This window comes from Rhizobium leguminosarum bv. viciae (genome assembly GCF_012276115.1).
Taxonomy (GTDB): domain Bacteria; phylum Pseudomonadota; class Alphaproteobacteria; order Rhizobiales; family Rhizobiaceae; genus Rhizobium; species Rhizobium leguminosarum_T.
In genome coordinates, this window is sequence record NZ_WIEU01000013.1 from 56,263 (window position 1) to 169,900 (window position 113,638).

Annotated in this window: 109 protein-coding genes, 2 pseudogenes and 1 riboswitch (2 of these 112 running past the window's edge); of the genes and pseudogenes, 70 read left to right on the forward strand and 41 right to left on the reverse strand. The window is 61.4% G+C overall.

What is annotated here, in order from left to right; genetic code table 11:
* On the reverse strand, positions 1-1,533 hold the 5' portion of the coding sequence (locus tag GFM02_RS21810) for an EAL domain-containing protein (RefSeq protein ID WP_168322763.1). Its footprint begins 861 nt before the window's first position; only the first 1,533 of its 2,394 coding nucleotides appear in the window; its start codon is at positions 1,531-1,533; its stop codon lies off the left edge, out of view.
* A 105-nt stretch (positions 1,534-1,638) separates the two neighbouring features.
* Between GFM02_RS21810 and GFM02_RS21815 the strand changes: the two genes are divergently transcribed.
* Positions 1,639-2,442: a transporter substrate-binding domain-containing protein gene (locus GFM02_RS21815; protein WP_168322764.1), complete on the forward strand. Its 804-nt coding sequence runs from the start codon at positions 1,639-1,641 to the stop codon at positions 2,440-2,442.
* Positions 2,443-2,516: 74 nt separating this feature from the next.
* Here the strand turns inward: GFM02_RS21815 and fdhA are convergent, their stop codons facing one another.
* Together fdhA and GFM02_RS21825 are read right to left on the reverse strand one after the other, a co-directional pair.
* Positions 2,517-3,707, reverse strand: a complete 1,191-nt coding sequence (gene fdhA, locus GFM02_RS21820; RefSeq protein ID WP_020047878.1) for a formaldehyde dehydrogenase, glutathione-independent — start codon at positions 3,705-3,707, stop codon at positions 2,517-2,519.
* Between the two features lie 221 nt (positions 3,708-3,928).
* Positions 3,929-4,131: riboswitch (cobalamin riboswitch) on the reverse strand.
* 160 nt (positions 4,132-4,291) lie between these two features.
* Positions 4,292-5,197, reverse strand: coding sequence for an EamA family transporter (locus tag GFM02_RS21825; protein ID WP_168322765.1), 906 nt, complete (start codon positions 5,195-5,197; stop codon positions 4,292-4,294).
* Positions 5,198-5,309: 112 nt separating this feature from the next.
* Here GFM02_RS21825 and GFM02_RS21830 point away from each other — a divergent pair, with 112 nt between their 5' ends.
* Positions 5,310-6,185: a LysR substrate-binding domain-containing protein gene (locus GFM02_RS21830; protein ID WP_026264719.1), complete on the forward strand. Its 876-nt coding sequence runs from the start codon at positions 5,310-5,312 to the stop codon at positions 6,183-6,185.
* On the opposite strand, the gene GFM02_RS21835 is transcribed toward GFM02_RS21830, so the two are convergent.
* Positions 6,160-7,218, reverse strand: coding sequence for a GlxA family transcriptional regulator (locus tag GFM02_RS21835; protein WP_168322853.1), 1,059 nt, complete (start codon positions 7,216-7,218; stop codon positions 6,160-6,162). The two genes, GFM02_RS21830 and GFM02_RS21835, sit on opposite strands and share 26 nt — an antisense overlap.
* 40 nt (positions 7,219-7,258) lie before the next feature.
* Here GFM02_RS21835 and GFM02_RS21840 point away from each other — a divergent pair, with 40 nt between their 5' ends.
* From GFM02_RS21840 to GFM02_RS21885, 10 genes are all read left to right on the forward strand, one after another.
* Positions 7,259-8,161: a 3-keto-5-aminohexanoate cleavage protein gene (locus GFM02_RS21840; protein ID WP_168322766.1), complete on the forward strand. Its 903-nt coding sequence runs from the start codon at positions 7,259-7,261 to the stop codon at positions 8,159-8,161.
* Positions 8,162-8,168: 7 nt separating this feature from the next.
* On the forward strand, positions 8,169-9,656 hold the full coding sequence (locus GFM02_RS21845; protein WP_168322767.1) for a carnitine 3-dehydrogenase: 1,488 nt from the start codon (positions 8,169-8,171) through the stop codon (positions 9,654-9,656).
* A gap of 10 nt (positions 9,657-9,666) precedes the next feature.
* A complete protein-coding gene (locus GFM02_RS21850) occupies positions 9,667-10,827 on the forward strand; it encodes an acyl-CoA dehydrogenase family protein (RefSeq protein ID WP_168322768.1) in 1,161 nt (386 codons plus the stop codon).
* Between the two features lie 4 nt (positions 10,828-10,831).
* Positions 10,832-12,886, forward strand: a complete 2,055-nt coding sequence (locus GFM02_RS21855; RefSeq protein ID WP_168322769.1) for an acetate--CoA ligase family protein — start codon at positions 10,832-10,834, stop codon at positions 12,884-12,886.
* A gap of 6 nt (positions 12,887-12,892) precedes the next feature.
* Complete coding sequence (locus GFM02_RS21860) at positions 12,893-13,675, forward strand: carnitinyl-CoA dehydratase (RefSeq protein ID WP_168269336.1); 783 nt, start codon at positions 12,893-12,895, stop codon at positions 13,673-13,675.
* Positions 13,676-13,793: 118 nt separating this feature from the next.
* The gene (locus GFM02_RS21865) at positions 13,794-15,383 is read left to right on the forward strand and encodes an ABC transporter substrate-binding protein (RefSeq protein WP_168322770.1); all 1,590 of its coding nucleotides are present in this window, start codon (positions 13,794-13,796) and stop codon (positions 15,381-15,383) included.
* Positions 15,384-15,480: 97 nt separating this feature from the next.
* Entirely contained in the window at positions 15,481-16,485 is a 1,005-nt protein-coding gene (locus GFM02_RS21870; RefSeq protein ID WP_168322771.1) for an ABC transporter permease, read from the forward strand.
* Positions 16,482-17,309, forward strand: coding sequence for an ABC transporter permease (locus GFM02_RS21875; RefSeq protein WP_168269332.1), 828 nt, complete (start codon positions 16,482-16,484; stop codon positions 17,307-17,309). Before GFM02_RS21870 ends, GFM02_RS21875 begins: the two co-directional genes overlap by 4 nt.
* Positions 17,302-18,933 carry an ABC transporter ATP-binding protein gene (locus GFM02_RS21880; protein WP_168322772.1) on the forward strand — a complete coding sequence of 544 codons (1,632 nt, stop codon included), beginning with the start codon at positions 17,302-17,304 and terminating at the stop codon, positions 18,931-18,933. The genes GFM02_RS21875 and GFM02_RS21880 overlap by 8 nt, the downstream gene beginning before the upstream one ends.
* Before the next feature lie 50 nt (positions 18,934-18,983).
* On the forward strand, positions 18,984-20,987 hold the full coding sequence (locus GFM02_RS21885) for a CocE/NonD family hydrolase (RefSeq protein ID WP_168269328.1): 2,004 nt from the start codon (positions 18,984-18,986) through the stop codon (positions 20,985-20,987).
* Positions 20,988-20,990: 3 nt separating this feature from the next.
* Here GFM02_RS21885 and GFM02_RS21890 read toward each other — a convergent pair whose 3' ends face one another.
* Positions 20,991-21,902, reverse strand: a complete 912-nt coding sequence (locus GFM02_RS21890; RefSeq protein ID WP_168269688.1) for an alpha/beta hydrolase — start codon at positions 21,900-21,902, stop codon at positions 20,991-20,993.
* A 224-nt stretch (positions 21,903-22,126) separates the two neighbouring features.
* Here GFM02_RS21890 and GFM02_RS21895 point away from each other — a divergent pair, with 224 nt between their 5' ends.
* Positions 22,127-22,651: an RNA polymerase sigma factor gene (locus GFM02_RS21895; protein ID WP_168269326.1), complete on the forward strand. Its 525-nt coding sequence runs from the start codon at positions 22,127-22,129 to the stop codon at positions 22,649-22,651.
* Complete coding sequence (locus GFM02_RS21900) at positions 22,648-24,795, forward strand: vWA domain-containing protein (protein ID WP_168269324.1); 2,148 nt, start codon at positions 22,648-22,650, stop codon at positions 24,793-24,795. Before GFM02_RS21895 ends, GFM02_RS21900 begins: the two co-directional genes overlap by 4 nt.
* A gap of 63 nt (positions 24,796-24,858) precedes the next feature.
* Here GFM02_RS21900 and GFM02_RS21905 read toward each other — a convergent pair whose 3' ends face one another.
* Complete coding sequence (locus GFM02_RS21905) at positions 24,859-25,785, reverse strand: SMP-30/gluconolactonase/LRE family protein (RefSeq protein WP_168269322.1); 927 nt, start codon at positions 25,783-25,785, stop codon at positions 24,859-24,861.
* 192 nt (positions 25,786-25,977) lie between these two features.
* On the opposite strand from GFM02_RS21905, the gene GFM02_RS21910 reads away from it, so the two are divergent.
* Positions 25,978-27,054, forward strand: a complete 1,077-nt coding sequence (locus GFM02_RS21910; protein WP_168303930.1) for a LacI family DNA-binding transcriptional regulator — start codon at positions 25,978-25,980, stop codon at positions 27,052-27,054.
* A gap of 75 nt (positions 27,055-27,129) precedes the next feature.
* Here GFM02_RS21910 and GFM02_RS21915 read toward each other — a convergent pair whose 3' ends face one another.
* Positions 27,130-28,161, reverse strand: coding sequence for an L-idonate 5-dehydrogenase (locus GFM02_RS21915; protein WP_168269318.1), 1,032 nt, complete (start codon positions 28,159-28,161; stop codon positions 27,130-27,132).
* Between the two features lie 10 nt (positions 28,162-28,171).
* Positions 28,172-29,113 (reverse strand): 2-hydroxyacid dehydrogenase, encoded by a 942-nt coding sequence (locus GFM02_RS21920; protein WP_168269316.1) that lies wholly within the window; start codon positions 29,111-29,113, stop codon positions 28,172-28,174.
* Between the two features lie 135 nt (positions 29,114-29,248).
* On the opposite strand from GFM02_RS21920, the gene GFM02_RS21925 reads away from it, so the two are divergent.
* The 13 genes from GFM02_RS21925 (at position 29,249) to GFM02_RS21985 (ending at position 43,659) form a co-directional block, all read left to right on the forward strand.
* Entirely contained in the window at positions 29,249-30,013 is a 765-nt protein-coding gene (locus tag GFM02_RS21925) for an SDR family oxidoreductase (protein WP_168269314.1), read from the forward strand.
* Between the two features lie 13 nt (positions 30,014-30,026).
* Positions 30,027-30,584 carry a gluconokinase gene (locus GFM02_RS21930; protein ID WP_168269311.1) on the forward strand — a complete coding sequence of 186 codons (558 nt, stop codon included), beginning with the start codon at positions 30,027-30,029 and terminating at the stop codon, positions 30,582-30,584.
* The gene (locus GFM02_RS21935) at positions 30,574-31,467 is read left to right on the forward strand and encodes an NAD(P)-dependent oxidoreductase (protein WP_168269309.1); all 894 of its coding nucleotides are present in this window, start codon (positions 30,574-30,576) and stop codon (positions 31,465-31,467) included. Before GFM02_RS21930 ends, GFM02_RS21935 begins: the two co-directional genes overlap by 11 nt.
* 107 nt (positions 31,468-31,574) lie before the next feature.
* Positions 31,575-33,071 carry an ATP-binding cassette domain-containing protein gene (locus GFM02_RS21940; protein WP_168269307.1) on the forward strand — a complete coding sequence of 499 codons (1,497 nt, stop codon included), beginning with the start codon at positions 31,575-31,577 and terminating at the stop codon, positions 33,069-33,071.
* 18 nt (positions 33,072-33,089) lie between these two features.
* On the forward strand, positions 33,090-34,130 hold the full coding sequence (locus tag GFM02_RS21945; RefSeq protein WP_168269305.1) for an ABC transporter permease: 1,041 nt from the start codon (positions 33,090-33,092) through the stop codon (positions 34,128-34,130).
* A 51-nt stretch (positions 34,131-34,181) separates the two neighbouring features.
* Positions 34,182-35,279 (forward strand): ABC transporter substrate-binding protein, encoded by a 1,098-nt coding sequence (locus tag GFM02_RS21950; protein ID WP_168269303.1) that lies wholly within the window; start codon positions 34,182-34,184, stop codon positions 35,277-35,279.
* A gap of 95 nt (positions 35,280-35,374) precedes the next feature.
* Positions 35,375-35,713, forward strand: coding sequence for a hypothetical protein (locus tag GFM02_RS21955; protein WP_168269301.1), 339 nt, complete (start codon positions 35,375-35,377; stop codon positions 35,711-35,713).
* 324 nt (positions 35,714-36,037) lie between these two features.
* Positions 36,038-37,063 carry an ABC transporter substrate-binding protein gene (locus tag GFM02_RS21960; RefSeq protein WP_168322773.1) on the forward strand — a complete coding sequence of 342 codons (1,026 nt, stop codon included), beginning with the start codon at positions 36,038-36,040 and terminating at the stop codon, positions 37,061-37,063.
* A gap of 34 nt (positions 37,064-37,097) precedes the next feature.
* Complete coding sequence (locus tag GFM02_RS21965; RefSeq protein ID WP_168322774.1) at positions 37,098-37,988, forward strand: ABC transporter permease; 891 nt, start codon at positions 37,098-37,100, stop codon at positions 37,986-37,988.
* Positions 37,964-38,713 carry an ABC transporter ATP-binding protein gene (locus GFM02_RS21970; protein ID WP_168322775.1) on the forward strand — a complete coding sequence of 250 codons (750 nt, stop codon included), beginning with the start codon at positions 37,964-37,966 and terminating at the stop codon, positions 38,711-38,713. Before GFM02_RS21965 ends, GFM02_RS21970 begins: the two co-directional genes overlap by 25 nt.
* A 37-nt stretch (positions 38,714-38,750) precedes the next feature.
* Positions 38,751-40,124 (forward strand): LLM class flavin-dependent oxidoreductase, encoded by a 1,374-nt coding sequence (locus GFM02_RS21975; RefSeq protein ID WP_168322776.1) that lies wholly within the window; start codon positions 38,751-38,753, stop codon positions 40,122-40,124.
* 61 nt (positions 40,125-40,185) lie between these two features.
* Positions 40,186-41,256: an LLM class flavin-dependent oxidoreductase gene (locus tag GFM02_RS21980; protein WP_168322777.1), complete on the forward strand. Its 1,071-nt coding sequence runs from the start codon at positions 40,186-40,188 to the stop codon at positions 41,254-41,256.
* Between the two features lie 441 nt (positions 41,257-41,697).
* Positions 41,698-43,659, forward strand: coding sequence for a HAMP domain-containing methyl-accepting chemotaxis protein (locus GFM02_RS21985; protein ID WP_168322778.1), 1,962 nt, complete (start codon positions 41,698-41,700; stop codon positions 43,657-43,659).
* Between the two features lie 148 nt (positions 43,660-43,807).
* Here GFM02_RS21985 and GFM02_RS21990 read toward each other — a convergent pair whose 3' ends face one another.
* Entirely contained in the window at positions 43,808-44,272 is a 465-nt protein-coding gene (locus tag GFM02_RS21990) for an Lrp/AsnC family transcriptional regulator (RefSeq protein WP_003555489.1), read from the reverse strand.
* A 163-nt stretch (positions 44,273-44,435) separates the two neighbouring features.
* Between GFM02_RS21990 and GFM02_RS21995 the strand changes: the two genes are divergently transcribed.
* The 5 genes from GFM02_RS21995 to GFM02_RS22015 all read left to right on the forward strand — a co-directional run bounded on the left by GFM02_RS21995 (position 44,436) and on the right by GFM02_RS22015 (position 48,502).
* Entirely contained in the window at positions 44,436-45,215 is a 780-nt protein-coding gene (locus GFM02_RS21995) for an ABC transporter ATP-binding protein (protein ID WP_168322779.1), read from the forward strand.
* Between the two features lie 44 nt (positions 45,216-45,259).
* Positions 45,260-46,033, forward strand: coding sequence for a transporter substrate-binding domain-containing protein (locus GFM02_RS22000; RefSeq protein ID WP_168322780.1), 774 nt, complete (start codon positions 45,260-45,262; stop codon positions 46,031-46,033).
* Positions 46,034-46,045: 12 nt separating this feature from the next.
* Positions 46,046-46,771: an ABC transporter permease gene (locus GFM02_RS22005; protein WP_168322781.1), complete on the forward strand. Its 726-nt coding sequence runs from the start codon at positions 46,046-46,048 to the stop codon at positions 46,769-46,771.
* 12 nt (positions 46,772-46,783) lie between these two features.
* Complete coding sequence (locus GFM02_RS22010) at positions 46,784-47,473, forward strand: ABC transporter permease (RefSeq protein WP_168322782.1); 690 nt, start codon at positions 46,784-46,786, stop codon at positions 47,471-47,473.
* A gap of 120 nt (positions 47,474-47,593) precedes the next feature.
* Positions 47,594-48,502 carry a homocysteine S-methyltransferase family protein gene (locus GFM02_RS22015; RefSeq protein ID WP_168322783.1) on the forward strand — a complete coding sequence of 303 codons (909 nt, stop codon included), beginning with the start codon at positions 47,594-47,596 and terminating at the stop codon, positions 48,500-48,502.
* 91 nt (positions 48,503-48,593) lie between these two features.
* On the opposite strand, the gene GFM02_RS22020 is transcribed toward GFM02_RS22015, so the two are convergent.
* Entirely contained in the window at positions 48,594-49,379 is a 786-nt protein-coding gene (locus GFM02_RS22020; protein ID WP_168322784.1) for an IclR family transcriptional regulator, read from the reverse strand.
* Between the two features lie 218 nt (positions 49,380-49,597).
* On the opposite strand from GFM02_RS22020, the gene GFM02_RS22025 reads away from it, so the two are divergent.
* Genes GFM02_RS22025 through GFM02_RS22060 form a run of 8 tightly spaced genes read left to right on the forward strand, consistent with a single transcriptional unit; the run spans position 49,598 to position 57,776 of the window.
* Positions 49,598-50,671: an ABC transporter substrate-binding protein gene (locus GFM02_RS22025; protein ID WP_131664844.1), complete on the forward strand. Its 1,074-nt coding sequence runs from the start codon at positions 49,598-49,600 to the stop codon at positions 50,669-50,671.
* Between the two features lie 22 nt (positions 50,672-50,693).
* Complete coding sequence (locus tag GFM02_RS22030) at positions 50,694-52,208, forward strand: sugar ABC transporter ATP-binding protein (RefSeq protein WP_168322785.1); 1,515 nt, start codon at positions 50,694-50,696, stop codon at positions 52,206-52,208.
* Positions 52,205-53,167: an ABC transporter permease gene (locus GFM02_RS22035; RefSeq protein WP_168322786.1), complete on the forward strand. Its 963-nt coding sequence runs from the start codon at positions 52,205-52,207 to the stop codon at positions 53,165-53,167. Before GFM02_RS22030 ends, GFM02_RS22035 begins: the two co-directional genes overlap by 4 nt.
* Positions 53,164-54,105 carry an ABC transporter permease gene (locus GFM02_RS22040; protein WP_168322787.1) on the forward strand — a complete coding sequence of 314 codons (942 nt, stop codon included), beginning with the start codon at positions 53,164-53,166 and terminating at the stop codon, positions 54,103-54,105. The genes GFM02_RS22035 and GFM02_RS22040 overlap by 4 nt, the downstream gene beginning before the upstream one ends.
* Complete coding sequence (locus GFM02_RS22045) at positions 54,102-55,046, forward strand: amidohydrolase family protein (protein WP_168322788.1); 945 nt, start codon at positions 54,102-54,104, stop codon at positions 55,044-55,046. Before GFM02_RS22040 ends, GFM02_RS22045 begins: the two co-directional genes overlap by 4 nt.
* Positions 55,039-56,349, forward strand: a complete 1,311-nt coding sequence (locus GFM02_RS22050; protein ID WP_168322854.1) for an alanine racemase — start codon at positions 55,039-55,041, stop codon at positions 56,347-56,349. Before GFM02_RS22045 ends, GFM02_RS22050 begins: the two co-directional genes overlap by 8 nt.
* 37 nt (positions 56,350-56,386) lie before the next feature.
* On the forward strand, positions 56,387-56,731 hold the full coding sequence (locus tag GFM02_RS22055) for a RidA family protein (protein WP_168322789.1): 345 nt from the start codon (positions 56,387-56,389) through the stop codon (positions 56,729-56,731).
* Positions 56,732-56,762: 31 nt separating this feature from the next.
* On the forward strand, positions 56,763-57,776 hold the full coding sequence (locus GFM02_RS22060) for a succinylglutamate desuccinylase/aspartoacylase family protein (protein ID WP_168322790.1): 1,014 nt from the start codon (positions 56,763-56,765) through the stop codon (positions 57,774-57,776).
* A 15-nt stretch (positions 57,777-57,791) separates the two neighbouring features.
* On the opposite strand, the gene GFM02_RS22065 is transcribed toward GFM02_RS22060, so the two are convergent.
* The 7 genes from GFM02_RS22065 to GFM02_RS22095 all read right to left on the reverse strand — a co-directional run bounded on the left by GFM02_RS22065 (position 57,792) and on the right by GFM02_RS22095 (position 63,713).
* A complete protein-coding gene (locus GFM02_RS22065) occupies positions 57,792-58,976 on the reverse strand; it encodes a hypothetical protein (protein WP_168322791.1) in 1,185 nt (394 codons plus the stop codon).
* Positions 58,977-59,061: 85 nt separating this feature from the next.
* Positions 59,062-59,736 (reverse strand): 4-carboxy-4-hydroxy-2-oxoadipate aldolase/oxaloacetate decarboxylase, encoded by a 675-nt coding sequence (locus tag GFM02_RS22070; RefSeq protein ID WP_168303956.1) that lies wholly within the window; start codon positions 59,734-59,736, stop codon positions 59,062-59,064.
* An 85-nt stretch (positions 59,737-59,821) separates the two neighbouring features.
* The gene (locus GFM02_RS22075) at positions 59,822-60,658 is read right to left on the reverse strand and encodes an ABC transporter substrate-binding protein (protein WP_168322792.1); all 837 of its coding nucleotides are present in this window, start codon (positions 60,656-60,658) and stop codon (positions 59,822-59,824) included.
* Positions 60,659-60,689: 31 nt separating this feature from the next.
* Positions 60,690-61,454: an amino acid ABC transporter ATP-binding protein gene (locus tag GFM02_RS22080; protein ID WP_168322793.1), complete on the reverse strand. Its 765-nt coding sequence runs from the start codon at positions 61,452-61,454 to the stop codon at positions 60,690-60,692.
* A complete protein-coding gene (locus GFM02_RS22085) occupies positions 61,451-62,209 on the reverse strand; it encodes an amino acid ABC transporter permease (RefSeq protein ID WP_168322794.1) in 759 nt (252 codons plus the stop codon). The genes GFM02_RS22080 and GFM02_RS22085 overlap by 4 nt, the downstream gene beginning before the upstream one ends.
* Entirely contained in the window at positions 62,206-62,913 is a 708-nt protein-coding gene (locus GFM02_RS22090) for an amino acid ABC transporter permease (RefSeq protein WP_003538411.1), read from the reverse strand. The genes GFM02_RS22085 and GFM02_RS22090 overlap by 4 nt, the downstream gene beginning before the upstream one ends.
* Entirely contained in the window at positions 62,910-63,713 is an 804-nt protein-coding gene (locus tag GFM02_RS22095; protein WP_168322795.1) for an SDR family oxidoreductase, read from the reverse strand. The genes GFM02_RS22090 and GFM02_RS22095 overlap by 4 nt, the downstream gene beginning before the upstream one ends.
* A 203-nt stretch (positions 63,714-63,916) precedes the next feature.
* On the opposite strand from GFM02_RS22095, the gene nac reads away from it, so the two are divergent.
* Entirely contained in the window at positions 63,917-64,876 is a 960-nt protein-coding gene (gene nac, locus GFM02_RS22100) for a nitrogen assimilation transcriptional regulator NAC (RefSeq protein WP_205930418.1), read from the forward strand.
* Positions 64,877-64,890: 14 nt separating this feature from the next.
* Here nac and GFM02_RS22105 read toward each other — a convergent pair whose 3' ends face one another.
* The 10 genes from GFM02_RS22105 to GFM02_RS22150 form a co-directional block, all read right to left on the reverse strand.
* Positions 64,891-66,093: a pyridoxal phosphate-dependent aminotransferase gene (locus GFM02_RS22105; protein WP_168322796.1), complete on the reverse strand. Its 1,203-nt coding sequence runs from the start codon at positions 66,091-66,093 to the stop codon at positions 64,891-64,893.
* Between the two features lie 61 nt (positions 66,094-66,154).
* Positions 66,155-66,922: a 5-oxoprolinase subunit PxpA gene (locus tag GFM02_RS22110; RefSeq protein ID WP_168322797.1), complete on the reverse strand. Its 768-nt coding sequence runs from the start codon at positions 66,920-66,922 to the stop codon at positions 66,155-66,157.
* 37 nt (positions 66,923-66,959) lie between these two features.
* Positions 66,960-67,955 (reverse strand): biotin-dependent carboxyltransferase family protein, encoded by a 996-nt coding sequence (locus GFM02_RS22115; protein ID WP_168322798.1) that lies wholly within the window; start codon positions 67,953-67,955, stop codon positions 66,960-66,962.
* Positions 67,952-68,659 carry a 5-oxoprolinase subunit PxpB gene (gene pxpB, locus GFM02_RS22120; RefSeq protein WP_168322799.1) on the reverse strand — a complete coding sequence of 236 codons (708 nt, stop codon included), beginning with the start codon at positions 68,657-68,659 and terminating at the stop codon, positions 67,952-67,954. The genes GFM02_RS22115 and pxpB overlap by 4 nt, the downstream gene beginning before the upstream one ends.
* On the reverse strand, positions 68,656-69,090 hold the full coding sequence (locus GFM02_RS22125) for an acetyl-CoA carboxylase biotin carboxyl carrier protein (RefSeq protein WP_168322800.1): 435 nt from the start codon (positions 69,088-69,090) through the stop codon (positions 68,656-68,658). The genes pxpB and GFM02_RS22125 overlap by 4 nt, the downstream gene beginning before the upstream one ends.
* The gene (gene accC, locus GFM02_RS22130) at positions 69,087-70,472 is read right to left on the reverse strand and encodes an acetyl-CoA carboxylase biotin carboxylase subunit (protein ID WP_168322801.1); all 1,386 of its coding nucleotides are present in this window, start codon (positions 70,470-70,472) and stop codon (positions 69,087-69,089) included. The genes GFM02_RS22125 and accC overlap by 4 nt, the downstream gene beginning before the upstream one ends.
* Positions 70,472-70,912, reverse strand: a complete 441-nt coding sequence (locus GFM02_RS22135) for an acetyl-CoA carboxylase biotin carboxyl carrier protein (RefSeq protein ID WP_168322802.1) — start codon at positions 70,910-70,912, stop codon at positions 70,472-70,474. Before GFM02_RS22135 ends, accC begins: the two co-directional genes overlap by 1 nt.
* 164 nt (positions 70,913-71,076) lie before the next feature.
* Positions 71,077-71,367, reverse strand: a complete 291-nt coding sequence (locus GFM02_RS22140; RefSeq protein WP_168322803.1) for a type II toxin-antitoxin system RelE/ParE family toxin — start codon at positions 71,365-71,367, stop codon at positions 71,077-71,079.
* The gene (locus tag GFM02_RS22145) at positions 71,355-71,633 is read right to left on the reverse strand and encodes a CopG family ribbon-helix-helix protein (protein WP_003555445.1); all 279 of its coding nucleotides are present in this window, start codon (positions 71,631-71,633) and stop codon (positions 71,355-71,357) included. Before GFM02_RS22145 ends, GFM02_RS22140 begins: the two co-directional genes overlap by 13 nt.
* 206 nt (positions 71,634-71,839) lie before the next feature.
* Complete coding sequence (locus GFM02_RS22150; RefSeq protein ID WP_168322804.1) at positions 71,840-72,910, reverse strand: LacI family DNA-binding transcriptional regulator; 1,071 nt, start codon at positions 72,908-72,910, stop codon at positions 71,840-71,842.
* 222 nt (positions 72,911-73,132) lie between these two features.
* Between GFM02_RS22150 and GFM02_RS22155 the strand changes: the two genes are divergently transcribed.
* From GFM02_RS22155 to GFM02_RS22215, 13 genes are all read left to right on the forward strand, one after another.
* Positions 73,133-74,086, forward strand: a complete 954-nt coding sequence (locus GFM02_RS22155) for a sugar phosphate isomerase/epimerase family protein (RefSeq protein WP_168322805.1) — start codon at positions 73,133-73,135, stop codon at positions 74,084-74,086.
* 58 nt (positions 74,087-74,144) lie between these two features.
* Complete coding sequence (locus tag GFM02_RS22160) at positions 74,145-75,377, forward strand: ABC transporter substrate-binding protein (RefSeq protein ID WP_168322806.1); 1,233 nt, start codon at positions 74,145-74,147, stop codon at positions 75,375-75,377.
* Between the two features lie 102 nt (positions 75,378-75,479).
* The gene (locus GFM02_RS22165) at positions 75,480-76,367 is read left to right on the forward strand and encodes a carbohydrate ABC transporter permease (RefSeq protein WP_163883331.1); all 888 of its coding nucleotides are present in this window, start codon (positions 75,480-75,482) and stop codon (positions 76,365-76,367) included.
* Positions 76,367-77,251: a carbohydrate ABC transporter permease gene (locus tag GFM02_RS22170; protein ID WP_168322807.1), complete on the forward strand. Its 885-nt coding sequence runs from the start codon at positions 76,367-76,369 to the stop codon at positions 77,249-77,251. Before GFM02_RS22165 ends, GFM02_RS22170 begins: the two co-directional genes overlap by 1 nt.
* Positions 77,252-77,258: 7 nt before the next feature.
* The gene (locus GFM02_RS22175; protein WP_168322808.1) at positions 77,259-78,341 is read left to right on the forward strand and encodes an ABC transporter ATP-binding protein; all 1,083 of its coding nucleotides are present in this window, start codon (positions 77,259-77,261) and stop codon (positions 78,339-78,341) included.
* An 83-nt stretch (positions 78,342-78,424) separates the two neighbouring features.
* Positions 78,425-80,077, forward strand: coding sequence for a GMC oxidoreductase (locus GFM02_RS22180; RefSeq protein WP_168322809.1), 1,653 nt, complete (start codon positions 78,425-78,427; stop codon positions 80,075-80,077).
* Positions 80,078-80,187: 110 nt separating this feature from the next.
* On the forward strand, positions 80,188-81,102 hold the full coding sequence (ppk2, locus tag GFM02_RS22185) for a polyphosphate kinase 2 (RefSeq protein WP_020047805.1): 915 nt from the start codon (positions 80,188-80,190) through the stop codon (positions 81,100-81,102).
* A gap of 357 nt (positions 81,103-81,459) precedes the next feature.
* The gene (locus tag GFM02_RS22190; RefSeq protein ID WP_246792339.1) at positions 81,460-83,121 is read left to right on the forward strand and encodes an alpha/beta hydrolase family protein; all 1,662 of its coding nucleotides are present in this window, start codon (positions 81,460-81,462) and stop codon (positions 83,119-83,121) included.
* Complete coding sequence (locus GFM02_RS22195; protein WP_245007007.1) at positions 83,111-83,878, forward strand: hypothetical protein; 768 nt, start codon at positions 83,111-83,113, stop codon at positions 83,876-83,878. Before GFM02_RS22190 ends, GFM02_RS22195 begins: the two co-directional genes overlap by 11 nt.
* Positions 83,875-84,066, forward strand: coding sequence for a hypothetical protein (locus GFM02_RS22200; RefSeq protein ID WP_017958263.1), 192 nt, complete (start codon positions 83,875-83,877; stop codon positions 84,064-84,066). The genes GFM02_RS22195 and GFM02_RS22200 overlap by 4 nt, the downstream gene beginning before the upstream one ends.
* Before the next feature lie 196 nt (positions 84,067-84,262).
* On the forward strand, positions 84,263-84,505 hold the full coding sequence (locus tag GFM02_RS22205) for a hypothetical protein (RefSeq protein ID WP_027667324.1): 243 nt from the start codon (positions 84,263-84,265) through the stop codon (positions 84,503-84,505).
* 132 nt (positions 84,506-84,637) lie between these two features.
* Positions 84,638-85,801 carry an HlyD family efflux transporter periplasmic adaptor subunit gene (locus GFM02_RS22210; RefSeq protein WP_179040356.1) on the forward strand — a complete coding sequence of 388 codons (1,164 nt, stop codon included), beginning with the start codon at positions 84,638-84,640 and terminating at the stop codon, positions 85,799-85,801.
* A gap of 9 nt (positions 85,802-85,810) precedes the next feature.
* Positions 85,811-87,970, forward strand: coding sequence for a peptidase domain-containing ABC transporter (locus tag GFM02_RS22215; protein ID WP_168322811.1), 2,160 nt, complete (start codon positions 85,811-85,813; stop codon positions 87,968-87,970).
* Between the two features lie 34 nt (positions 87,971-88,004).
* Here GFM02_RS22215 and GFM02_RS22220 read toward each other — a convergent pair whose 3' ends face one another.
* The gene (locus GFM02_RS22220) at positions 88,005-88,880 is read right to left on the reverse strand and encodes an aldo/keto reductase family oxidoreductase (RefSeq protein WP_168322812.1); all 876 of its coding nucleotides are present in this window, start codon (positions 88,878-88,880) and stop codon (positions 88,005-88,007) included.
* A gap of 118 nt (positions 88,881-88,998) precedes the next feature.
* On the opposite strand from GFM02_RS22220, the gene GFM02_RS22225 reads away from it, so the two are divergent.
* A complete protein-coding gene (locus GFM02_RS22225; protein WP_168322813.1) occupies positions 88,999-89,907 on the forward strand; it encodes a LysR substrate-binding domain-containing protein in 909 nt (302 codons plus the stop codon).
* A 115-nt stretch (positions 89,908-90,022) separates the two neighbouring features.
* Here GFM02_RS22225 and GFM02_RS22230 read toward each other — a convergent pair whose 3' ends face one another.
* From GFM02_RS22230 to GFM02_RS22245, 4 genes are all read right to left on the reverse strand, one after another.
* The gene (locus GFM02_RS22230; RefSeq protein ID WP_168269212.1) at positions 90,023-90,502 is read right to left on the reverse strand and encodes a pyridoxamine 5'-phosphate oxidase family protein; all 480 of its coding nucleotides are present in this window, start codon (positions 90,500-90,502) and stop codon (positions 90,023-90,025) included.
* A gap of 108 nt (positions 90,503-90,610) precedes the next feature.
* Positions 90,611-90,805: a hypothetical protein gene (locus GFM02_RS22235; RefSeq protein ID WP_168269210.1), complete on the reverse strand. Its 195-nt coding sequence runs from the start codon at positions 90,803-90,805 to the stop codon at positions 90,611-90,613.
* A 62-nt stretch (positions 90,806-90,867) separates the two neighbouring features.
* Positions 90,868-91,104, reverse strand: a complete 237-nt coding sequence (gene rpsU / locus GFM02_RS22240) for a 30S ribosomal protein S21 (RefSeq protein ID WP_003538346.1) — start codon at positions 91,102-91,104, stop codon at positions 90,868-90,870.
* A 40-nt stretch (positions 91,105-91,144) separates the two neighbouring features.
* The gene (locus tag GFM02_RS22245; RefSeq protein ID WP_168322814.1) at positions 91,145-91,294 is read right to left on the reverse strand and encodes a hypothetical protein; all 150 of its coding nucleotides are present in this window, start codon (positions 91,292-91,294) and stop codon (positions 91,145-91,147) included.
* A gap of 452 nt (positions 91,295-91,746) precedes the next feature.
* On the opposite strand from GFM02_RS22245, the gene GFM02_RS22250 reads away from it, so the two are divergent.
* The 6 genes and pseudogenes from GFM02_RS22250 (at position 91,747) to GFM02_RS22275 (ending at position 97,611) form a co-directional block, all read left to right on the forward strand.
* Complete coding sequence (locus GFM02_RS22250; protein ID WP_168322815.1) at positions 91,747-92,460, forward strand: Ig-like domain-containing protein; 714 nt, start codon at positions 91,747-91,749, stop codon at positions 92,458-92,460.
* A gap of 165 nt (positions 92,461-92,625) precedes the next feature.
* Positions 92,626-92,814 (forward strand): hypothetical protein, encoded by a 189-nt coding sequence (locus GFM02_RS22255; protein ID WP_168269205.1) that lies wholly within the window; start codon positions 92,626-92,628, stop codon positions 92,812-92,814.
* A 72-nt stretch (positions 92,815-92,886) separates the two neighbouring features.
* On the forward strand, positions 92,887-94,179 hold the full coding sequence (locus GFM02_RS22260) for a LuxR C-terminal-related transcriptional regulator (RefSeq protein ID WP_168322816.1): 1,293 nt from the start codon (positions 92,887-92,889) through the stop codon (positions 94,177-94,179).
* Positions 94,180-94,483: 304 nt separating this feature from the next.
* Positions 94,484-95,844, forward strand: a pseudogene (locus GFM02_RS22265) (DUF4153 domain-containing protein).
* A gap of 47 nt (positions 95,845-95,891) precedes the next feature.
* Positions 95,892-96,596 carry a response regulator gene (locus GFM02_RS22270; RefSeq protein ID WP_168322817.1) on the forward strand — a complete coding sequence of 235 codons (705 nt, stop codon included), beginning with the start codon at positions 95,892-95,894 and terminating at the stop codon, positions 96,594-96,596.
* A pseudogene (locus GFM02_RS22275) lies at positions 96,596-97,611 on the forward strand (sensor histidine kinase). Before GFM02_RS22270 ends, GFM02_RS22275 begins: the two are co-directional and overlap by 1 nt.
* A gap of 74 nt (positions 97,612-97,685) precedes the next feature.
* Here the strand turns inward: GFM02_RS22275 and GFM02_RS22280 are convergent.
* The gene (locus GFM02_RS22280) at positions 97,686-98,285 is read right to left on the reverse strand and encodes a TetR/AcrR family transcriptional regulator (protein WP_168322818.1); all 600 of its coding nucleotides are present in this window, start codon (positions 98,283-98,285) and stop codon (positions 97,686-97,688) included.
* Between the two features lie 120 nt (positions 98,286-98,405).
* Between GFM02_RS22280 and GFM02_RS22285 the strand changes: the two genes are divergently transcribed.
* Positions 98,406-98,834 carry a Tautomerase enzyme gene (locus tag GFM02_RS22285; RefSeq protein WP_168322819.1) on the forward strand — a complete coding sequence of 143 codons (429 nt, stop codon included), beginning with the start codon at positions 98,406-98,408 and terminating at the stop codon, positions 98,832-98,834.
* Positions 98,835-98,929: 95 nt separating this feature from the next.
* Positions 98,930-99,325, forward strand: a complete 396-nt coding sequence (locus tag GFM02_RS22290; RefSeq protein WP_168322820.1) for a VOC family protein — start codon at positions 98,930-98,932, stop codon at positions 99,323-99,325.
* 89 nt (positions 99,326-99,414) lie between these two features.
* On the opposite strand, the gene GFM02_RS22295 is transcribed toward GFM02_RS22290, so the two are convergent.
* The 7 genes from GFM02_RS22295 to otsB form a co-directional block, all read right to left on the reverse strand.
* Positions 99,415-100,179, reverse strand: coding sequence for an SDR family NAD(P)-dependent oxidoreductase (locus GFM02_RS22295; RefSeq protein ID WP_168322821.1), 765 nt, complete (start codon positions 100,177-100,179; stop codon positions 99,415-99,417).
* A 54-nt stretch (positions 100,180-100,233) separates the two neighbouring features.
* On the reverse strand, positions 100,234-100,962 hold the full coding sequence (locus tag GFM02_RS22300) for an SDR family oxidoreductase (protein WP_020047785.1): 729 nt from the start codon (positions 100,960-100,962) through the stop codon (positions 100,234-100,236).
* Between the two features lie 25 nt (positions 100,963-100,987).
* Positions 100,988-102,247 (reverse strand): sugar ABC transporter permease, encoded by a 1,260-nt coding sequence (locus GFM02_RS22305; protein WP_062940469.1) that lies wholly within the window; start codon positions 102,245-102,247, stop codon positions 100,988-100,990.
* The gene (locus GFM02_RS22310; protein WP_020047783.1) at positions 102,244-103,065 is read right to left on the reverse strand and encodes an ATP-binding cassette domain-containing protein; all 822 of its coding nucleotides are present in this window, start codon (positions 103,063-103,065) and stop codon (positions 102,244-102,246) included. Before GFM02_RS22310 ends, GFM02_RS22305 begins: the two co-directional genes overlap by 4 nt.
* A gap of 70 nt (positions 103,066-103,135) precedes the next feature.
* Positions 103,136-104,209 (reverse strand): ABC transporter substrate-binding protein, encoded by a 1,074-nt coding sequence (locus tag GFM02_RS22315; RefSeq protein ID WP_197728554.1) that lies wholly within the window; start codon positions 104,207-104,209, stop codon positions 103,136-103,138.
* A gap of 218 nt (positions 104,210-104,427) precedes the next feature.
* Entirely contained in the window at positions 104,428-105,312 is an 885-nt protein-coding gene (locus GFM02_RS22320) for a helix-turn-helix domain-containing protein (protein ID WP_168322822.1), read from the reverse strand.
* A gap of 199 nt (positions 105,313-105,511) precedes the next feature.
* Positions 105,512-106,291 (reverse strand): trehalose-phosphatase, encoded by a 780-nt coding sequence (otsB, locus tag GFM02_RS22325; protein ID WP_020047778.1) that lies wholly within the window; start codon positions 106,289-106,291, stop codon positions 105,512-105,514.
* A gap of 121 nt (positions 106,292-106,412) precedes the next feature.
* Between otsB and GFM02_RS22330 the strand changes: the two genes are divergently transcribed.
* The 6 genes from GFM02_RS22330 (at position 106,413) to repC (ending at position 112,507) form a co-directional block, all read left to right on the forward strand.
* Complete coding sequence (locus GFM02_RS22330) at positions 106,413-107,498, forward strand: ROK family protein (protein WP_168322823.1); 1,086 nt, start codon at positions 106,413-106,415, stop codon at positions 107,496-107,498.
* A 181-nt stretch (positions 107,499-107,679) separates the two neighbouring features.
* Positions 107,680-107,850, forward strand: a complete 171-nt coding sequence (locus tag GFM02_RS22335) for a hypothetical protein (protein ID WP_168322824.1) — start codon at positions 107,680-107,682, stop codon at positions 107,848-107,850.
* A gap of 345 nt (positions 107,851-108,195) precedes the next feature.
* On the forward strand, positions 108,196-108,513 hold the full coding sequence (locus tag GFM02_RS22340) for a hypothetical protein (protein ID WP_168322721.1): 318 nt from the start codon (positions 108,196-108,198) through the stop codon (positions 108,511-108,513).
* Between the two features lie 292 nt (positions 108,514-108,805).
* Positions 108,806-110,023 carry a plasmid partitioning protein RepA gene (gene repA / locus GFM02_RS22345; protein WP_017958286.1) on the forward strand — a complete coding sequence of 406 codons (1,218 nt, stop codon included), beginning with the start codon at positions 108,806-108,808 and terminating at the stop codon, positions 110,021-110,023.
* A complete protein-coding gene (gene repB / locus GFM02_RS22350; RefSeq protein WP_168322825.1) occupies positions 110,020-111,009 on the forward strand; it encodes a plasmid partitioning protein RepB in 990 nt (329 codons plus the stop codon). The genes repA and repB overlap by 4 nt, the downstream gene beginning before the upstream one ends.
* A 199-nt stretch (positions 111,010-111,208) precedes the next feature.
* The gene (gene repC / locus GFM02_RS22355; RefSeq protein WP_168322826.1) at positions 111,209-112,507 is read left to right on the forward strand and encodes a plasmid replication protein RepC; all 1,299 of its coding nucleotides are present in this window, start codon (positions 111,209-111,211) and stop codon (positions 112,505-112,507) included.
* A 387-nt stretch (positions 112,508-112,894) separates the two neighbouring features.
* Here repC and GFM02_RS22360 read toward each other — a convergent pair whose 3' ends face one another.
* Positions 112,895-113,638, reverse strand: partial view of a hypothetical protein gene (locus tag GFM02_RS22360; protein WP_246792341.1) — the 3' portion only. Its footprint extends 267 nt past the window's final position; 744 of the gene's 1,011 nt are visible here — the last part of the coding sequence; the start codon falls outside the window, past its right edge; the stop codon is at positions 112,895-112,897.

Sequence of the window (113,638 nt, forward strand, 5' to 3'; positions counted from 1 at the left end):
CCTGCCGCCGTCCATGGACGGTGAATAGAGACGCCACTGGCCTCTCCCGCCCATCTTTGCCTCGTACAGCGCGACGTCGGCGTAGCGCATGATGTCATCGGCGTTCCGCCCGGCGTCCGGCACGACGGTTACGCCGATCGAGCCGCCGACGCGCGCGACCGCCTCGCCCCTCAAAAGCGCGAAGGGCTTGCCAAGTTCGGCAACGATCGCTTCGCATATTGCCGGCAAAACGTGGTCATGATCTTTGATGTCCCGGAGAAGCAGGGCGAACTCGTCGCCTCCGAGCCGGGCCAGCGTGTCGCCCGGACGAAGCAAGGAGCGGATCCGCTCCGCGGCCATCCTGATGAGTTCATCGCCGGCGGCGTGGCCGAACGTGTCGTTCACGGCTTTGAAGCGGTCGAGGTCGAGAAGTGCGACTGCCGAGCGCTCGGTCGAATTCTGCGTCTCGGCCAAGCATTCGTCGAACCTCATGGCAAACAAGGCGCGGTTGGGAAGATCGGTCAGCACATCATGCAAGGCGAGCTGCCGTGCATGCAGTTCGCTTCTCCTCAACTCGCCGAGACTGCTTCGCAGGCGCACTAGCAAGACCGAGAACAGGATCGCGATCACCAAGGCGGCAATCGAAAGCGCCGGCATCAATCGGCCGATCACCCTCGAACCCGGAAGATCGGGCCGCCATACGATGAAGCCGATCGGTTCGCCGTTTGCCGTGGCGTCGATCTGGAACGCAACCTCGTTTTCGTCTGCGTCGGCCGTGCGAGCGAAGCGCGCGCCGTTGAGGCCCTGTTCTCGGCTCAATTCGTCCAGCGCCGCACCATCGATAAACCGCACGACGATCAGGAATTGCCGCATCGGCTGCTGCTGCCTCTCAGTGGCCTCATTGATGGCGACGACGCCGACGATTGTCGGCCGACCTTCCAGCCGCATCAGATTGGCGAGCGCCCGGTTGGGACGGGCGGCACTCGCAAGGCGGCTTTCCATTGAGGACGGCGTTCGTTCGTTAAAAGCCGTACCGTGTCTCACTCCAAGCCGGGCATCCTGAAGGAGAGGCAGGAAGAGAGGCTTCATCCAGCGATAACGCTTTTCCGTTTGGGCGTCCGCCAGCATGAGCAGTTGCGCCTTCTCGTCGACGACAAAGGCCTGATCGTAGCCGAAGGCGGACATTGCGGTCTGGCTGATCGCGCTCCCGGCGGCAGCCGTCAGAACCGCATCGAGGCTGGAGGAGGAGCCTCCGGTCGAGCGGGCGGCAGGATAAACACGTGTGAGGTAGCCGTTGCCGAACTGGCCGATAACATGGGCGACTTGATCGACCTGCTCGCGCAGGCGCGCATTCACAAGCTGGCGCTGTCGATCAAGGGCGGCAGCGTCGCTCTCGGTTCCTGCCCAGAGCGCCGAGAGTACGACAAGTCCGATCGCTCCAAGCCCGCTGACGGCAATCAGAAACAGAATTCTTCCCGAAGCGATCCAGGATTGCTGAAACGTGTTGGAGCTGGAAGGAAGAACGATGTGCAAGCGTAGACCCCTGAACACCACGACGCGGGCGCATTCGTCGATGCTAACAAAGAAGCGTTCACGTAGAATTAAAAGCTGTGAGCCACTATGGCGCGAGATCGACTATGCCCTAAGGAGCTCCCGACGATGTTGCGCATATCCATTCAGACTATATTGCGCGGAGCGCTGATGGCGGGCGGGATCGGTATCTTTTTGGCGGCTTCGCCGCTCGAGGTGGCTGCGCAAGATCGCATGCCGATGAGAATTGCCGTCGAAGGCGCATTTCCGCCCTTCAACTATCTCGATGCAAATAACAAGCTTCAGGGTTTCGATATCGATATTGCCAATGCGCTGTGCGAGGTCGGCAAGTTCGAATGCCAGTTCATCATCGAGAAATGGGACGACATAATCCCCAATCTCGTTGGCGAAAAATACGACGCGATCATCTCGTCCATGTCGATGAGCCTCGAGCGACGTCAAAAGGTTGCGTTCACGGAGAAATACTACAACAGCCCCTCCGTGTTCATCGCTCGGAAGGATTCGCCGATCAGCGATGTCAGCCCCGCTGGCCTCAGCGGCAAGATCCTCGGGGTGACGTCGTCGACGGCGCAGGAATCCTACGCCAACCATGTCTATCCGGAGATGAAAAAGAAGGTCTTCCGGTCTTCGCCTGAATTGTACAAGGGGTTGTCGGACGGCAGCGTCGATATCATCCTGGAGGACAAACTCGCCATCTACGACTGGATCGCCAACACCAAGGCGGGAACCTGCTGCGAGTTCAAAGGGCCGGATCTGGTCGACGTCATATACTTCGGCGAAGGTGCCGGGATCGCGCTGCGCCTGGATGACAAGGAGCGTCTGACGCGCCTGAACGAAGCGCTGAAGAGCATCAAGGCGGACGGGACCTACGATATGATCAATGCAAAATATTTCCCGTTCAGCATCCAGTAGTTCGCCGGCCAATTTTCGAGAATACGGGATGGCCGGGTTTTCGCCCGGCCATCCCTATGTCTGCAGTCGGGTTGCTATGCGGCTTTCGCTACCTCTCCGTGCGGATCGAGGACATATTTCGTCGCCGCTCCCTGGTCGAAGCTCTCATATCCATTGGCCGCATCGTCGAGCGGGATGACCTTGGCGTTGACGATATCGGCAATTGGCAGTCGGTCGTGGAGGATCGCCTGCATGAGCTGACGATTGTACTTGATCACCGGAGTCTGGCCGGTGTGGAAGGACTGTGCCTTGGCCCATCCGAGGCCGAAACGAAGCGAAAGATTGCCGTGCTTGGCGGCATTGTCGACGGCGCCCGGATCCTCGGTAACGTAAAGGCCGGGAATACCGATCGAACCCGCGGCACGGGTAATCTCCATCATCTGATTGAGCACGATCGCTGGCTGTTCGCCGCCCGAATGGCCGCGTGCCTCGAAGCCGACCGCATCGATGGCGCTGTCCACTTCGTTGGTGCCGACGACCTGCGCGATCATATCGCCAAGACGGTCGCTCTTCGACAGGTCGATCGGTTCGAAACCGACCTTCGCTGCATGCGCCAGGCGGTCCTTGTTGAAATCGCCGATCATAACGACAGCAGCGCCGAGAATGCGAGCCGAAGCCGCAGCCGCAAGGCCGACGGGGCCGGCGCCTGCCACGTAGACGGTCGAGCCGACCCCGACGCCTGCACGCACTGCGCCATGGAAGCCGGTGGGCAGAATGTCGGAGAGCATGGTGAGATCCCGGATCTTCGCCATTGCCTTGTCCCGATCGGGGATTTTCAGCAGGTTGAAATCCGCATAGGGAATGGTGACATAGCGCGCCTGTCCGCCGATCCAGCCCCCCATGTCGACATAACCGTAAGCGCCGCCGGCGCGGGCCGGGTTTACCGTCAGGCAGACACCGGTATCCTGAGACTTGCAGCAGCGGCAACGGCCGCAGGCGACATTGAAGGGCACCGAGACGATATCGCCGATGTCGAGCATCTCGACGTCGATGCCTTTCTCGATGATCTCGCCAGTGATTTCATGACCGAGGACCAGGCCCGGCATCGCCGTCGTGCGGCCGCGGACCATGTGCTGATCGGAGCCGCAGATATTGGTCGAGATCACTTTCAGGATGACGCCGTGTTCGATGCGGCGACCGTCGGGCGCTTCCAGCTTCGGATCGTCGATGTCGCGGACTTCGACCTTGCCCGGCCGGAGATAGACGACGCCTCTATTTTTGCTCATGGATTCCTCCCACTTGTTTGAATGCCTCGATCTGCAACCGATGCAGTCGATGGCAACTTCCCTCCGGCCTGCCTCCTCTGCAGCCCGGTGTCCACAACACGAGGATATCGCCGCACCGGGCGATATTTGGATTTTGCAAAAGGGACAGATTGAATGGAGAAGAGGAGCAAACGCCATGGCTTTCGCCCTTCGTTCCGCTCGTGATCGTCTGCCTGCAATCCGTCGATTTGCTGTGACAAGAGCTGGTTTCCGGCTCCAGAATCTCCTTTCGATCCATCTCGATATCTTTCCGGATGTCTGTCCGGCGATTTCCTTGAGGATTTCAGTTCTTCTACCGCTGCGGGGCAGCGCCGACGCCAGGCCGGCTTGCCAATGGTCCATTTTCGCCAGTTTGCGAGATAGCGCCTTGAACAGCACAAACAAACCATGCCTGACGGAAAACAGCGATCAAGAAAACGACATGGGTGCAACTCAAAGACGACAGTCGCAAAGTCGCAATAGCGCTGCGTAGCGGAAATAATTGATCCCGCGAATACGGCGGTTTTCCGGTTTGTCCCGGAAGATTTAATCGCCGCCTAAAGACTTTAGGCGCGATGCGGCCGCCGGCTGCGGCTGGCGTCGATGGCCGTGTGCCAGAACACGGCGCCGAGGATGATCGCGCCGCCGAAAAAGGTGGCGACGGGCGGCTCTTCGGAAAACAGCAGCCAGACCCAGAAGGGCGTGAGCACGATTTCCATCGTGCCGATCAGCGCGGCTTCTGCCGGCGGCATCCGCTTCGCCCCAGCAAGGAAGAGCACCAGCGCGAGAGAGAAATTGGTCGCGCCGAAGGCCGCAAGAACGATCCAGTTGTGCAGGTCGAGCGAGCCGACAGAACCGAACGGAGCAAAGATGGCAAGCGTCAGGAAAGCGCTGATCACGGTTGGCGGCAGGCTCGGCACGTCGGGGCTGATGCGCGGAATGATGATGACCAGCGCGAAGGACACGGTCATGCCGAGCGCCAGCAGGTCGCCCCAACCGGTCCCGCCGCCGATCGACGAGGCGACGATGACCGCGACGCCGAGCAGCGAGATGCCACCGGCAATCAACGTCCGCCTGGCCACCCTCTCCCTGAGGATGACCCAGCCGAGCAAAGCCGCAATAAACGGCGCGGTCGCATAGATCATCGTCACATTGGCGACGGTGGTCATGTAAAGCGCCCCGATGAAGCATCCCTGACTGAAGGTCTGGCATGCGATCATGGCAAGACTGGACGGATGGAAGACGGAACGCCATTGCTGCCGTGAAATACCCCCTTCGAGGAAAAGGCAGGGGATCAGCAGGAACAGGCCGCCGAACAACGACCGCCAGGCGATCGCCGTCCACACGTCAGTCGTCAGGAGGCGCGAATAGACGCCGCTCGCGCTCCAGGCAAGTGTCGCGGCAATGATGAGAAGCACACCCTTCTCATGCTCGCTGCCTGCGAGACGTCTGGCCGGATTTTCAATGGTCACGCAGATATTCTCAAAGAAGGAAGTCGAACGCCGCTCTTTTCTGCGCCAAGAATTGACATCAGACAAACGAATAGTAGAGATAGCTACCATCGATTTTTTCTATGGCTATCCCATGCACGAGCCAATCGAAAGCGACTTGCTGAGAACCTTTCTCGTCGTCGCCGAGACATCCAATTTCTCCGCGGCTGCCCAGCGCATCGGGCGGACGCAGTCGGCCGTCAGCACCCAGATCAAGCGGCTTGAGCTGACGATCGGCGAAACGCTGTTCGAGCGCGGCGCCCGCGGCGTGTTGCTGACGCGCCAGGGCATCCAGCTCGTCCCCTACGCTCGCAGGATCATCGACCTCCTGAACGAGGCGGCTGCGACGATCCGCAGCAAACCGCTCGATGGACCGGTACGCATCGGAATTCCCGAGGAATACAGCCAGACGGTGCTGCCGGCAGCCCTTGCGGCTTTCGCTGTGCGTCACCCGGCCGTCGAGGTCACCGTGTCCTGCGACTACACGGTCCGCAACCTCGCCGCCCTCGAGCGGGATGAGCTCGATCTGGCCGTCGTTTTCGACTGGAGCGATGAGACGAAGGGCGAGGTCATCTGCATTGATCCCACAGTCTGGGTCACATCGATGGTCCACCGGCTGCACGACATCAATCCCCTGCCGATTGCGACCTATCGCAACTCCACCTGGTCACGCGATTTTGCGCTCCGGTCGCTGGAGCAGATCGGCCGCAACTATCGGATCGCTTTCATCGCCGATACCGGCTCGGGGCTGAAGAATGCCGTGACCGCAGGCCTTGCCGTCACCACGCTTTCCCGCAGCAGCATTCCGCCCGGCTGCCGGGAGCTCACCGCTGAAGACGGTTTCCCGCCGGTCGATTCTTCGAAGGTCGTGCTCCGCCGGAGCACCTACCGTTCCAGCGAGGCCGTCCGGGAACTTGCTGAAATGATACGAGACGCGTTCCAGCCTATGCCCGCACCTCCGATGGTGTGACGCGGCGGCGCAAACGGCGCCGGGTCTCGGACGGGCTCTCGGAAAAACTCGCCCGGTAGCTTCTCGCAAAGGCCGAGGCCGAGTTGAAGCCGGTCGCCGCGGCGATGTCGGCAAAGGAGGCTGTCGTCTCGATCACCTTGCGGCGCGCCGCATTCAAGCGCAGCGCGAGATAATGCACATGCGGCGGCGCGCCGATGCTCTGCTGGAAGAGATCCTGCAGATGCCGGGCGCTGATCCCCACCCGGCGGGCCAGCCGCGTGAGGGTCAGAGGCTGCTCGATATGCTCCTCCATCAGTCGCACCGCTTGCGTCACGCGCGGATCGTGCAAACGTAACCCGGCCGAGGCTGCGGAAAGCGAGTCCTCGGCGTGGAAGGACGGCTGCTCGTAACGGAACAGCCGGCTGACCTCGAGCGCCAGCGAATAACCCTGCCGTTGCCGGATCACCTCCAGCATCAGGTCGACGGTCGGAAGCGAACCTGAGGTGGTCAGCCGCTTGCCGTCGATGACGAAACGATCCTTGACGGCCCGCACCTCAGGATAGGCCAGCGCGAAATCCTCGTAGTCCTCCCAGTGAACGGTCGCCGGCTGCCCGTCGAGCAGGCTCGCCTCGGCCAGCAGCCATGTGCCGGATTCGATGCCCGCGATCATCGTGCGGTAGCGGGCGGCCTGCGAGAGCTGCATCTTCAGCGCCGACGTAGCACTTCGGCGCCAGTTGTAACTCGCAAGCACGAACAGCGGCGTATCCTCGGTCGTCACCTTGAAAGCGCCTTGCGCGGGCACGGCAATATTGCTGGTGGTTGGGACCGGTGCTCCGTCCGGCGTGAGCAGCCGCCAGCGATAGAGTTCGCTGCCGGAAATGCGGTTGGCGCCGCGCAGCGGCTCGATGACCGAGGCGATCAGGATCAGGTTCGCGTCCGGCAGGACGAGAAGGTCGATATCGAGCCGTTCCGTCGATCGCTGTAGCAAGATCACTTCCCTCGAGTTCCGATAATGTATCGGTTGCTTCCGAAATTGCAACGCATCGCCATCCATCCTGTCGCGTAATGGGGACAAGACGAGGGAGAACAAAAACATGCCTCTTGCGATGAACCGCGATGTCTTCATCACCTGCGCCGTCACCGGCGCCGGCGACACGGTTTCCAGATCCAGCCACGTGCCGATCACTCCCAAGCAGATCGCCGATTCCGCCATCGACGCGGCAAAGGCCGGTGCTGCGGTCGTTCACTGCCACGTCCGCGATCCGGAAACGGGTGCCGCCAGCCGCCGTAACGATCTCTACAGGGAAGTCACCGACCGCATCCGCTCGGCCGATGTCGACGTCGTCCTCAATCTCACCGCCGGCATGGGCGGGGACCTGATCTTCGGGGATGTCGAAAAACCCCTTCCCCTCAATCCAAAGGGAACGGATATGGCGGGCGCTACCGAGCGCGTCAGCCATGTCGCCGAATGCCTGCCTGAGATCTGCACGCTCGACTGCGGCACGATGAATTTCAACCTCGGCGACTATGTCATGACCAACACGCCGGCCATGCTGCGGGCGATGGCGAAGAAGATGACCGATCTCGGCGTCCGCCCCGAGATCGAGGCCTTCGACACCGGCCATCTCTGGTTTGCCAAGCAGCTTGCCGAGGAAGGCCTGATCGAAGACCCGGTCCTGATCCAGCTCTGCATGGGCATTCCATGGGGCGCGCCCGACGATCTCAACACTTTCATGGCGATGGTCAATAACGTGCCCGCGAGTTGGACCTTCTCGGCCTTTTCGATCGGCCGCAACGCCATGGCCTATCCGGCGGCGGCCGTTCTTGCCGGCGGCAACGTGCGCGTCGGCCTGGAGGACAACCTCTTTGTCGGCAAGGGCCAGCTCGCCACCAATGCGCAATTGGTCGAAAAGGCCGTGCAGGTGGTCGAGGGCATGGGTGCCCGGATCATCGGTCCGGAAGACGTTCGCAAGAAACTCAAACTGACGAAGCGCTGAGGACGGCATGACTGGGATCAACAAGGCGGCTTGTATCGGCGGCGGCGTCATCGGCGGCGGATGGATCGCGCGGTTTCTGCTGGCCGGCATCGACGTTGATGTGTTCGATCCGCATCCGGAAGCGAGCCGCATCGTCGGCGAAGTGCTCGCTAACGCCGAAAAAGCCTATGCCATGCTGACCGGAGCACCCCTGCCGCCGCGCGGCAGGCTCACCTTCTGCGAGACGCTGGAGGAAGCCGTCGCCGGCGCCGACTGGATTCAGGAAAGCGTGCCGGAAAGGCTCGACCTGAAGCGCGGTGTCCTGACTGCGATCGATGCTGCGGCACGGCCGGACGCCCTGATCGGCTCTTCGACGTCAGGCCTGCTGCCGACCGATCTGCAGCGCGACATGAAGCATCCGGAACGCCTCTTCGTCGCCCACCCTTACAATCCCGTCTATCTGCTGCCGCTCGTCGAAATCGTCGGTGGTGAGAAGACCGCGGCTGCGACCATCAAGGCGGCGATGGAACGACTGGGGCCGATCGGCATGAAGGGTGTCCACATCGCCAAGGAGATCGAGGCCTTCGTCGGCGACCGGCTGCTCGAAGCGCTCTGGCGCGAGGCCCTGTGGCTGATCCACGACGATATCTGCACCGTCGAGACGCTCGATGACGTCATCCGCTACTCTTTCGGCCTGCGCTGGGCGCAGATGGGCCTGTTCCAGACCTACCGCATCGCCGGCGGCGAGGCCGGGATGCGCCACTTCCTCGCCCAGTTCGGCCCCTGCCTTGCCTGGCCCTGGACCAAGCTCACCGATGTCGTCGATCTCGACGATGTGCTGATCGAAAAGATCGGCCAGCAATCCGACGAACAGGCGGCCGGCCTGTCGATCCGTGAACTCGAACGCATCCGCGACGAAAACCTCGTTGGCATCCTGCAGGCCCTCAAGGGCGGCGATGGCGGCAAGGGCTGGGGCGCCGGCAAGCTGCTGAAGGACTTCGAGCAATCGCTCTGGGCACAAGGCGGCGGGACGACGTCTTTCGACCCGTCGAAGCCGCTGAGGCTCGTCGAGACGAAAGTCAGCCCTGCCTGGGTCGACTATAACGGCCATATGACCGAACACCGCTACCTGCAGGTTTTCGGCGACACCTCAGATGCGCTGCTGCGCCTCGTCGGCGTCGACGTCGCCTATGTCGAGGCGGGACACAGCTACTACACGGTGGAAACCCACATCCGCCATCTCGGCGAGGCGAAGCTCGGGCAGGCGATTCATTCGACCTGCCGGATCCTCGATGTCGACGACAAGCGGCTGCACGTCTTCCACACGCTTTACGATACGGCGACGGGCGAGGCCATTGCCACCGCAGAGCACATGTTGCTGCATGTCGACAGCAAGGCCGGTAAGGCCACTCCCGCGCCGGCCGTTATTCTCGACAAGGTCAAGGCGATCGCTGAAGCCCATGCGAAGTTGGCTGCGCCCGAAGGCGTCAGCCGTCACGTCGGCCAGAAAAGGTAGGAGGATCGGCATGAATTTCGGACTGAGCGAAGAACAGGAAATGATCGTCGAGACGGTCCGCGCCTTCGTCGAGACCGAAATCTATCCGCACGAAAACGAGGTCGAGCGCAGCGGCATCGTCCCGCCGGAGCTCGGAGACGAGATCCGTCGCAAATGCATCGATCTCGGCTTTTACGCCTGCAATTTCCCGGAAGAGGTTGGCGGCGCCGGCCTCGACCATGTCACCTTCACCCTGGTCGAGCGGGAGCTCGGGCGCGGTTCCCTCGGGCTGACGGTTTTCTTCGGCCGGCCCTCCGGCATCCTGATGGCCTGCGAGGGCGAGCAGCGAGAGCGCTACCTCCTGCCCGCAGTGCGCGGCGAGAAGATCGACGCGCTTGCTATCACCGAGCCGGACGCCGGGTCTGATATGCGCGGCATGAAATGCGCCGCCCGCCGCGACGGCAGCGACTTCGTGCTCAACGGTACGAAACATTTCATCTCCCATGCCGATGTCGCCGATTTCGTCATCGTCTTTGCAGCAACGGGCGAGGAGGAAACGCCGAAAGGTATCAAGAAGAAGATCACCGCCTTCCTGGTGGATCGTGGCACGCCGGGCTTCGAGATCCTCAAGGGCTATGATTCCGTTTCGCATCGCGGCTACCACAACTGCACGCTCAACTTCACCGATTGCCGCATTCCCGCTGGCCAGGTGCTGGGCGAGGTGCATCGCGGCTTCGATATCGCCAATCAATGGCTCTACGGCACGCGGCTGACGGTTGCCGCCACCTGCGTCGGCCGGGCACGGCGCGTCTTCGATATGACGCTGCCCTATGCCGCCGAACGCAAGCAGTTTGGCAAGCCGATCGGCGCCAATCAGGGCGTGTCGTTCAAGCTTGCCGACATGATCACCGAGATCGACGCGGCCGACTGGCTGACGCTCGCCGCTGCCTGGCGGCTCGATGCCGGCCTTTCCGCAGACCGGCAGATCGCCTCGGCCAAACTCTACTCATCCGAAATGCTGGCCCGGGTCACCGATGAGGCGATCCAGATCTTCGGCGGCATGGGCCTGATGGACGACCTGCCGCTCGCCCGCTTCTGGCGCGATGCGCGCGTCGAGCGCATCTGGGACGGCACCTCTGAAATCCAGCGGCATATCATCAGCCGCGACCTGCTTCGACCCTTGGGAGCGTGAGCCGATGACGCCTCGCTCGCTCGACCGCCTGCTCAGACCGCAAACGATCGCCGTCTTCGGCGGCCGCGAGGCGCGCAGGGTGATCGAGCAGTGCGACCGCATGGGATTTGCCGGCGAGATCTGGCCGGTCCATCCGAAGCTCGACGAGGTTCTCGGGCGGTCCTGCTATCGTTCCGTGTCCGATCTGCCTTCGGCGCCGGACGCCGCCTTCGTCGGCGTCAACAGGACGCTGACCGTCGAGATCGTCCGCAGCCTTTCTGAGGCCGGTGCCGGCGGGGCGGTCTGTTATGCATCGGGTTTCAGCGAGGCGATAGCGGAACTCGGCAACGGCGCCGAGCTGCAGCAGGCCCTGCTGGAGGCGGCTGGCGACATGCCGATCCTCGGGCCGAATTGCTACGGCTTTATCAACGGTCTCGACGGTGCGTTGCTCTGGCCTGACCAGCATGGCATGCAGCGCATCGAACGCGGGGTTGCGATCCTCACGCAGTCTTCGAATATCGCCATCAACCTGACCATGCAGACCCGCGGCCTGCCGATCGCCTATGTGGTCACGGCCGGCAACCAGGCGCAGACATCGCTTGCCGATGTCGCCTGCGCATTGATCGACGACCCGCGTGTGACGGCGGTCGGCCTTCATGTCGAAGGCTTCGGCGATCTCGCCGCACTCGAACGCCTGGCCGCCCTTGCCCGGCGGTCGAGAAAGCCGGTGGTCGTGCTGAAGGTCGGCAGGTCCGAGCAGGCAAAACGCGCGGCGGTGTCGCACACCGCCTCGCTTACCGGCAGCGATGCCGTCGCGGATGCCGTGCTCGCCCGCCTTGGTCTTGGCCGTGTCCAGACCTTGCCGGCGCTCTTGGAAACCCTGAAGCTGCTGCATGTCGCCGGTCCGCTCGCAAGCCATTCGATCTCGTCGATGAGCTGTTCCGGTGGCGAGGCGTCGCTGATGGCGGATGCTGCCGTCGGTCGCAACGTGGAATTCCCTGCGCTGCAGCCGCAACAATTGCCACGGCTGCGGCGCGTTCTGGGCGAGATGGTGACGTTGTCCAATCCGCTCGATTACCACACCTTCGTATGGGGCGATCTCGCACGCCAGACCGAAGCCTTCAGCGCCATGTTCGAGGGCGGCTATGCGCTTAATCTCGTCGTCCTCGATTTTCCGCGCGGTGACCGCTGCGATGCGTCCGAATGGGCGATGACGGCAGACGCGGTGATTGCGGCTGCCGCCGCAAGCGGTGCGCTGGCCGGCCTTCTGGCGACCCTTCCGGAAAACATGCCGGAGCCTATCGCCGATCGGCTGATGGCAAATGGCATCATTGCGTTCTGCGGTATCGACGAAGCCATCACGGCTGCGGAAGTCGCCGCCGGCATAGGCCAGGCGTGGGATCGCCCGCCTCCCCTGCCGCTGCTCGACGTGTCCTTTATCGATGGCGAGATCGAGACGCTGACGGAGGCCGATGCGAAGGCTGAGCTTGTCGCCTTTGGCCTTCCGGTTCCAAAGGGGCTGTTGGCTTCCTCTCCCGGTCAAGCGGCCGAGCAGGCCGAGCGGCTCGGTTTTCCCGTCGTGCTGAAAGCGCTCGGCATTGCCCACAAGACCGAGGCCGGGGCCGTTGTGCTCAACCTGGAGGATATTAAGGCCGTGTCGAATGCGGCAGCGGCCATGCCGCCGAATGCCGGTTTTCTGGTGGAGAAGATGATCGATCCGCCGGTCGCCGAGCTCATTGTCGGCGCCATCCGCGACCCTGTCTTCGGATTGTCGCTCACCTTGGGAGCGGGCGGGATCTTCGTTGAATTGCTTGAAGATTCCATCATCCTGCCCCTTCCGGCGACGAAAACCGACATTCGCGCGGCAATTTCACGTCTCAAGCTCGCAAAATTGATCAATGGCTATCGCGGGCGGCCAAAAGGCGATCTCGAAGCCGCCGTCGCTGCTGTCGCAGCAGCGGCAGATTATGTCGTAAGGAACGCGGCACGGCTGGAGGAACTGGACCTTAATCCACTGATGGTTCTTCCCGAAGGTCGCGGCGTTGCCGCAGTCGATGCCCTGATACGGCGGAGGAGGTAGCAAAGGTTGAGCGACCACATTCGCACACGACATGACGGCGGAGTGCTCGAAGTCATCATCGACCGGCCGAAGGCGAACGCCATCGACCTTGCGACCAGCCGTGCCCTGGGGTTGATCTTCCAAGAATTCCGCGACGATCCGGCGTTGCGCGTCGCCATCGTGACAGGCGCCGGCGAGAAATTTTTCTGTGCCGGATGGGATCTCAAGGCGGCGGCATCAGGCGATGCCGTCGACGGAGATTATGGAGTCGGCGGCTTCGGCGGGCTGCAGGAACTGCGCGACCTCAACAAGCCCGTCATTTGTGCGGTCAACGGTATCTGTTGCGGCGGCGGACTGGAGATTGCGCTGTCGACCGACCTGATCCTCGCAGCCGAGCATGCGACCTTTGCTCTGCCGGAAATCCGCTCGGGCACGGTTGCCGATGCGGCTTCCATCAAGCTGCCGAAGCGCATCCCCTACCACATCGCCATGGACATGCTTTTGACCGGCCGCTGGCTCGACGTTCACGAGGCGCATCGCTGGGGTTTCGTCAACGAGGTCCTGCCGGCCGACCGGCTGATGGAAAGAGCCTGGGAGCTTGCCCGGCTGCTCGAGAGCGGGCCGCCGCTCGTCTATGCGGCGATCAAGGAAATCGTCCGCGAAGCGGAGGGTTCGACGTTCCAGACTGCCATGAACAAGATCACCAAGCGGCAGTTTGCAACCGTCGATAGGCTCTATTCGAGCGAGGACCAATTGGAAGGCGCGCGGGCTTTCGCCGAGAAGCGAAGCCCCATTTGGAAAGGAAAATAACCAGGCGGCAGCAACCGCACTATTTTCCCGCATGATGCGGGCACCGGAGGGGGAGAGGAAACCGCCTGCGGACCAGCCCGGAAGTTCTGTCAACGCACCATAAAGAAGGAACTGGGGAATGAACGACTACACAAAGTATCTCGCAACCCGTGTCACCGCCGGCGGGCTCAGCCGCCGCGAATTCATGGGACGCGCCATGGCGGCGGGCATCACACTTGCCGTCGCCGACAAGCTCTTCACCGAAAGTGCCGAAGCCGCCGAACCGAAACGCGGCGGCCACCTGAAGCTCGGCCTCGAAGGCGGTGCAGCCACCGATTCCAAGGATCCGGCAAAGTTTCTGTCGCAGGTCATGTTCTGCATCGGCCGCTGCTGGGGCGACATGCTGGTCGAATCCGATCCGCTGACGGGTGCGGCCGTGCCCTCGCTTGCCGAATCCTGGGAGCCGTCGAAGGACGCCGTCACCTGGACCTTCAAGATCCGCAAGGGCGTCAAGTTCCACGATGGCAAGGAACTGACGATCGATGACGTCGTTGCGACGCTGAAGCGTCACACCGATGCGAAGTCGGAATCCGGCGCGCTCGGTGTTCTCGGCTCGATCAAGGAGATCAAGGCCGACGGCGGCAATCTCGTCCTGACGCTCAGCGAAGGCAATGCCGACATGCCGCTGCTGCTGTCGGACTACCATCTGGTCATCCAGCCGAACGGCGGCGTCGATGATCCGCTGGCCTCGATCGGCACCGGCCCCTACAAGATGACGAGCTTTGAGCCCGGCGTCCGTGCCACCTTCGAAAAGAACAAGGACGACTGGCGCATCGACCGCGGTTATGTCGATTCGATCGAAATCATCGGCATGAACGACGCCACCGCCCGCATCGCGGCCCTGTCGTCCGGCCAGGTGCACTATATCAACCGCGTCGACCCGAAGACCGTCAACCTCTTGAAGCGCGCCCCCAACGTCGAGATTCTCTCGACCGCCGGCCGCGGCCACTACGTCTTCATCATGCATTGCGACACGGCGCCGTTCGACAACAACGACCTGCGCCTCGCCCTCAAATACGCCATGGACCGCGAGACCATGGTCGAGAAGATCCTCGGCGGCTATGGCAAGGTCGGCAACGATTTCCCGATCAACAGCACCTATGCGCTGTTTCCGGAGGGCATCGAGCAGCGCGTTTACGATCCCGACAAGGCCGCCTTCCACTACAAGAAGTCGGGCCATAGCGGTTCGGTGCTTCTGCGCACCTCCGAAGTCGCCTTCCCCGGCGGGGTCGATGCAGCCGTCCTCTATCAGGAAAGCTGCAAGAAGGCCGGCATCGAGATCGAGGTCAAGCGCGAGCCGGGCGACGGCTACTGGACCAACGTCTGGAACGTCCAGCCCTTCTCGACCTCCTACTGGGGTGGCCGCCCGACACAGGACCAGATGTATTCCACCGCCTATCTCTCGACGGCGGATTGGAACGACACCAAGTTCAAGCGTCCTGACTTCGACAAGCTGCTGCTGGAGGCCCGCTCGGAGCTTGATGAAGCCAAGCGCAAGGACATGTATCGCGCCATGGCGATGACGGTGCGCGACGAAGGTGGGGTCATCCTGCCGATGTTCAACGACTTCGTGAACGCCTCCACCAAACAGGTGAAGGGTTATGTCCACGATATCGGCAACGACATGTCGAACGGTTACGTCGCGACCCGCGTCTGGCTGGACGCCTAAGGGCATGGGGGCGTTTGCCCCTCCGATCTCCAACGAAGCCTGGACCGTGGGATGAAAACCCGCGGTCCTCCCGACGTTTTAGCGCGAGGTCCTCGCCATGACCAATCCTGCCCCAAGCATCTTGCCCGGCCTCGGGTTCCGGCAGCGTTTTCCGCTGCTTGCCCTTATCCTCGAGCGCTTCTTGCTCAGTATCGTCCTGCTCTTTGCCGTTTCCATCGTGATTTTCGGCGGTCTGGAAGCCCTGCCCGGCGATTTTGCGACCACCTATCTCGGCCAATCGGCGACACCGCAGGCCGTTGCTAATATTCGAGAGGATCTCGGGCTGAACCGCCCGATCACCACGCGTTACGTCGAATGGCTTGGCAACGCCGTCCAGGGTGACTTCGGCACCTCCTGGGCCAGCAAGAATTCGGTGAGCGAACAGATCGGCAAGCGCCTCGGCAATTCGCTCTTCCTGGCGGGTTTCGCAGCTGTGATATCGGTGCCGCTCGCCGTTGGCCTCGGCATGCTGTCGGTGCATTTCCGCAACCGTCTGCCGGATAAGATCATCAACGTCATCTCGCTTGCGGCGATCTCGCTGCCGGAATTCTTCGTCGGCTACCTGCTGATCCTGTTCTTCGCGGTGAAATTCGGCGTGGCCACCTTTCCGGCGACGGTCTATGACAGCATGGGTTTCGTCGAGCGGTTGAAAGCAATCGCGCTGCCGACGGCGACCCTCGTGCTCGTCGTACTCGCGCATATGATGCGGATGACGCGGGCCGCAATCCTTTCCGTCATGTCGTCGGCCTATATGGAGACCGCAGAGCTGAAGGGACTCAGTGCCTTCCGCTCGATCGTCAAGCATGCCGCCCCCAATGCGCTTGCGCCGATCATCAACGTCATCGCATTGACGCTTGCCTATCTCGTGGTCGGCGTCGTCGTTGTCGAAGTGGTCTTTGTCTATCCCGGCATGGGGCAGTACATGGTCGATGCGGTCACCGTGCGCGACATGCCGGTCGTCCAGGCCTGCGGCCTGATCTTCGCGGCCGTCTACATCTTCCTCAACATGACGGCCGATATTCTCGCGATTATCGCCAATCCCAGGCTGAGGCATCCAAGATGAGATTGAGAGACATCCCCATCACCGCCTGGATCGGCATGGCCGGCATCGCCGTCGCCTTCACCTTCGCAATCTTCGCACCCTGGATCGCTCCCTATGGAGAGACGCAGGTCGTCGGCGACGTCTGGCAGTTGCCGGATGATCAATATATCTTCGGTCTCGACAATCTCGGCCGCGACATCTTCTCGCGCCTGATCTACGGAGCGCGCACGACGCTGACGGTAGCATCCGCCGCCACCATCATCTCCTTTTCGCTCGGCATCATCCTCAGCTTCACCGCCGCCGTCTCACGCGGCGTTATCGACACTGTCCTCTCGCGTTTCAACGATCTGATGATGTCGATCCCGACGCTGATCTTCGCGCTCGTCGTTCTTGCGGTGCTGCCGCAGAATATCGTCGTGCTGATCCTTGTCATGGCGATCCTCGATTCCACCCGCGTCTACCGTCTCGGCCGTGCCGTGGCGCTTGATGTCGCGGTGATGGAATTCGTCGAGGCGGCGACACTGCGCGGCGAAGGCAAGCTCTGGATCATCTTCCGCGAAATCCTGCCGAACACCCTGTCGCCGCTGCTTGCCGAATTCGGCCTGCGCTTCGCCTTCTCGATCCTGTTCCTCTCGACGCTTTCCTTCCTCGGCCTTGGCATTCAGCCGCCTGCCGCCGATTGGGGCGGCATGGTCAAGGACAACAAGGACGGGATCATCTTCGGTATCTCGGCAGCGCTGGTGCCGGGCACGGCGATCGCGACACTTGCCGTCTGCGTCAATCTTGTCGTCGACTGGCTCCTGAAACGCACATCCAGCCTCAAGGGAGGGCGCGGCGATGCCTGAGCTTCTTTCCGTTCGCAATCTGAAGATCGAAGCAACCAGCTATCCGCCGGGCGAACCGCCCAGGCGGGTGACGATCGTCGACGGCGTTTCCTTCGACCTGCAGAAGGGCAAGGTCCTCGGCCTGATCGGCGAATCGGGCGCCGGCAAGTCGACGATCGGCCTGTCGGCGCTTGCCTATGGCCGGGGTGGCGCTGAAATCACCGGTGGCGAAGTGCGGCTCGACGGCGCCGATATCCTGGCGCTCGGCAAGAACGGCATCCGTAAAATTCGCGGCGCACGGGTCTGCTATGTCGCGCAGTCGGCGGCGGCCGCCTTCAATCCGGCGCACAGGCTCGGCGATCAGGTGATCGAAGCGTCGGTCAAGCATGGTCTGATGAGCAAAGACGAGGCGCGCAAACGGGCGCTTTATCTGTTCGGGGTTCTCGGCCTGCCCAATCCCGAAACCTTCGGCGAGCGCTTTCCCCACCAGGTCTCCGGCGGCCAGCTGCAGCGGGCGATGACCGCGATGGCGCTCTGCTCCAATCCCGAACTCATTGTCTTCGACGAGCCGACGACGGCGCTCGACGTCACCACGCAGATCGACGTGCTGGCGGCGATCAAGCATGCCATCGAGGAAACGCACACCGCCGCTCTCTACATCACTCATGACCTGGCCGTCGTCGCCCAGATTTCGGACGACATCATGGTCCTGCGTTATGGCAAGCAGGTCGAGTATGGCAGTGTCCAGCAGATCATCGAGGCGCCGCGGGAGGATTATACCCGCGCGCTCGTCAATGTCAGGCAGGCCTATCGCGAGGAAGCGGCCGACCAGTCTGCAGCACTTCTCAAGGTGGAAAATATCAGTGCCGAATATTCCAACGGCTTCAAAGTGCTGCACGATGTCACGCTGCACGTGCCGAAGGGGCAGACGCTCGCGGTCGTCGGTGAATCCGGTTCGGGAAAATCGACCCTGGCGCGCGTCATCACCGGCCTGTTGCCGCCGAGCAGCGGGCGCATCGTCTTTGATGGCAAGCCTTTGATGCCAGGCCTCAGGAGCCGGCCGAACGACGATCTGAGGCGTATCCAGTTGATCTATCAGATGGCCGATACGGCGATGAACCCGCGGCAGACGGTGCGCGACATCATCGGCCGCCCGCTGACGTTCTATTATGGTCTGAGAGGTGCCGAGAAGACGGCAAGGGTGAAGGAACTGCTCGACCAGATCGAAATGGGCAAGGGCTTCGTCGATCGCTACCCGGCCGAACTATCCGGCGGCCAGAAGCAACGCGTGGCGATCGCAAGAGCGCTTGCTGCCAAGCCCGAGCTCATCCTCTGCGACGAGCCGACCTCGGCGCTCGATCCGCTGGTGGCGGAAGGTATCCTCAAACTGCTCCTGCGGCTGCAGGAAGAAGAACAACTGTCCTATGTCTTCATCACCCACGATATCGCAATCGTCCGGGCGATTGCCGACAGCGTGGCGGTGATGCATCGTGGCAAGCTGGTGCGGTTCGGTCCGAAATCGATGGCGCTGTCGCCACCCTTTGACGACTACACCGATCTGCTGTTGAAATCCGTGCCGGAAATGGAAATCGGCTGGCTGGAACGGGTGCTTGCCACGCGTCGCATGGAGAGCGCCGGTAACTGACCTGACGAGGCAGAATCCTCGTCTCATGAAATGTGCGTCAAGGAATGAGCATGACCTCGCGCGGCTTCACCACCATCGAGAATGAATGGATCACGCTGAAGGATGGGACGCGGCTTGCCGCGCGCATCTGGATGCCGGATGGCGCCAGCGAAGATCCCGTTCCCGCCGTTTTCGAATTCCTGCCCTATCGCAAGCGGGACGGAACCAGTCTGCGGGACGAGTCGACCTATCCGGTGTTCGCGGCGGCAGGCATTGCCGGCGTACGTGTCGATATCCGCGGATCCGGAGAATCCGACGGCGTCATCGACGGCGAATATACCGAATGCGAGCTTGCCAATGCCTGCGAGCTGATCGCCTGGATTGCCGCGCAGCCATGGTCGAACGGCTCGGTCGGCATGATGGGCATCTCCTGGGGCGGCTTCAACAGCCTGCAGGTCGCAGCATTGCGCCCGCCGGCGCTGAAGGCCGTCATCTCGATCGCCTCGACCGTCGACCGATATAACGACGACATCCACTACAAGAACGGCTGCCATCTCTCCGCTCAGCTCTCATGGGCGGCGACAATGCTCGGCTACCAGTCGCGGCCGCCAGATCCCGCGGTTGTCGGCGAGCGCTGGAGAGAAATGTGGCTGGAACGCCTGGCAGGCGAGCCCTTCTTCATGGAGGAGTGGCTGGCCCACCAGCGGCGCGACGATTTCTGGCGTCACGGCTCGATCTCAGAGGATTTTTCGAGCGTGGAAATCCCGACGCTTGTCATCGCCGGCTGGGCTGACGGCTACCGCAATACCCCTCTGATGGCGGTCGAAGGCCTGGGCGACAAGGCGAAGGCGCTGATCGGTCCCTGGGTCCACAAATATCCGCATTTCGCCTGGCCGAAGCCGCGCACCGATTTTCATGGCGAGGCAATTGCCTGGTGGAACAAATGGCTGCGGGGCGAGGACAATGGGATCGACAGGCTGCCACAGGCCCGCGCCTATATTCTCGATGCCATCCGCCCTGCCCCGCGACGCGACAGCGATCCGGGTTTCTGGATCGCGAGGGATGTCTGGTCGCCGCCGCAGATGCAGTGCTTCTATGTCGAGCAGTTCGGCAAGCTGACGGAAGGCATGCCGATCCCGCACGCGCCCGAACATCCCGTCTATCTCCGCTCTCCGCTCGACACCGGGACGGCATCGGGTGAATATTTCACGCTGAAACCCGACGCGGAAATGGCGATCGATCAACGCTCGGACGATGCCGGCTCGCTGGTCTTCGATACGATGCCGCTCGCGAGGGATCACGACTATCTCGGCCGGCCGGTGCTGACACTTGCGCTGCGCTCCCGGGCGGCAACCGGAAATCTCTGCGCCCGGCTCGTCGATGTCCATCCGGATGGCACGGCAACGCGTGTCGCCTTCGGCGTCGTCAATCTTACCCACCGCGACGGCAATGCCGATCCCAAGCCGCTGACACCAGGCGAGACGGTGCCGATCCGGCTCGTGCTCGATGCCTGCGGTTATCGCTTCCGCAAGGGGCATTGCATCCGCCTTTCGTTGTCCACCGCATATTGGCCGATGATCCTGCCGCCGCCCGTTGACGAAGGGATCGACATCGATATCGCGGCACTCGGCCTGGGGCTGCCGATGCTCGGCGAGCACCAGCGGATCGACATCAAGGAGCCGGCCAATCCCGATCCGCTGCCGAAATACATCGAGCATGCTGCCGCCGCGACGAAGCGGCAGGTCGTCCGCGATCTCTCGACCGCCCGGACGGAGTATCACATCCACGAGGATACCGGGCTCACCGAACACCCTGAGACAGGTCTCTCGACCCGGCAATTGCGGGAGGAAGTCTGGTCGATTTCACCCGGTGATCCGCTATCGATGACCGGGACCTCGACCTGGACCTGCGACATGCGCCGCCCCGGCTGGTTCGCCCGCACGGTCGCGACCGCGCGGATTGCCTGCACCCGGACCGAGTGGGTCATCAGCGCTGTGGTCACTGCCTTCGAGGATGACGTGCAGATCTTCGAAAAGGTCTTTGCGGAAAAGCGGATCGCGCGCGACCTGATGTGAGCGTCACGCTGCTGCGAAACGCCTTATGGCCTCGCAGACGGCACGGAAGCCGTCGCGGGCGCCATCGCTCATGTGGCGGGCGCGCAGCCACGCATGCACCATCTGTGGCTCCTCTCTGAACCAGACTTCGACGCCCTCCGCGGCGAGCCGGGCGGCATAGTGCCGGCCGTCGTCTCGGAGCGGATCGAAATGCGCGACCGTGATGAAGGCCGGCGGCAGTCCTGCAAGCGAGGATGCCTGCAGCGGCTCGGCAATCTCGTTGCTTGCGGGTGCCTGCAGCATCTCGCGATAATAGGCGACATCGGTCGTCGTCAGTCCCGGCGCTGCGGCCATTTCGGTATAGGAGCCCGCATCGAGGTTCCCGCTGAGCGTCGGATAGATCAGGACTTGGCCGACGACGCCGGGCAGGCCCTCGTCGCGCGCGCGCAATGCAAGGCCCGCCGCCAGATTGCCGCCGGCGCTGTCGCCGATCAGCACGACCTTGCTGTTGGCGGAAAGCAGATGCTTCAACACGGTAAAGCCGTCATCCGTCTGCGCCGGCCAGCGATATTCAGGGGCCAGCCGGTAATCGACCGAAACAAGTTCCGCGCCGGCAAAATCGGCGATCTCGGCGCAGATGGCATGATGGCTCTCGAGCGAACCGACAACGAAGCCGCCGCCATGAAGATAGAGTAGAACGGTCCGCGTGCTGATTTTCCGCGGACGGTAGCGCCGGATCGGTATGCGCTGGAGCATGCCGTCCGCAAAGATCATCTCCGGGGGCAGCGGGCGGTCAAAGCGCGCGCAAAGAGCGTCGTACCAATGTCGCTGCTGTTCGATCGATCCTTGAACGGCGTCTGGCGGATAGAAGGCATCGCAAATCGCCAGAAACTGCAGGATGCCCTTCTCGGTAGGGGCAGGCGGTTGACCGGACATGGAGGTCCTTTCGCGATTTGGGACATGATAGATCATGTCCTTGGCCGACTTTGTCCTCATCATGCGCCTTCGTTACGGGGACGATCTGTCTGGCCGCGACCCATGAATGTCGCGGCTTTCAAAATATCAGATAATTTTTTCGGCATCGACCCAAGGAAAGCCATCCGAGAAACGTCTCAATCTCGAAATAGCATCTTGCTTGGTAGCATGGGGTAGGTGCGGCATTGGACGCGGAGCTCATAGAACGAGCGCAGGGCGGCGACCGGGAGGCCTTTGGGCAACTGGTGTCGCGCCATTATGAATTCGTCCATGCGACGGCGTGGCGCTGGTCGGGCAGTTCCACTGATGCCGACGACATCGCCCAGGAGGTCTGCGTCAAGCTCGGCGCGGCGATCCGCAGCTTTCGCGGCGCCAGCCGCTTCAGGACATGGCTCTATACGCTGACGCTCAACGCTGCCCGCGACCATAGACGCAAGCTTGCCCGAGAGGAGCAGACATTCCGCGCCTACGCCGCCGAACCGCAGCAGGATGCGCCTGATGGAAATGACGACGAGCTATCGAGCGAATTATGGGCAGCCGTGCGCGCCTTGCCGGAAAGGCAATGCGACGCCGTGCTGCTCGTTTACGGCGAAGGTCTCAGCCATTCTGCCGCCGCTGATGTCATGGGTTGCTCGGAAGCGACCGTGTCCTGGCAGGTTCATGAGGCGCGCAAGAGGCTGAAGGCCGTGCTCGGCAAGGAAGAGGTATGACCGTGGACAAGGAACTCGAAAAGCTCTCCCGCCTGACACCGCCGGCCGCGACGGCGGAGGCGCGCGCGCGTGCGCTTGCTGTCGCGATGCAGGCCTTCGACACCGCAGAAAATAATACGCCGGCTGCCCAAGGAAATGCGAAAGGCTGGCGTCAAAGCTCCATCATCAACTGGATATGGAGCCCTGCCATGAACAAGAAATTCCTCGCCGGTTCAGCCCTTGCGACACTGCTCGTCATCCCCGCCGCCGGTTATCTCGCGATCGAACTGACCCGCAACGGATTGCCGATCACCGACCAGACCGAGATCGCCGGCAACCTTTCGAAGAATAATGCGCCGAAACCGATCGGCGAAACGGCGCGCCAGTCTGCGAAACCCACTACGGTTGTGCCTCAGCTTCGGCCGGCAACCCCCGAAACGAGCGGACTTGCCGAACAACCCGCTGCTGACAGCGCGCCAGCTTTGCGGGACAAGGAACAGCAAGCCGCCGCGAAATCGGCTGCGTCGCAGCTCCCTGATTTCAGCGCCGACGAGATATCCACTCTCCTGAATAAATCGGAAGGTTCTGCCGCTGCACTCGGAGGGGCCAAACGCTCCGTGCCTGCCGCTCCCGGCATCGTTCCCCAGCAGCAGTTGGCCGAACCGATGGCCGCCGTTGCTCCCTCGCCTGTGCCGCCTGCGGAGGGGCGTGTGCAGATTCAGCTCGATCCCAACCGCGAGCGGTTTGCCAATGCTGCGGCCAATCCGATCAAGAGCGTCGCGACGGATCCGGTCTCGACCTTCTCCGCCGATGTCGACAGCGCGTCCTATTCCTTCGTCCGCCGGTCGTTGACAGGCGGGGCGATGCCCGATCCGCAATCGGTTCGCGTCGAGGAGATGATCAATTATTTTCCCTATGACTGGCCGGGTCCTGATAATGCCGACCAGCCTTTCAAGGCGACCGTGACTGTCATGCCGACGCCGTGGAACCACGACACGGAATTGATGCATGTGGCGATCAAGGGTTATGACATCGCGCCGGCGACCACGCCGCATGCAAATCTGGTCTTCCTGATCGACGTGTCGGGCTCTATGGACGAGCCGGACAAGCTGCCGCTGCTGAAGAGCGCCTTCCGGCTGCTGGTCAACAGGCTGAAACCCGACGATACCGTCTCGATCGTCACCTATGCCGGCAATGCCGGGACGGTGCTGACGCCGACACGCGTGGCGGAGAAATCGAAGATCCTGTCGGCGATCGACGGACTGGAGCCCGGAGGCTCGACCGGTGGCGCCGAAGGCATCGAGGCGGCCTACGATCTTGCCAAGCAGGCCTTCGTCAAGGACGGCGTCAACCGGGTGATGCTGGCGACGGATGGCGATTTCAATGTCGGTCCGTCGAGCGACGAGGACTTGAAGCGCGTCATCGAAGAAAGACGCAAGGACGGTATCTTCCTGACCGTGCTCGGCTTTGGGCGGGGCAATCTCAACGATTCCCTGATGCAGACGCTCGCCCAGAACGGCAATGGCAGTGCCGCCTATATCGATACCTTGGCCGAGGCACAGAAGACGCTGGTCGAAGAAGCCGGATCGACGCTGTTTCCGATCGCCAGCGACGTCAAGTTCCAGGTCGAGTTCAACTCCGAACGGATCGCCGAATACCGGCTGATCGGCTACGAGACGCGGGCGCTGAACCGCGAGGATTTCAACAATGACCGTGTCGACGCCGGCGATATCGGCTCCGGCCACAGCGTCACGGCGATTTACGAAATTACGCCCAAGGGAAGTCCAGCAGTGATGAATGACGACCTGCGGTACGGCGCAGCCGATCAAGTGCCGGCCGAGGCCTCCGACAGCGCCCATCACGGCGAGCTTGCCTTCGTCAAGATGCGCTACAAGCGGCCAGGCGAGGACAAGAGCGCCCTTATCACCACGCCTGTCAACGACGGCAACGCGGTCGCCACTGTCGAAGCCGCGCCGCAGGATGTCCGGTTCTCGGTGGCCGTCGCAGCCTTCGGCCAGAAACTCAGCCATGTCGCGGCCGTCGACGCCTATTCCTATCGGGCGATCGCCGATCTCGCCGCGGCATCGCGAGGCACTGATACCTTCGGTTACAGGTCGGATTTCCTCGGTCTCATCAGGCTGGCGGACGGCCTCAGTCAACGATGAGGCAAGAGGCACAAAACTGCACCAAGCTGAGGCCGTCCCAAAAGGGCGGCCTCTGCTTGGTGATTATCCCGGTCTCGACCCGTTGGCGGTGAGATAAACAGCATAGAGAGACGTGCTCGCGGTAATGAAGAGGCGATTCAATTTCTCGCCGCCGAAAGCAACGTTGGAGACGCCCTCGGGAATATGGATCTTGCCGATCAAAGTGCCATCCGGATCGTAAGCGTGCACACCATCGCCGGCGCTCGTCCATATCCGGCCTTTCCGGTCGACGCGAAAGCCATCGAACAGGCCTGAGGTACATTCTGCGAAAACGCCGAGATCGCTCAACCTTCCCTCATTCGAGACTGCGAGCTTTCTGATGTGACGCGGACCGCCGGGCAGGTGCGTTGCCCCGGTGTCGGCAATGTAGAGCAACGTCTCATCCGGGGAAAAAGCCAGTCCGTTCGGCTTGACGAAATCGGACGTCACCTGATCGGTCGTGCCTGTTGCCGGATCATGCCGATAGACGTGGCATCCGCCGATTTCCGCCTCGCCATAGTCGCCCTCGTAGTCGTGGAGGATGCCGTAGCTCGGGTCGGTGAACCAGATGATCCCATCGGATTTGACGGTGACGTCGTTCGGAGAATTGAGACGCTTGCCTGCAATTCGCTCGGCCAGAACGGTGATCCTGCCATCGAAATCCGTGCGCGTGACACGGCGCGTCAGGTGCTCGCAGGTGATCAGCCGGCCCTGATTGTCGACAGTGTTGCCATTCGAATTGTTGCTGGGCGAGCGGAAGACCGATGCATGCCCGCTGGTGTCGTCGTAGCGCATCATCCGGTTGTTGGGGATATCCGAAAAAACCAGATATCGCCCGGCCGCAAACCAGGCCGGTCCCTCCAGCCAGCGCCCGCCCGTCCAAAGCCGCTCGACGCGGGCGTGACCGACGAAGCAGCTTTCGAAACGCGGGTCGAGAACCTCAAACCTCGTCCCGTCAATTTGCCCGAACATGATGCTCCTCCATTTCCTGAAATTGTTATCGATATCATCTTGCCGCGCTCTGATGGCTTCGTACAGATAGCGATCTGCCGACCTTTGCGAAAATGCCCCTGGAATCTGCAATAATATCGATTGTACGATGATAGCGATAACTTTATCGTGTCTTGAACTGCCAACTCGGAAGCTTTGTGGAAGCGGAGACCAGTGAAAAACGAGGATGAGCCGAAAGACAAGCGTCTAAAGCCGGGAGACGCTCAAAAGCTGACGATGGCGGAGGTCGCCAAATATGTCGGCGTCTCCGCCATGACCGTTTCGCGTGCCTTCCGCCAGGATGCGAGCGTTTCCGAGGAGACCCGGAAGCGCATCATGGAGGCCGTCGACGCACTCGGCTATGTGCTCGATCTGTCGGCCGGCAGTCTTTCATCAAGGCGGAGCGGCTTCATCGCCGCGCTGGTGCCCTCAATCAACAATTCGAATTTTTCCGACACCGCGCGCGGCATGACCGATGCGCTGCAGAATACCGGCCTTCAGCTTCTTCTCGGCTATACCGATTATTCGGCGGAGAAGGAAGAAGAGCTGATCGAGGCGATGCTGCGCCGCCGGCCGGAAGGCATCATCCTGACCGGGGGCTCGCACACGGCGCGCGCACGGCGCATGCTGGCAAAAGCCGGCATTCCCGTTGTCGAGACCTGGGAACTTCCGGAAGATCCGATCAATCATGTCGTCGGCTTTTCCAACAGCGAGGCGATGGCCTTGCTGGTGCGGACGCTTGCCAGCCAGGGATATCGGAAGTTCGGCTATATCGGAGGAACGACGGCGCGCGATACGCGCGGCAGCCAGCGGCGCAGCGGCTTCCAGAAGACTGTCGAAGAACTGGGCCTCGGACCAGGACGGATGATTTCCTTCGGCGTCCCGCCCATCACGATGGAACAGGGCGGCCAGGCGATCGTCAGCCTGCTGGAGCGCTGGCCGGACACGGAAGTGGTTCTCTGCGTCTCCGATCTTTCCGCCTTCGGCGCCATCATGGAATGCACGCGCCGGGGAATGAAGGTTCCAAGGGACATCGCCATTGCCGGTTTCGGCGATTACGAGATCTCGTCCATCTGTCATCCGCGCATCACCACCATCAATGTCGATTGTTATGGCATTGGCCGCCAGGCGGCCGCCCGCCTGCTGGATGCCCTCCATACCGGCGAGGCGACCGGCGATGAGATCACATTGACCGGCTATAAGGTTGTCTTGCGCGAAAGCACGGACCGGAACGGCGTACCGACCGCTTGAGACCAACGCGCCACGCGTCTTTTCAGATGCGCGGCGCTGTAACACTTTGAATGGCTGCAGGGATCATGCAGTCGGTCAGAAGGCGATCTGGACCTTCATGGACTTGCTGCGATCGCCTGCCAGTTCGAAGGCGGCAACGGCCTCTTCGATCCCAAAGACGCCTGTCAGCAGCGGCTTCAGATCGACGCGGCGCGCGTTGATCAGTTCGACGGCCAGCGCAAATTCCTCGTGAAAACGGAATGTCCCGCGCATCTCGATTTCCTTCGCAACGATCATGTTCTGCGGAATGGAAACATCGCCGCCAAGGCCGAGCTGCACGAGAACGGCGCGGGGCTTAAGCGTCTCCAGGCCCGCACGCACGGCCCGCTCATTGCCCGACGCTTCGAACATGGCATCGAAATATCCCTTGTCAGCGCTGTAAGCCGCGAGGTCGGAAGCATGTGTGGCAACATTGATCGTTCGGTCGGCGCCGCTTGTGTGGGCGATGGCCAGAACGCTGTCCGTCACGTCGGTCGCAACGATTTCTCGGGCGCCGAGAACACGCGCCGCAACGATCGCCAACATCCCAATGGGGCCGCAACCGGTGACCAGCACCCGTTTGCCCAGCAGTGACCCGGCGCGGTTTGCCGCATGCAGCGTTACCGCAAAGGGTTCGGCAAAGGCGGCCTCATGGATTGAAATGCCGTCCGTGACCTTGTGGCATTGCCAGCGCTCCGCCACCAGCCGCTGGCGAAAACCGCCCTGAATATGCGGCATCGGCATGGCGCTGCCGTAAAACCGCATGTTGAGGCAGTGGTTTTGCTGTCCTTTCAGGCAATATTGGCAATGGTTGCACGGCCGGCTCGGAGACACCGCAACCCGGTCTCCGACGGCAAGGTCGGCGACGCCGGAGCCCAGTGCCTTGACCGTGCCGGCGATCTCATGGCCAAGGATCATCGGTTCGCGCAGGCGAACGGTGCCGAAACCGCCGTGATTGTAATAATGCAGGTCGGAACCGCAGATGCCGCCGGCTTCGATGGCAATTTCCACCTGCCCGGCGCCCGCGACCTCCGGCTCGCGCTCTTCGATCCTCAGATCCTTGGCGGCATGAATGACGATGGCTTTCATATGGGGATCCTCACACGACGGGAGTTGGAAGCGGGCTACCTGCAAAATGTGCAGCGAGATTGTCTCTGACCAGTTGGCCCATGGCCTTGCGGGTCTCGACAGTGCCAGAGCCGTGATGGGGCTGCAACACGACGTTTTGGAGGGTCAGGAAACGTGCATCGATCTTGGGTTCGTTCAGGAAGACATCAAGGCCCGCCGCCTGGATGGTGCGGTCTTGAAGGGCTGCGATCAGCGCCTCTTCGTCGACGGTGGTCCCGCGCGAAACATTGATCAAGATGCCGTTCTGACCGAGCGCTTCCAGCACCTCAGCATTGATGATCTTCATGGTCGCCTCCCCGCCGGGGACGATGACGATCAGAAAATCGGCCCAGGCGGCAAGCGCGATGAGGTCGGACTCGTAAGTGTAAGCAATATCCGTGTGGTCATGGCGAGCGAAATAGGAGATGTCGCAGCCGAACGCGGCAGCCCTTCTGGCGATTGCCTTGCCGATCCGCCCCATGCCGGCGATCCCCACCTTCTTGCCCGAGACGCGCGTCACCAGCGGCATGGCGACACTGCCCCACTGGCCGGAGCGGACCAAAACATCGGCCTGCGGGATCTGCCTTGCCGTCGCAAGCAGCAGTCCGATGGCGATATCGGCGACATCTTCGGTCAGCACATCGGGGGTATTCGTGACGCGAATGCCGTTGGCGCGCGCATAGGACAAGTCGATGGCGTCGGTGCCGACGCCGTAACAGGAGACGATTTCCAGTTTCGGCAATTGCGCCATCAGTTCTGCGGACGCTCCGAGTTCGCCGCGGGTCGCTATGGCGCGGATATCCTTGCCGACCCTTGATATCAGCTCCTGCCGGTCTGTCGCTTCCCAGAGGCGATGGATGCGGTAGTTCGCCTCCAGATCCACCATGTCCCATTCCGGATAAGCTCCGGCCATCAAGATTTCTACCTCAGGCATTCCGTTTCCATCCCGCATTTTGACAGTTGATTATGTTATCGATAACATATAATTCGACAGAGGGATGTCAAGCGAGTTTCACCGTCAGCGGCAGTTGAAGCCGTCGCCTGCGGCGAGACCGGAGGAGTGATTTACATGAAGAACTTGTTCGATCTTACCGGACGGCGTGCCCTGATCACCGGCTCGAGCCAAGGGATCGGCTATGCCCTGGCCGAAGGCCTGGCGCAGCATGGCGCCGAGGTCATCATCAATGGCCGCACGCCCGAAACCGTCAACCGCGCGGTCGAAAGCCTCAAGGATCAAGGCCTGTCTGCCCATGCGGCGATCTTCGATGTGACCGGCAGGGACGCTGCCAAAGCGGGCATCGACGCGATCGAAGCCGATATCGGGCCGCTCGACATCCTGATCAACAATGCCGGTATGCAGTTTCGCACGCCGCTGGAAGATTTTCCGGCGGACAAATGGGAGCTGCTGCTGACCACCAATATTTCGAGCGTCTTCTACGTCGGCCAGGCGGCAGCCAAAGCCATGATCGCCCGCGGCCAGGGCAAGATCATCAACATCGCTTCCGTTCAAAGCGAGTTGGCGCGCCCCGGCATTGCTCCCTATACGGCGACCAAGGGTGCGGTGCGCAATCTGACCCGCGGCATGTGCGCCGACTGGGCCAAGTACGGCCTGCAGATCAACGCGATTGCGCCGGGCTATTTCAAGACGCCGCTCAACCAGGCGCTCGTCGACAATCCCGAGTTCTCCTCCTGGCTCGAGAAGCGGACGCCGGCCGGACGCTGGGGCGATGTCGAGGAACTGGTGGGCGCCGCCGTTTTCCTGTCAGGCCGCGGTTCGTCCTTCATCAACGGGCACACGCTTTATGTCGACGGCGGCATTACGACCTGCCTCTGATAGAGACGAGACGATGGACTTGGAGAGAAAGGCACCGCTTCTGGCCGTCGTCGTCATGGGCGTCAGCGGCTGCGGAAAATCTTCGGTTGGAGAGCATCTCGCCGCCCGAAACGGCCTGCCGTTTCTGGAAGGCGACCAACTCCACCCCGCTGGAAATATCGAGAAGATGGCGCAGGGCATACCGCTTGATGACGACGACCGCCTACCCTGGCTCGACCGGATCGGCGAGGAAATAAGGGCCGCGCAAGAAACGTCGCAAGGATTGGTGGTTTCCTGTTCGGCGCTGAAGAGAAGTTATCGGGACAGGTTGAGGCAGGCGGCGGACGGGCATCTCGCCTTTGTTTTCCTCGAAGGGTCCCGCGATCTGCTGCTGTCGCGCATGCAGGCCCGCCAGGGCCATTTCATGCCGGCGCTGCTGCTCGACAGCCAGCTGCAGACGCTGGAGCCGCCGACCGGTGAAGCTAATGTCGTGACGGTGGCGATCGATAATGCGTTGGATGATATTGTGGCGCTGGCTTGCCAGGGACTGAGCGGCATGGCCGTCAAGGGAGGAGATTATCATGCAGGATGACTACAGAGCAGATGTCGCCGTCATCGGTGCCGGCATCATGGGAACGGCGATCGTCACCCGATTGATCGAGACCGGGCATAAGGTCTCCGTCTTCGACCTGGATACCGAAAAAGTCGCGGCTTTGGAGGCCAGGGGCGCACGCGCGGCCGGCTCCGTGGAGGACGCGGTCTCACGGTCGGCGTTTTGCGTGCTCAGCCTCAATCACGCCAATATCGTCCGCGCCGTCGTCTTCGGCGAAAAGGGTGTTGCGGCGGCGGCAAATGCCGACAAGGTGCTGATCGACATGTCCTCGATCGACCCGGCCGAGACGGCCGACATGGCGATGCGGCTGCGTCGGGAAACGGGCATGGCATGGGTGGATTGCCCGCTCTCCGGCGGCGTGCCGGGTGCGCTGAGCGGACGCCTGACGATCATGGCGGGCGGCAGCGCTGAGGATTTCGAACGGGCGCGCGTGGTGATGCGGCATCTTGCCGCCAATTACACGCTGATGGGTGCATCCGGCGCCGGGCAGACGACGAAGCTGATCAATCAGCTGTTTTGCGCCGTGCTGTTTCAGGCCGTCGCCGAAGCGGTCAAGCTCGCCGAAGCCGGCGGTGTCGATCCGGCCGCCATTCCGGCCGCTCTTGCCGGCGGCAGGGCTGATAATCGGATAATGCAGGAATTCATGGAGAAATTCGCTGCCCGGGATTTCTCGCCGACAGGCAGAATCGACAATATGTTGAAGGACCTGGATTCGCTTCAGGCCTTTGCGCTGAAGACGAAGACGCCATTGCCGATGACCGGCTCTGTGGTCGAGATTCACCGCCTGCTCTGTGCTGCCGGGCTTGGAGCAAGAGACTCGGCTGAGATGATGCGTCTTCTCGACGGATTTCAGCCCGGCTGACGTCAATTTCCCGGGAAATTTGGGATCCTCATCTTTCTGCTTGACCATCCATAAATGTTATCGATAACATACAGGCAATGACAACCGCAGCTTTGGGAGGAGCCACAGTGGAAGCCAAGAGACTGCTGGAGTTCCGGTCGATCACCAAGAGCTTCGGCGGCACGCAAGCGCTGCGGGACGTCTCGATCGATCTGCGCGAGGGCGAAATTCTCGCGCTGCTGGGGGAAAACGGCGCCGGCAAATCGACGCTCATCAAGACGCTTGCGGGCATCTACAAGCCCGATACTGGCGACATCCTGTTTCGCGGCCAGAGCTACCATCATCGTCCCCCGAAGCCGAACGAGCGGCAACCGGTTGCCTTCATCCACCAGGATCTCGGTTTGATCGAGTGGATGACGGTCGGCGAGAACATGGGCCTGTCGCAGGGTTTCTCGATGCGCCGCGGCCTGATCGATTGGAACAGGACACAGGCGCGCGCCAAGGAAGCCTTGAAACTGGTCGGCTGCGATTTTGACCCCACGACGCGCGTCTCGGCGCTGTCGCGCACCGAAAAGTCGCTTGTCGCCATTGCCCGTGCGCTTGCCGTCGAAGCCGACGTTCTGGTGCTCGACGAGCCGACGGCGAGCCTTCCCGCCGATGAAGTCGATCGGCTTTTCAATGCGATCCGCCCCTTAAAGGATCGCGGCGTCGGCATGATCTACGTCTCCCACAGGCTCGACGAGATTTTCCGGATTGCCGATCGGGTCGCCGTTCTGCGCGACGGCTGCATGGTGGGACAGAAGCCCGTCAGCGAGACGACCCCCGAGGAGCTGGTGACGATGATCATCGGCCGCAGCGGCGACAGCCTCTTTTCCAAGACGGCGATCACGCCCGGCAAGGCGATCGTCAAGGTTCGCGATCTCGTCTGCGCCGGTACTAGCCCGATATCCTTCGATATCCGCGAGGGCGAGCTTCTGGGCCTGGCTGGATTGCGTGGCGCCGGTCAGGAACGGATCGGCCGCGCCCTGTTCGGTTGCGAGCCCTTCAACGGCTCGGTTCTCCTGCATGACGAGGCCCCCGACCTTTCCAGCCCACGAGGGGCAATGGCGTCGGGCATCGGCTTGATTGCCCGTGACCGGACGGAGGAATCCGTGGCGCTCTCGCTTTCCATTCGGGAAAATACCTATCTCAATCCAGGAGCCGTCGGACGTGGGCTTTTGTCCTTCCTGTCGCCGCGCGGCGAAGCCGATCTTGCCCACAAGATCGGTCATTCCGTCGGCCTGCGGCCGAACGACCCGGATCTGCCGGTGGAGGCTCTGTCGGGCGGCAACCAGCAGAAAGTGGTCGTCGGCCGCTGGCTGGCGACCGGCCGCAAGCTGCTGGTCGCGGAAGATCCGACCGCCGGCGTCGATATCGGCGCGCGTGCCGAAATCTACCGTCTGATCACCCAGGCGCTCGAGGCCGGTCTCGCCGTTGTCGTGGTGTCGACGGACTTCGAGGAAATCGCCCATATCTGCCACCGCGCGCTGGTTTTCTCGCGCGGGAAAATCGTCAGCGAACTGACTGGAAGCGCTCTGACGACGGAGGCGGTCATCACGGCCGCATCCGCATCGGAAGCCGCTTGAGCCATCGGGAGAACAGCCATGCAATCCATTGAATCCACGGCGCTGGAGCCGACCAAGAGCGAAATGGCCGGTCTGTCCACTGGACAGAAGATCGGACGCCTGATCCCGGTGTACGGATTGGTGATCCTGACCGTCGGCCTGATTGTCATCTTCTCGATCCTTCTGCCGGATACTTTCCCGACCGTGTTGAACGTCCGCTCGATCGTGTCCGACAAGGCCATCATTGCGCTTCTATCGTTGGCTGCGATGATCCCGATGGCATCGGGTCGCATCGATCTGACCGTCGGCTATGGCATCGTGCTCTGGCACATTCTCGCCATCAGCCTGCAGACGGCCTACGACCTGCCCTGGCCGGTCGCGGTCGTCATCGTGCTCGCGCTCGGTGTTCTTACCGGCTGCATCAACGGGCTGCTGGTCGAGGTTGCGAAAATCGACAGCTTCATCGCGACGCTCGGCACCGGAACGGTCCTCTATGCGCTTGCGCTTTGGCACACCGGCGGCCGGCAGGTGGTCGGCGTCCTGCCCGATGGTTTCTATGCGCTGAACGGCACCATGCTGTTCGGCCTGCCGATCACCGGCTTCTACGTGCTCCTGATCGCGGTCTGCATGTGGATCGTGCTCGAATACCTGCCGATCGGCCGTTACCTCTACGCCATCGGCGCCAATCCGAAGGCTGCGGCCCTTAATGGCATTCCGGTCCGTAAATTCGTGATCGGCGCATTCGTCACCTCGGGGCTGCTTGCGGCTCTGACCGGGGTCCTTCTCGCCTCGAAGCTGCGCATCGGCCAGGCGAGCGTCGGCCTCGAATATCTCCTGCCGGCGCTTGTCGGCGCGTTCCTCGGATCGACGACGATCAAGCCGGGACGGGTGAACGTCTGGGGCACTTTGATCGGCGTCATCATCCTGGCGGTCGGAATATCAGGAATTCAGCAATTCGGCGGGTCGTTCTTCGTCGAACCGCTGTTCAACGGCGTGACCCTGCTGATTGCCATCGGCATAGCAGGTTACGCCCAGCGCAAGCGCGGAGCTGTGAGGAGGATCACACCCGCATCCAAATGAGGATGCCGGCTTATCCCGGCATTTCATAACAAACAAAATGGAGGAGTGAACATGAAGCGCAGAACACTATTGCAGGCAACGGTCGCAACCGTCGCCGTTATGCTCAGCATGCCGGCATGGGCCGATTCGATGGCCGACGCCAAAGCCGTGGTCGAAAAGTATGCTTCCAAGGTGAGCGCCTGGGATGGCCCGACGAGCGGCCCCAAGGGCGCTGCCGGAAAGAACATCGTCATTCTTGCCGGCGATATGAAAAACGGTGGCATCCTCGGCGTTGTCAATGGCGTTCAGGAAGCGGCAGGCGCGCTCGGCTGGACGGTAAAGGCGCTTGACGGCGCCGGCTCGATCGGCGGCCGGACCGCGGCCTTCGGCCAGGCCATGGCGCTGAAGCCGGATGGCATCATCATCAATGGCTTTGACGCGGTCGAACAGAAGCCGGCGATGGAAGCGGCGAAGGCTGCCGGCATTCCGATGGTTTCCTGGCACGCCGCCTCGGAGGTCGGTCCGGTTCCCGAAGTCGGTGTCTTCGCAAACGTGACCACCGATGCGATGGAAGTGTCGAAGTCTGCGGCGGATTGGGCCTTCGCCGATGCCGCCGGTAAGCCGGGCGTCATCATCTTTACCGACTCCACCTATGCGATCGCGATTGCCAAGGCCGATCGTATGAAGAAGGAGATCGAGGATCTCGGCGGTACGGTGCTCGAATATGTCGACACGCCGATCGCGGAAACCTCCCAGCGCATGCCGCAGCTGACCACATCGCTTCTGCAGAAGTATGGCGCGAAGTGGACGCATTCTCTGGCGATCAACGACCTCTATTACGACTTCATGGGACCTTCACTCGCCTCGGCCGGCATTGCCGGCGACGGAAAGCCGGTGAACGTCGCAGCCGGCGACGGTTCGGAGAGCGCCTATCAGCGTATCCGCGCCAAGCAGTTTCAGGCCGTCACGGTTGCCGAGCCGCTCAACCTCCAGGGCTGGCAGCTCGCCGACGAACTGAACCGCGCCTTTGCGAAAGCGCCATGGTCCGGCTACGTGTCGCCGCTCCATGTGGTGACCAGTGAGAATGTCGAGTTTGACGGTGGACCGAAGAACAGCTTCGATCCCGACAACGGCTATCGCGATCAGTATAAGAAAATCTGGGGCAAATAACCCTCCCAATCAGGGCGTATCGACCGATATGCCCTGAACTCCTGACAGCCCGCCAACATCGATCCAGCTCCGGCGAGTTTTGGAAAAGAGAACCTATGATCATTCGTTATGCTTTGTTTGAAGGCGAAATCCATCCCGGCAGAGAAGCGGAATTCCGCCAATTCGTGCGGCAGCGGCTCGTCCCTCTCTGGACGAAATTTCCGGGCGCCGAGGAAATCCGGGTGCTGGACGGGATGGAGCGCGACGAAGGCGCCCCGATCTATGTCATGGCGCTCGCCATTCGTTATCCCGATATGGACGCGGTGAACACTGCACTTCTCTCCGATGTGCGGTCGCAGAGCCGCGAGGTCACCGGCGAACTCCTGCAGCTCTTTACCGGCAAGGTGCACCATCACGTATTTGCGGCCAACGAATATGCACCGCATATTGCCTGACATAAGGCGATCCCGACGTCCGCGACGGCTTGGCGTCTGAAGGGCGGTCACTGCGGTTTTCTGCCAAGCCTTTATCAAGAGCAGGGTTAAACAAGGCCCGCAAAGCGCCCGTGGACGAATGTCCCAGGCGCTTTTTCACGCCTGGATACATCGACCCTCGTGCCGACGCGCCGGATGCGATCGTTTCGGTTGCCCGACTTTTGAGGACAATTTTCCCTCAGCGCCACTTTCATTAAACTAAATAGTCTATCGATTTAGTAGATTATGTTTCATCTTACCGTGCATCGCTCCTGCAATCAGCAATCCGAAACGGGAAGATCGACGATGACATTGGCAAAGACATTCAAAATTGCGTTGTTCAGTCTGCTTGGTCTCAGTGCCATTCATGGTCAGGCGGCAGCCCAGGCAGAGGCTCCCCTGCTTCCCAAAGTGCCGCCGGGCACGGTGCTGACGATCGGCGATCCGGTCACGCAGAAAGCGCTCGAAGTGTCCGGTCTCGGCAAGGAGCTCAGTTTCGAGGTCAAATGGGCGAATATCAGCGGCGGGCCGCAGACGTCGGAAGCTTTCCGCGCCCATGCACTTGATGTCGGATCGGTGGCCGAGATCCCCTCCATCTTCGCCAACTGGAACAACCTGCCCGTCCGCAACATCGCCTATCGCGAACGCCGTGATCCGATCGCCAATCCGATCTACCGCTTCGGCATCGCACCAGGCGCGGCCGTCAAGACGCTGGCGGATTTCCGCGGCAAACGCATCGCCTTCAGCCCGGGGCAGGCCCAGGGCACGCTCGTTCTGCGTGCTCTCCATGCCGCAGGCTTGAAGAGCGGCGACGTCACTCTGATAGAGCTGCCAAGCACCAGCGACGTCTACCCTAAGGCATTGGCAAGCAAGCAGGTCGACATCGCACCGCTCGGCGGCGTCTACATCAGGCGCTACATCACCCAATACGGACCTGATGGCGCGACCCTCGTGGAACATGGCCTGCGCGATGATCCGAGCCATCTTTATGCGCCGCAATGGGTTCTGGATGATCCCGCCAAGGCGGCAGCGCTCGCCGAATATGTCGGCCTGTGGGCACGCGCCACCGAATGGGTGAACCGGAATCCGGATCTCTGGATCAAGGAATATTACGTCGGTCAGCAGGGGTTGAGCCAGGAGGACGGGGAATATCTCGTCAAGCTGACCGGCGAACAGGTCGTTCCCAGCGATTGGAGCGAAGTGAAGAAGCGCCACCAGGAAACCATCGACCTGCTGGCAGGCGAGCTCGGCTACAAGCCCCTTAATGTGGAGCAGATTTTCGACAATCGTTTCGAAAAACTCGGCACCGCGGCTTTGGCCAAGAGCCAGTAACATTCGACATTCCTTTGGAGAGGAGATCTGAAACATGGCAACCACTTGGGATGCAGATGAGGCGAAACTGTCGCGGTCGTCCGGCGGTAGAATTGTGCGGGCAGGTTCTCGCCTTGTAACACCGGCTGGCTCCACTGGCCCTCGCGCCCGGCGCAGGCTCGGTCCCGGACCCGCGATCCCTTTCGGGTTGCAGATCGGGCCGATATTGCTCGTCTTGACCTGGGTCGTCGGTTCTGCGCTCGGATGGATTGACCCGCGGATCTTGTCGGCGCCGTGGACGGTGGTCGAGGCCTTCGTCAGGCTGATAGAGCAGGGTCGCCTGCAGGATAATTTCGTGACGTCGGCGACGCGCGCCCTGCTCGGCCTCAGCATCGGATTGCTGATCGGCACGATCCTGGCGGTGATCGCCGGTCTTTCCCGGATCGGCGAAGCCCTGATTGACGGGCCGGTCCAGATCAAGCGTGCGATACCGACGCTGGCCTTGATTCCCTTGCTGATCCTGTGGTTCGGCATCGGCGAGAGCATGAAGGTTACGACCATCGCGCTTGCCGTGATCGTGCCGATTTACATCCACACCCACAATGCGCTCCGCAGCATCGACAGCCGTTATGTCGAACTGGCCGAAACCCTGCGGATGAGCCAGAAGGACTTCATCCTTCAGGTCGTGCTGCCGGGTGCTTTGCCGGGTTTCCTTCTGGGTCTGCGGTTTGCCGTCACCCTCTGCTGGGTTTCTCTCGTCGTGGTCGAGCAGATCAACGCCACCAGCGGGCTCGGTTACATGATCGATCTTGCCCGCAACTACGGGCAGACCGACGTCATTCTCGTCGGCCTGGTGGTCTATGTGCTGCTGGGTCTCGTCTCGGACGGTCTTGTCCGCCTGCTTGAACGGAGGGCCCTCTCATGGCGCCGCACCCTGGCAAACTGAAGCCCGCAAGCAAAGCCGTCCACGTGCGAGATCTCGCACGGCGGTTTGCGACGAAGACGATCCTCGACGGCGTCGATCTCGATATCGAGGAAGGCGAGTTCGTTGCCCTGCTTGGCCGCAGCGGCTCCGGCAAAAGCACGTTCCTCAGGGCTCTTGCCGGTCTCGATCACGGTGTCGAGGGAGCCGGCACCCTCGAGACACCGGAGAGCCTTTCGGTGGTTTTCCAGGACGCCCGCCTGCTGCCGTGGCGCACCGTCATCCAGAACGTCACGCTCGGCTTGACCGGCGCCTCCGGCCAGGAAGCCGGACGGAAGGCTTTGGCGGAGGTCGGGCTTGCAGGCCGGGAAACGGCGTGGCCGAACCAGCTTTCTGGTGGCGAGCAGCAGAGAGTCGCTCTTGCCCGTTCGCTGGTGCGCGAGCCGGCCCTGCTTCTCGCTGACGAGCCGTTCGGCGCGCTCGATGCCCTGACCCGGCTGAAAATGCACGATCTGCTACGGGAGTTGTGTGCAAGACACCGTCCCGCCGTGCTGCTCGTCACCCACGACGTCGACGAGGCGATTTCGCTGGCCGACCGCATACTGGTTCTCGACGAAGGCCGCCTCATCGAGGATCTCAAGATCGATCTGCCGACACCGCGCGATCACGGCGATCCGCGTTTTACGCAATTCCGAATCCATCTTCTCAGCCGGCTCGGGGTCGAGCTTCCGGGCCGCAAGGCCGCCTGACATCAGCAACAGTTCAGTTTGATCTGGAGATAAGCCAATGAGCACATCGAAACGGCAAATGCGGCTTGGCGCGTTCATCATGGCGACCGGCCATCATATCGCCGCCTGGCGCCATCCGGAGGCGCAGGCCGATGCCGGCCTCAATATCGATCACTACCGCGAGCTCGCGCAGACCGCCGAACGCGGCAAATTCGATCTCGTCTTCGTCGCCGACAGTCCGGCGGGATGGGACCGCGCCAAGGACCCGGAAGCGCTTCGCCGCACCGCCCAGGGCGCGCATTTCGAGCCTCTGACCCTCTGGGCCGCGCTCTCACAGGTGACCAAACATATCGGCTTCGTCGCCACGGCATCGACGACCTATGAGGATCCCTACCTTCTCGCCCGCAGGTTCGCCTCGCTCGACTATATCTCCAAGGGTCGCGCCGCATGGAACGTCGTCACGACGGGTGCGGATGTCTCGAAGAATTTTTCGATATCGGGCCATCCCGCCCATGCCGATCGTTATGAGCGGGCCGAGGAATTCGTCGACCTGGTGAAGGGCCTATGGGATTCTTACGAGGACGATGCCTTCATCCGCGACAAGGAAAGCGGTGTCTACCTCGATCCCGACAAGGTGCATCTCGTCGATCACAAGGGCAAATTCTTCTCGGTGGCCGGTCCGCTCAACGTCGGCCGTCCGGTTCAGGGCTATCCTGTCATCGTGCAGGCCGGCGCATCGGAACCCGGGCGCGAACTTGCCGCCCGCACGGCCGAGATGATCTTTACGGCCAACCAGACCTTCGAGGATGCGCAGGAATTCTATTCCGACGTCAAAGGGCGGCTCGCCCGCTACGGACGCCGGCCGGACGAACTGCTGATCAGTCCCGGCATATTCCCGGTTCTCGGCGGGACCGAAGCGGAAGCCCAGGCGAATTACGACCATATCCAATCGCTGGTTCATCCCTCCATCGCCTGGAATATCCTTGCCCGCCACTACAAGGGCGTCGACCTTTCCGGCTACTCGCTGGATGATCCCGCCCCTCCCCTGCCTGAAAATACCGAACTCAACAAGAGCCGACTTAAGCTGGTTTCCGACCTGGTATCGCGCAACAATCTGACGCTGCGCCAGTTCTATCTGGCGGTCGCCACCGCTCGTGGCCACCGGACGGTGGTCGGAACACCCGAGCAGATCGCCGATGCGATGCAGAGCTGGTTCGAAAACGGTGCTGCCGACGCCTTCAACATCATGCCGCCGATCCTGCCCACCGCCTTGACCGATTTCGTCGATCAGGTCGTGCCGATCCTGCGCAAGCGCGGCCTGTTCCGGTACGAATATGAAGGCACGACACTGCGGGAAAACCTTGGTCTCCAACGCCCGCCGAATAGCTTTGTGGTTCAGGCGGGGCAGCAGCAGATGCAGGCGGCCGTATGATCTCTTCAGGAGGCTTCCCTCCCCTCTTTTCGTTCAATCACCCACAGAACCGCAGCATCGCATGAACAATAGTTCCGAATTTCTCTGGTATATTCCGAACGACGTCAAAGCCGGTCATCGCGGCGATTCCGCCGTCGAGAACCACAACAGCCTGGATACGCTGACCAGCCACGCAAGGGCGCTGGAGGAGCATGGCTGGAAGGGCGCGCTCATCGGCACCGGTTGGGGCCGCCCCGACACGTTTACCATCGCAACCTCGCTCGCCGCCCGGACGACCACCTTCGAACCGCTCATTGCGATCCGCCCAGGCTATTGGCGACCGGCGAACTTCGCTTCCGCGGCGGCCACGCTGGACCATCTGACGGGCGGCCGCGTGCGGATCAACATCGTGTCGGGCAAGGACAACTTGCGCGCCTACGGGGACAGCGAGGGCGATCAGGCACACCGCTATGCAAGGACCAAGGAGTTCATGCGGCTGGTCCGAAGATTATGGACCGAAGAAAACGTCACGTCCGCCGGCGAGAACTTCCGGGTTGCCGACGCAACCGTGATGCCGCGCATCCAGGTCCGCGGCGACCGTCGGCACCCCAAGTTCTATTTTGGCGGCGCTTCGGAGGCGGCAGAGCGGGTGGCCGCCACCGAGGCCGATGTCCAACTCTTCTGGGGCGAGCCGCTTGAGGGTGTCCGCGAACGGATCGCGCGGCTGAAGGCGTTGTGCCGGGAACTGGACCGCGACCTCCCACCGCTGGAATTCGGCCTGCGGATAACGACGCTGGTCAGGGACACCACCGAACAGGCCTGGACCGACGCCGAGGCGAAGGTCGCCGAGATGGCCAGAAGCAAGGGCAGCGGCTGGCACGATCACCAGCGGGCGCTCGCCGTCGGCCAGCAGCGGCTGCTCGATTTGCATGAGCGCGGCGACGTCCTCGACGACAACCTCTATACCGCGCCGGGCAAGTTCGGCGGCGGCGGTGCCGGCACCACCTGGCTGGTCGGGTCGGCGGAAGACGTCGCCCGCTCGCTGCGCAAATACCAGGATCTCGGTGTCACCCACTTCGTGCTGTCCGACACGCCCTATCTCTCCGAAATCAAACGGCAGGGCGATCAGCTTCTTCCGCTGCTGCGCGGCTGAAGCCGGAGCAGCGGCGCTCCGGTACCGCCGCTGCAATTCATGCCGATTGGCGAGCCCGTTCAGAGCGTCGCGCAGTTCGCGGGCAAGCCGCGGAACCTTGTTGTTTGGGCGAGGTAAGAGATTTCGCAACCATCGGAAGAGCGCCGGTCGAATTGTCCATCCGAAAAGCGCAAATGCTATCCAGATAGAGCGCTAAAGCTTGCTTCGTCGGCTCCGTTTACATTCTCTAAAATATATTACTCTAATTTTTTAGGTATCGGGGCGACGTTCTTCAGGACTGTCACCTCCGCCATGATGGCGGGCCAGGCACCCGAATTTCGCATGAAATCAGCTTTTATTGCTTTGGTGGATGTCCCGTTTCTCAAGCGCGATTCCGGGCACAGGGTGCCCGTCGGCTGCCGAGACATTCTCCAACAAAGCTCACCGCGGGGGAGAGTGCATATGAAGAATATCATGAGTTTCGGGGTTGTGGCGCGCCTGGCGCTTGGCTTCGGCGCTCTCCTCTTGCTGATGGTCGGCTTGACCATCTATTCGACGGAAGAAGTTGCGCAGATCAACGATAAACTTGGAACCATCAACGACGTCAACAGCGTGAAGCAGCGGTTTGCCATCAACTATCGCGGCAGCGTGCATGATCGGGCGATCGCCATCCGCGACGTCACTCTGGTGACCTCTCCCGATGAACGAAAGACGGCCGAGGCATTGATCGAGAAGCTGGCGGCCTCCTATGCCGAGAATGAAAAGCGCATGGCGGATATGGTTGCATCTCCGGCCGGTGCGACGGAACAGGAAAAGACCATTCTCAGCGAGATTGCAGACATCCAGGCGAAGACCAATCCATTGGTCGCCCAGATCATTGCGCTGCAGGAGAAGGGCGACGGCGAGGCCGCCCGCAAGATTCTGCTCGAACAGGCTCGACCGGCCTTCGTTGCCTGGCTTGGCGCCATCAACAAATTCATCGACTATCAGGAAGCGCTGAACAAATCGATCGGCGGCGAGGTTCGTAGCACGGCAAGCGGCTTCAAGCCATTCGCCCTGACAGCGCTTGGCATTGCGGCTGTTCTTTCACTGGTTGCCGCCGCCGTGACCGCACGCACGATCGTCGGCCCGCTGGCAAAACTTCAGCTTTCGCTGAAAGCCATGGCCGACGGCAATCTTGATGGCGATCGCCGCCTCGAAGCGCGCGGCGATGAGATCGGCAAGCTCGCACGGGCGGTGGCCGGGCTGCGCGACGCAATTTCGGCAAAGGCGGAGCGGGAAACTGACGCGGAGGCGAAGAGAGCCGTGTCGGAGCGGCATCGGCTCGAGCAGGATGCCGATGAACGCCGCACCCTTGCCGAGCAGACGGACAAGGCTGTCGGCCAGCTTGGCGATGCGCTGCAGGCTCTGGCAGACGGCGACCTGACACAGCAGATCGGCACTCCGTTCATTCCGTCTCTGGAAAAGCTCAGAGCCGACTTCAATTCTGCGGTCGAAAAGCTCCGTGCCGCCATGCAGAAGGTTGCGCAGAACGCCAGCGCCATCGCGGGCGGCGCACAGGAAATCCGCTCCGCCTCGGACGATCTCGCCAAGCGGACCGAACAGCAGGCAGCCTCCGTCGAGGAAACCGCCGCTGCCCTGGAAGAGATTACGACCACCGTTGCCGACTCGAGCAACAAGGCTCAGGAAGCCGGCCAGCTCGTTCGCAAAACGAAGGATAGTGCCGAGCGCTCGGGCAGCGTCGTTCGGGATGCGGTCGATGCCATGGGCAAGATCGAATCCTCCGCCACCGAAATCGGCAGCATCATCGGCGTTATCGATGAAATCGCGTTCCAGACCAATCTGCTGGCGCTTAATGCCGGCGTCGAAGCCGCCCGTGCCGGTGAGGCAGGCAAGGGCTTTGCTGTTGTGGCTCAGGAAGTGCGTGAATTGGCGCAACGTTCCGCCAAGGCGGCAAAAGAGATCAAGGAACTCATCAACGCTTCGAACGGCCACGTCAAAAGCGGTGTGGCCCTAGTTGGCGAGACCGGAAAGGCGCTGAAGGAGATTGCCGAGCAGGTGCAGCAGGTCGACGGCAATGTGGGGGCCATCGTCGGCGCTTCGCAAGAGCAGGCGACGGGGCTAAAAGAAATCAATACCGCCGTCAACAGGATGGATCAGGGCACACAACAGAACGCCGCCATGGTGGAAGAAGCCACAGCGGCCGCCCACAACCTCGCCAAGGAAGCCGACGCGCTGTTCCAGCTTCTGGGCCAGTTCAACATTGGCGGAGCGGTGGCTCCGAAGCGTGTAGCGCAGCCCGCTGTCGCGGCGCCCCGTGCTCAACCGGCGCCCTCGCCTGCGCGCCAGATGATTGCCAAGGTGGGTAAGTCGTTCCAGACGAACGGGAATGCAGCATTGGCCGGCGATTGGGAAGAGTTTTAAGTCGCCCTGATTTCCCGCCAGCCTATGCTGGAACGCCAAAGCGGCATAATTTTGCGAAGGGCAGCGTTTGCTGCCCTTCGCATTTTCGGATCAAAGAGGGTGAGCATGATGTTGTCCGAAAACCGCTCACACTTTTCGGCATCATGCTCTAGTCCAGGGGCACGAACAGGCCGAGCTTGACGTCCCGCAGCACGACATTCGTGTGCATGCGACGGATCTGCGGATTGTCAGCCATGATCAGGGCCGCGATATCGTCATAATGCTCGACGTCGCGGGCGGTGACGATCGCGATCAGATCGACCGCACCTGTGACGTAATAGACCTGCTGTATGTGATCCTGCTTCTCCGCCCAGAGGCGGAACTTCGCCAACGCGTCGTAATTGTCCCGCTCGATCTCCATCCCGACGATGAACACCATCGCTGTGCCCGTCGCCTTGCGGTCGACGACGGCTACCTCCGCCTTGATGATCCCTTCCTCGCGCAGCCGCTTCAACCGCCTCTGCACGGCCGATACCGACAGTCCGATCCGTTCGGCAATGGTTTCGGCTTTCAGCTGGCAGTCGCGCTGAACGATATCGAGAATGTCACGGTCAAAACGATCGAGCTGTTCCATTGTCCAATCCTAGTTCTCGCCGCAGCAATTCGCGCATTCTGCCGTACTTGCCGCACGAAGAAGATTATTTTGCATAAAATATGCAGAATAGATGAAAACTGCGCGAAAAAACCGCGTTATTTTATCATTATCCTTCGCAAGCTCAATTCACCCGGAACCATGCATGCCAGATCAACCCTTTCCTGCTCTTCGCGTCGATGATCTCCATAAAAGCTTCGGCTCGCAACAGGTTCTCAAGGGTATCTCGGCGCAGGCCGAGAAGTCCGATGTGATTTCGATCATCGGCTCGTCGGGCTCTGGCAAGAGCACTTTTCTCAGATGCATCAATTTCCTGGAAACGCCGGATCGTGGCCGGATTGCCGTGAACGGCGAGGAAATCGCGCTGAAGATGGGGCGGGACGGCCGGTCGCAGCCGCGCAGTTGGCGGCAGATCGAACGGATACGGACCGGACTTGGGATGGTCTTCCAGAGTTTCAATCTCTGGGCCCATCGGACGGTGTTGGAAAACGTTATCGAGGCGCCGGTGCACGTCATGGGCATTTCGCGGCGCGAGGCGATCGAAAAGGCCGAGGCCCTGCTCCACAAGGTTGGTCTCTTCGATAAACGCGACGCCTATCCCGCTTTCCTCTCCGGCGGTCAGCAGCAGCGTGCAGCGATTGCGAGAGCCCTCTGCGTCGATCCTGCCGTCATGCTGTTCGACGAGCCGACATCGGCGCTTGATCCGGAGCTGGTCGGCGAGGTCCTGAAGGTCATCCGCGATCTCGCGGAAGAAGGCCGGACCATGCTGATCGTCACACATGAAATGCGTTTTGCCCGGGACGTCTCAAGCCGTGTTCTGTTCCTGCATCAGGGACGGATCGAGGAGGAAGGCCCGCCGGACCAGATATTCGGCGCGCCCGTCAGCGCCCGCTGCCGGGAGTTCACCGGTCTCAGCGCCCATTGATGCGCACCCTATCATCGACAATACAAACCAGGAGAATCCTGCGAATGAAACTGCTCCCCACGCTTTTCGCCGGCGCGGCACTCGTGCTTTCCGCCGTCACCGCACAGGCCGAAGTCCGCTTCGGCGTCATGAACGAATCCTATCCGCCCTTCTTCGCCAAGGACGCCTCGGACCAATGGCAGGGATGGGAAATCGACCTGATGAATGCCGTATGCGAAGAGATGAAGGAGAAATGCTCGATCGTCGAGATTTCCTGGGATGGTCTCATTCCGGCCCTCCAGAGCAAGAAGTTCGACGTAATCTGGTCGTCGATGTCGAACACCGCGGAACGCTCGAAGGTGATCGATTTCACCGACAAATATTACAACACGCCGAGCACCTTGATCGGCCCCAAGGACCAGAGGCCGGGCGCTACCGCCGAGGACGTGAAGGGCAAGACCATCGGCATTCAGGTGTCGACGATCCAGTCGGAATATTACAAGAAGTATTTCGCTGAAGCTGCGGAGGAAAAGACCTACCAAACGCTCGACGAGGCTTTTCAGGACCTCGCATCCGGCCGTATCGACTATGTCTTCGGCGATTCACTGGCGCTTGACGCTTTCCTGAAAAGCGATGGCGGCAAGGATTGCTGCGCCAAGATGGGCGACGTTGCCGACGACAAGGAGATTCTTGGAGCCGGCGTTTCGGGCGGCCTGCGCAAGGAAGACACGGAGCTGAAGGCCAAGCTGAACACGGCGATTGCTGCCGTCCGTGCCAGTGGCCAGTATGATGCCATCAACAAGAAATACTTCGATTTCGACATCTACGGCGCAAAGTAAGCAGCCGGAACGATGGCGACCACGCAACAAGGTATTCTGGACCTGCTGTCTCCCTATCCTCCGGGATGGGGTGGCGTTCTTCTGGCAGGTGCGGTCTCCACGGTCGCCATCTCCGCTTGCGCTTTTGCGATCGGCTTGCTGCTCGGCACGGGCGGCGCGCTTGGGAAGCTCTCGGGCAATCGCATGCTTCGCCTGCTGCTCGATCTCTATACCACGCTGATCCGCGCCGTTCCCGAGCTGATCCTGATCGTCGGGCTCTATTATGCCGGCACCGATGGCCTCAACCGGCTGCTCGCTGCGTTGGAGCTGCCGCCGGTCAATGTGAACGGCTTCGTCGCAGCCGTTGTGGTGCTCGGTTTCGTCCAGGGTGCCTACATGACGGAGGTGCTGCGCGGCGCGATCCTCGCCATTCCCGTCGGCCAGATCGAGGCTGCCAAAGCCTTCGGCATGGGGCCGGTGCTGAGGTTCCGCCGGGTCCTGCTGCCGGCGCTCCTGCCAAACGCGCTGCCGGGTCTTGCCAATCTGTGGATGTCAGTCACCAAGGACAGCGCGCTGGTCGCGGTCGTCGGCTACCAGGAACTGGCGCTCGCCACCCGTCTTGCCGGGGCAAGCACCAAGCACTACTTCGTCTTTTTCCTTGCTTCGGCCCTCCTCTATCTCGCCATCACGCTTGTTTCCAACGTCGTCTTCAAACTGATCGAAGGACGGGTACGGCGGGGACAGCCGCGCCTTGTCTGAAGAAAGCGCCCCATGAGTTTCACCTGGATCTCTTCTTATTGGCCGCTGCTTCTGACCGGCGCCTTGCAGACCGTTTGCCTGCTGGTAATCTCCGTGGTGTTCGGCTTCGTCATCGCCATTGGCCTCGCCTTCGCGCAAGTCAGCGGCGGCAGACTGACCCGGATCCTGGCGCGGAGCTACTGCACCTTCTTCCGCGGCACGCCGCTGCTGATACAGCTATGGCTTCTCTACTACGGGGTGGGCTCGCTGCTGCCCATGGTCCCCGGCATCCGCCAGAGCCTGTTCTGGCCGATCCTGCGCGAAGGCTTCTTCTTCGCCGCCGTCAGCTTTACCCTGAACTACGCAGCCTATGAGGCCGAGGTGTTGCGTGGCGCGCTGCTTGCTGTTCCTAAAGGCGAGCTCGAAGCGGGCCGGGCCTTCGGCCTGTCGCCCTGGATGCTGACCCGCCGCATCTGGCTGCCGCGTGCCATTCGCATCGCCCTGCCGACGATTGCAGGAGAGATCGTCATGCAGCTCAAGGCGACACCGCTCGCATTTACGGTGACGGTGATGGATCTCTACGCCGTGGCAAACAAGGTTCGGCAGGACACGCTGCTCGTCTATGAACCCCTGCTGGTCGTCACCCTCTTCTATCTCGCCTTGGCGGCAGTGATCGCCCACTTCTTCCGAAGTCTCGAAGCGCAGGTGCCGGTTCGCCGCTGATCCGACGGGAAAGAGACTGGCTATGAACTCGCTGGCGCACGAACCACCTACATATCGTCCACTTTGTTATGAAAAGCCCGCCGCCGCTGACGGCGCGACAGCCTGAATGGAGACCTCTTCATGAGCACGATGCGAATTCTCGATGGCGGCATGAGCCGCGAACTGTTGCGGCTGGGCGCTGAACTGAAACAACCGGAATGGTCGGCATTGGCGCTGATCAACGCGCCGGATATCGTCCGTAGGGTACATCAGGAATTCATCGCCGCCGGCTCTGAGGTCGTTACGACAAACAGCTATGCGCTCGTGCCTTTTCATATCGGTGAGGACCGGTTCTGGAAGGAGGGGGCGGCGCTGATCCGTCTCGCCGGTCGCTTGGCGCGCGAGGCGGCCGATGCCGTCACGGATCGGAAGGTGATGGTTGCCGGGTCGCTGCCGCCGATCTTCGGCTCATACGAGCCGCAGAACTTTCAGCCTTCGCGGGTGCAGGACTATCTCGAGGTGCTTGTCGAAAACCTTTCTCCCTTCGTCGATGTATGGCTCGGCGAGACGTTGAGCCTGATCGCCGAGGCAGAGGCTGTCCGCAAGGCGGTGGCGACGTCAGGCAAGCCGTTCTGGATTTCGTTCACATTGGCGGATGACGAGGCAGCCATAAGGGGCGGCGAACCGAAGCTTCGTTCCGAGGAAAGGGTCGAGGACGCGGCATCCTGGGTGGTTTCATCGGGCGCCGAAGCCCTCCTGTTCAATTGCAGCAAGCCTGAGGTCATGCAGGCGGCAGTGGAGACGGCGGCGCGGGTGTTCCGGACAATGGACGCTTCCATCGACATCGGCGTCTATGCCAATGCCTTCGAAGGGGAAACAGGCGAGGCAGCCGCCAATGAAGGCCTGCACGAGACCCGCGACGATCTGAACGACGATGCCTATTCGCGCTATGCCTGCTCCTGGGCCGAGGCCGGCGCCACGATCATCGGCGGCTGCTGCGGCATCGGAACGGCCCATATCCATCGCCTGAGGAAGACGCTATTGCGCTGAATAGCCGAGAGTGAGGCTGCTGCATCTTCTGAGAAGAAACTCGATCAGCTTCGGCGCTATCAATCTGATCTCTGAGAGATGCAGGGGGTGCTCAGCCCCGTTTCGGTCGGGCCGGGGCATGCTCCAGGCCGGCGGCGGCCTTCTTCAGGCAGTCGAGGTAGCGGTCGCGGTTGGCGAGGCCATCGTCGCGCGGCGTGACGAGGCAGAGCGTTGCGGCTGCATGGCCTTCCTCGCCGCGCACCGGTACGGCAAAACAGTGGGTGAAGCTGTCGACGATGCTGTTGAAGGTGAAGAGACCTTCACGCTCGGCCTGGCGCACTTCGGCGATGAAGGTTTGCGGCTCCAGCCATTCGCCGTTCGGCAGGCGGAAATCCTGCGGCGGAATGAAGTTCAGGATTTCCTGATCGGACAGGTGCGCGACGAGCAGGCGGCCCGACGCCGTCCACGGGATCGGCACCGACTGTCCGACATCCGTCGAAATGCGGAAGGGGCGTGCGCCTTCGCGCATGCGAACGACCGTGTATCTGTTTCCATCCAGCATGCAGAACTGCGCCGTCTCCCGCGTCTCGTCGGCAAGCTGTTCCAGCGCCGCCTCGCATTCGCGGGTGAAGTCGAAGTGGTTCTCATAGGCTGCGCCGAGGAAATAGAGTTTGCGGCCGAGATAGACACGCCCCTCGCCGCCGGTGAATTCCAGGATGCCATTCTGCAGCAGCAGGTTGACGAGCTCGTAAACCGATGAGCGCGGCGCGCCGATCTGCGCGGCGATTTCGTTCGGCTTCAGGGCCTGCCGTTTCTGGCGCAGGAAATCGAGGATCTCGAAGGCGCGGTCGAGCCCTCGGGCGCGTTTGCCGGCTGCTTCGTCCTGCACTGCATCCATTGCTATCGATCCTTCTTTGTCCGGCCAAGCTTTTCAAGCCGTCTGCCGCATCTGTCAATCGATCCCGTCATTCCCAGCGAATGAAATTTTCCCAGCCCTCTTGCGAGGTGGAAAAATGGGCATAAGATCATGTCGTCCAGTATATAGATCATATGTACATTATATTGGACATGGATGGCAAGCGGTCAACGCTGCCGCACACAAAAAAGGGGATCGACATGAAGAATCTTGAAAACGGTATTTCCGCTTCGCTACGCCGCCGCCTTCTTGCGGGTGCTGCCGCCGCTGCGGCCCTCCTCGTCTTTTCGGCCGGCACGGCCTCGGCCGCCGCCAATTGCATCAAGGGTGACAGGAAGGCGCCCTACACGATCGGCTGGGCAAACATCTATTCGGTGCCGACCTGGATGAAGCAGACCGAAGGCACCATCACGGCTGAAGTGGAGGAGCTGAAGAAGGCGGGCCTGGTCAAGGACCTGATGATCACGGACGCGCAGGGCAACGCCCAGACGCAGATCCAGCATATCCAGTCGATGATCGACGCCAATATCGACGCCATCGTCGTGATCGCCGGCTCCTCCAACGCGCTCGACCGCGTCATATCAGATGCCTGCGACAAGGGCATTGCCGTCGTGAATTTCGACAGCCTGGTCAATACCGACAAGGTGACGGCAAAGATCAACACCGATTCCAACGAATGGGGCGCGACCGCTGCCAAGTGGATGGTCGGTCAGCTCGGCGGCAAGGGCAAGATCATCATCATGAACGGCCCGGCCGGCATTTCGGTGAGCGATGACCGCCGCAAGGGCGCCCAGCCGGTCCTTGACGCCAATCCCGGTCTCCAGGTGATCACCGAGACGAACACGGAATATAACGTCGCGCCGGCACAGGAAGCGATGACCAGCCTGCTCTTTGCCAATCCCGAAATCGACGGCGTGCTGTCGCTCGGCGGCGCGCTATCGGCCGGCTCCGTCCTTGCCTTCGAGCGCCAGGGCCGCGACCAGGTGCCGACAACAGGCGAAAACGCAAGGCAGTTCCTGGAGCTCTGGAAGGAGAAGGGACTGAAGGGCTGGGCGACCATGCAGCCCAACTGGCTCGGCGCGCTTTCCGTTTACACCGCCGTGCAGGCGCTGGAAGGCAAGGACGTTCCAGCCTTCGTCAAGGTGCCGCTGCCTGTCATCGACGACAGCACGATCGGCAGCTACCTCGCACGGGCCGACAAGTTCCCGGCTGACGGCTATATCTACTCGGACTATGACAAGGCGCTCTTCGACAAGCTGCTTGCCACCAAGTAATCCCGGGTTGAGGAAAGCCGTCATGACGGAAGAAAGACCCCTGCTGGAAGCCCGGCAGGTGTTCAGGGGATTTTTCGGCAATCCCGTTTTGAAGGGCGTCGATATCGCCCTTCTGCCGGGCAGGGTTCACGCCCTGCTCGGCGAAAACGGCGCCGGCAAATCCACGCTGATCAACCTCCTGTCCGGCGCTCTCCAGCCGGACGGCGGGTCCATCCTCGTCGACGGCAAGCCGGTCGAACGCTTCAGCCCGGCGGCTGCGCGCGGTGCGGGTATTGCCGTCGTTCAGCAGGAGCTGAGTCTCACGGCCAGTCTCTCGATTGCCGAAAACATCGGGCTCGGCGCCTTTCCGCGCCGGTTCGGTCTCATCAATTACAGAGCGCTCCATCGCGGCGTGCGCGATGTTTGCGATATGGTCGGGCTCACCGAGCCGCTCGAGATGCCGGTCGCCGATCTCGCGCTTGGCCGCCGCCAGATGGTGGAGATCGCCAAGGCGCTGTTCCGCAAGCCGCGTGTGCTGATCCTGGACGAGCCGACCTCATCGCTCTCCGCGCACGAAGCCGGCATCCTTGCCCGGCTGATCGAGACGCTGAGGGACCGCGGCACCGCACTTCTTTATATTTCCCACCGCCTCAACGAGGTGCAGGCGCTCTGCTCGTATGTCACGGTGCTGAAGGACGGCTTGGTCACCGCCGACCAGTCGCTGTCCGGCATTGACGGCGAAGGCCTGGTGCGCCTGATGGTCGGTCGAGAGACCGGCGACCTGTTCCCGCCGCGCCCGGCCGCAGCACCCGGTGCGATGCGCATCAGCGTCGAAGGTTTTTCCGCCGGCATGGTGCGTGACGTCGACTTCTCCGCCCGCGCCGGCGAGATCGTCGGCATCGGCGGGCTGGTGGGACAAGGGCAGGAAGACTTGCTGCTTGGCCTCTACGGTGCGATTCCGGCAGCGGCGTCTAGAGCGGAAGTATCCGGCAAGCCCGCCCTGCCCGCCGATGTCGGCGAGGCGAATGCCGCAGGCATCGTCTATGTCCCGGCCGATCGCAAGCATGAGGGACTGGTGCTGTCCCACTCCATCGCCTCTAATCTCATCCTGCCCTCGCTTGGACGGCTCGCCCGCAACGGCTTACGCGACCGGCCGGCGGAAAACGGCCTGGTCGCCGATCTTACGCGCCGGCTGACGATCAAGGGCGACACGGCCCGCGCAGTGCAGGCGCTTTCCGGCGGCAACCAGCAGAAGGTGGCGCTTGCCAAATGGCTGCCGCTCGATCCCTCCGTTCTGCTCCTCAACGATCCGACGCGCGGCGTCGACATCGAAACCAAGCGGGAAATCTACCTCATGCTCCGTGCCTTCGCCGCCGAGGGGCGGCTCGTCATTCTGGCCAGTTCCGATACGCCGGAGCTCGTGCATCTCTGCGACCGCGTCGTGGTTCTGCGCGAGGGGCGCGTCGCGGCCGTGCTGTCGCAAGATGAAATCAGCGAAGGAGCGATCGTCGGCGCGGCCATGGGCATCACGGCCACGACGCAGGGAGAGGCGGCATGAGCACGAGTTCGTCCTCCCGGCTCTACGGCTCGATCCAGCTCCGCCGCAACCGCGGCCTTGCCGGCCTCTATCTGGTTGTCGCCGCCTTTCTCATTCTCTATGCGCTGCTCTTTCCCGGCATCCTTTCGATCGGCGGCTTCTCCAAGTTCACGCAGAACTGGTTCCCGCTCGCGCTCGTCACCATGGCGCAGGCGCTGCTCATGCTGAACGGCGGCATCACGCTGGCGATCGGCCCGCTCGTCAGTCTTGGAGCGGTGATCGCCGCGACGACGATGCAAGGAGCGCTCGGCGTGCCGGGCGGCATTCTTGCGGTCTCGCTTGCCGGTCTTTCGATCGGTGCCGCCATCGGTGTCATCGTTACCTATCTGAGGTTGCCTGCGATCATCGTCACGCTGGCCGGCTCCTTCATCATTGGCGGGGTCGCGCTCATCCTGCTGCCGCGGCCGGGCGGGTTCATTCCCGATTGGCTGTCGACGGTACTGGCCGGCCACACGCCCGTCGCCTTCCTGCTGCTCGTCGTGATCCTGGCGCTCTGGAAGATCTTTCTGGCATCGCCGCTCGGCCTCGGCATCTATGCGGCCGGCGACAATCCGGTCGGCGCGTTCCGCTCCGGTGTCCCGGTCGAACGGGTGAAGGTTGTCGCCTTCGCTCTGTCCGGCCTTCTCGCCGCCCTGACCGGTCTCTTCGTCGCTGCGCAGACCGGCTCGGGTGATCCCGTCATCGGCACGCCCTTCACCCTGAACTCGATCGCCGCCGCCGTGCTCGGCGGCGTGGGTTTCCTCGGCGGCAAGGGCACGATGCGCGGCGCGATCTGCGGCAGCCTGCTGCTCTCGGTGATGATCAACGTCATGTTCTTCCTGGGCTTCCCGCCGGTCGCCCAATATGTCGCTCAAGGGTTGATCATCGTCGGCGCGGTCGCCGTGCCGGAACTTCTTGGGGCTTGGAGGGCAAGGCGATGAACATCATCAGGTCCGCGTTCCGCAATCCGCCGCTGCTGACCTTCCTTCTGGTCGCGCTCGTCTGGATCGTCGCAAGCCTCACACTGCGCGGTTTCGGCGCCTATGGGCATCTGCGCTACCTGCTCGAACTCGCCGCGGTGATCGGCATTGCGGCTGCCGGGCAGACGCTCGTCATCCTTATGGGCGGCATCGATCTCTCCGTCGGCGCGGTCATCACAGTCACGGCGATCCTGCTGCCGCTTATTTCGCCCGCCTGGGATCCGACCGGCCTCGCCGGCATTGCGGTGGCCCTTGCCATCGCCACCGGCATCGGCCTGATGAACGGTGCCGGTGCTGCCTATCTTCGCGTGCCGCCGATCATCATGACGCTTGCCATGGCGACCTTCCTGCAGGGCCTACTCGTCATCGTCGCCGGCGGCAGCGCGGTTACTGTCAGTAATCCGGCGGTCATTCTGCTCGGGCAGGCGCGGCCGCTCGGCATTCCCTCAGGCATTATTCTGTGGCTCGTCGTCTCGATCGTCGTCCTGCTGCTCGTCCACCGCATGCCGATCGGCGCACGTTTCCTGGCGCTTGGGGCGAACCCGCTGGCGGCCCGGCTTTCCGGCGTCAGCGTCACGCGCAACACGCTGATCGTCCACTCTCTGTCGGGTTTTTTCGCAGGGCTTGCCGGCATTCTCGTGCTGGGCATGAACCGGCAAGGTTATGTCGGTATCGGCGACCCTTATCTGCTGACCTCGATCGCCGCCGTCGTGCTCGGCGGCACCTCCATCCTCGGCGGCCGCGGCACCTATGCCGGGACGATTCCCGGGGCAATCCTGCTCGTCACCACAACGGCGCTGATCACTGTCGTCAACGCCTCGCCCGGCTGGCGTTCGATCATGTTCGGCACGCTGATCCTTGCCCTTCTGTTGGTTTCCGGCCGCGAGGCGCGCCGATGACGGAGCTCTATGACGGGCCGGTTATCGATCCGCATCACCACCTCTGGGACCTTAAGCTGGAACGTCATCCCTGGCTTCAGAGGGGCGAGGAGATGGTTTTCGGCAGTTTAGCACCGATCCTGCGTGACTACGGCATCGACGATTATAGCGCCGATGCTGCTCGCCAGAATGTGGTTGCAACCGTGCATGTGGAGGCCGGCTGGTCCTATGCGCATCCGCTGGAAGAGAGCCGCTGGCTGGGTGGCCTCGACCGCAGCTCCGGCGTGGCGCATCGTTATATCGCGCGCGTGCCCCTCGACGGGCCGGACGCCGTGCGTCTGCTCGAGGCGGAAGCGGCAAATCCGAATGTCGTCGGCATTCGCGATATTCTGAGCTGGCATCCGGACGCGGCGAAGAGTTTTGCTCCGCGCCCGAACCGCATGGGCGATCCCACCTGGCGGGCGGGGCTTGCCCATGCCACGCGGCTCGGGCTGGTCTTCGACCTGATGCTTTATCCCTGGCAGATGAGCGAGGCGCTCGAACTGGCGCGCGCTTTTCCGGAAACGCTTTTTGTGCTCAACCACAGCGGTAGCCCGGCCGACCGGACGGCGGACGGCATGGCGCAATGGCGCAGTGGTCTGCGGGCGCTCGGCAGCGAGCCGAATCTGCGCCTGAAGATCTCCGACCTCGTCGCCTACGACAACGCGTGGACGCTCGAAAGCCTGCGGCCGGTGATCGAGCATTGCCTCGATTGTTTCGGCGCGGCGCGCGCCATGTTCGCGAGCGACTTTCCGGTTGCGGGCCTGCATGCTTCTTTCGACGAGGTCTACCAGGTTTTCCGCACGGTCGCCTCGCAGCTCTCTTACGATGAGCAGCGCGCCCTGTTCTTTGCCACCGCCAATGAAACCTATCGCCTCGGCATCGCCGATCCGGCCAAGATCAGGAGTGGCTGCCATATCTGACCTTCATACCGCGACGGAAAACGTTCTGATCGACGAGCGGGTGCGCGGCTTTCCGCCGGGCAATCCGCCGCTTCCGCTTGATGCAATCGGCAAGCAGGGATGGAAGCCCTATGACGGCAGGATGGCCCTGCCGCTGATCTCGCTCGACCAGCAGGCTTTCACCGGCAATGTCGAACTGATGACGGCCTATGTGAAGAGCCACGCCGCCGAAATCGCCCCACATGCCAAGACACCGATGTCGACGGCGCTCTCGGAGGCACTTCTGGCGGCAGGCGCCTGGGGTACGACGGTCGCCGATATCCGCCAGGCCGCCGTCCTGCTCAAGGCGGGACAGCGCCGGCTGATCCTCGCCAACGAGATCGGCGGGGCCGCCGCCGCCCGCCGGCTTGCGGCCCTGCTTCGCCGCTATCCTGACGCGGAACTACATGTCTTCGTGGATTCGACAGCGCTGGTCGAGGCTCTGCGTTCCGCCTGGCAGCAGCGTGCAGATCTGCCGCCCCTCGGCCTGCTGGTGGAGTTCGGCGCCGGCCGCGCCGGCGCCCGCAGCGGCGACGCCGCCGAGGCAATTCTCGAGGCGATCCTTGCCGTGGAGACGCCGACCTTCCGGCTGACCGGCATCGCAGCCTATGAGGGCGCGGCGGCGACCGCCGATGCGGAAGAGACGATGCGTCGCATCGACGCGCTGATGGCGGTGACATCAGATTTCCTGCCAAACGTGCGCGCCCGCATAGGCAAGGAGCGGCCGCTCCTCGTCACGGCCGGCGGTTCGGTGTTTTTCGATGTGGTGATTGCCAGGCTTTCAGCCGCCGTCTCAGACGATCCCGCCTGCCGGCTCGTGCTGCGCAGCGGCGCGATCTTCTTCCACGATCACGGAATCTACGAGCGCGGCCTTGCCGCCCTCGATGCACGCGGCGGTTTCCGCATTGGCGGCGAGACGGTTTCGGCGGCTGCGGGTTTCCGTCCGGCGCTGCGGCTCTGGGCCGAGGTTCTCTCGCGGCCGGAGCCGCGGCTGGCGATCTGCGGCATGGGCATGCGCGACGTGGCGATGGACCAGGGCCTGCCGCGGCCGTTGGCGCTCTATCGCAATGGGGCGCGTCTTGCGGATCTCGGAAACGCCGAAGTGTTTCGCCTCAACGATCAGCACGCCTTCGTCGCCCTTGCCGATGGCAGCGACGTCGCGGTCGGCGACGTTATCGAGTGCGGCATCTCGCATCCCTGCACCTGCCTTGACCGGCATGCCATCCTCTACGGCCTCGACCCGGATCATTCGGTGACGGCGGCCTATCTGACCAGCTTCGGCTGACCTCTCCCTCCAAAAGCAAGAAAAGGAAAACCCGCAAATGATCCAGCGTTATCAGAAAGGTTCGCGTATGAGCCAGGCCGTCAGCTACGGCGGTCTCGTCTATATTGCCGGCCAGGTCGCGGAAAATCGCAAGGCGGGCATCGAGGATCAGACCCGCGACGTGCTCGGCAAGATCGACGCCCTTTTGCAAGAAGCCGGTATCGATCGCTCGCGCCTCATCGCCGTCAATGTCTTCTTGCCGGCGATCGTCGATTTCGATGCGATGAACAGCGTCTATGATGACTGGATCGACGTCGAAAACCCGCCGGCTCGCGCCTGTGTCGAGGCACGCCTGGCCGATCCTGACCTGCGCGTAGAAATGACCGCGGTCGCCGCCCTTTGACGGCATCGCAACTGACCGCACTGGAGACATCATGCACAGCGGCCTCGTTAATCCGATCGACTTTTCGCGCGAGGGCCGGCAGGCCGGCCACCTCGCCATTCCCTATTCGATCGACCGTTCGCCCTATTATCAGATTCGCATTCCAGTCCTTCACCTCAGGAAGGGCGAGGGGCCGTCTTTGCTGCTGATGGCCGGCAATCACGGCGACGAGTATGAGGGCGAACTCCAGCTCGGCCGGCTGATGCGCCTTTTGGATGTCGCGGGAATCCGCGGCGCCGTCACCATCCTGCCGATGGCGAACCTGCCGGCGGTAATGGCGGCCAAGCGCTGCTCGCCCTTCGACGGCGGCAATCTCAATCGGGCGTTTCCCGGCGATCCCACCGGCTCGCCGACGGCGCGGATGGCGCATTTCCTCGAACATGAACTTTTTCCGCGCCATGACGTCGTGCTCGACCTGCATTCGGGCGGCACCTCCATGGCGCACCTGCCCTGCACGCTGATCGAGCGGCAGGCCGATGCTGATCGCTTCGAGCGGTCCGTTTCGCTGATGCGCGCCATGGGTGCGGCGCATGCCTTCATCGCCGACAACGGCCCGACCGCACCGACATCGATGGGTGCGGCCGCGCGGGCGGAGACCATCGGGCTTTCCGGCGAATTCGGCGGCGGCGGTACCGTGACGCCTGAGACAATGGCCTTCACCGCGGCGGCGATCGACCGGTTGCTCATGACACTCGGCATTGTCGAGCGTCCGGTCCTGTCGCGCGCGCCGCTCGCCGAGCCGGGACCGTTGCAGTTGCTTTCGCTATCCCGGCACAGCCAGGGCATCTATGCAAACAGCAGAGGCTGGTTCGAGCCGGCCGTCGCCCTCGGCGCTACCGTTTCCGCCGGTGACCTTGCCGGATGGTATCATGACTTGGAACGCTTGGAGCAGCCGGAGGAAGAACTGCGCTTTGCCGAGAGCGGTATTGTCATTTCCCACAGACTACATTGCGACAGCCAGGCCGGCGACTGCCTGATCCAGGTCGCCGAACCCATCGCATCCTGAGGAGCGCTGATCTGCTCAAGCAACTGCGTCGACCGCTGCCTTGACCCAGTCGAGGCGCTTTGCCGGTATCAGGCCGTAATTGTAGAAATTCACGCCGTCAGCGCCGGCGTCGACGGCAGCCTTGGCGCGTGCGGCGAGCACCGTAGGCCCGCTGACCTCGGGATAAAAGACGCGCAGGCCCACCCCGAGGAACTTGCCCGCTCCGATCGCCGCCCGGCCGGTCCGGATGACATCGGCGACGGCATACGGTTCCATGTCGTAGCAGCAGAGGATCGCGCCGTCGCAGAGCTTGCCGACGGCTGCCAGATCGACGCCGCCGAGCCAGCCGTCCTTCAGGTCGATGAGCACGATGCGTGTCGCCGGATCGGCGGCCGTCTTGATCTCGCCGATCAGGCTGGTCACCGGCTCGCTGCGCCAGGTGAGATAGGCATGCAAATCAGGATGGTCGCGAAAGGCATCGGTGCCGGCGGCCGGAAAGTCCGGGAATTGCCGCTCCGGGACAGCTCGTTCGCAGAGTTCCGCGATGAAGCGCGCCACCGATCTGCGCGCGCCTTCGACCGGCACGCCGGCCTTTGTGGCGCGCGCCGTGCAATGGTCGCAGAAGCAGAGTGACAGCAGGAAATCGTCTTCGGCGTTCAGGCCGACGCCGTCTTTTTCGTGATGATATTCGTGCGCGAATCCCATGAAGTTCGGGCTCTCGAGTTCCACCATGTCAGGCCGGTAGTTCGTCGTGATGTCGCGAACAAGGGTGACGGCATAGTCCCGCGCCGCCGGGCTGGAGGGGCAAAGATTGTAATAGTTGGGATTGCCGAAGGCGTTCCGCGTCACGTGATCGGGATGCAGCATGCCGAGGCGGCTATTGTGCAGGCAGACCGTCCAGCAGGAGACCTTGAGACCCGTCGTGTCGCGTTCCTTAACGAGGGCTTTCAGCATGTCGCCGCGCTCAGTGACATTCCCAGCCATCAGCGGCCGGATCACCTTGTCCTGCCACAGGCTTTCATCCGGCCGGAAGTAGACCGTCCCGTCCTCGGGGAAATAGGCCTTCTGCCGCGGGCTCCGCGGCTGCAGGAACCGGCCGGCGTGATAGGAAGTCGCCAGACTGACCGTCGTCAGGCCCGCTCGGTCGCGAAGCTCGGCGGCAAAGGCGTCGAGCCCCTGGTCCTGAACGTCCCAGGGGTAGGTCCACATGGAAAGATGCATGGCGTGCTCCCGTCAAGTCTGTCCATTTTATAGAACACGTGTCCATAATAGTGTCCAGACTGATCTTTCGGCGCGAGCGGCCATCTCAGATGTCGGCGACAAGGCCCTTTGCTTTCAGTACCGGTTCCAGATTGCTGACTTCGATGACCGATTTGCCCTGCTTATATGCCGCGATATAGCCGGCCTCGGCATCTTCGCGGGCCTGAGACAGCCTGGCGACGTCCAGCGCTTCCTGGCGGCGCACGACCACCAGGCCGTCGGCATCGCCGGCGATGATGTCGCCGGGATGGATAATTTCACCGCCGACGATGATCGTGTCGTTCACCGCCGCAATAGTTTCCTTCACCGTTCCCTTGATGCAGACGCTGAGCGAGAAGACCGGGAAGCCAAGTTCCCTGAGTTGAAGCGTGTCGCGGACGCCGGTGTCGGTCACGAGGCCGCCGATGCCCTTTGCCAGGCAGGCGTTGGCGAGGACATCGCCGAATGATCCGGCCTCTTCATATTCGCCCGCCGATACGACGATGATATCGCCCGGCTTTGCGTAGTTGATGGCAAGCTGCAGCATGATGTTGTCGCGTGGCGCGCATTTCACCGTAAAGGCCGGACCGCACAGTTTCATGCGGTAGTCGACGGGCTTGAGGCGGGAGGAAAGGGCTCCGCGCCGCCCTTGGGCCTCGTGGATCGTCGCGGGCGAAAATTTGGAAATGGCGTCGATATCGGCTTTGCTTGGCCGTTCGGCAATATCTTTAATATGGATCATGGATGCCTCACATCGTTGGCCGACGGCGGGCATGTCCCGCCGTCTGATTTCGTTTGGATATTGGATGGTGCCGCTGCCGATCGGCTTACGGGATCGGGTCGAACTTCAGCTCGGAGAGCGATACGACCTTGTCGGTGCGCGTCATTTTATATTCGGTATCCGGGCCGAGCCACTTGTCCCAGATCTTGTTGATCTCGCCCGATGTGTCGAGCTTGCGAAGGATCTCGTTGATCTTGGCGGTCAGCGCCGGCTGATCCTTGGCCATGCCGATGCCGATCGGCTGGTACAGCATCGGCTCCTCGATCATCCGCATTGCCTTACCCTTGCTCTTCGATTCATTGACGAACTTGGTCGTCGTCATGGTGTTGGCCACCATGCCGCGCGCCTTGCCCTGCTGGACGGCGAGATAGGCCGAGGCGGTATCCTGGAAGGTCAGCGGGTCGGATTTGTTGAGCTTGATCGACATCTCGGAGGTCGAACCCTTGGTCGAAGCGATACGCTGGCCCGCATAATCGGCCTTCTTCTTGCCGGCATCGTCCGCCGGCACGATCAGCATTTCCTTGGCGAGATAATAGGGATCGCTGAACTGGATCTGCTCGGCGCGGCTGAGAGTATAGGCAAGGTTGGCAACGGTGATGTCGACGCGGCCGAGCTTGACCTCGGGCACGCGCGCCTCGACCGAAACCGGCTTGATTTCAGCCTTGACGCCCAATTCCTTGGCGATGGCGCCGCAGAGATCGACGTCGAAACCGGCCATTTCGCGGGTCTTCGGATCGGGTGACGCGAAGGGAGGAACGTCGGCGAAAGTCGCGCAGCGCAGGGTTTTCGCCGACATGATGTTGTCGAGCTGATCGGCTTTTGCGGGCAAGGCCGCCGCCATGCCGGCAAATGCGACGGTGAGGGTTAGGCATTTCCAGTTCATTGCTGTTCTCCTTTGTTTTTGGTGGTTGGTATCAATGCCTGAGATCAGCGAGGAAACGCTGCGCACGGGGATGGCTTGGATTGTTGAAGAATTCCTCAGGCGTCGTCATTTCGAGGATCTGGCCCGCATCGATGAACCAGACCCGATCGGCGACGTCGCGCGCGAAACCCATTTCGTGGGTGACGCAGAGCATGGTCATGCCTTCGGACGCCAGGCTCTTCATGACGGCCAGCACTTCGCCGACCATTTCGGGATCGAGCGCGCTGGTAGGCTCGTCGAACAGCATCACCGGCGGTTCCATGGCAAGGGCGCGGGCGATTGCCACCCGCTGCTGCTGGCCGCCCGAGAGTTGACCGGGATAGGCCCGCGCCTTGTCGGCCAGACCGACCCGATCGAGAAGCTTGAGGGCCTTGTCCTCGGCAACATCCGGCGCCACGCCTTTCACCCGGATCGGCGACATCGAGACGTTTTCGACGACCGACAGGTGCGGAAACAGGTTGAAGTTCTGAAACACGAAGCCGATCCGGCTGCGCAGCGCATTGAGTTCTTTTGCCCGCATGGCGGCGTGGATGTTTTGCCCGTCGAGCGTGATCGATCCGCTGTTGATCTCCTCTAGGCGATTGATCGTGCGGATCAGCGTCGATTTTCCCGAACCGGACGGCCCGCAGATGACCACGACTTCACCGCGCGAGACCTGCGCATCGATATCCTTCAGGACCGGATAGTCGCCGTAGCTCTTGCAGACTTGCGAAAGCCGGATCGTCTGCAATTCCGGTGCTGAAACTGACATGGTCATAGCTGCTCCGATATGATTTTCGATGGCGCGACCAACACAGCAGAGGGAAGGTTGGAAAGTCCCGCACGCCGCCGCGTGATGTTCCGCTCGAGGCGATTTGCGAAGTAGGTGAGCGTCCAGCAGATGGCGAAGTAGACGATCGCCAGGATCAGGAAGACCTGGAAAGGCTGCGTCAGGAGCTGGTTGTTGACCTGGCTTGCGGCAAAGGTCAGGTCCGGCACGTTGATCACGTAGCCGAGCGTCGTGTCCTTGATCGTCGAGACGAAGGTGGAGATGATGCTCGGGATCATGTTGTAGAGTGCCTGCGGCAGGATGATGAAGCGCATAGCACCGAGATAGCCGTGGCCAAGCGCACGCCCCGCATCCATCTGGCCCGGTCCGAGCGCTACGATGCCGGCACGCACGACTTCGCTCAGGAACGCGCTCTGATAGACCACGAGCGTCGTCAGCATCGTGACGAAGCTCGGCACATCAGCGCCGGTCAGCAGCGGAACGAGGAAATAGCTCCACAGGATGAGCATCAAGAGCGGCACGCCCCTGGTGAAATAGACGAGCGCGGTGACCGGCCAGCGCAGCAGCGGCGACTTGGAGAGCCGCGCCAGCGCGAACAGGATACTGACCGGGAAGGCGAGAGCGATGCTGAGCGCCGAAAGGATCAGCGTGTTGGCGAGCCCGCCAAGCGGCCCGTTCGGATATTGGCCGATCAGCAGCAGCAGCCAGTAATCTTGGACGATGGCGATCATGTCGTGGATCATGCCCGCGCGCTCCTGGCAGGATCCGCGCGCATCGAAAGATAGGCGCCGATGCTCATGATCACGAGCGAGAAGAAAAGGTAGAGAACCGTGCCGATCAGATAGATCTCGAAGGTCCGGAAGCTGAGGTTTTCGATCTCCTTGACGGCATGCGTCAGTTCCGAAGCTCCGATGACGACGGCGAGACTGCTGTTCTTGAACAGGGAAACGCTGTGATTGATGAGCGGCGGCAGGGCGTTGCGCACGCCTTGCGGCATGATGACGAAACGCATCGCCGAGACATAGCCGTGGCCAAGCGCGCGGGCTGCCTGCATTTGGCCGGGGCTGACCGAGCGCACGCCCGATCGAAGATCTTCGCTGAAATAGGCCGCCTGGCAAAGCCCGAGCCCGATAACAGCGAAGATAGCTTCGGCATTGTGGACGGCCAGCCATTCGGCTACTCCGCTTGGCATCAGGGTGAAAATCCCGAAATACCACAGCATCAGCTGAACCAGGGTGGGGACGTTCCGATGGTAAGAGACGTAAGCAGCGACTAACGGATCGCCGAAGCGAAAGGGCGACAAACGCAAAGCCAGCAGCAGAAGTGCCAGCGCCATCGCCATAGACCAGGAGCCGGCGTAGATGATGAAGGTCATCTCGATGCCATGCAGCAGCATGGCGGTATATTCCGGATTTCCGAGGATTGCCGAAAGGTCGAAACCACTCACGGGTTTGGCTCCCCGGATTGATCTGTATTCGCCGCAGCGGATTGATCCGGCTTCGCCGCAGACTGGGGCTTTGCTGTCTGCAGCCCGCCCATGACCTGCAGCGTCGGCGTGATCTCCATGTGCCCGATATTGACGGCGACGGGGGCTGCTATCGCGAAGGCAATCGCGTCGGCGATATCGGCCGCCTGCGGCAATTCGAAGCCGTCGATGAATCGTTCGCGGATGCTGGGGTCATCGCCATGGACGTGATTGAAAATGTCAGTGGCGACCCGGCCGGGGCAGATTTCCGTGACCCGTACCCGCTTGCCGAAAGCGTCGATGCGCAGCTGGTTGGACAGCATGCTCACCCCGGCCTTGGTGGCGTGATAGGATGAGTTGCCGCCGAAATTGTAGGCGCCGGCGATCGACGAGATGTTGATGACATGTCCGCGGTCGCGCGCCACCATGCCGGGCACGACCAGGCGGCAGATGTGCAGGACCGCCCGGAGATTGACGTCGATGATAAGATCGATATCGCCCTCGTCGGCTTCCAGGAATTTCTTCGGCCGATCGACGCCGGCATTGTTGACGAGAATATCGAAGTCCACTCGACGCGTGAGCTCGGCCATGGCCTGACGGTCGGTCACATCGATGACGTGGGCGATGCAGCCCGTTCGCGCGGCCAGCTGCTGCAACGCTTCGGCGCTACGGGCAACCGCATGGACCTCGATGTTCTCCCGGCGGAACCGCTCCACCACGGCTGCGCCGATACCGGAGGATGCGCCGGTCACCAGTGCGGTCTTGTAGTCGGAGAATGGCATTGTCGTTCCCTTGTTGTTGATCGAGACAGTAGCGAAGCTTAAAGTCCTTGCCTAAGACCGATTATCTCTGGAGCAATAAGCAACGGTTATGGAGCCGGCGCAGGCTGCTGAAGAAAAGAAAGAGCTGATGCCGGGCATCACCTCGCGGCGTCCGTGCCTCAGGCAGTCCCCGGTTCTGGCGACGGCGTCGCGTTGCAAAAGCAATGCGCGTCTGCAAACATGTAAGCTGCGCAGATCAGAACGGTACCCCGATCCTCATGGACATCAGACGCCTCAAATCTTTCATCGTGATCGTCGACAGCGGCAGCATCACGCGAGCGGCGGATCTTTTGCATATCGCCCAGCCGGCGCTCAGCCAGCAGCTTGCCGGACTGGAGGAGCATTTCGGCCACAAGCTGCTGATCCGCAGCCAGCAGGGCGTCAGCATGACCGATGCGGGACATGCGGTGTATCGCCATGCGCAGATTATCCTTCGGCAGATGGAGCAGGCGCAAGCGGATGCCTCGGCAGCCGGCAATTCGCTTGCCGGCCGTGTGTCCGTCGGTCTCGTGCCCTTCAGCAGTGCCGCCACGCTGTCGGTCGATCTCCTGGCGGAGACCCGGAAACGGCATCCCGGTATCCTGCTGCACCTGACGGAAAGCGTCGGCCAGACCTATAGCCAAATGATCATGAACGGCCGGTTGGAGATGGCGCTTCTCCACGGAACCGGACCAATCAAGGGTGTCCGGTTCGAGCCGATTCTCAGCGAAGAGTTTTTCCTTGTCGCGCATCGGGACTTTGCGATCGAGGCTGGTGCGAAACCCGTTTCGGTCAATACTCTCGACGGAATACCGCTGCTGTTGCCGCCGGCCTATAATTTCGTCCGCCGCGCGGTCGATACCGCCTTCACGCGCACCCGCACCAATTTGAAAGTCGTGGCGGAAGTCGAAATCGTCCGTACCCTCGCCCGGGCGGTGGGCAGCGGCCTCGGCGCGACGATCATGCCGAAAGCCATCGCCGACCGCATCGTATCGGAATCGAGCGAGCCGCTGATCTGCCGGCTCGTCTCGCCGCGGATCGAAGAAACCCTGTCGCTGTGCGTTTCCGACCAGAATCCCCTATCGGAACCGGCCCTTGCCGTCCGAGACATCCTCATCGAGTTGACCGCGCGCTTGAAAAACTAAAAACTCGCTGCCGATCAGCACATATCCCTGCAGAATTGAGCTATGCGCGCGCAGCCTTCGCCGAGTTTCTCCATGCTCGTGGCGTAGGAAATGCGAAAGAACGGGCTCATTCCGTAAGCCGCCCCTTGCACGGTCGCGACATGATGCTCGTCGACGAGCGCCATGACGAAATCGACGTCGGTCTCGATCTTTCGCCCGCCCTTGCTGGTCTTACCGATCAGCCCCGAGATATTCGGGTAGATGTAGAAGGCGCCTTCGGGCCGATGGCAGCGCAACCCGTCCACCTCAGACAATCTGTCGAGGACGAAATCGCGTCTTTCCTTGTAGATCGCGGCACGCTCCTTCAAGAGACCCTGCGGCCCGTCCAGGGCAGCGGTCGCCGCAGCCTGCGTCGGCGTCGCGATGCCGCCGCCATTTTGGCCGTTGACGTTGCTGACGGCGGAGATCAGCTCTTTCGGCCCGGCGCAAAAGCCGAGCCGCCAGCCTGTCATTGCGTAAGCCTTGGAGACGCCGTTCATCGTCAGGACGCGCTCATAGAGCCTGGGCTCGACTTCGGCGATCGTGCAGAACTGGAAGTCGTCATAGACCAGGTGTTCGTAGATATCGTCGGTCATGATCCAGACATCGGGATGACGCAGCATAACCTCGGCGATGGCAGCCATCTCCGCCCGGGAGCAGGCGGCGCCGGTCGGATTGTTCGGGAAATTCAGGAAGAGCCACTTGGTGCGCGGCGTGATCGCCGCCTCCAGATCCTCGGGACGCAGCTTGAAGCCGGTCTGCTCGTGGCAGGGGACGGCGACCGGGACACCGCCGGCGAATTTGACGATATCCGCATAGCTGACCCAGGAGGGTGTCGGAATGACAACCTCGTCGCCGGGATTGCAGGTTGCCAGCATGGCATTGAAGATCACCTGCTTGCCGCCGCCCGAGACGACGATCTGGCTGGCATCGTAGTCGAGATTGTTGTCCCGTTTGAACTTTCTGATGATGGCGGCCTTGAGAGCCGGCGTACCGTCCATCGGAGGATATTTCGTATCGCCCGCAAGAGCTGCCGCATGGGCCGCCTCGATCGCGTGCGCCGGTGTGGGGAAATCCGGTTCGCCGGACGAGAGGCTGACGACTTTGATCCCGTTGGCGGCCAGTTCCCTGGCGCGCTGGGTCATGACGGCGGATGCGGAGATGGAGACGTTTTTCAGGCGGTCTGATATGGCGGACATCAAGATGGTCCTTCGATGAGAGATGGGAACGGGAAACCGCGCTCGGGCGATCGGGATTGCGTCAGTCGGCGAGTTCGGCGGCAGGCGCGAGCGCAGCACCCGCGGCTTCGATCTCGCCGCGCACGATACCGGCAAGCTCCAGGGCGCCGGGCGTGTCGCTGTGGACGAGAATGGAGCGGGCCGGCATTGCGATCACCGCTCCCTCGATCGTCTCGACGGTTCCTTCGAGGAGGAATTGTCGGACACGTGCACGCACCGCGGCCTCGTCCTTGATGACAGCGCCGGCGAGCCCGCGCGCGACAAGTCTGCCCTCGGCGTCATAGGCCCGGTCGGCAAGGAAAAGCGCCAGCGTCTTCAAACGCGCGCGTCTGGCCGCCTGCTGGATCTCGCTGCCTGAAGTGACGAAAACGACGAGGCCGGCATCCAAGGTGGCGATCGCATCCATCATCAGCTCGGCCAGCACAGGATCGCGGTTGACCATATTGCCCATGGCTGCATGGAAGCTGATATGGGACACCGTGACACCCTCGGCCTTGGCAATCGCCATCAGGGCGCCGAGCTGATAGAGCATCTGCTGGCGAAGCTCGTCTGCCGAAAATGCTATTTCGCGCCGGCCGAACCCCAGCCGGTCGGGCAAGCCCGGATGCGCGCCGATGCCGACGCCGTTCAGTTTCGCAAGCCGGACCATGCGCCCCATCGTATCGGGGTCGCCGCCGTGGAAACCGCAGGCGATGTTGGCCGACGAGACGAGTTTCATCATCGCTTCGTCGTCGCACAGCCGGTAGGGACCAAATCCTTCGCCCATGTCGGAATTCAGATCGATCTTCATCAGTTCCTCCTTTTGACGGCCTCCTGGGCGACACGCATTAGGCCATCGCCTTCAAGGCGCGCTTGACCATTCGGGATGTTTGCCTGACGTCGTCGACATAGCGGGCGATAGCCTGCTCCGCCTTGCGCGCCTCCGCATGCGTCGAGCGAACGAACTTCAGGCGGGCGCCGATGCGGGCTTGCCCGAGCCGCCAGAGATCGCATTCGATCACGCCGGCGATCTTCGGATATCCGCCGGCGGTGTTGGCATCGCTCATCTGCACGATCGGTTCGCCGCCGGGTGGAACCTGGATCACGCCGGGCACGACGCCGTGGGAGCGCATCTCGATGGACGCCGTCGGCTTGATCGGCTCGCCTGAGAGCCGGTAGCCCGTCCGGTCGCTGCGGGAGGAAATCCTCCAGGTCTGGCTCCAGAAAGCTTCGCCATCGCCTGCGAAAAGATCGTGCTCGCCGGCCGGCAGAGCACGGATCGGCAGCGTGCCGTCGACAGCAGCCGGGAAGACATCGCGCAGCGCCACGGACGGTTCGACCACGGCAAGACCCGAGGTCGGCAGCATGGTGATCTCTGCGTCCTTGCCGACCGCGATCCGGTCTCCCTTCGCCAGAGGCCGGCCTGCATTGCCGCCAAAGCCGCCGCGCAGCGACGTGCTTCGCGAACCCATGACAACGGGAATATCCAGCCCGCCTCCGACCGAAATATAGGAGCGCGCCAGCCGTGGAGGCTGTTTCAGTTCGAGAACCTGTCCGGGCTCCGCGAGATAGGCGCACCAGGCAAGCAGTTCCGAACCGTCGAGATGAGGATTGCCGTCGGCGCCGGTCACGGCAAAGGCGATGCGCCGTTCGAAACGCAGGATGAACGGGAAGGTCTGCACCTCTATCGCGGCGGCATTTTCATCATTGCCGACGAGAATGTTGCCGATCCGGACCGCAAGCGGATCCATCGCGCCGCTGGCGGATACGCCGATATCGCGATAGCCGGGGCGGCCTAGATCCTGCAGCGTGTTGAACGGGCCGCTTTCGATGATCTCGATCATAGCTCGATCCTTGCCGGCAGGAACCGCACCGTATCTCCCGGCGCCATCATGGCGGGGGTCGGCGATGTGGGGTCGAACATCTCAAGCGTTGCGAAGCCGATGGAATTCCAGCCGTTCGGACCCGTGAGCATGGCGACGCCGGTCTGCATGCCGCCGATGGTCACGCAGCCCTTCGGCATCTTCAGTGATGGCACGGTCTTTCGCGGCATGTAGATGCGCGGATCGAGACCGTGTAGATAACCGAAACCGGGAGCGCTGCCCAAGGCGAAGACACGGTAGGTCGCTTGATGATGGATGCGGACGACTTCGCGGTCGCTCAAGCCCGAGAGATCGCAAAGGGCTGGAAGATCCGTCGCATATTCACCGCCATAATGGACGGGGATCTCGATGGTCTTGCCGTTGAGATCGATGCTGCGGGCATTCTCCCATGCCTCCAGCAGCCGGGCGACCACCGCATCAGGATCCTCGGGCGTCTCCTTGAAGATCGCCAGCAGATTGGTCATGCCCGGAATGTTTTCCGCAATATCCGTCCAGCCTTTCACGGTCTGGGATAGAGCCCATATCCGCCGCTGCGCGATGAGATCGAAGTCGCCTGGCGCCTCAAGCAGGAAGGATCTGGCGCCGATCGAGGAAACCCGCGCCTGGCTTTTGGTGGCCGGAACGATTTCGCGTTGCGTTGCATGTCTGTTCGTCGTGACGATCATGACTGGAGCTCGATTTCGAACAGAGGATCGCCGAAGCCGACCAGTGCGCCGGGCTCGGCGAGCAGCCTGGTCAAAACACCGGAACGGCCGGCGCGAAGGGGAAGCAGGATGTGCCCTACCCCGACAAAGCCGACGATATCCGCATCGGATATGGAGCGCGGCAGATTTTGCGGCGTGGCGGAGGCGGGATGCTCGAGACAGAAGCGGCCTGCCATCGGCGCCTTCACGACGGCCGATGCGGAGCCGGGAGCCAAACCGGGAGCAGGAGGCGTCGCTTCGGTCGAGTTGATCCCGGCGCCCCTTTCTCCGGCGACGATAATGCGAAGCTGTCCGCCCGGCCGGGAGATTTCGAGACCGTTCACACCGGCGGCGGTCAACGCCTCGGTGAGCAATGCGATGGTCGCCGGATCGCTGAAATCGATCGCGCTCATGCTGCCCTCCGCAGCTTCAGCCATTGTTCGAGATAATGGATGTCCGTCTCGCCCTGCGCGAATGCACCGTCCTCGAACAGAGCGCGCAGGAAAGGGATATTGGTGGAAATTCCCTCGACCTCAGTGCCGGCAAGCGCTTCGCGCATTCTTGCCATCGCTTCCGCCCGCGTCGGCGCATGGACGATCAGCTTGGCGATCAGCGAGTCGTAATAGGGCGAGACCTTGTAGCCGGCATGAATATGCGTATCGACGCGGATGCCCGGTCCCGCCGGCAACGCCAGATGGGTGACGACACCCGCCGACGGCAGGAAGGTTTCCGGATCCTCGGCGTTGATGCGGCATTCGAAGGAGTGGCCCTCGCATGTCACATCGCCTTGGGTGAGATCGAGAACGTGACCCTGCGCCGCCCTTATCTGCGCCTGGACGATATCGACACCACTCGTCAGCTCGGTGACGGGATGCTCGACCTGAAGTCGCGTGTTCATCTCGATAAAATAGAAAGCGCCATCCTCATAGAGGAATTCGAAGGTTCCGACGCCCCGATAGCCGATCTGGAGGCAGGCCTCTACGCAAGCCAGGCCGACCGGCTGGATGATGTCGGGCGCGATTCCAGGCGCCGGCGCCTCCTCCACAACTTTCTGATGGCGGCGCTGCATCGAGCAATCCCGGTGCCCGAGCCACACGGCATTGCCGTGATCGTCGCAAATGACCTGTATCTCGATGTGACGCGGATGCTCTAAGAATTTCTCCATGTAGAGCGAGGGTGAGCCGAAAGCCTTGCGGGCCTCTTCCCGCGTCAGCGCAATTGCTTCATGCAGCAAATCGGCCTTGGGCACGACACGCATGCCGCGTCCGCCACCGCCGCCGGCTGCCTTGATGATGACGGGATATCCAATTTCCAGCGCTATGCGCTCGATCGTGGCGGGGTCATCGGGCAGCGCGGTGTCCGGACCGGGAACGCAGGGGACGCCGGCGGCCATCATCGCGCGTTTTGCCGAGATCTTGTCGCCCATGATGGCAATCGACGACGCGGTCGGACCAATGAAGACCAGGCCGGCCTTTTCGACGGCATCGGCGAAGGCGGCGTTTTCCGACAGAAAGCCGTAACCTGGATGGATGGCGCCGGCCCCGGCGAGACGCGCCGCCAGAAGGATAGCATCCCGATTGAGATAGCTCTTGGCGGCAGTCGACGGGCCGATGCAGAGAAAGCTGTCTGCGGTCTTGCCGTAAGGCGCTTGCCTGTCGGCCTCGGAGCAGATGGCGACCGTCTTCAGGCCGAGCTCGCTGCAGGCGCGCCGGATCCGGGCAGCGATCTCGCCGCGGTTGGCGATCAGAACGGTATCGAAGCGGCCGGCCGCGGATTGTTCGGGCGTTTCGGGCATCAGGCAATCTCCGCCAGCAGGTCGCCGGTCTCGACCTCGCCGTCGTCGATTTCAGTGAGGTGCGTAATGCGCCCCGACCGCGGCGCGGCGATCGTGTTGAAGACCTTCATCGCCTCGATGATGAAAAGCGTCTGCCCCTCTTCCACCTCGTCACCGATCGCGACGAATGGCGGTTCCCCCGGCGCCGGGGTCCGGTGCAGAACGCCGAAGACCGACGCCTTCACCGCATAGGTTTTCTCAGGCCTCGAAGGCATATCGGCGCCGGCATCCTGGGCAAGGCTTGTCGTCGATCCCGCCTCTTGCTCGGGCTCGGCAGCAGCCTCCTGACCCGGCGACGTGCGGAAGATCCGAACCGTCACGTCCTTTTCCGTCACGCTCAGCTCGGCAATGTTCGATCGTCCGACAAAGTCGATCAGCGTCTTGATCTTCGAGAGGTCCATATGCGTGCTCGGAATTTCAAAATTCCACCGCGCAGACCTGAAGTTTCACGTCGCCCGGTGTTGTGATTTTTCGTAGCACGACGTATGGGCTGATGGGGTCAGACGAAGTTTTGATGGAGCGTAATCGGCCTTGCGGGAACCTATTGTCGGCAATGGCGTCCGTATCAGAACCCTGCTTCCTTCTGATGCCGTACCGCGAGGATCATCAAAATATCGCCTTCAATACGATAACGAGCGACGTATCCGCTATCTCCAAAATCGATGAGCCACTCCCGGTATTGCTCGGGCAAGTCCTCGATGAGGCGTCCAACATGGGGATGTACGCCGAGGGCTCTCAAGCCTTTGAGTATAGTTTCGCCTGCTCGCTTGGCGGCCGATGGGTTTTTCAGCCGTAAGAACTCTCGGAGCCGCTCGAGGTCGCGGATTGCGGCCGGGGAGAAGACTACTTGTGGCATTCGGGTGCGGACAACTCGTCGTCAGTTCCCCAAGTCGAAAGCCATTTTTCGACCTCGGCGCCGGTGACATGCAGTCCCGTCGCTTTAAATTCATGCCAGGCGTCAAGCGTCTCCTGTCGCAGCGCCTCACGCTTCTCCTCGCGCTCAACATATTGCGCAATAGCTTCACGCATGATCCAGTGGGACGAGCGGCGGCGAGCCTCGGCCAGTTGCTGAACGCGGCCCTTTAGCTCATCATCGAGTTTGAGCGAGGTCGGCGATGCCATGAGGCCTCCGTAGTTAAAGGTATTACCTAGCGCTAACTTAAGCTTTCCCGCGGTGTTTGTCTATGAATGCATTCAACGAATGCACAATGCTTTTCTGACGGATCATGACCGTTACAAGGCTTTCCATCCGTGAAGTGAAGACCGGTCGCATCACTGACCGCGGCATGCGTTCCCATGCGCTTCTGTGCGTCGTCGGCTCCTCATCGTCAGCTCTTCGGAGCGGCGATGCTCTCCCCGGGGATAAGGCTGCTGCGGATGACGGTGCGCACTGCCGCCGCATTCTGCCTCTGGTCAATGGCGTCGAGCAGGAGATCCACCGCCGCGCGCCCCATCTCTTCCACCGGCTGCTTGATCGTCGAGAGCGGTGGAGAGCAGAATTCGCAGACGGGGGAACCGTCGAAGGAGACGACGGATACATCACCGGGGATGCTCAGGCCCGTGCGCTGGATACGGCTGACAAATGAAATGGCCATGTCGTCGCTGGTCGCGATGACCGCCGTTGGCTTTTCGGTCAGTTTGGCGAAATCGTCTGCCGCCTGGACGCCGATGTCGAAGCCGTGCTGATAATCGAGATGGCCGCCCGAGCGACGTACCGAGCCCTCGGACAATCCTGCCGCCTCAAGCGCCTCGAGCACACCGCCATAACGCTCGACATCGTGATAATTGCCTTCAGGCCCTGCAAGATAGAAGAACCGTCGATGACCCAATCGGATCAATTCGGCCGTGACGTCGCGCACGGCCTCGCGGTCGTTTGTAATCACGCTCTGCAGGCCGGCATCGCTCATGTCGAGCAGCATCGACACGATCGGCAGGCCGGAATTGGCCAGCGAGCGCCCGTCGACCTCCGGAAGCTTCGACGACAGGATGATGGCTCCGCGCACGCTGCCGCCGAAGGCGAGATCGAGAATATGCCGTTCTGAAATTTCGTCGCGATCGAGGTTGGCGATCATCAGGTTGTAACCGCCCTGGATCAGCGATTTGTTGATGCTCTGCAGCACCTGCGGGATGATCTGGGAAGCGCCGTAATAGAGCGATCCCGGCAGGATGATCATGATGATGTTGGACTTGCCGACCCTGAGGCCGCGCGCCATGGCGTTCGGCGTGTAGCCCAGTTGCCTGGCTGCTGCATTGATCTTGGCGCGCGTCTTCTCGTTGACCCGTCCGGGATTGGCGAGCGCCCGGCTGACTGTCGATATCGCAACGCCGGCGAGCCGCGCGACATCCGCCATCAATGCGCCCGATGGCTCCTCTCCGGCCACCTCCTTGTTTTTATTCATTTTTATTTCGGCCTCCCGGATGCTTCGATTTGCAACTCTAAGGCAGGGGGCGATTTATTGCAAACGTTTGCCAAAAACCGCTTGCTTAAAAAACCGGCTTGGCTATTATCTAGTCATGGCAAACGATTGCCATTTCTTAATGCGTTGAAAATCCATGGCTTATTGGATGCGGAATGGCTGTTCCGCACGCGGGTAGGTCATGCCTCGAGAAATGGACAGGTTATGGCTACTGGCGACAGGCTGCGCTTCGGCGTCGATCTCGTGACATTCTTTCATCCCGGCTTCTGGGGCGTCGACAGCCATGATGCGATCGTCGACTATGCCCGCGCCGAGCCACGCGCCTTTTGGGACAAGATACTCGACAGCGTCCAGGCCTCCGGCGTCACCGGCGTCGAGCTGACCTTCTCTCCCTTCAACTGGCAGGACGCGATCACGACCTATGGTTCCGTCGACGCCTTCGCAGCCGAGCTGGCAAGACGCGGCCTGACGCTGTGCAGCGGCTTCTTCGCGGAACTGGAGGCGGCCGGTGACTTTGCCCAGCCCGAGGCCCAGCGCGCGCTGATCGACAAGGCGGAACAATACGCCGACTTCCTGAAAGCCTGCGGCAGCGACATCATGGTGATCGGCGCGCCACTACGCCAGACGCTCGGCGCCCAGCCGGTGCAGTTCTACGATTTCGACCGCGCCAAGGTGATCGCCGATTTCCTGAACCGGCTCGGCGCGACCCTCTATGCGAGGGGCGTGCGGCTTGCGCTGCACACCGAGGCGCACTCGATCTTTGCCGCCGCGCGCGACGTCGATCTGATGATGCTGCTCACCGATCCGGCCTATGTGCACATGTGCCCGGACACGGCCCATATCATCGTTGCCGGCTCCGATCCAATCCAGCTCGTCGATCGCCATCACGAGCGCATGATCATCGCCCACTGGAAGGATGCGATCGGTCCTATGCCTGCCGACACACCGATCGACAAATATATCCATGAACGCCACCAGCCCTATTTCTGCAGCTTCGGCCTCGGACGGGTCGATTGGCCGGCCTGGATTCGGCTGCTGCGCGACCGAGCCTATGAAGGCTGGGCAATCCTCGAACTCGATGCCGCGCCCGATCCCGTCCGCGACATCGCCAACGGGCTCACGCTCGTCCGGCAGGCGCTCCTGCCGATCTATCGCTGACAGTCATCCCTAAGACAACAAACGCCCCGCAAAGAGGGCATTTTCAAGAGGTGGAACAATGAAGAACATGATGAAGCTTTTTCTTGCCGGCGCAGCAATCGTCGGCCTATCCGCCTCGGCGCATGCCGAGGACAAGCCGACGATCGAGATCATGTCGTCCTGGACGTCGGGCGGCGAAGCGGCTGCCCTCAACGTCATCAAGACCGAGTTCGAAAAGCGCGGCGGCGTCTGGAATGATTCCTCGATCGCCGGCTTCGGCGCGGCCGATGCCGCCTTCCAGAACCGTATCGTCGCCGGTGACGCGCCCGGCGCCAAGCAGGGCGTCATCGGTCTCGCTGCCGCAGACTTCATCAACCAGGGACTGTTCAATCCAATTGACGACGTGGCCGCCGCCGGCAAATGGGCTGACGCCCTGCCGAAATCGATCCATGATCTCATCACCTATGACGGCAAGGTCTATCTCTCGCCGACCGGCGCCCATGGTGAAAGCTGGATCTTCTATTCGAAGGAAGCCTTCGAGAAGGCCGGCATTTCGCAAGAGCCCAAGACGTGGGACGAGCTCTTTGCCGATTTCGACAAGCTGAAGGCTGCCGGCATCGTTCCGGTCGCCTGGGGTGGCCAGCCCTGGCAGCAAACCAAGGTCTTCAACATGATCCTGCTCTCGCAGGTGGGGATCGACGGCTTCCTGAAGATCTATGTCGATAAGGACAAGAGCCCGGCATCCGTCGAAGGCGTGAAGAAGACCCTTGAGATCCTCGGCAAGCTGCGCGGCTATGTCGATGCGGGTGCAGCCGGCCGCAACTGGAACGACGCGACAGCCATGCTGATCACCGCCAAAGCCGGCGTGCAGTTCATGGGCGACTGGGCCAAAGGCGAATTCACCGTTGCCGGCAAGGAGCCGGGCAAGGATTATGGCTGCATGATCGTGCCGGAGTCGAAGGGCATGGTCTACATCGCCGACGCCCTCTGGTTCCCGAAGACCGGCAAGGCCGAGACCGACAAAGCACAGAAACTTCTCGCCGAAGTCGTCATGGACCCGGCTATCCAGGTCGAATTCGCGCTCAAGAAGGGTTCGGTTCCGATGCGCTCCGACGTCGACAAGTCGAAACTGGACGTCTGCGCCCAGAAGGGTGTCGAGCTGATGGCCGCGGGTGCGATCGTGCCGGATCAGGCGATCGTGCTGACGCCCCAGCAGGTCGGCGCACTCGACGACTTCGTCGACGAGTACTGGAGCGGCGGCTCGAATGATGCGGCCCCCGCGGCCGAGAATTTCTTCGCCATCTTCGAGTAGGATAGCGCCTGTGGCGTCGGCCTGATGTCGACGCCACGGCTGCCGGCCGCCGCCTCGCGCGGTGGTGCGAGCCCTGCTTTCCACCCGTCAACGAGCTGGCCGATGTCCATCAAACGCAAGCCCAATCTTTCCGCGACCATCGCCCTTTTGCCGACCTGGTTCGTCGCGGTCGTGGTCTTCATCGGCACCATGGCCTGGTCGATCCGCCTGTCCTTCACCAATTCCACGCTTTTTCCGTCCTCGACCTATGTCGGCTTGGCGCAGTATTCGAAGCTCTTCTCGTCCGCCAAGTGGCTGGCATCGCTGCAAAACGTGTTGATCTTCGGCGTCCTTTACGTCGCAGGCTGTTTGCTGCTCGGCTTCCTGCTGGCCGCGGCGCTGGACCGCAAGATCCGCTTCGAAAGCGCCTTCAGGACCATATTCCTCTATCCCTACGCCATGTCCTTCGTGGTGACCGGGCTGATCTGGCAATGGATGCTCAATCCGACGCTCGGCATCCAGGCGAGTGTGCGCTCGCTCGGCTGGGAAAGCTTCGTCCTCGACTGGGTGGTCAATCGCGACATGGCGATCTATGCGCTGGTGCTTGCCGGCGTATGGCAGGGCGCGGGGCTCGTCATGGTCATTGCGCTCGCCGGCATGCGCGGCATCGAAGGCGAGCAATGGAAGGCGGCGCGGATCGACGGCATTCCCGTCTGGCGGATCTATGTCTCGATCATCCTGCCCCAGCTCGGGCCGGCGCTGGCCGCGGCCGGCATGCTGCTTGCCATGGGCGTGATCAAGACCTACGACATCGTCGTTGCCATGACCAATGGCGGCCCCGGCAATGCGACGGAGGTGCCGGCGAAATTCATCATGGACAATCTGTTCGGGCGCCAGAACCTCGGCCTCGCCACGGCTGGCGCGACGGTGCTTGTCTTCGGCGTGATCATCGCAGTCGCCCCGTTCCGCTATGCGATGCACATGCGTGACAAAGCAAAGGGGGCTGCGTGATGGCCCGCTCTCATCCAAATGGTCCGAAGCCGGCACAGATCACCGCCGGGCGCATCGGCCTCTATGCCTTCCTTGTCGTCGCCGCGCTTTTCTTCCTTCTGCCGCTCTACACCATGGTCGTCACCTCGCTGAAGTCCATGGACGAAATCCGGCTCGGGCAGATCTTTGCCCTGCCAGCCACGCTCGATTTCTCCGCCTGGGTGACCGCCTGGTCGGGCGCCTGCATGGGGACCGTCTGCGTCGGCATTCGCAGCGGCTTCTGGAATTCGGTGGCAATCACCCTCCCCTCGGTCGCGCTCTCCGTCTTCATCGGCGCCGTCAACGGCTATGCGCTGTCGCTCTGGCGGCCGCGCGGGGCAAACCTGCTCTTCGGCCTGCTGATGGCCGGCGGCCTGATCCCCTACCAGATCTTCCTCTATCCGATGGTCCGGGCGATGGCGAATATCGATCTCTATAATTCGCTCGCCGGCATCATTCTCGTGCATGTCATCTTCGGCCTGCCGTTGGTGACGCTGCTCTTCCGCAACTATTTCGTCAGCGTGCCGGAGGAGCTCTGCAAGGCGGCGCGCGTCGACGGCGCAGGCTTCTGGCGCATCTTTTTCGAGATCATGCTGCCGATTGCCGTGCCGATGGTCGTCGTGGTCTCCATGCTGCAGTTCACCGGCATCTGGAACGACTTCCTGCTCGGTCTCGTCTTTGCCGGCCGCGACAACCTGCCAATGACCGTGCAGCTCAACAATATCGTCAACACCACGATGGGCGAGCGAACCTACAACGTGAACATGGCGGCGACGATCCTCACCGCCATCGTTCCGCTTGCCATCTATTTCCTGTCCGGCCGCTGGTTCGTGCGCGGCATCGCGGCCGGCGCAGTCAAGGGGTAACGCTTCCATGCAATCTGCCGTCTCCGTCAAGGATCTGAAGATCGCCTATGGTGACCATACGGTGATCGAGAAGATGTCGATCGATATCGCGCCGCGGGAGTTCCTGGTGTTGCTCGGCCCTTCCGGCTGCGGCAAGTCCACGCTTTTGAACGCCATTGCCGGTCTCCAGGACATTACATCAGGCGAGGTATGGATCTCGGGCAAGAATGTCAGCTGGGAGGAGCCGAAGGACCGCGGCATCGGCATGGTCTTCCAGTCCTACGCGCTCTATCCGCGTATGTCGGTCCGCAAGAACCTCTCCTTCGGACTTCGCGTCGCCGGTCTGCCGAAGGCCGAGATCGAGGCCCGTGTCGCCCGCACCGCCGCGCTCCTCCAGCTCGACAAGCTGCTCGACCGGCGTCCTGCCGAGCTTTCCGGCGGTCAGCGCCAGCGTGTCGCCATCGGCCGGGCGCTGGTGCGTGAAGTGGATGTCTTCCTGTTCGACGAACCACTGTCGAACCTCGATGCCAAGCTGCGCAACGAATTGCGCGTCGAGATCAAGAAACTGCACCAGCGCCTCGGCAACACCATGATCTACGTCACCCACGACCAGGTCGAGGCCCTGACGCTGGCCGACCGGATCGCCATCATGCGGGACGGCGTGATCCAGCAGCTCGCCTCGCCGACCGAGATCTACCGCCGTCCGGCCAATCTCTTCGTTGCCGGCTTCATCGGCGCTCCTGCGATGAATTTCGTCGAGGGCCGGATCGAGCGCGGCAACGGCGCGCTGGTCTTCAGGAGCAAGGAGCTCACTGTCGACCTCTCCGGTTATTCCTTCCGGGCGGACGCAGCGGAAGGACCTGCTACACTCGGCTTTCGCCCGGAACACCTTGTGCTCGATGGCGCCACGAGCGGCCTGCCCACCATTCCCGGTCGCATTTCCGTTGTCGAGCCGATGGGTTCGGACGCTGTCGTCTGGTTCGACTGGGCGGACCAGAGCCTTTCGCTCCGGCTTATGGGCGATGTCACCCTGCAGCCCGGCGATGCCGTGGCTCCCGGGCTCGATATCGCCAAGGCATCCCTCTTCGCCGCTGACAGGTCGCGGCTGTGACGCGCCATCCCTTTGTTTTCCCGCAATTCCGGACGCGCTCCGCGCCGTTTTGAGGATTGCTCCAGGACAGGATTTGGAAATACATGTCTGAGATCGTCTATGATGCGCTGGTGATTGGCTCCGGCGCGGCGGGTTCCTTTGCGGTAAAGGAACTGACGGCACAGGGATTATCGGTGCTGCTGCTCGAGGCCGGCCCCGCCGTCGGACCGAAGGATTTCGATCCCGCGCGCAAGAAGGCGCCGGCAAGCAGCATCAATATCTGGGAGCGTGCGCGGGCGACCCTCAAGGGCCAGCCGATCCAGGCGCGCGCGGCCTTTTTCACCGAGCGCTTCAGCCACTTCTTCGTCAACGACCGCAAAAACCCCTATACGACGCCGAAGCGCGAACCCTTTCTGTGGATCCGCGGCCGCCAGGGCGGCGGACGCCTCCACAGTTTCGGCCGGGTGCTGCTGCGCTGGACCGACGACGATTTCAAGATCCGCTCACGCGCCGGAAAGGGCGTGGACTGGCCGGTCTCCTATGACGAGCTGGTGCCTTTCTACGACGAGGTCGAGGCCTATCTCGGGCTCTACGGCAACAAGGACAACGTGGCCACCCTGCCGGACGGCATCTATGCGAAGCCGGCAAGCCTGACTCCTGCCGAACAGATCTTCAAGCAGGCGGTCGAAAGCCGCTGGCCGGAAAGGCACGTCGTCTCCTGGCGCTACATCGCGCCTGACGCCGACCGGATGCCGCGACCGCTGCGAGAAGCAAAGGCGACAGGCGAGCTGACCATCCGCTACGACGCCGTCGTTCGCCGCATCACCACGGATGAGAAGACCGGCCGCGCCACTGGCGCGGAGTTCATCGATCGTAATACGGGGAAGGTATCGACAGCGCGAGCCGCGACGGTGGTGCTTTCGGCCTCGCCGATAGAGAGCGTGCGGCTGCTCTTGAATTCGGCGTCGGCGAAACATCCGGATGGACTCGGCAACAGCTCGGGCGCCCTCGGCCGCTATTTCATGGACCAGCTGCCGTGCCTCGCCTTCGGGTCCTTTTCCAAGGCGAAGGGTTGGGCGGTCGACGAATCCGCGCCGAGCGACCCATTCTACAATCCGTCAGGCGGGATCTTCATTCCCCGCTTCGGCGAGGGCGACGCCGCCCGCGGCGATTTTGACTACCAGGGAAGCGTCGGCCGGGCACCGGTCTCAGGCGACAGAGATGCACGTCTCGCCTTCTTCGGCTTCGGCCGTATGCTGCCCTATGCCGACAACCGCATCACGCTCGATGTCAGGCGGAGGGATGCCTGGAACATTCCCGTGCCGCATATCCGCTGCGTCATGCAAGAGGAGGAGCAGGCACTGCTCAAAAGGCAGGAGGAGACGCTAATCGCGATGATCAGGGAGATTGGCGGCGATCTCGAATTCATCGGCTCGCCCACCGGCCTCAAGGAAATGGGCAAGGGCGCCTTTCCCGAAGCCGATGCCTTCAGCCGTTTCATGTTCCGCAAATGGTTCCGCAAGACCATGTGCATGGGCGCGGCAATCCATGAGACGGGCGGCGCGCGCATGGGCGAAACCCCTGAGGCTTCGGTGCTCAACCCCTACAACCAGGTTTGGGATGCCCCGAACCTCATCGTCACCGACGCCAGCGCCTTCCCCGGCAGCGGCATCGCCGGCACGACGCTCACCGTCATGGCTCTGACGATCCGCGCCTGCCGCAATCTTGTCGACCAGTACCGGACGGGACAGCTATAGCCGCGCTTGGAACGAGGGACCCGGGTAAACCGTTTCAGCCTTCGATCAGTGGTCGTCATATAAACTTCGCACTGACATGCTCCTGTCAACAAAAGCAGGAAGGGAAACCCATGTCGCGAACACATCAGGACCAGCTCAACCGGATAAAGGCCGAAATCGCCGACAGCTTTGATGAAGAGCTGGAAATGCAGATGGAGGAAGACCGGCTCGACGATCTGGTCGCCGAAGGAATGTCGGAACCGGCGGAGCAGACGCTCGAGCGAAAGATCTACTTCCGGGAGCTTTTCCGCTTGCAGCACGAACTGGTGCGGCTGCAGGATTGGGTCCAGCATAAGAAGCTGAAGGTGGTGGTGCTTTTCGAAGGCCGGGATTCGGCAGGCAAGGGAGGCGCGATCAAGCGCGTGACCCAGCGGCTCAACCCGCGTGTCTGCCGGACGGTCGCGCTGCCCGCCCCTACCGAGCGGGAACGCCATCAATGGTATTTTCAGCGTTATGTCCCGCATCTTCCGACCGGTGGCGAGATCGTGCTCTTCGACCGAAGCTGGTATAATCGCGCCGGTGTCGAGCGCGTGATGGGGTTCTGCACCCCCGATGAACTCGAGGAGTTCTTTCGCTCGGTGCCTGAATTCGAACGCATGCTGGTCCGCTCCGGAATCGTGCTGATCAAATACTGGTTTTCGATCACCGACGAGGAGCAGGAGTTCCGCTTCAATATGCGTATCCACGATCCGCTGAAGCAATGGAAGCTGTCACCGATGGATATGGAAAGCCGTGTCCATTGGGAGGAATACACCAAAGCCAAGGAAGAAATGCTGGCGCGTACCCACACGGAGGATGCACCCTGGTGGGTGGTGCAGGCCGTGGACAAGAAACGGGCGCGTTTGAACTGCATTGCCCATCTTCTCGATCAGATCCCTTACGAGGATGTTCCGAAACCGGAGATCCAATTGCCGGACCGCATCCGTAACGCCGATTACAACAGGGCGCCGGTTCCGCCTGAAATGTATGTGCCGGAGCGCTATTGAAATTATAGCGTACGCCGCCCCCAGAATTGTCTTCAGGGGGCGGCCCTCGCGGCCTGCTGCCTCTGGACCATTCCCCACCCGACACTAGGTTCCGCTTCAAGAGTGAGGTTCCGTCGACCGTGCCTCAGAGTGGACGAGTGAGGGAATTGCTTGCTTTCCAGTAGTCGATTTTACGCCGATACGCGTGCCAGATGGGGATACGAACCAAGTTTCGACGGCGCTCTCATCGCATGGTGGGGTTCCAAACGCGGCGCTCGCGCCGTCTTCGTCGGGGAATTTTCCAGCGGAAAACTCAACATCATCGCCACGTTCAAAGGCGACCTCTTCCATTTTGGCTGGCGGCAATACGCTAACCTTTTGGTTCTCACCGAGAAAGACCGCCTGTGGGAAGTGGATCCCAAGCGACCCGGGACACGGACCGACGTCACTCCAAGAGATTTCCAAACGTGGCAGGTCATCGTTGAACCTCGACACGCCGGAGACAGCCAATTCCTGGTTTCCTACGATCGCAGCCCCGCTGTCGCCGATCTATATGCAACCAGTGCGGACGGACGCGACAAGCGGCTCGTGGAACAAAATAACGGCTCGACCGAAAGCTGGTTGTTGAATGAGGCTCAGGTGCCATGCATTCGCGTCGAGCTGACCGCCTCCGGAATGAGGCGATACCTTCACCGCAGCGATGCCGACAAGCCGTGGCAAGAGATGGCGGCAGTCGAGCCGGATGACACGCTGGTGATCTGGCGTACGGACAGGTCAGGCAATGCCTTCGAGGCGCTTTCCAGCCGTCAGCGGGACAAGATCGCGTTGGTTTCGCTGGACCCGGTTACCGGCAAGGAAACCGTGCTGGTCGAGGACGGCGATGTCGATGTTTCAGACGCGCTGCGCTTTACGCCCACCGAACCGGCTGACGTCGCCGTCATTCGCGACGGCTATCCGCGATACATCGCCCTGTCGGAAAGGGGTACGATCTTCACCGAGCTCGTTCTGGATCGCAACGGGCATGCCGACGTCGAAATCTCAGGCTCTTCGAAGGATGGTGCGCTGCTTGCAGTCGCGATCTCCTACGATGAACGACCCTACCAGCACTATCTTCTAAACTTGGCGGACAAGAGCAAGACGCTCCTTTCCGCGCCGGCGGAAAAGCTCAAATCCTCATTTTCGGCAGTCACGAAGCCTGTTTCCTTCACGGCCGGAGATGGTGAGGAAATACCGGCATTGTTGACGCTTCCGGCTGGCGCGCCTCATCCTGTGCCGACCGTCGTGATGGCTCACGGCGGCCCGGCGCGCCAGGACAGCTGGGGTTACAACATTGAGAAGAGTTTTCTCGCAAGCCGCGGATACGGAATCCTGTCGGTCAACTATCGCGGCTCGACCGGCTTCGGGAAGAGATACCAATCTCTGGGCTATCGGCAGTTCGGGCGAAAGATGCAGGACGATATCGCCGATGCCGGGCGATGGCTGCTCGCCCAGGGCATCGCGGACGAAGGCAAGCTTGCGGTCGCCGGCGAAAGCTACGGAGGTTTCATGGCCGCGTTGGCAATGGCCAGCGACGACCGGCTCTTTTCCGCGGCAATCATCGACTACGCGATCCTGGATCTGCCCTACCAGATGCAGAACAACCCGGTCGGCTGGGGGTTGTTCCTGGGCCAGGTCATCCGCTACTTCGGCAATCCTGATGATCCCGGTGATATCACGCAGATGCAGGAATTCTCGCCGCTCCACAATGTGGAGAAATTGCGCGGATCGTTCCTGCTCACGGCCGGAATGGAAGATCCGGTCGTCGGTTGCCAACAGACGAAAGTCTTCGAGAAGGCGTTGCGCAAGGCGGGTCTCGATGTCACGGCGCTGTACTTCGATCGGGAGGGCCATGGCTATGTCGGCTGGCAAACCAAATTGGTGCGCGCCCGCGAAATCGAGCTATTTCTCAGGCGCAAGCTCGGCGGCAAGGCAAAAAAAATCGATCCGCTGGCCTTGTTGTCAAAGCACTGGATTCAGTGGCGTTTCGTCAATGGTCAGTGAAATATTCTCGCTTGCCGAGTATAAACCGCGAGAACAAAGCCTTGATACGCTCCCTGATTGCTCTAACCTTCCCCCTCGCACGCCCGATATGGCGGGTTTTGGCTTTACCTCGGAGGCACCTATGGTTGACGTTCAGAGTGTTAATGCAAATACCAGCGGATATTACATCCATCCCCTCGAAGATTTTGAAATCGACGCCGTGAATGGCGCAGGCTCGTGGGTCGGCCATGTCGATCGTGGGCTGATAGGCGGCACGTTTGCGGCCGGCGGCGCTCTTGCGAGTACCGGAAGCCTCGGCACAGCTGGTATTGCCGGCAGTGCCGGATTCGCAGCAGGGGCGTCGGGCAGCATATATAATGGCGGCCTCTCCGGCGGTGGCAACAGCAGCGGCCGTGTTATCTGCACGCATTTCTTCCGGCGTGGCATGCTTGACCGCGATCTTTGGCGGGCGGATCTGGAATTCACCTTTCAGTCTCTGTCCCAGACGACGGTTCGCGGATATCAATATTGGGCCATCCCCTATGTCCGCCTGATGCGCCGAAGCCCGCTGGCAGAAAAAATCATGTATCCTCTCGCCAGAGCGCGAGCTCTGGAGATTGCCTACCAGGCCGGGCGCCGTTCGAAGGGCTCGCTTGGCGGCAAGGTGGTGCGCCTTATCGGCGAGCCGCTATGCTTCCTGATCGGCAGCGTGGTGAAGCAGAAGGATTGGGCTCCGCTTTGGGTGGAGAAGACAGAGGCGACAGGAGGTCAATCATGACAGCCTTCTCAAAGTTGATCGTGCAGGAAGTTGCATTGTCGGCGGTCTTGGCGGCAGGCGCCGTCATCGGCATTCCCAAGCTGACCGACCCGAATGCTGCCGCCAATTATCCGTTGGCGATCGGGGTTTTCCTGGCAATGGCAGCGACCTTCGTCGCCTACGAGCTTTTCGTCAAGAAATCATCCTGACGCTATCGTCTGGCTTGAAAAGTCTGTGACTTTTTCAACGGCCGGGAGGCGTAAATCTCCCGGCCGTCATGATTCACTGCTGTTCAGCACTCAAAAGTTGTCGCCTGCAGGTTGACGCTTTCCCGCAGCTTGCCTAATTTTCCCGTGCACGTAGTGTTTTCGACTACCTTCCCGAAACAAACAGATGGTGAGTTAAGTGCAGGGTATCAAAGAACTTTCGAGCACCGAGATTGAACACGTATCCGGTGGTGGCGTCAGCTCCGGTGTTCGGGGCGCCATCGACGGCGCAGCAGCACTCGCAGGCGGTGGCGCTCTCGGCTACGCGGCAGCGATCGGCGCGGGCGTGGGCATCTCCGCCTTCGGCGTCGGAGCGCTTGCCGTCGGTGGCGCTGCCCTTGGCGTCTACGGTGTCTACAGACTGGCGAGAGCTTTTGCCTAAGATTTGAAACATGGGGGCTCCGCCGGAACGGCGGGGCACCCTCCCCCTTAACGACCATATCTGATCACAATGAGCCTGTTTCGCCGAGAAGCCCTCGAACGGCAGTCCCAGCGTTTAACGGGAACGGTGTCGATGGCGGTACCAATGGGGTGGCACGTCACCGGCTATCTGATGGCCGGCATCCTCATCGTTGTTCTGATCTTTCTTTCCATCGCAAGCTATTCCCGCATCGTCACCGCAACCGGCATTATCCAGCCGGACAAGGGCGTGGCGATCGTCATGCCCTCGCGCTCAGGCGTCATCATGAAGATGATGGTCGCAGACGGCGATCAAGTCGAAGAAGGCCAAGAACTGGTGGCCGTGCGCTCCGAGGACTATCTGGTCAGCGGTGAATCGGCCTCCGAAAAAGTCGCCGAAATGCTCGACCGGCAGAATGCCAGCATCAGCGAGCAACTGGCGGAAGTCAAAAACGATGAAATTGCCCAAACGGCGCAATTCGGTGCGCAGATTGCCGGTTACCAGACGCAGATCGACAAGCTTCAGAGCCAGATCGCCCTGCAAAGGGAGCTGATCACCTCGATCGAGAAAGATGTCGAGCGCATTCGCGGCCTGGTCGACAAGGGTATCGTTCCACGACGAGACGTGACGTTGAGAGAAGATTCGCTCACCGAGCGGCGTCAGCAAATGGCGGTACTGGAAAGCACGTTGACGGAACGGCGGTCGGATCTCTCCGATGCCGAACGAATGCTCGATCAGGTCAAGGCGCGCTCAAACGAGAAGGTCGCAGCACTCCAATCGCAGCGCGAGGATATCAATCGCGGCCTCGCCACCAACGAACAGTCCCGCGCCTATGTGATCAGATCGCCGATCGGCGGTACGGTTTCTGCCCTCACGGCCAAGATCGGCGAGCCGCTGAACACGCAGCAGGCGCTCATGAGCGTCGTGCCGCTGAATGCAACATTGCATGCGCAACTGGACATGCCCAACGCCGCCGTCGGTTTTGTCGAGGTCGGGCAGGAAGTACGGCTGGCGATCGATACCTTTCCTTACCAGAGCTTCGGGACGATCGCAGGTCGCGTCAAGAGCCTGTCGAAAAGCCCGATCAACCGTGGCAGCGGCGCGAGCACCAACCTGAACTATCTCGTGACGGTCGACCTTGAACGGCAGAGCATCACGGCCTTCGGGAAGCAGCAAGCGCTGTTTCCCGGCATGACCTTGTCGGCCCGGATTGCGACCGCGCGCCAGTCTCTACTCGAATGGCTGTTCGAGCCGTTGTTCGCCCTTCAACGACGATAGGACCCGCGATTGTCTGCCAGAGCACTTCAGGCCGGGTTCTTTTCAACCTCACGGATTCGTCTCATTCGTCAGAATGAGGTCAGCGAATGCGGTCTGGCCTGTCTGGCAATGATGGCGAGCTTTTACGGGCACGACGTTGATCTGGCGACGATGCGCCGACGTTTCACCCCATCATTTCGAGGAGCCCCGCTGTCGAGCCTGATCAAGATCGCAGACCAGGTCGGCCTCCTGCCTCGCGCCGTCAAGCTGCCGCTGGAGGAGCTGCCCAATCTCGCATTGCCGGCGATCCTCCACTGGAACATGAACCATTACGTCGTCATCGAGCGGGTTTCCGGCGACAAGGCGCTGATCCACGACCCTGCTGGCCGCAGTGAATGGCTTCAAATGTCTGAGGTTTCGGACCACTTTACCGGCGTTGCACTGGAGTTGCGGCCAAACGAAGCATTCGAGAAGAAAACGGAGCGTACGGTGTTGCGCTGGTCGCAGCTCTGGACGCGGATCAACGGGCTTGGAAGTTCATTCCTCCAGGTCATCGTCCTCAGTGTCGTGTTGCAGATCTATGTGCTTGCCCTGCCCTACTACTTGCAGATCGGCATAGACAACGCGCTGCCGGCGCTCGACCACGATCTACTTGCGGTGCTTGCGCTTGGTTTTGGGCTGTTCACCGTGTTCAATGCGAGCGCGAGTTTCCTTCGCTCCTTTGTGATCCTGGCGGCGGGCTCGGCATTGGGCTTCGGCATCGCCTCGAACATTGCCAGGAAACTGTTCCGGCTGCCGCTCGACTGGTTCCAGAAGCGGGAGGTCGGCGACATTCTCTCCCGCTTCCAGTCGGTAACGCCGATCCAGAAAATGCTGACCGAAGGTGTTGCTGGAACGCTGGTGGATGGATTGCTCGCGCTGACGACGCTGGCGATCATGTTCTTCTACAGCGCCAAGCTTGCAATGATCGCGCTGACCGCCTTCTTCCTCTATTTCGTCGTTCGCCTGATATCCTTCTCGTTCGAGCGCCGCGCCCAGGAAGGCAATATCATCGCGCACGGCAAGGAACAGACGGCGCTCATCGAGACGATACGCGGTATCCAGACCTTTCGTCTCTACAATGGTGAAACGCTGCGGCATGCCATGTGGCAGACATTGTTGACGGATGCCGTCAATGCCAACATCCGCTCCTCGCGCATCGGCATTTGGCAAACGACCAGCAATGCCTTGTTGTTCGGCCTGGAGAATGTCGTCACCATCTATCTCGCAATCGGCTTCGTCATGAATGGCGGCTTCAGCGTCGGCATGGTTTTCGCCTACCTCGCCTATAAAGGTCAGTTCCTCGAAAAGGCCGGCAATCTCGTTGATCAGGGCATGGCGTTCTTGATGCTACGGCTGCATCTGGAACGCTTGGCCGATATCGCCTTGGAGGAGGATGACAGAAGCTTTGCCCCCAGTTCCATGGCCGTCACGGAATTAAAAGGACGGATGGAGCTCAAAAGCGTTTCCTACCGCTATTCTCCAACCGATCCCCTCGTTCTCCAGGAGATCGACTTTTCCGTTGAAGCCGGCGAACATGTGGCCATCACCGGGCCGTCAGGCATGGGTAAATCGACGCTCCTCAAGGTGATGCTCGGGCTGCTGTTGCCTCAATCCGGTGAGGTGGCCGTCGACGGTCTTCCCCTCCAGCAGTTCGGTCACAAGAGCTTTCGCGATCAGATCGCAGCCGTCCTGCAGGACGACAATCTCTTCGCCGGATCCATAGCGGACAATATCACGCTGTTTGCCGAGCAGGCCGATCTCGAAGCCATTGCCGATGCCGCACGCGCTTCGGCAATTCACGACGAGATCATGAAAATGCCGATGCAATATGAAACGCTCGTCGGCGACATGGGATCGAGCCTCTCCGGCGGCCAGAAGCAGCGCGTGTTGCTGGCGCGCGCGCTTTATAGAAAGCCGAAAATGCTTTTCCTGGATGAAGGCACATCTCACATGGACGCCGCCAACGAAGCGCGCGTCAATCATTCCATACGCTCACTCGGCATTACCCGCATCGTCGTCGCTCACCGGCAGGAAACCATCGCTGCCGCCGACAGGGTTCTTTACATGGACGGCGAAGGCCTGCGACCTCTTGGTCCGCCAAAGGAAGTCATCAGCCTGCAACTGGGCGAAAGCCTGAGCACGCGTTGAGAGCGCGACGTCGCGCCTGCGATTTCGGACTTCATCAGGCGGCGCTGCCAGCCACGCCGTCCAACTGCTCGAGAGCCTCATCCGGCAGCGCGAGCCCGGCGGCGGCGAGGTTCTCCCTGAGATGGCCGATGGACGAAGTGCCGGGGATCAGCAGGATGTTTTCCGCGCGACGCAGCAGCCAGGCGAGCGCCACCTGCATAGGCGTCGCGTTGAGGCGTGCTGCAACATCGGACAGGGTGGAAGACTGCAGCGGGCTGAACCCGCCGAGCGGAAAGAATGGTACATAGGCAATGCCGTCGAGCGCGAGATCGTCGATCAGGGCATCGTCGGCCCGATGCGCCAGATTGTACTGGTTTTGCACGCAGACGATCTCGGTGATCCCACGTCCTTCGGTGATCTGCTTGGATGTGGCGTTGCTCAGCCCGACGTGACGCACCAGGCCTTGCCGCTGAAGATCGGCGAGCACCGTCAGGGGCGCTTCGATCGACCCTTCGGCCGGACCGTGCACGTCGAACATGATCCTGAGATTGACGACATCAAGCACATCGAGGCCGAGATTACGGAGGTTGTCGTGTACTGCCTCCGTCAGCTCTTCGCGCGAGAAGGCCGGAATCCAGGATCCATCCGCGCCGCGCCGGGCGCCGATCTTGGTGACGATGACGAGATCGTCGCGATAGGGATGCAGCGCTTCGCGGATGATCTGGTTGGTGACGTGCGGGCCATAGAAGTCGCTGGTATCGATGTGGTTTACGCCGCTCGCGACCGCCTCTCGCAGCACAGCCAAGGCCGCGCCATGATCCTTGGGCGGGCCAAACACGCCAGGCCCGGCAAGCTGCATGGCGCCATAGCCGAGCCGCTTCACGCTGCGGTCGCCGAGGTTGAACGCGCCGCACTGATCGATAGTGGACATGACCTAATTCCTTTCAAGAGATGACGCCAAGATAGGCCCAAGATAAGCCCAAGATAGGCATTGTCGGTACGCGTGAAAATTGGCTATAATCCGCACGGGCTGTGCAGAATGGCGAACAGTGAAAGCAGATCTAAGTGACCTCAATGCCTTCGTTGCCGTGGCCCGTGCCGGCGGTTTTCGCGAAGGCGCGCGCGTTAGCGGCAGCAGCGCCTCCTTCCTCAGCGAAGCGGTGCGCCGCCTGGAGGCGCAGCTCGGCGTCAGGCTGCTCAACCGGACGACACGCAGCGTTGTCCCGACCGAAGCGGGCAAGGGCTTGTTGGAGCGGCTCGGCCCCGCGTTGAGCGAGGTGGAGTCTGCCCTCGACGTCGTCAATGGTTTTCGCGACAGGCCGGCCGGTGCGCTGCGCCTCAATGTGCCGGTCAGCGCGGCGCGGCTGGTGCTGCCCGCCATCGTTCCGCCGTTCCTCGCCGCCTATCCCGACATTCGGCTGGAAGTGGTGACCGACGAAAGCTTTGTCGACGTGATCGCGGCCGGCTGCGACGCCGGCATCCGCTATGACGAGCGGCTGGAGCAGGATATGATCGCGACACCGATAGGGCCACGCGTCCAGCGCTTTGCCATCGCAGCCTCGCCCGACTACCTCGATCGCCGTGGCCGGCCGCAACATCCGAGCGAGCTGCTCGGCCATGCCTGTCTATTGGGTCGCTTTGCCAGCGGCGCGATGACGGCGCCGTGGGAGTTCGAGCGCGATGGCGAGATAGTGCGAGTGGACCCGACGGGGCCGCTGATCGTGCGGGTCGGCGGGGCGACCGATTTGGCCGTTGATGCAGCAATATCAGGAACAGGGATCGTCTGCCTCTTCGAGGACTGGCTGCGCCCGCATATCGACAGTGGCGCGCTCGAGCCCATCCTCGAACCGTGGTGGCAGCGCTTCTCCGGGCCGTTCCTCTACTATCCCGGGCGTCGGCTGGTACCGGCGCCGCTCCGGGCATTCATCGACTTTGTCAAGGCATCGGCTCCGGCATAATTCTTTGGCCGGAATCGATCCAAGGATAAAATGATGCAGCAATTCAAGGTTTTACAGCATCCTTTGCGCGTCTAAAAGATGCGGCGCTGTAAGCGGCCTAATGGTCGATGATGCGCTAGAGCTTGACCTCGGCATTATCGCCCATATCAGGTTTGCTGTTCGAGACCGCTGCGGCCGCCATCTTGATATAGCTGATGATCGTGCCCGGGCTGTCCCAATATTCGGCCGAAGCCGGCGTCATCTTGAGGATACGGATGGAAGGATCGTCGGGATTGTCCCACCAGGCCTTTGCCGGCGTCGCCCATAATTCCCTGATTCTCTCCCGGTCGTTTTGCACTTCGGCCGTCCCCGATACGGAAACATATTTCTGTCCCTTGGTGTCGGCAAAGGCGAGGCACACGTTTGGCCAGCGAGTGATTTCATCGTCCTTGTGACTGCCGACATCCGTCAGAAAATAGATCGCATTCTCGAGCTGCGCGGTATAGGCGGACATCGGGCGGGCTCGCAGATCGTCGCCGCTGCGGGTCGTCAGCATGCAAAACCCGATCTTGTCGATCAATTCCCATACTCGTGTCGCATCGTCTTGATTGGCCATCGTCATCTCCAACTGTGCAAGAGACGAAGTAACCATCTGCCGCGGCCGATGTTCCCAGTCGGCGGGCCTCATGAGCCGATTCCCAGGGTGATCGAGGCACGCAGTCGATCAATGGACGCTTGGGGTTTTCATGACAATTGCGAAGTCTTCGGCGACCAGTTCGCTGACGGCGATGAGAACTTCCTCCAGGGAAAAGCCCGATGTCAGAGCGCGTTGAATCAGATCCTGCAGATCCGGCTCCACGACATCGCGGCAATCCTCGAGGCGTTCTTCCGAAACGGTGAGGCTATTGAGTTCGTCCATTGTCTGTCCTTTCAGGGGAATGTAACCGCCAAGGCCCGGAAAGGCTGGCGAGGATAAAGCCGTTAACGGGCGGCCACCGCCCGCTTCGGACCGGGCAGCAGGCCCTCACGCTGCATCTGCTTGCGTGCAGCCTTGCGATGTCGGCTGATCGCCTGTGCCTTTTCCCTGACGCGCCGTTCGGACGGCTTCTCATAGGCGCGCCGTTCCTTCATTTCGCGGAACAGCCCTTCGCGCTGCATTTTCTTTTTCAAGACTCTGAGCGCTTGATCGACATTATTGTCTCGGACGAGTACCTGCATTTCGAGTTCTCCTTGTTTGGGATGGTGCGCCGATCGCCACTCAGCCGAGCTGCTCGGCGATCAGAGCCTGCAATTCGCGGCGGGTGAGAAGGCAGGGAAACGGCTTCCAGCTCCTGGGAGCATTGCGGACAGCCTCGTCATCCTCACGCGGATTCGCCGCAACCGCGGTGGCTGTATGTGTGTTGTTCAAAAAGAAATCCTTTGCCGGCCTTGGCCGGCGTTATCGATTGTTTGTGGGATTGCCCATCACGCAGCCTTAAGGCGCGCGCCGATGCATAAGCGTCTCAATCAGCAGCCGGCAACGGCTTGGATTTCCGCTTGGATCGGGTACATCTGCAACATAGGGCTCGGCGAGCAGAATTGCAACGGATAGCCCGGATGGTTGGCGCGGGCACCGCCAATCGCCTTCAGATATACTCGGCGCCATTTTATTCAAGTTAGCCGGGTATAGTTTTTGCCGAATTTTCCTCAATTTTGCGCGAGAGTGACATTATTCAGCCGGAATGGAAGCAACGCGAAGATCGCCATCGAAATTAACCTTCTGTTAAATAGGCCATTGACTTGTAGTATTAATAGGTTGTTAAAGGAGCCGCTCGCTGAGGTCGAAATTGACCCGCCAATAAACAATTTGAGGAGAGTGCAATGGCTTCGCCGATACACGCAACTGATGATAGTGCAACATTTCAAGAAACTGATGTTATTTCCGGAAACCTGCTTTCCAACGATTCTTCCGACAACGGCCACCTGTTCCTGCGCGCATTCGATGGCGCAAGTGTTGGCGCCAAGAGCGGCAACAGCCAGGTTACTGAAATCCAGGGCGATTACGGCACCTTCTTCGTCAAGCCGGACGGCAGCTACACCTATGTCCTGAGCGACGCTGCCAAGATCGGTTTCGCCAACGGCGAATCGTTCCAGGAGAAGGTTTCCTACAAGATCTCCGACGGCAGCGGTCACACCGACGTCGGCCTGTTCACTTTGAACATCCAGGGCGTAACCAAGCCGATCGCAGTCGACGATACCTTCAGCTTCACCGAAGGCAACGCCATCGGCGGTAACGTTCTGGATAACGACATTGCCGGCGACAACGGCAAGATGTTCCTGCGTCAGTTCCTGACCGAGCAGGTAGACGGCAAGGATGGCGCCGTTACCGACGTTGCCGGCACCTACGGCATGTTCCACGTCAAGGCGGACGGCACATTCACCTATGAACTGACCTCCGATCTGGATGCAGGTCAGACGTACACGGAAGTTCTCCGTTACTACAAGATCTCCGATGGCGAAGGCCACACGGACACTGCCAAGGTGACGCTCAACATCACCGGCACGGATGCTCATCCCGACGGCGTCGGTGTTTGATCCGCAGCGATAGATCAGTGAGACACGACGCCCGCCGCGCAATCGGCGGGCGTCCGCATTTTCGCCACTTGATACAAGGCCCGGCGGGAGCCGGTATATAATCCTTTTTAGCTAGTTCTTATAAACGCGGGGGAGGCGTAGTCTCGAAGTTCGGAGGACACGCCCTTGACCGAACACATCGAACCCAAGCAAATCGAGACAGACGATCTGACGAAAGTCTGGTCCGTAACCGAGTTCTGCGCTCGCCATCGGATAGATGTCGAGGAACAGGCGCTGTTGCTCAAACTTTTCGGCCCGTTCGCGACCGCCTCCGAATTGCTTCACAATGCCAAGCGCGCGCCAAGGTTCAGATGAGCCCCTCTTCAACCTCACAAATCCCGGCAAGTCATTCGGTGAACGAGACGGCGCGAGATATCGCCTGATCGGGTGACGGTCGCTATCTTGCCTCTCCTTAGACTTTTAGGCAGTAATCGAAATGGTGCGATCGTTGCATTTGGCGGAACCATCATCGTGAAAACGAGCGGCGCTGATATGGATCATGTCGATATCGTTGATGCTGTCTATCAGGCGGCGGTCCGTTCAGAACTATGGCCGGATACGCTGTGCGCGATCGTTGATTATGTCGGTGCCGTCGCCGGAAATATTGTCTATCAGGCGCCCGATGGCCGCGGCAGCTTTCTGATCCCCGGCCGCATGCGTGAAGATTTGAATGCGCTCTATCTTCAGCATTACACGAGCAATCCCTATGCCCGCGCATTCGAGAAGGTAAAGCCGGGCGAGATTGCAGTCGGCAATAGGTTGATCGATGCAGAGGCCGTCCGGCATTCCGCGTTTTACGCCGATATCTGCGAGCCTCAAAACATCTTCAATCAGCTCTTCCTGCCGCATGCCAGCCTGCACGAGCGGGGAGGTATCGGCGGTGTCGCTCTGTTCCTGTCTCGTCAGCAAGACGAGCACGCCGTCGAAGCGGCAGCGCGGTTGGAGCGGCTGAGCCCGCATATGGCGCGGGCGATCGATCTTTCCTTTCAGGTAAACCGGATCGCCCGCGCACCCGAATTGCCGCAACGGCTGATCGATGCAATCGCGGATGCGGCCGTGCTGATCGATAGTCGGGGTGCCGTCCTTCTCTTGAATGCGGCAGCCGAAGCACTGCTCAAGCAGGCCGACGGCATTTTTCTCAGCCGATCCGAAAGACCCTCCCTTGCCGCCCATATTTCGAAGACATCCACCCGCCTGGTGAATGCCATTCGTCAGGCTTTGCTGATAGCCGATGGCGAAGACACGCCTTTCGAGGGGGCATTGTCGGTCTCCCGACCATCGGGTTTGCCGCCCTATCTGGTGATGATCACGCCGCTTGCATCGACAGCGGTTTCGATATGGGATGCGGTTGATAGCGGAGCGCGCGTCCTCATTCATATCGTCGATCCGGAAGCGAAGACGCGTCGGCAAGCGCAACAACTGCAACACATCTTTGGCCTGACCGAAGCCGAAACCCGGGTCGCCGCACTGGTCGGCAGCGGAATGAATCTGCCCGAGATTGCCCGGGTTCTTGGAATTTCGTCCAACACGGTAAAAACCCACACCGGCCGATGCTTTGGCAAAACGGGGGTACGATCCCAGGCGGCTCTCGCCAGGCTGATTGCCTCGATCCCGATCGCCGGAAACAGGCCGGCGACGCCGTCCCGCACGAATGGAAAGAGCCGTCCGCGGCAATCGTAAATTCTACTAGGCTATCTTCACGCGATGATCTGGAGAGGCCTGCTGCATGACCTCATAGATCCGGGTGATTTTCCTGAATTGCTGCTCACTCTCTGCACAAAATCTGCAATTCGGCGCGGCATTCTTCCGCCATGAGCAAGAACGACATCCCCCTCGCGCCACACCATCCGGCTTTGCCGGATCGCCTCCGCAATGACGGATGGTGGCTGACGGAGGCGAGCTGGCCTCGAGGGACCGCCTCCGAGGAGACCACAGCAACCATGCTCATCGTGATCGAAAAGCGGCATCTACGAGAGGAGCACCAATGGACACAACCGACACCCTGATAGAAGCAATGCCGATCAGGCGTGGCGGCGGCCGGATTGCCACGCTGTTTGCGCTGGTGGCGCTGGCTGATTTTCTGATCTTTGGTCAGATGCCCGGCATAAACCTTTTCCTGTTTGCGCTCGCCGTCTGCGCCGGCATTCTACTTTCGGCCGGGAAGGTCCGGGCGCCGTCAATGGCTGCACTCCTGCTTGGTTTCTCGGTTCTGGCGTCGGCACCTCTGCTGGAAGCGCCCTCATTAACCGGCATCGCCCTTTGCTTCAGTGCGCAGATAGCGGTTGCTCTCGTCGGCGCCAGGCTTATGCCTCGCAGTCTGACCGGTCTGCCGCTGGTGTTTCTCCGTTTCACTCTTGTCATTCCCTTGCGGCTTGCCGACGATATTAGGAAATATCTTAAGACGCCGGCCAAACGTTTCTCCTTCACCGTCGTTTGGCAGGGCGTCGGCCTCTGGATCATGCCGCTCGCTCTCGCCGCAGTCTTCGTGTTCCTCTTTGCGGCTGCAAACCCGCTTATCGAGATCGCGCTGCGCAGCATCCGCTTTGCCGTTCTGTTGCAGTTTCTCGACCTTTGGCGAATCGGCTTCTGGATGATGATCGCTACTGTGGTCTGGACGATGTTGCGGCCGCGGCTGAAGCGGCGCACTGCGAGGTCGCAAGTCAGCAGGGCGTTCGTCATCGTACCGACCAGAAATGCACCGTTCGGCCAGGCCTCCCTGCTGCGGTCGCTGCTCCTCTTCAACGCGCTCTTTGCCGTGCAGACACTTCTCGATCTCGTCTATCTCTGGGGCGGCGCAGACCTGCCCGATCACATGAGCCATGCCGAATACGCTCATCGCGGCGCCTATCCGCTGATTGCGACGGCGCTTCTGGCCGCCGGTTTTGTTCTCGTCGCCATGCGGCGCGGCGGGCCTGGCGATCAAAATCCGCTGATCCGCGGCCTCGTCCACGCCTGGATCGGTCAGAACGCATTCTGCTCGACCGATCCAACGAGTGGCTGATCGCCACGAACCTCGCTTCGCTGATTGCGGTGCTCTATATCAGCGCCTTCATCGACTTCCCTGATGTCATCGCCCGCTTCAATGTCGTCCACAGCCAGGAAATCAGCCAGGAGGGCCCGCCGCTCGACCTCGATTATCTCTCCTCGCTCGGTCCTTCCGTCATTCCGGCGCTCGATCTCTACCTCCTCAAACTGCCGGATCACCTGATCGACCAGAGGGGCCAAGCTGCGACAGTTCGGTACTACCTCGCCAGGAATTTTGAGATGCGCCGGCGGGACTGGCGGAACTGGACCTTCCGGGCGGCGCGGCTGGAGAGTTATCTTCTGGCTCCCATTGCAAGATAGAACGAGAACGATAACAACAGGCACGACAAACCAATGCAGGACTGGTGATGGCGCCCCGCATTCTCGTCGTTGATGACGAACCTCATATCCGCGACGTGATCTGCTTCGCCCTTGAGCGCGCCGGCCTGGCATCGATGGCCGCCCGCAACGGCACCGAGGCGATGGCGGCCTTCCGCCGCGGCAACATCGATCTCATCATCCTCGATATCGGCATGCCCGACATGGACGGCCTGGAGGTCTGTCGCCATATCCGCAAGACGTCGGCATTGCCGATCCTGTTTCTTTCGGCGCGTGACGAGGAGATCGACAGGGTACTGGGTCTCGAAATCGGCGGAGACGATTATGTTACCAAGCCGTTCAGCCCGCGCGAACTCGTGGCTAGGGTCAAGGCGATTTTGAAGCGCAGCAGCAATGAAGCGGGGCTTGACAGACGCCACGCCACCCTTGTCGCCGGTGAACTCAGCCTGGATCGGCGTGGCAGGACGGTCATGTTTGGCGAGAGCACCATCGCAATGACAGCGCTCGAATTCGCAATCCTGGACGCATTATTGGCACGCCCCGATATGGTCTTCAGCCGCGAACAGCTGATGGAGGCGGCCTATGGCGCCGGAACCTATGTCGCTGACCGGACGATCGACAGCCATATCCGCAACATCAGGGCCAAGTTCCTGGCGGTCGGCGGTTCCGCGATCATTGCAACCGTTCACGGCATCGGCTTCAAACTCGGCATCGAAAGCGGGAGGAAGGCCTGATGCCGGCACCGAAAGTCAGGACGAAATGGCGGCCGACGCTGGCGCTGATCGTCTATGTCGTGCTTCTCGCGGTCATGGCGCTGCCGATCCTGATCGTCATCTGGTTTCGCGCCGTGGAGGCGAGTTCGAACCGGATGGCACCGGCGGAGATCGGCGCCCTCGTCGTCGCCTTCATCCTGACGCTCGGCGTTGCCTATGTGCTGACGCGCACCATCACCGGGCCTATCGACGCTTTGATCGCCCGGACGGAAGAGATCGCCCGCGGCGGCAAGGGAGCAATCCGGCCGCTTGAAAGCTATGGAACGCGCGAGATCGCCGTCCTGTCGCAAAGCTTCCTCGATCTCGCCGGAAAACTGGTCGATCGCACCGAATATGTTCGCTCCTTTGCCGCTCATGTCTCCCACGAACTGAAATCGCCGCTGACGGCCATCCGCGGTGCGGCAGAGCTTTTGCGCGATGACGATGCCGAAAGGCCGATGACGAAGGCGCAGCGTTTGCACTTTCTCGACAACATCATCGCCGATGCCGTCCGGCTCGATGCATTGTTGCAGCGGCTGAGGGAACTTGCGCAGGCGGAAACGCCTGTCGCCGAGGGCAGAAGCAGCGTCACGGACATCATATCCTCACTGCGCGGGCGATTTCCCGCTCTTAATATTTCCGGCACCGGCGATACGGAAATATCGGTTGCTCTTCCCCAGGAGGCAGCCGGCATCGTCTTTGCCAATCTTGCCGAAAACGCTCTTCAGCACGGCGCGCCACGCTGTTGGAACTCAGAATATCGGTCGATGCCCGAACAGCCGTCATTCTTGTCTGTGACGACGGCAGCGGTATTTCCGAGGCAAATCGCCAACGCATCTTTCAGCCGTTCTTCTCAACCCGCCGCGAGCAGGGCGGTACCGGCATGGGCCTCGGTATCGTCCGCGCCATGCTGAGCTCTCATGGCGGTACGATCCGCCTGCTGAAGACGACCAGCGCCGGCACCGAGTTCGAAATCACCATCCCGGGACCGAGCTGACGTTCCAGAGACCGATCGGGACATTGCGCGGAAAAGCGATCCCCTGAGCACGGGAATGTCGTTAAGCGACTGGATCAGTTTCCAGGCTCTATCGTCGTCAATGCAGCCTGCGCGATGACATCTGCAATGCGTTTGGACAGCGCCGGGTCGGAAGCAGCGCGGGCGAGGGTCACACCGCCACTGAGCATGGCGAGCAGCAAGATCGCCTGATCTTCCCGGCGCCTTTTGGATTGACCCGGTATCTCACTCTCCGGCAAGCCGACCGCAACTTCCTCGATGAGACGTTTGAGTTCTGCCGTATAGGCGCTTCGTGTTTCATGGTCTGCGCGCATGACGTCGGGGGAAAGGCTCGGCAGAGCGCAGCTCTCGCCCAGATCGCAGGTTCTTTTATAGCCGAGATAGTAGCCGACGAATGTCGTCAGCCAGTCTTTCGGTTGACTGGCCTTTAGCGCCGCAATTCCTTGCCGCAGATCTTCGAGGCCGGTTAGCACGGCGGTGCGAAAGGCTTCGCCCTTGGACTTGAAATGTCCGTAGAAGGCACCGTTGGTCACGCCTGCTGCCTTGGTCAATGCATCGATGCCCGCACCGCCATAGCCTTCCTTTCTGAAAACCTGTCCAGCCGCCGCAATGACGCGCGTTCGAGTCTCCTGCTTATGTTCCGCACTGTATCGCATATATGTCCCTTTTAAGAGCGATCACTCTTTATGCCTTGCTAAGAGAGTGATCGATGTGTATGCATAAAGAGTGATCGGTATATATCAGAAGCGGTCACGGTTCAAACAGGGAGATATACGATGCCTATCACACTCACCGTGCCTGAAGGCCTGCTTTCGCAGCGGGCTCAGGCCCAAGCCTTTGCCGGATTGACGGACGCAGTGCTCGATGCCGCCGGCTTGACCGGCAATGACTTCATGACAGCCAATATTATCGGCACGATCAACGTGCTGCCGCGGGAGCATATACTTGCGGCGGGAGAGCCGATCGCTGCAGCCTTCGTTGAGCTCAAGCTGCCCGAGATAGCGCTGGTGAGTGCTGAAGCAAAACAGGCCTTCTTCGAAAAAGCGGCCGATGTCATCGAACAGGCCGCCGAAGGCCGGCTCAAGCGCGAGCATATATGGTCGAACATCGTCTACGCGCCTGAAGGGGCCTGGGGTATCGCCGGCCGCAGCTATAACAATGCCGAACTCGTCGGCGCCATCCAGGGCGCGGTTGCTGCCTCTTAACGATCGCGGCGTACGCTCGGAAATCTCAGACTTGATGCAATGCCGGGCCGGCGATACCAAGGCGTCGCGGTCCGGCGCCTTGACGGAGCCAGACCATGCGGCTTGCCAACTATCTTTTCTTTTCCACCGGTTGCGAAGAGGCGCTCGCCTTCTATGCCGAATGCGGGCTTGGCCGGATCACGCAATTGGAGCGCCACGGCGCAGACGGGATGCCCGTTGCCAGCGAAGCCATGCGGGGCAAGGTGATGCACGCTCGTTTCGAAGGACCTGGTATTCTGTTCTTCGCCTCGGACAATCACGATGCCGAGCCGATGCGAGGTTCCGCCCATATGCTGATCATGGACGACCGAGACAGTACCGCCAGCCTCTTCGCACGACTGGCCGAGGGCGGCAAGATTACGACACCGCTCGCCGTCCAGCCATGGGGGAGCTATTATGGTAAGCTCAGTGATCGCTTTGGAGTCCAGTGGATGCTTGATTGCCTGGCGTGAGCATGTGCTGTCCATATGATGGCAGGAGAGAAACTCGCCGCCGACCAAGCTATTGCGTGCCACCCCTCCCCAACTCCAGTGTTCGTGTCTCACCGCGTCGTATACCCGCCGTCGATAACCAGCACTTCGCCGGTGACATAACTTGCCGCCCCCGAGCAGAGGAACAATGCGGCACCCGCCACCTCCTCCGGCTGCCCGACGCGTCCCATCGGTGTCATGCTGCGCCAGGTCGGGAACCAGTCGGGATTGTCGATGCCGCCGCGCGACAGATCGGTCTCGATGTAGCCGGGGGCGATGGCGTTGACGCGGATATTCTCGGCGGCAACTTCACTGGCGAGGCTTTTCGTCATCATGTGGACCGCCGCCTTGGAGGTATTATAGGCGACCTGGTTCTGCGGAATGTTGGACACGATGCCGGATATCGAGCCGATATTGAGGATGGCGCCGCCGCCCTGGCGCCGCATTGGTGCGAGTGCGGCGCGGCAGGCGCGAAAGACGGCGTCGACATTGACGGTCATGATCTCGCGCCAGATGGCATCGGAAAACTCGCCGCTGTCGCCATGAATGGCGATGCCGGCATTGTTGACGAGGATGTCGAGCCGCCCCGCCCGTGATAGGGTCTCAGTGACGAGTTCGTCGGCAGCGCTTCCCTTCATCAGGTCGGCGACGATGAAATCGCAATCGACGCCGGCCCTGGAGAGCCGGTCTTCCGCTGCTGCATTGCGGGTTCGGCCCGTGATGATGATCTTGGCGCCCGCCTCGCCGAGCGCCTCGGCGATGGCAAGCCCGATGCCGCGCGTGCCGCCGGTGACCAGTGCCACCTGTCCGTTCAGGCGAAATCTGTCGAAGATCATGGCGGTTTCCTCTTGAGTGGGGTTTCGCGAGTGTTGAAGGCGGATGCACTTTCGTCAGATGTCGGCGCTCTGCGGCAGGATGACGAGATCGCGGATGGTGATGTTGCGTGGACGCGTCAGCATGAAGAGCACGGCTTCGGCCACTTCGTTCGCCTCCATCAGGCCGCCTGCTGCGAGCGCCTCGTCCAACTTCTCCTGCGGCCAATCGCTGAGGAGGGCCGTGACCACGGGGCCTGGAGCGACGGCGCCCACGCGCAAGCCATGCTTGGCCACCTGCCGCCTCAGCGTATGGACGAATGCCTGGACGGCATGTTTCGAGGCCGTGTAGATCGGTTCCCAGACGACGGGGATCATGCCGGCGACGGAACTCGTCAGGATGATATCCCCGGTCTTGCGCTCGACCATATGCGGCAAAACGGCATGCACCGAACGGAAGGCGGCGTTGATGTTCAGGTTGAGCATCCGGTCCCAGGCATCCGGGTCGCCGCCCAGCACCTCGCCGCCGATATAGGAGCCGGCATTGGCGTGGAAGATGTCCAGCTGGCCGGCTTTCTCCAGAATCTCAGGCATCATCCGTTCGACGCTTTTCGGATCGGTGAGATCGATGACCAAGGGAATGGCGTTGGCGTCGAGTTTCGAGCAGATTTCCTTCAAGGCGTCTTCATTTCGGTCGACCAGCACGACCCGAGCGCCCGCGGCAAGCATGGTCTTGGCGCATTCAAGGCCGATACCCGACGCCGCTCCGGTGACAGCCGCGACTTTTCCAGACAGATCCTGTCCCATTTTCTTCCTCTGCTTTCTGGTTGCTTTAGGCTCGGCCGTGCGAAATTCGCGATCGGCGTGCCAGCGAGTCGACGATGACGGCGACGGCAAGGACAGCGCCGGTGATCATGTATCGAAGCGATGACGACAGATCGAGAAGCGTCAGCCCGCTGGCGATCGACTGGATGACGATGATGCCGAGAAGGGCTGAATAGGCGCTGCCGCGCCCGCCGAACAGGCTCGTGCCGCCGATGACTGCTGCGGCGATGGCGTTGAGATTGACGTCGCCCGTGCCGGCCTGCTGACTTGCCGTCGCCAGCCGCGCGGCGGAGAGAACGCCGCCGGTGGCAGCAAGCAGGGCGCACATGACGAAGGCGCTCGTGTAGATGCGCGAGACGTTGATGCCGGAACGACGGGCAGCCTCCCTGTTGCCGCCGACGGCATGCATCGAGCGTCCCCATTTCGTGCGCGTCAGCGCATAGTTCATGGCGGCGACGAGCCCGACGAAAAGACCGAACATCCAGGGAATGCCGCGCGACTGGTTGAGATAGAATGCGACTGCTTCCAGGGCGACGGTGATGATGACAGCGCGGACAAGCAGTCCGCCGGCCGATTTCGCCGACAGGCCGGCCGCCCGCCGGCGCGCCGAGGTGCGGTAGCTGGAGAAGAAAAAGGCAATGCCGGCAAGGGCCACCAGCAGATAGGCGACCGGGTCCGGCATGACCATGATCTGGCCGAAACTCACGAGCCAGGAACCATAGGGAAGATTGATCGAGCCGGTCGCTCCGAGGATATAGAGCTGCAGGCCGAGAACCGCGAGCAGCCCCGACAGCGTCGACACGAAACTCGGCATGCCGAAGCGGTTGAAGAGAAACGCGTAGAGCGAGCCGATCAGGGCGCCGACAATCATGGCGGCGAGGATCGCCAGAACCACCGGCCAGCCCTGGTTGACCCAGAAGACGCCGACCAGTGCCGAGGCGAAGCCGCTGACGGAGCCGACGGAAAGGTCGATCTCACCCACCATCAGGATGCAGACGATACCCAGCGAGATGACGCCGACGGTCGAGCAGTCGAACAGCATGTTGACGAGGTTGCTGCTCGAGAGAAACACCGGATTGAGCGCCTGGAACACCGTCCAGATGATCGCCAGGCCGACAATGACCGGCAGCGAACCGAGATCGCCGGAGCGGATGCGATCCCCAAAGGCGCGGATCGAGCCGGCAAGGCTATCGTCGTGGTGCACTCTTTCGTCACGTCGGTCGAGGAGCGCAGGTGCTGCCGGTTCATTCTGGATGGTCTTCATCATGGCCTGCCCTCCTCGTTTTGTTGGCTTTGCGCCTTGCGGCGCATCGCGCGGCGGGAGACGGAATTGTTGGATGCGCCGGTGATGGCGCTGACGAGCTGTTCGTTGGATGCGTCGGGCGGCATGGTGCCGTTGTTGCGGCCGAGCCGAAGGACGACAATACGGTCGGCGACGGCGCGAACATCCTCCATATTGTGGCTGATCATGATGACGGCGAGGCCGCGCTCCCGCACGCGCTCGATGAGGTCTAGCACCTCGGCGGTCTGGGCAACGCCGAGCGCTGCTGTGGGTTCGTCGAGCATGATCAGTTTCGGCTGGAGCAGCAGCGATCGGGCGATCGCTACCGTTTGGCGCTGTCCGCCGGAGAGTGAGGCGACGGGTTCGCGCACGCTCGGAAGACGGGCCGAAAGCTCGTTCAAGAGCTTCCAGGCGGCGATCTCCATCGTGACTTCATCGAGCTGATAGGGGCTGAGCTCCTTGCCGAGAAAGATATTGGCGACGACGTCCAGATTTTCGCAAAGCGCCAAATCCTGGAAGACGGTTGCGATGCCGAGGTCGAGAGCGGCGCTCGGGCTCGACAGGTTGACCGGTTTGTCTTCGAAGAAGATCGTGCCCGAGCTTGGCTGGTGCACGCCGGCCAGGATCTTGACAAGCGTCGATTTGCCGGCGCCGTTGTCGCCCACCAGTGCCACGACCTCGCCGGCATACACATCGAGTTCGATATCGGTGAGCGCCGACACTGCTCCGAAGTTCTTCGATATTCCACGCAGACTGAGGACAGGCTGACGGGAAGGGTCAGGAGTATGAGAGGTTTCAGACATCGCCTGGCCTTTCGAAAAAGCGAAAATCGGAAGCGCGACCGGTGGCCGGCCGCGCTTTCCCTTGACTCGATTACTTGGTGATGCCGAGTTTCTTGCAGCCGTCGGCATAGCGGCCGGTGCACAGCTCCTCGGCGGTGTTGATCTTCTTGTCGATGATCTCGGCCTTGAGGTTTTCGGCGGTAACGACAGCCGGTACGAAGAGCTGTGCGGGCGTGTCGTAGAGCGTCATTTCGGCCTTGATCGTTTCTCCGGCCAAGAGCTTCACGGCGACGTTGGCAGCGGCAGCGGCGACGATTTCACTCGGCTTGGAAATCGTATTGTACTGATCCCCTGATATGATCAGCTGCAGCGCAGCGATCGTCGCATCATTGCCGGTCACCGGCGGCACGGGATCGACACCGGCAGCCTTGAAGGCTGCGATGGCGCCGCCGCCAGTGCCGTCATTGGCAGCGACCACCCCGACGATCTGCTTGCCGAAGCGGGTGATCTGGCCGCCCGCCCATTGCTGGGCGTTCGAGGGCTGCCAGTTCGGTGTGTCGAATTCGGCAAGCGTCTTGTATCCGCCGCTCGCCAGGCCCTCATGAATGCCGTCCTTGATCAGCCCGGCAGCCGCATCGGTCGGTGAACCGTTGATCTGCAGGATGCCGCCACCATCGGTCGGCACCTTCTGTGCCTTCAGATGCTGGACGAGCGACTCCGCAATCGCCTTGCCGATCGCCTTATTGTCGAAGGAGACATAGAAATCGGCCTTCCCCTTCGGGATAGGGCGGTCATAGGCGATGACCTTGACGCCCTGGCTCTGTGCGAGCTGGACGAGCGATGCGGCGGCCGCCGAATCCACCGGGTCCAGCACGATGACCTTGGCGCCTTGCGTGATCGCCGAATTGAACTGTTGCTGCTGTTTTGCGATATCGGCATCGGCGTTCTGATAGAGAACCTTGCACGACGCGCAAAGCTTCTTCATTTCCGCGACGAAGCCTGGGTGATCGTGCTCCTCGTAGCGGGTCGAGCCCTGGTCGGGCATGAGGAATGCCACTGTCGCATCCGAAACGGCCGTTTGCGCAAAGGCGGAAGTACCGCCCAGCAAGGACAGGACAAATACCGCGGCGCCTGCCGCCTGTGTTGAGAATTTCATCATTTCCATCTCCTCCCGTTGAAAAAATTATGTAGGTTCGTGATTGCACTGCCTGCTGTGGCCGTTCGGCCGAACGAATGGCTGCGCCTGTCCCGGCGGTTTGACGTTTTTGAGGACAAGCATCTCCGATCACGAGCCGCTCATCGCGTGCCCGCGTTCAAGTCAGTGTCAGTTTTCGTTCCTCCTCCTCGTCCTCCTCGTCCCTTGGACGTGCTCGTTCGGCTCCTCTAGGCCGCCTTTGCCACGTTGATATTGTCACCCAACAACCGTCGGAAACGGGAAGGCGTCATGCCTTTTTCCGCGAGAAACTGCCGGTTGAAGTTAGACAGGTTGTTGAAGCCGACCTCGAAGCAGATATCGGTGATCGATGCGTGGTCATCGCTCATCAGTATCTGGCAGGCCAGGTTGATGCGCAGGCGTTTGACATATTGCACCAGCGACATGCCGGTATGGCGGCGGAAGCCGCGCGAAAAGGCACCTGTCGATTGTCCAGCAATCGCCGCGAGATCGGCTTCGTCGAAGGATTTGGTCAGGTGTTCCCTGATATAGGCGAGCGCTTTGTTGATGCCGGCCGACATGTAACCGGAGGGATCGGGCAGATAGCTCGGGCTGGCGAGAAGCTGCGCATCCTGTGCGCGGCTGAGCAGGCCGACGATCATCATGAAAAGCTCGATACGGCGCACACCCTGCGCCTGCTGCACCTCGCTCATCAAAGGTGCGACCTGCCGGCTGGTCTCGGCGCCGAAGAGCACGCCGCGTCGGGAGGCTTCGAGAACCGGATCGAAGGGGCCGAGTTCGGCCAGCACCTTCATCGTGTCGATGATGAAATTCTCGCTGAACTGGATGAGCTGGCATCGAAGCGGAATGCTCGATCCTTTCGGGACATCGCTGATCCAGTTATGGGGAAGATTAGGCCCGGCAAGCACAAGATTACCAGGCTCGAACTCGCCGATGAAGTCGCCGACGAAATACCGTCCTGTTGTCGCCACGACGAGATGAAGTTCGTATTCCGGGTGAAAATGCCAACGAACCGTATGGTAGGGATAGCCATGCGCCTTCGTTGCGAAAGATTCGCCCGGGCGGATCTGAATGACTTCCAAGTCAGGTTCCATTGTTTCCTCCTCCGAGGACGGTTCCAGGCCGCCCGCCAAATTCCCTTTTTGGCTTTATTGTTAAGGGGAGTGTAGTGGGCTCGTGTCACGCCCGCCACCACGATTCCCGGTTAAAACCGATACTTTTTTGACAATCGGTGCTGCGGAAGCGGTGTAAAGACGGCAGTAATCCACTTTGCACATCGTCCAAGGGCCGGCCTCAGGCGGCCAAGGCTGCAATGACGTTTCTGACCAGCGCAGAAGAAGACAGCCGGCTCGTGGCGCAGCTCGGGGCGCCGATCGCACCGACACGCACGGAAACGCCGCCGCGGGCATTGGCGATCGCAAACATCGACTCGTCGGTCAGATCATCGCCGATGGTAATCGGGGAGCGGTTCTTGAACGGGTCGGACTGGAAAAACCGCTCCAGCGCATCGCCCTTGCTCGACCGTGCCGGACGCAGCTCGAACACCATCTTGCCAAGCTGCAATGCCCAGTTCGGCCCGGCGATCTCCGCGTAGTGGCGCATGCGCTCATCGAGCACCTTTTCATATTCGGGCGCCAGCCGGTAGTGGGCGGCAACGGCCGCGCCCTTGTCCTCGATCAAGACGCCGGGGTAGTGCTCGGCTTCTGCGGTCAGCGCATGCTTCAGCGCCTGAAATTCAGGTGTCGCCTCGATCGTCTGCATTCCAGCTGCGTTCCTGATTTCTGCGCCGTGCAGGCCCGCTGTCGGAAATGCAAAGGGCTTGAACAGCGCGTCTGCATAAGCAAGCGACCGTCCGGTGACCAGCGCCAAGGCGCCGCCGAGCTTGTTCGACAGGCGATGAAGTTGTCCGGGAAGCGCCTCCGGGACCTCGATCGCATCCGGCGTGGGCGCAAGATTGAGCAGCGTCCCGTCGATATCGAGAAACATTGCCCAGCGGTCCGGCTCCTCCAAGACCATTGAAAGCATTTCCTGGGTAGCGGCATCGTCCTGCACGGCATTCTCCAAACTCTGCAATCATTGAAGCTAGGTCGCCGACCAACAAGGGCAAGGTGACTTTTCAGACTCCGGAACATCCAGAGCTAGTCCGCGTTGTATCTCGCCGCCTGTTCGAGACTCGCGCGGAAAAGGTACATTGATGGCCAAAGGCAGTTCCGAACCCCGTGATGAGATCAATGCGCCATTGGCACATGGCGCCATGGTTCTGCCGCTGGTGACCATCGATGATTACAACAATGAACTGCGTGACAAGAATGGTTTCGTTGGCGACAACGCCAATAAGAAGACCTTCCAGCAGAAGCTCGACGATTGGCGAAAACGCATCCGCAAGTTTGGGGAGGATCCGATCGGCAAGACCGCGACGGCAAAGCTTTCCAAGAAAAAGATCGAGGCCCTCTTGACGGGCGACGACATGGAGGCCGCCGCGCTGGTTATGGGAGCGGTGGAGGACTTTGCCCAGGACTTTGCCGAGGTGATCGGAAAGTTCCTCAAGGACGAGCGCTGGTCCAAGACCGAGCGCATCGTCGTTGGCGGAGGCTTCAGGCGAAGTCGCTTCGGAGAACTGGCGATCGCCAGGACCATGGTTCTTCTCAAGGCGGCCGGCCGCAATATCGAGGTTGTGCCGATCGCCCATCATCCCGACGAGGCGGGGCTGATCGGCTCAGTCCATCTCATGCCGCCGTGGATGTTCAAGGGTTATGAGGCCATCCTCGCCGTCGATATTGGTGGCACGAACGTGCGCGCCGGCGTCGTCGAGTTCGGAAAGGAGAAAACACCGCACTTTGCGGATGCGAGCGTCTGGGAATCGGCGATCTGGCGCCATGCCGATGACGAGCCAAGCCGTAGCGGAACGATAGAGAGGCTGGCGGCGATGTTGCAGGACCTGATCGACAAGGCCGAAAAGGCCAACCTGAAACCTGCTCCCATTATCGGGATCGCCTGTCCGGGCATCATCAAAGCGGACGGCTCGATCGAACGCGGTGGACAAAACCTGCCGGGCGGAAATTGGGAAAGTGATAGCTTCAACCTTCCCGCCGCACTGATCAAGGCCATTCCCGAGATCGGCGACCACAGCACATTCGTAATGATGCACAACGATGCCGTCGTGCAGGGATTGTCGCAGATCCCTTTTATGAACGACGTGTCGAGATGGGCGGTGCTGACCATCGGCACCGGGTTGGGCAATGCGCATTTTACGAATCGCGAGGGAACGAAGGCGCGATAGTGGAATGCCTGTCTCGCGCAACTCTGCACGCAATGAACGCCCCCGCTTACGATCGACCGGGCCGTGGGAGCATTATGGTAAATAGCAGGTAAACAAGAAGGAATTCCGCAGACGGAAGCGAATTTGGCAATAAGTTCCGCTAGGAAAGATAGCCGCTTTGCCGAACAGGAGTGAGATCTGGTTGATCGAGGCTATCGGCAAACGTCTGCGACACCAACGCATGATCCCGGTTAGCAGTATCGATCATACCCGCCGCGACCTGATTCGCCTAGCATGCGCTGTTGTGATCTTCGCGGAGAATGACGCCCGCGGGATGTCGGAAACCTATTCGCGCACAACTGCCGGCATCTGATCGGACTGGTGTCATCGGCTTGGCCTGGCGATCGATCGGATCTGCGGACAAACGATCCCCCACCTTTCAACGCCCCTGCCCTCAGTATTTTGCCGACCTAGACCCCGGCCACACCTCCCCTTCCCCGATATCACTCAGCAACAGCGCTCGCTGAAGTGAGCCCCACACCGGCATCTCGGAATTCCGGCGATGCCTCGTGATCGGAGACAGCGCCGGTTCGCCGGTGCGCCGGCGAAGATTCAGTCTCGCATGGCAGGCCGCTCCTGCGCGCCACTCGATCTCTGCGCGCCGAAGCGATCCGAGACGGCGAGCCTCGCTGCCGAAGGCCGCATTTCTGATCGGCGCTTGAAGATGGAAGTCTCCCCTCCCCTTTCCCGCGTGGCATCGGAAAAGATGGTGATAACGCCGGCGGGCGGTTCTCGGCAGGTTCAAATTACGCTTATCTCTACGGCTTCACGCAATCGATGCGCAGACGAAAGATGGATCATGAACTTCAAGGGAATAAGCGCTCCGCTCAATGCCAGCCGTCTCGAACAAATGCTGAGCCTTGCTCAGCCACGCCGCGTCGCCGAAACCCAAGACGCAAATGACAAGGCCTCCGGCAGCGAATCCGTCCGCGGGCTGGAAGCCGAAAGCCTGTGCCGTTCGTCTGCCTATAAGTGAGAAACGGATTGCCTGATCCGGCATGCCCCAAGCGGTGGATGTTGTCTTCCAGTGAGTCGGTCATGCGTTCTGCTGTGTTGAAATATGCTGAGATGCGCTAAGGGTGGCCGTCGATGGAGGCGGACACGGTCGCCATTGTCAGCTGACAATGGCGCTAAGATTCCGGAATTCCACATGATTTTTTCGTCGAATCCGGTTTGTTATCCATTGGCTAACCAAGAAATCGCTTGACGGAATCGGCAGACTCACGATCATTTGCGCAAAATGACCCGATTTATCAGGATTTGCGTGAATGCCGACCAAGGCCGCGATTGTTGAGAAAGCCAAGAGAGCGAGTCGAGTCTCGATCGACGAGACGATCGCGCAGGACTCGACGATGCTCAGCAGCCAATTGCAGGTGCTGTTCGAGCGGTTGTTTTCGCCCGACGCCCGCAAATCGCTAAGGCGGTTCAGCAGCACCGAGACTGCCAAGCTGCTCGGCGTCACCGACAGCTATGTTCGCCACCTCGCCGCCCAGGTGGAAAGCATCAATCCGGAAAAGACGGCGGCCGGTCGACGGGTGTTCTCGCTTGAGGAAATCCATGCGATGCGCCACCATCTCGGGCGCACCAAACCCTCCTATCTGCCGATGCGCCGACCGGGCGACCATCTCCAGGTGATCGCCGTCACCAATTTCAAGGGCGGTTCCGGCAAGACGACGACATCAATTCACCTGGCGCAGTTCCTGGCCCTTCGCGGCTACCGCGTGCTCGCCGTCGACCTCGATCCGCAGGCATCGATGTCGGCGATGCTCGGGTATCAGCCCGAATTCGACGTCGGCGAGAACGAGACGCTTTACGGTGCCATCAAATATGACGAAACGCGCCGCGACGTAGCCGACATCGTCCGCCAGACCTATTTTCCGGGGCTCGATCTCATCCCCGGCAATCTCGAACTGCACGAGTTCGAGCACGATACTCCAAAGGCGCTCGCCGACACCAACCGCGACGACAAGGACATGTTCTTCATGCGGGTCGGCAACGCGCTGCATTCGCTGGAGCAGAGCTACGACGTCGTCATCATCGATTGCCCGCCGACCCTCGGCTTCCTGACGCTGTCGGCTCTCTGCGCTGCCACCTCCGTCTTGATCACCGTCCATCCGCAGATGCTCGACGTCGCGTCGATGAACCAGTTCCTGACGATGACCTCCGACCTTCTGGCGGTGGTCAAGCAGGCAGGCGGCAACCTCGATTATGATTGGATGCGCTATCTGATCACCCGCTATGAGGCCAATGATGGACCGCAGGCGCAGATCGTCGCCTTTCTGCGCAGTCTGTTCGGCGAGCGCGTGCTGACCTCGATGATGGTCAAGTCGACGGCGGTCTCGGATGCAGGCCTGTCCAAGCAGACAATCTACGAGGCGGGACGCGAGACGATGCATCGCCAGACCTATGACCGCGGGGTGGAATCCGTCGACAGCGTCAATGCCGAGGTCGAGCAACTCATTCGCAGTGCATGGAGCAGGACATGAGCCCAAAAGGACGCGACATCCTGAAGAGCATGGTGGGTGCCGTCGAGCCGACACGGCCGGAGGTGCCGAGCGTGCAACAGCCGCATCGGCCATCGGGGGCGGTCAAGGCGATGAACCTGTCGCTTGGGCGGCTGGGAGAGGAAGCAGCCGCCGCCAAGGCGCTGCGCGAATCGCTGGCCTCCGGTGACAAGGTGCTGGAGATCGATCCGGCTGCCGTCGAAATGTCTTTCATCCGCGACCGTATCCCGGTCGACAAGGATGCCGAGTTCGAGCGATTGAAGCAGTCCATCCAGGAAAGCGGACAGCAGGTTCCGATCCTGGTGCGGCCGGACCCGGTAAGGGCCGGGCACTACCAGGCCGCCTATGGCCACAGGCGCCTGCGGGCGGCCGCAGAGATCGGGGTTCCTGTTAAGGCCGTCGTGCGAAAGCTCACGGATGAAGAGCTGATCCTCGCACAGGGTCAGGAAAATGGCCCCCGTGTCGACTTGAGTTTTATCGAGCGGGCACTGTTTGCACGCCGCATGGATGAACATGGCTTCAGCCGCGACATGATTGCCAAGGCGCTGGCGACGGACAAGCCGGAAACGTCAAGGCTCCTGCAGGTGGCTCAGACGATCGACCCCGAGCTCATTCTCGCCATCGGGCCGGCCCCCAAGGTCGGTCGTCCACGCTGGTTGGCGTTTGCCGAGAAGTTCAGAGAGACGGGCGGACAGAAAAAGGCGCGGGCCGCAATCAGTGCCGCCGGTTTCGACGCGTTGGAGACCAACAGCCGCTTCGATATCATCTGGAAGGCACTGGAGAAGAAGAGCGCACCGCAGCGGGTCGAGCAGACGCTCCGGACCCAAGGGGGCGCGGCACTTGCTTTGGTGGCCCGCTCCGGCAAAAGCTTTCGCATCACCGTCAAATCGACGGCGTTTTCGGAATTCCTGGCTCAGCGGTTGATAGGCCTCGCCGCCGAGTTCGAAGAGGAAAATGAGGGAAGATGAGGCAGTTAGACCGGTTGTCAGCTGACAATCCGGATAGGAGATAACGCGCAAAAGAAAAAAGCCCCCGAACGTCACCGTCACGGAAGCTTTCCTCGTAGTCTTGAACACCTCCGAGAATCGCACTTCCGAGAATCGCTGTCAAGAGTTTTTGGCGCCGTTTTGGTGAGTGGATTTCTTTTGCCTCGTTGAGGTGGAAGATATGGAAACCGGGAATGTGACGACGCCCTTCGGGCGACGGTCGATGACGCTTGGCATGCTTGCAAACCAAGTCATGGCCGGGGAGATCAAGCCGGATCAGTCGGTCGACAAGTGGAAATTATTTCGCGCGCTATGCGAAGCAAAGCCGCTGCTTGGCATCGGTGATCGAGCGCTTGCCGTGCTCAACGCGCTTTTGAGCTTTTACCCGAAGAACGAGTTGGCCCAGGAAAACGGCTTGATCGTCTTCCCGTCGAATATCCAGCTTTCTCTCAGAACGCATGGCATGGCCGAACAGACCGTCCGGCGCCATCTTGCCGCGCTCGTCGAGGCAGGCCTTCTGCTGCGCAAGGATAGTCCCAATGGCAAGCGGTATGTCCGCAGAGACAGGGCAGGGGAGATCAATGAAGCTTTCGGCTTCTCGCTGGCGCCGCTGCTTGCCCGTGCCGAGGAGATCGAACAGCTTGCCGCCGAAGTGATGGCTGAGCGGCTGCATGTCCAGCATCTGCGCGAACGCATCACTCTGTGCCGCCGCGACGTTGCAAAACTGATCGAAGCGGCCGTCGAAGAACAGATCCCCGGGGATTGGCAAGGCCTCTACGGCGAATTCCGGGACCTGATCGAAGGCCTGCCGCGATCGCCGACGGCAGCGCAGCTTGAATTGCTGCTGCATGAATTGGAGGTTCTGCGGGCAGATATCCTTAACCGGTTGGAAACTCGGATTAAATCAACAAAACAGCGCGGCAATGCCGATTATATTGAGCGTCACATACAGAATTCAAACCCCGACTCCACCATTGAACTTGAACCAAGCTTCGAAACGAAGCAGGGCGCGATGGCTGAGCAAGACAAAGGGCGAGAGGCGGAGACGTTGGAAGAGGGGAGGGGGGAGACAACCCATCCGGGCCGGCAGGAGGAAAGTCGGCAGTCGGGCGGCCGCAACGATGGTGGCGGACTGAAATCTTTCCCGCTCGGCCTCGTTCTGCAGGCCTGCCCGGAAATCCTTGCCTATGGACCGGGTGGTGCGATCCGCAATTGGCGCGATCTGATGACCGCAGCGATTGCGGTTCGATCGATGCTGGGCGTCAGTCCGTCGGCCTACGAGGAGGCCGCCAATGTGATGGGGCCGGAAAATGCCGCGACCGTGATGGCATGCATCCTGGAGCGCGGCGGCCACATCAATTCGGCCGGTGGCTATCTTCGTGGCCTAACGCGGCGAAGCGAAAAGGGCGAATTCGCGATCGGCCCGATGCTGATGGCGCTTCTGCGGGCAAATGCGCCGGCCGGGCGAAAAGTTGGATAGGCCTTCGGCTCCGTGAGGGCGGCGCCGAAGGCTAAGCTCGGGCAAAAGTCTGCAGGCTGCCGCGAAAAGCTCTGGCGCGAGCAGGCCCATTTCGCCGATCGGCGTTGTTATAATAGCTGGAGGCATGTTGAACTGAGCGGTGGCGGGATTGCTCCCCCCAGTGAATGGGCAGCGACCTGTCTCTCGACCGCCTGCTCGCAAAGTTCAAATGTGACAGCTGTGGCAGGAAGAACTATCTGCGCATCAGCCTGCCCTTCCCGCATGGCAGCGAATTTGGCGACATGAAGGTCCGCCGGCTGAGGTACGTGCGCAGCGTGACCGTTCCGGTCGGACGACATCTTCCGCCAAACGGGGCTGCGCTCTTCGCGCTTACCGAACGTCCGTCGGTCACGTCTGTCGCAAAGCCGCAATCGTGCGCTGCGGGGCGTCGAGAATTGCGGAGAAACGGGCGGCGCGCGCAGGCGGCCTGCGTCCCTCCATGGTGATCGCCTGGGTAATGGCTTTCGGGACGGAAATACCCGTTCCAAACGGAAAATCGGGATTGGTGCTGTGCCATGCATGCGGCACAACTATGTCGGCGCGAATGTCAGGGCGTGAATTGAGAGCCCCGAACCAGTCCCAGGCCCCCATGACGTCGATGACATCCTTGAAGAGCGTGGGCATTCCGACCTTGGCGCTGATCGTGACGATGCGCGAGCGGGCAGCAATCGCTTCGGCAAGAGGCGGATGCTCGCCTTCGATCGCGTAGAGCGCCTCCGACAGAACGAGGTTGCCCTTGGAGTGACCGACGAGGAGACGTGGCGCAAACCGCTGATCCTCGAGAAGGGCGATGACTGTCTCGGTGTCCTTGCTCGTGCGGGCCCAGAGATAGCCGCTTTCCAGTTCTTCGCTTTGCGAAAACAGCTTGGTGAAACTGTCGAGCGGTTCGAAGGCGTGACGGATGCTGTTCAGCGCCCCGAAGAAGAAAAACCCGCCGAGCGCTTCGGTCAAGATGTCGGCAAGCCCATAGCCGGAAACGACGGCAGCGACCGGCTCGCCGAGCGCATCGGCGATATTGCGCGCGAAGGCGGCAGCGCCAAGCGCGGAACTGCCGACGCCTGCAATGGCGAGCGCGCCGACGGGCGCTGTCTT

What these genes read in the sequence shown, in the direction of transcription:
- GFM02_RS22015 (WP_168322783.1), top strand. Translation starts at nt 47,594, where the DNA reads ATGAGCACGATGCGAATTCTCGATGGCGGCATGAGCCGCGAACTGTTG.
- GFM02_RS21925 (WP_168269314.1), top strand. Translation starts at nt 29,249, where the DNA reads ATGAAGAACTTGTTCGATCTTACCGGACGGCGTGCCCTGATCACCGGC.
- GFM02_RS21945 (WP_168269305.1), top strand. Translation starts at nt 33,090, where the DNA reads ATGCAATCCATTGAATCCACGGCGCTGGAGCCGACCAAGAGCGAAATG.
- GFM02_RS21870 (WP_168322771.1), top strand. Translation starts at nt 15,481, where the DNA reads ATGACCAATCCTGCCCCAAGCATCTTGCCCGGCCTCGGGTTCCGGCAG.
- GFM02_RS22040 (WP_168322787.1), top strand. Translation starts at nt 53,164, where the DNA reads ATGAACATCATCAGGTCCGCGTTCCGCAATCCGCCGCTGCTGACCTTC.
- GFM02_RS21965 (WP_168322774.1), top strand. Translation starts at nt 37,098, where the DNA reads ATGGCAACCACTTGGGATGCAGATGAGGCGAAACTGTCGCGGTCGTCC.
- GFM02_RS22235 (WP_168269210.1), bottom strand. Translation starts at nt 90,805, where the DNA reads ATGGACGAACTCAATAGCCTCACCGTTTCGGAAGAACGCCTCGAGGAT.
- GFM02_RS22175 (WP_168322808.1), top strand. Translation starts at nt 77,259, where the DNA reads ATGCAATCTGCCGTCTCCGTCAAGGATCTGAAGATCGCCTATGGTGAC.
- GFM02_RS22270 (WP_168322817.1), top strand. Translation starts at nt 95,892, where the DNA reads ATGGCGCCCCGCATTCTCGTCGTTGATGACGAACCTCATATCCGCGAC.
- GFM02_RS22310 (WP_020047783.1), bottom strand. Translation starts at nt 103,065, where the DNA reads ATGTCTGAAACCTCTCATACTCCTGACCCTTCCCGTCAGCCTGTCCTC.
- repA (WP_017958286.1), top strand. Translation starts at nt 108,806, where the DNA reads ATGCCGACCAAGGCCGCGATTGTTGAGAAAGCCAAGAGAGCGAGTCGA.
- ppk2 (WP_020047805.1), top strand. Translation starts at nt 80,188, where the DNA reads ATGTCGCGAACACATCAGGACCAGCTCAACCGGATAAAGGCCGAAATC.
- GFM02_RS21955 (WP_168269301.1), top strand. Translation starts at nt 35,375, where the DNA reads ATGATCATTCGTTATGCTTTGTTTGAAGGCGAAATCCATCCCGGCAGA.
- GFM02_RS22000 (WP_168322780.1), top strand. Translation starts at nt 45,260, where the DNA reads ATGAAACTGCTCCCCACGCTTTTCGCCGGCGCGGCACTCGTGCTTTCC.
- GFM02_RS22065 (WP_168322791.1), bottom strand. Translation starts at nt 58,976, where the DNA reads ATGCATCTTTCCATGTGGACCTACCCCTGGGACGTTCAGGACCAGGGG.
- GFM02_RS22080 (WP_168322793.1), bottom strand. Translation starts at nt 61,454, where the DNA reads ATGACCATGTCAGTTTCAGCACCGGAATTGCAGACGATCCGGCTTTCG.
- GFM02_RS22155 (WP_168322805.1), top strand. Translation starts at nt 73,133, where the DNA reads ATGGCTACTGGCGACAGGCTGCGCTTCGGCGTCGATCTCGTGACATTC.
- GFM02_RS22105 (WP_168322796.1), bottom strand. Translation starts at nt 66,093, where the DNA reads ATGTCCGCCATATCAGACCGCCTGAAAAACGTCTCCATCTCCGCATCC.
- GFM02_RS21850 (WP_168322768.1), top strand. Translation starts at nt 9,667, where the DNA reads ATGAATTTCGGACTGAGCGAAGAACAGGAAATGATCGTCGAGACGGTC.
- GFM02_RS21935 (WP_168269309.1), top strand. Translation starts at nt 30,574, where the DNA reads ATGCAGGATGACTACAGAGCAGATGTCGCCGTCATCGGTGCCGGCATC.
- GFM02_RS22220 (WP_168322812.1), bottom strand. Translation starts at nt 88,880, where the DNA reads ATGTCCACTATCGATCAGTGCGGCGCGTTCAACCTCGGCGACCGCAGC.
- GFM02_RS21990 (WP_003555489.1), bottom strand. Translation starts at nt 44,272, where the DNA reads ATGGAACAGCTCGATCGTTTTGACCGTGACATTCTCGATATCGTTCAG.
- GFM02_RS21890 (WP_168269688.1), bottom strand. Translation starts at nt 21,902, where the DNA reads ATGTCCGGTCAACCGCCTGCCCCTACCGAGAAGGGCATCCTGCAGTTT.
- GFM02_RS22295 (WP_168322821.1), bottom strand. Translation starts at nt 100,179, where the DNA reads ATGATCTTCGACAGATTTCGCCTGAACGGACAGGTGGCACTGGTCACC.
- repC (WP_168322826.1), top strand. Translation starts at nt 111,209, where the DNA reads ATGGAAACCGGGAATGTGACGACGCCCTTCGGGCGACGGTCGATGACG.
- GFM02_RS21995 (WP_168322779.1), top strand. Translation starts at nt 44,436, where the DNA reads ATGCCAGATCAACCCTTTCCTGCTCTTCGCGTCGATGATCTCCATAAA.
- GFM02_RS21970 (WP_168322775.1), top strand. Translation starts at nt 37,964, where the DNA reads ATGGCGCCGCACCCTGGCAAACTGAAGCCCGCAAGCAAAGCCGTCCAC.
- GFM02_RS22290 (WP_168322820.1), top strand. Translation starts at nt 98,930, where the DNA reads ATGCGGCTTGCCAACTATCTTTTCTTTTCCACCGGTTGCGAAGAGGCG.
- GFM02_RS22210 (WP_179040356.1), top strand. Translation starts at nt 84,638, where the DNA reads ATGGCGGTACCAATGGGGTGGCACGTCACCGGCTATCTGATGGCCGGC.
- GFM02_RS22085 (WP_168322794.1), bottom strand. Translation starts at nt 62,209, where the DNA reads ATGATCCACGACATGATCGCCATCGTCCAAGATTACTGGCTGCTGCTG.
- GFM02_RS22200 (WP_017958263.1), top strand. Translation starts at nt 83,875, where the DNA reads ATGACAGCCTTCTCAAAGTTGATCGTGCAGGAAGTTGCATTGTCGGCG.
- GFM02_RS21855 (WP_168322769.1), top strand. Translation starts at nt 10,832, where the DNA reads ATGACGCCTCGCTCGCTCGACCGCCTGCTCAGACCGCAAACGATCGCC.
- GFM02_RS21905 (WP_168269322.1), bottom strand. Translation starts at nt 25,785, where the DNA reads ATGTTCGGGCAAATTGACGGGACGAGGTTTGAGGTTCTCGACCCGCGT.
- GFM02_RS22330 (WP_168322823.1), top strand. Translation starts at nt 106,413, where the DNA reads ATGGCCAAAGGCAGTTCCGAACCCCGTGATGAGATCAATGCGCCATTG.
- fdhA (WP_020047878.1), bottom strand. Translation starts at nt 3,707, where the DNA reads ATGAGCAAAAATAGAGGCGTCGTCTATCTCCGGCCGGGCAAGGTCGAA.
- GFM02_RS21830 (WP_026264719.1), top strand. Translation starts at nt 5,310, where the DNA reads ATGCACGAGCCAATCGAAAGCGACTTGCTGAGAACCTTTCTCGTCGTC.
- GFM02_RS21815 (WP_168322764.1), top strand. Translation starts at nt 1,639, where the DNA reads ATGTTGCGCATATCCATTCAGACTATATTGCGCGGAGCGCTGATGGCG.
- GFM02_RS22315 (WP_197728554.1), bottom strand. Translation starts at nt 104,209, where the DNA reads ATGGAAATGATGAAATTCTCAACACAGGCGGCAGGCGCCGCGGTATTT.
- GFM02_RS21875 (WP_168269332.1), top strand. Translation starts at nt 16,482, where the DNA reads ATGAGATTGAGAGACATCCCCATCACCGCCTGGATCGGCATGGCCGGC.
- GFM02_RS22075 (WP_168322792.1), bottom strand. Translation starts at nt 60,658, where the DNA reads ATGAACTGGAAATGCCTAACCCTCACCGTCGCATTTGCCGGCATGGCG.
- GFM02_RS22160 (WP_168322806.1), top strand. Translation starts at nt 74,145, where the DNA reads ATGAAGAACATGATGAAGCTTTTTCTTGCCGGCGCAGCAATCGTCGGC.
- GFM02_RS21915 (WP_168269318.1), bottom strand. Translation starts at nt 28,161, where the DNA reads ATGAAAGCCATCGTCATTCATGCCGCCAAGGATCTGAGGATCGAAGAG.
- GFM02_RS22070 (WP_168303956.1), bottom strand. Translation starts at nt 59,736, where the DNA reads ATGATCCATATTAAAGATATTGCCGAACGGCCAAGCAAAGCCGATATC.
- GFM02_RS22280 (WP_168322818.1), bottom strand. Translation starts at nt 98,285, where the DNA reads ATGCGATACAGTGCGGAACATAAGCAGGAGACTCGAACGCGCGTCATT.
- GFM02_RS21865 (WP_168322770.1), top strand. Translation starts at nt 13,794, where the DNA reads ATGAACGACTACACAAAGTATCTCGCAACCCGTGTCACCGCCGGCGGG.
- GFM02_RS22285 (WP_168322819.1), top strand. Translation starts at nt 98,406, where the DNA reads ATGCCTATCACACTCACCGTGCCTGAAGGCCTGCTTTCGCAGCGGGCT.
- GFM02_RS22145 (WP_003555445.1), bottom strand. Translation starts at nt 71,633, where the DNA reads ATGGCATCGCCGACCTCGCTCAAACTCGATGATGAGCTAAAGGGCCGC.
- GFM02_RS22115 (WP_168322798.1), bottom strand. Translation starts at nt 67,955, where the DNA reads ATGATCGAGATCATCGAAAGCGGCCCGTTCAACACGCTGCAGGATCTA.
- GFM02_RS22010 (WP_168322782.1), top strand. Translation starts at nt 46,784, where the DNA reads ATGAGTTTCACCTGGATCTCTTCTTATTGGCCGCTGCTTCTGACCGGC.
- GFM02_RS22140 (WP_168322803.1), bottom strand. Translation starts at nt 71,367, where the DNA reads ATGCCACAAGTAGTCTTCTCCCCGGCCGCAATCCGCGACCTCGAGCGG.
- GFM02_RS21980 (WP_168322777.1), top strand. Translation starts at nt 40,186, where the DNA reads ATGAACAATAGTTCCGAATTTCTCTGGTATATTCCGAACGACGTCAAA.
- GFM02_RS22110 (WP_168322797.1), bottom strand. Translation starts at nt 66,922, where the DNA reads ATGAAGATCGATCTGAATTCCGACATGGGCGAAGGATTTGGTCCCTAC.
- repB (WP_168322825.1), top strand. Translation starts at nt 110,020, where the DNA reads ATGAGCCCAAAAGGACGCGACATCCTGAAGAGCATGGTGGGTGCCGTC.
- GFM02_RS22135 (WP_168322802.1), bottom strand. Translation starts at nt 70,912, where the DNA reads ATGGACCTCTCGAAGATCAAGACGCTGATCGACTTTGTCGGACGATCG.
- GFM02_RS22300 (WP_020047785.1), bottom strand. Translation starts at nt 100,962, where the DNA reads ATGGGACAGGATCTGTCTGGAAAAGTCGCGGCTGTCACCGGAGCGGCG.
- GFM02_RS21985 (WP_168322778.1), top strand. Translation starts at nt 41,698, where the DNA reads ATGAAGAATATCATGAGTTTCGGGGTTGTGGCGCGCCTGGCGCTTGGC.
- GFM02_RS21835 (WP_168322853.1), bottom strand. Translation starts at nt 7,218, where the DNA reads ATGGATGGCGATGCGTTGCAATTTCGGAAGCAACCGATACATTATCGG.
- GFM02_RS22035 (WP_168322786.1), top strand. Translation starts at nt 52,205, where the DNA reads ATGAGCACGAGTTCGTCCTCCCGGCTCTACGGCTCGATCCAGCTCCGC.
- GFM02_RS21920 (WP_168269316.1), bottom strand. Translation starts at nt 29,113, where the DNA reads ATGCCTGAGGTAGAAATCTTGATGGCCGGAGCTTATCCGGAATGGGAC.
- GFM02_RS21960 (WP_168322773.1), top strand. Translation starts at nt 36,038, where the DNA reads ATGACATTGGCAAAGACATTCAAAATTGCGTTGTTCAGTCTGCTTGGT.
- GFM02_RS22320 (WP_168322822.1), bottom strand. Translation starts at nt 105,312, where the DNA reads ATGGAACCTGACTTGGAAGTCATTCAGATCCGCCCGGGCGAATCTTTC.
- GFM02_RS22150 (WP_168322804.1), bottom strand. Translation starts at nt 72,910, where the DNA reads ATGAATAAAAACAAGGAGGTGGCCGGAGAGGAGCCATCGGGCGCATTG.
- GFM02_RS22095 (WP_168322795.1), bottom strand. Translation starts at nt 63,713, where the DNA reads ATGCCATTCTCCGACTACAAGACCGCACTGGTGACCGGCGCATCCTCC.
- GFM02_RS22055 (WP_168322789.1), top strand. Translation starts at nt 56,387, where the DNA reads ATGATCCAGCGTTATCAGAAAGGTTCGCGTATGAGCCAGGCCGTCAGC.
- nac (WP_205930418.1), top strand. Translation starts at nt 63,917, where the DNA reads ATGCGCGTCTGCAAACATGTAAGCTGCGCAGATCAGAACGGTACCCCG.
- GFM02_RS22170 (WP_168322807.1), top strand. Translation starts at nt 76,367, where the DNA reads ATGGCCCGCTCTCATCCAAATGGTCCGAAGCCGGCACAGATCACCGCC.
- GFM02_RS21840 (WP_168322766.1), top strand. Translation starts at nt 7,259, where the DNA reads ATGCCTCTTGCGATGAACCGCGATGTCTTCATCACCTGCGCCGTCACC.
- GFM02_RS21845 (WP_168322767.1), top strand. Translation starts at nt 8,169, where the DNA reads ATGACTGGGATCAACAAGGCGGCTTGTATCGGCGGCGGCGTCATCGGC.
- GFM02_RS22195 (WP_245007007.1), top strand. Translation starts at nt 83,111, where the DNA reads ATGGTCAGTGAAATATTCTCGCTTGCCGAGTATAAACCGCGAGAACAA.
- GFM02_RS22125 (WP_168322800.1), bottom strand. Translation starts at nt 69,090, where the DNA reads ATGAGCGCGATCGATTTCAGCGATCCGGCGACCATCGCATTGCTCACC.
- GFM02_RS22250 (WP_168322815.1), top strand. Translation starts at nt 91,747, where the DNA reads ATGGCTTCGCCGATACACGCAACTGATGATAGTGCAACATTTCAAGAA.
- GFM02_RS22025 (WP_131664844.1), top strand. Translation starts at nt 49,598, where the DNA reads ATGAAGAATCTTGAAAACGGTATTTCCGCTTCGCTACGCCGCCGCCTT.
- pxpB (WP_168322799.1), bottom strand. Translation starts at nt 68,659, where the DNA reads ATGATCGTCACGACGAACAGACATGCAACGCAACGCGAAATCGTTCCG.
- rpsU (WP_003538346.1), bottom strand. Translation starts at nt 91,104, where the DNA reads ATGCAGGTACTCGTCCGAGACAATAATGTCGATCAAGCGCTCAGAGTC.
- GFM02_RS22180 (WP_168322809.1), top strand. Translation starts at nt 78,425, where the DNA reads ATGTCTGAGATCGTCTATGATGCGCTGGTGATTGGCTCCGGCGCGGCG.
- GFM02_RS22305 (WP_062940469.1), bottom strand. Translation starts at nt 102,247, where the DNA reads ATGATGAAGACCATCCAGAATGAACCGGCAGCACCTGCGCTCCTCGAC.
- GFM02_RS22230 (WP_168269212.1), bottom strand. Translation starts at nt 90,502, where the DNA reads ATGGCCAATCAAGACGATGCGACACGAGTATGGGAATTGATCGACAAG.
- GFM02_RS22030 (WP_168322785.1), top strand. Translation starts at nt 50,694, where the DNA reads ATGACGGAAGAAAGACCCCTGCTGGAAGCCCGGCAGGTGTTCAGGGGA.
- GFM02_RS22060 (WP_168322790.1), top strand. Translation starts at nt 56,763, where the DNA reads ATGCACAGCGGCCTCGTTAATCCGATCGACTTTTCGCGCGAGGGCCGG.
- GFM02_RS21950 (WP_168269303.1), top strand. Translation starts at nt 34,182, where the DNA reads ATGAAGCGCAGAACACTATTGCAGGCAACGGTCGCAACCGTCGCCGTT.
- GFM02_RS21975 (WP_168322776.1), top strand. Translation starts at nt 38,751, where the DNA reads ATGAGCACATCGAAACGGCAAATGCGGCTTGGCGCGTTCATCATGGCG.
- GFM02_RS21880 (WP_168322772.1), top strand. Translation starts at nt 17,302, where the DNA reads ATGCCTGAGCTTCTTTCCGTTCGCAATCTGAAGATCGAAGCAACCAGC.
- GFM02_RS21885 (WP_168269328.1), top strand. Translation starts at nt 18,984, where the DNA reads ATGACCTCGCGCGGCTTCACCACCATCGAGAATGAATGGATCACGCTG.
- GFM02_RS22005 (WP_168322781.1), top strand. Translation starts at nt 46,046, where the DNA reads ATGGCGACCACGCAACAAGGTATTCTGGACCTGCTGTCTCCCTATCCT.
- accC (WP_168322801.1), bottom strand. Translation starts at nt 70,472, where the DNA reads ATGCCCGAAACGCCCGAACAATCCGCGGCCGGCCGCTTCGATACCGTT.
- GFM02_RS21930 (WP_168269311.1), top strand. Translation starts at nt 30,027, where the DNA reads ATGGACTTGGAGAGAAAGGCACCGCTTCTGGCCGTCGTCGTCATGGGC.
- GFM02_RS22020 (WP_168322784.1), bottom strand. Translation starts at nt 49,379, where the DNA reads ATGGATGCAGTGCAGGACGAAGCAGCCGGCAAACGCGCCCGAGGGCTC.
- GFM02_RS22165 (WP_163883331.1), top strand. Translation starts at nt 75,480, where the DNA reads ATGTCCATCAAACGCAAGCCCAATCTTTCCGCGACCATCGCCCTTTTG.
- GFM02_RS21900 (WP_168269324.1), top strand. Translation starts at nt 22,648, where the DNA reads ATGACCGTGGACAAGGAACTCGAAAAGCTCTCCCGCCTGACACCGCCG.
- GFM02_RS22045 (WP_168322788.1), top strand. Translation starts at nt 54,102, where the DNA reads ATGACGGAGCTCTATGACGGGCCGGTTATCGATCCGCATCACCACCTC.